Origin of the sequence: Sciscionella sediminilitoris, from assembly GCF_000737195.2 — a bacterium.
GTDB lineage: Bacteria > Actinomycetota > Actinomycetes > Mycobacteriales > Pseudonocardiaceae > Sciscionella > Sciscionella sediminilitoris.
Genome location: NZ_JALM01000027.1, coordinates 1 through 83,637, shown reverse-complemented (window position 1 = coordinate 83,637; position 83,637 = coordinate 1). Strand labels below are relative to the sequence as shown.

General features: G+C 68.5%; 86 protein-coding genes. 44 read left to right on the top strand and 42 right to left on the bottom strand.

Going from position 1 to position 83,637, the window contains the following annotated elements; all coding sequences use genetic code 11:
* The 4 genes from rpsK to infA all read right to left on the bottom strand — a co-directional run.
* The coding region (rpsK, locus tag AD72_RS13600; RefSeq protein ID WP_037345743.1) for a 30S ribosomal protein S11 at positions 1–259 on the bottom strand (259 nt) is incomplete at its 3' end.
* Positions 259–636, bottom strand: coding sequence for a 30S ribosomal protein S13 (gene rpsM / locus AD72_RS13595; RefSeq protein ID WP_020498910.1), 378 nt, complete (start codon positions 634–636; stop codon positions 259–261). The genes rpsK and rpsM, both read right to left, overlap by 1 nt.
* A gap of 160 nt (positions 637–796) precedes the next feature.
* Positions 797–910, bottom strand: coding sequence for a 50S ribosomal protein L36 (rpmJ, locus tag AD72_RS35600; RefSeq protein WP_020498909.1), 114 nt, complete (start codon positions 908–910; stop codon positions 797–799).
* Positions 911–955: 45 nt separating this feature from the next.
* Positions 956–1,174, bottom strand: coding sequence for a translation initiation factor IF-1 (gene infA, locus AD72_RS13590; protein WP_020498908.1), 219 nt, complete (start codon positions 1,172–1,174; stop codon positions 956–958).
* Between the two features lie 301 nt (positions 1,175–1,475).
* Between infA and AD72_RS13585 the strand changes: the two genes are divergently transcribed.
* Positions 1,476–1,793, top strand: coding sequence for an ArsR/SmtB family transcription factor (locus AD72_RS13585; RefSeq protein ID WP_031466855.1), 318 nt, complete (start codon positions 1,476–1,478; stop codon positions 1,791–1,793).
* Between the two features lie 43 nt (positions 1,794–1,836).
* Here the strand turns inward: AD72_RS13585 and map are convergent, their stop codons facing one another.
* Genes map through secY form a run of 3 tightly spaced genes read right to left on the bottom strand, consistent with a single transcriptional unit; the run spans position 1,837 to position 4,534 of the window.
* Entirely contained in the window at positions 1,837–2,631 is a 795-nt protein-coding gene (gene map, locus AD72_RS13580) for a type I methionyl aminopeptidase (protein ID WP_020498906.1), read from the bottom strand.
* Between the two features lie 3 nt (positions 2,632–2,634).
* On the bottom strand, positions 2,635–3,183 hold the full coding sequence (locus AD72_RS13575; RefSeq protein WP_031466854.1) for an adenylate kinase: 549 nt from the start codon (positions 3,181–3,183) through the stop codon (positions 2,635–2,637).
* 46 nt (positions 3,184–3,229) lie between these two features.
* The gene (secY, locus tag AD72_RS13570; RefSeq protein ID WP_031466853.1) at positions 3,230–4,534 is read right to left on the bottom strand and encodes a preprotein translocase subunit SecY; all 1,305 of its coding nucleotides are present in this window, start codon (positions 4,532–4,534) and stop codon (positions 3,230–3,232) included.
* 186 nt (positions 4,535–4,720) lie between these two features.
* Between secY and AD72_RS38100 the strand changes: the two genes are divergently transcribed.
* Positions 4,721–5,041: a metalloregulator ArsR/SmtB family transcription factor gene (locus AD72_RS38100; RefSeq protein ID WP_082468933.1), complete on the top strand. Its 321-nt coding sequence runs from the start codon at positions 4,721–4,723 to the stop codon at positions 5,039–5,041.
* Positions 5,038–5,460: an SRPBCC domain-containing protein gene (locus AD72_RS38095; protein ID WP_031466851.1), complete on the top strand. Its 423-nt coding sequence runs from the start codon at positions 5,038–5,040 to the stop codon at positions 5,458–5,460. Before AD72_RS38100 ends, AD72_RS38095 begins: the two co-directional genes overlap by 4 nt.
* Here AD72_RS38095 and AD72_RS13555 read toward each other — a convergent pair.
* The gene (locus AD72_RS13555) at positions 5,451–6,662 is read right to left on the bottom strand and encodes a CynX/NimT family MFS transporter (protein ID WP_231644825.1); all 1,212 of its coding nucleotides are present in this window, start codon (positions 6,660–6,662) and stop codon (positions 5,451–5,453) included. The genes AD72_RS38095 and AD72_RS13555 overlap by 10 nt on opposite strands.
* 87 nt (positions 6,663–6,749) lie before the next feature.
* Here AD72_RS13555 and AD72_RS13550 point away from each other — a divergent pair, with 87 nt between their 5' ends.
* Positions 6,750–7,286: a CGNR zinc finger domain-containing protein gene (locus tag AD72_RS13550; RefSeq protein WP_031466849.1), complete on the top strand. Its 537-nt coding sequence runs from the start codon at positions 6,750–6,752 to the stop codon at positions 7,284–7,286.
* Between the two features lie 7 nt (positions 7,287–7,293).
* Here AD72_RS13550 and AD72_RS13545 read toward each other — a convergent pair whose 3' ends face one another.
* The 3 genes from AD72_RS13545 to eccE are packed head-to-tail and all read right to left on the bottom strand — an operon-like array spanning position 7,294 to position 9,627.
* Entirely contained in the window at positions 7,294–7,731 is a 438-nt protein-coding gene (locus AD72_RS13545) for a GNAT family N-acetyltransferase (RefSeq protein WP_231644824.1), read from the bottom strand.
* Between the two features lie 4 nt (positions 7,732–7,735).
* The gene (locus AD72_RS13540) at positions 7,736–8,464 is read right to left on the bottom strand and encodes a hypothetical protein (protein ID WP_020498898.1); all 729 of its coding nucleotides are present in this window, start codon (positions 8,462–8,464) and stop codon (positions 7,736–7,738) included.
* Positions 8,461–9,627 carry a type VII secretion protein EccE gene (eccE, locus tag AD72_RS13535; protein WP_031466847.1) on the bottom strand — a complete coding sequence of 389 codons (1,167 nt, stop codon included), beginning with the start codon at positions 9,625–9,627 and terminating at the stop codon, positions 8,461–8,463. Before eccE ends, AD72_RS13540 begins: the two co-directional genes overlap by 4 nt.
* 372 nt (positions 9,628–9,999) lie before the next feature.
* Between eccE and eccB the strand changes: the two genes are divergently transcribed.
* The 3 genes from eccB to AD72_RS13520 all read left to right on the top strand — a co-directional run bounded on the left by eccB (position 10,000) and on the right by AD72_RS13520 (position 13,132).
* Positions 10,000–11,646, top strand: a complete 1,647-nt coding sequence (eccB, locus tag AD72_RS13530; RefSeq protein WP_063890743.1) for a type VII secretion protein EccB — start codon at positions 10,000–10,002, stop codon at positions 11,644–11,646.
* Between the two features lie 83 nt (positions 11,647–11,729).
* On the top strand, positions 11,730–12,053 hold the full coding sequence (locus AD72_RS13525) for a hypothetical protein (RefSeq protein ID WP_031466845.1): 324 nt from the start codon (positions 11,730–11,732) through the stop codon (positions 12,051–12,053).
* On the top strand, positions 12,050–13,132 hold the full coding sequence (locus tag AD72_RS13520) for a WXG100 family type VII secretion target (protein WP_031466844.1): 1,083 nt from the start codon (positions 12,050–12,052) through the stop codon (positions 13,130–13,132). Before AD72_RS13525 ends, AD72_RS13520 begins: the two co-directional genes overlap by 4 nt.
* A 6-nt stretch (positions 13,133–13,138) precedes the next feature.
* On the opposite strand, the gene mycP is transcribed toward AD72_RS13520, so the two are convergent.
* Both mycP and eccD read right to left on the bottom strand, forming a co-directional pair.
* Positions 13,139–14,761, bottom strand: coding sequence for a type VII secretion-associated serine protease mycosin (gene mycP / locus AD72_RS13515; RefSeq protein WP_156365175.1), 1,623 nt, complete (start codon positions 14,759–14,761; stop codon positions 13,139–13,141).
* Positions 14,762–14,791: 30 nt separating this feature from the next.
* Positions 14,792–16,189 carry a type VII secretion integral membrane protein EccD gene (gene eccD, locus AD72_RS13510; RefSeq protein WP_031466842.1) on the bottom strand — a complete coding sequence of 466 codons (1,398 nt, stop codon included), beginning with the start codon at positions 16,187–16,189 and terminating at the stop codon, positions 14,792–14,794.
* Positions 16,190–16,434: 245 nt separating this feature from the next.
* Here eccD and AD72_RS13505 point away from each other — a divergent pair, with 245 nt between their 5' ends.
* The 11 genes from AD72_RS13505 (at position 16,435) to AD72_RS13455 (ending at position 29,524) form a co-directional block, all read left to right on the top strand.
* Positions 16,435–20,424 carry a type VII secretion protein EccC gene (locus AD72_RS13505; protein WP_031466841.1) on the top strand — a complete coding sequence of 1,330 codons (3,990 nt, stop codon included), beginning with the start codon at positions 16,435–16,437 and terminating at the stop codon, positions 20,422–20,424.
* 4 nt (positions 20,425–20,428) lie between these two features.
* A complete protein-coding gene (locus AD72_RS13500; protein WP_031466840.1) occupies positions 20,429–22,273 on the top strand; it encodes a type VII secretion-associated protein in 1,845 nt (614 codons plus the stop codon).
* Entirely contained in the window at positions 22,270–22,548 is a 279-nt protein-coding gene (locus AD72_RS13495; protein ID WP_031466839.1) for a hypothetical protein, read from the top strand. Before AD72_RS13500 ends, AD72_RS13495 begins: the two co-directional genes overlap by 4 nt.
* Before the next feature lie 219 nt (positions 22,549–22,767).
* A complete protein-coding gene (locus AD72_RS13490; protein ID WP_082468931.1) occupies positions 22,768–23,175 on the top strand; it encodes a WXG100 family type VII secretion target in 408 nt (135 codons plus the stop codon).
* Between the two features lie 57 nt (positions 23,176–23,232).
* On the top strand, positions 23,233–23,523 hold the full coding sequence (locus AD72_RS13485; protein WP_197284961.1) for a WXG100 family type VII secretion target: 291 nt from the start codon (positions 23,233–23,235) through the stop codon (positions 23,521–23,523).
* A gap of 229 nt (positions 23,524–23,752) precedes the next feature.
* The gene (gene rplM / locus AD72_RS13480; protein WP_031466836.1) at positions 23,753–24,196 is read left to right on the top strand and encodes a 50S ribosomal protein L13; all 444 of its coding nucleotides are present in this window, start codon (positions 23,753–23,755) and stop codon (positions 24,194–24,196) included.
* Between the two features lie 4 nt (positions 24,197–24,200).
* Positions 24,201–24,758 carry a 30S ribosomal protein S9 gene (gene rpsI / locus AD72_RS13475; RefSeq protein WP_031466835.1) on the top strand — a complete coding sequence of 186 codons (558 nt, stop codon included), beginning with the start codon at positions 24,201–24,203 and terminating at the stop codon, positions 24,756–24,758.
* A gap of 11 nt (positions 24,759–24,769) precedes the next feature.
* A complete protein-coding gene (glmM, locus tag AD72_RS13470) occupies positions 24,770–26,104 on the top strand; it encodes a phosphoglucosamine mutase (protein ID WP_031466834.1) in 1,335 nt (444 codons plus the stop codon).
* Positions 26,105–26,212: 108 nt separating this feature from the next.
* Positions 26,213–26,545, top strand: a complete 333-nt coding sequence (locus tag AD72_RS13465; protein WP_031466833.1) for a hypothetical protein — start codon at positions 26,213–26,215, stop codon at positions 26,543–26,545.
* Positions 26,545–29,127, top strand: a complete 2,583-nt coding sequence (locus AD72_RS13460; RefSeq protein WP_037345717.1) for a hypothetical protein — start codon at positions 26,545–26,547, stop codon at positions 29,125–29,127. The genes AD72_RS13465 and AD72_RS13460 overlap by 1 nt, the downstream gene beginning before the upstream one ends.
* A 7-nt stretch (positions 29,128–29,134) precedes the next feature.
* Positions 29,135–29,524 (top strand): hypothetical protein, encoded by a 390-nt coding sequence (locus AD72_RS13455; RefSeq protein ID WP_031466832.1) that lies wholly within the window; start codon positions 29,135–29,137, stop codon positions 29,522–29,524.
* A 101-nt stretch (positions 29,525–29,625) separates the two neighbouring features.
* On the opposite strand, the gene AD72_RS13450 is transcribed toward AD72_RS13455, so the two are convergent.
* Positions 29,626–30,426 carry a poly(ethylene terephthalate) hydrolase family protein gene (locus AD72_RS13450; RefSeq protein WP_031466831.1) on the bottom strand — a complete coding sequence of 267 codons (801 nt, stop codon included), beginning with the start codon at positions 30,424–30,426 and terminating at the stop codon, positions 29,626–29,628.
* 91 nt (positions 30,427–30,517) lie between these two features.
* Here AD72_RS13450 and AD72_RS13445 point away from each other — a divergent pair, with 91 nt between their 5' ends.
* The 3 genes from AD72_RS13445 (at position 30,518) to AD72_RS13435 (ending at position 34,373) form a co-directional block, all read left to right on the top strand.
* A complete protein-coding gene (locus AD72_RS13445; RefSeq protein ID WP_037345731.1) occupies positions 30,518–31,345 on the top strand; it encodes an alpha/beta fold hydrolase in 828 nt (275 codons plus the stop codon).
* A gap of 129 nt (positions 31,346–31,474) precedes the next feature.
* Positions 31,475–33,343, top strand: a complete 1,869-nt coding sequence (gene glmS / locus AD72_RS13440; protein ID WP_031466829.1) for a glutamine--fructose-6-phosphate transaminase (isomerizing) — start codon at positions 31,475–31,477, stop codon at positions 33,341–33,343.
* A 28-nt stretch (positions 33,344–33,371) separates the two neighbouring features.
* Positions 33,372–34,373, top strand: coding sequence for an NAD(P)-dependent alcohol dehydrogenase (locus AD72_RS13435; protein WP_031466828.1), 1,002 nt, complete (start codon positions 33,372–33,374; stop codon positions 34,371–34,373).
* On the opposite strand, the gene AD72_RS13430 is transcribed toward AD72_RS13435, so the two are convergent.
* Complete coding sequence (locus tag AD72_RS13430; RefSeq protein ID WP_037345714.1) at positions 34,348–35,589, bottom strand: MFS transporter; 1,242 nt, start codon at positions 35,587–35,589, stop codon at positions 34,348–34,350. The two genes, AD72_RS13435 and AD72_RS13430, sit on opposite strands and share 26 nt — an antisense overlap.
* A gap of 223 nt (positions 35,590–35,812) precedes the next feature.
* Between AD72_RS13430 and AD72_RS13425 the strand changes: the two genes are divergently transcribed.
* Positions 35,813–36,277 (top strand): MerR family transcriptional regulator, encoded by a 465-nt coding sequence (locus tag AD72_RS13425; RefSeq protein ID WP_031466826.1) that lies wholly within the window; start codon positions 35,813–35,815, stop codon positions 36,275–36,277.
* Positions 36,274–36,702, top strand: coding sequence for a carboxymuconolactone decarboxylase family protein (locus AD72_RS13420; protein WP_031466825.1), 429 nt, complete (start codon positions 36,274–36,276; stop codon positions 36,700–36,702). The genes AD72_RS13425 and AD72_RS13420 overlap by 4 nt, the downstream gene beginning before the upstream one ends.
* 17 nt (positions 36,703–36,719) lie before the next feature.
* On the opposite strand, the gene AD72_RS13415 is transcribed toward AD72_RS13420, so the two are convergent.
* Positions 36,720–37,469, bottom strand: coding sequence for an SDR family NAD(P)-dependent oxidoreductase (locus tag AD72_RS13415; RefSeq protein WP_031466824.1), 750 nt, complete (start codon positions 37,467–37,469; stop codon positions 36,720–36,722).
* A gap of 83 nt (positions 37,470–37,552) precedes the next feature.
* On the opposite strand from AD72_RS13415, the gene AD72_RS13410 reads away from it, so the two are divergent.
* From AD72_RS13410 to tsaE, 5 genes are read left to right on the top strand one after another with little or no spacing between them, the layout of a single operon-like run.
* Positions 37,553–38,149: a TetR/AcrR family transcriptional regulator gene (locus tag AD72_RS13410; protein ID WP_031466823.1), complete on the top strand. Its 597-nt coding sequence runs from the start codon at positions 37,553–37,555 to the stop codon at positions 38,147–38,149.
* Between the two features lie 57 nt (positions 38,150–38,206).
* The gene (locus tag AD72_RS13405) at positions 38,207–39,643 is read left to right on the top strand and encodes a bifunctional ADP-dependent NAD(P)H-hydrate dehydratase/NAD(P)H-hydrate epimerase (protein ID WP_031466822.1); all 1,437 of its coding nucleotides are present in this window, start codon (positions 38,207–38,209) and stop codon (positions 39,641–39,643) included.
* Complete coding sequence (gene alr, locus AD72_RS13400; protein WP_031466821.1) at positions 39,636–40,721, top strand: alanine racemase; 1,086 nt, start codon at positions 39,636–39,638, stop codon at positions 40,719–40,721. Before AD72_RS13405 ends, alr begins: the two co-directional genes overlap by 8 nt.
* Positions 40,718–41,773, top strand: coding sequence for an alpha/beta fold hydrolase (locus tag AD72_RS13395; RefSeq protein WP_031466820.1), 1,056 nt, complete (start codon positions 40,718–40,720; stop codon positions 41,771–41,773). The genes alr and AD72_RS13395 overlap by 4 nt, the downstream gene beginning before the upstream one ends.
* Entirely contained in the window at positions 41,770–42,216 is a 447-nt protein-coding gene (gene tsaE, locus AD72_RS13390; protein WP_031466819.1) for a tRNA (adenosine(37)-N6)-threonylcarbamoyltransferase complex ATPase subunit type 1 TsaE, read from the top strand. Before AD72_RS13395 ends, tsaE begins: the two co-directional genes overlap by 4 nt.
* Positions 42,217–42,263: 47 nt before the next feature.
* Here tsaE and sepH read toward each other — a convergent pair whose 3' ends face one another.
* Together sepH and serC are read right to left on the bottom strand one after the other, a co-directional pair.
* Positions 42,264–43,199, bottom strand: a complete 936-nt coding sequence (sepH, locus tag AD72_RS13385) for a septation protein SepH (protein ID WP_031466818.1) — start codon at positions 43,197–43,199, stop codon at positions 42,264–42,266.
* A 130-nt stretch (positions 43,200–43,329) separates the two neighbouring features.
* Positions 43,330–44,439: a phosphoserine transaminase gene (gene serC / locus AD72_RS13380; protein WP_031466817.1), complete on the bottom strand. Its 1,110-nt coding sequence runs from the start codon at positions 44,437–44,439 to the stop codon at positions 43,330–43,332.
* 96 nt (positions 44,440–44,535) lie between these two features.
* Between serC and AD72_RS13375 the strand changes: the two genes are divergently transcribed.
* Positions 44,536–44,748: a hypothetical protein gene (locus AD72_RS13375; protein ID WP_031466816.1), complete on the top strand. Its 213-nt coding sequence runs from the start codon at positions 44,536–44,538 to the stop codon at positions 44,746–44,748.
* Between the two features lie 13 nt (positions 44,749–44,761).
* Positions 44,762–45,292 (top strand): Clp protease N-terminal domain-containing protein, encoded by a 531-nt coding sequence (locus AD72_RS13370; protein ID WP_031466815.1) that lies wholly within the window; start codon positions 44,762–44,764, stop codon positions 45,290–45,292.
* A gap of 88 nt (positions 45,293–45,380) precedes the next feature.
* Here AD72_RS13370 and AD72_RS13365 read toward each other — a convergent pair whose 3' ends face one another.
* A complete protein-coding gene (locus AD72_RS13365; protein WP_031466814.1) occupies positions 45,381–46,754 on the bottom strand; it encodes a serine hydrolase domain-containing protein in 1,374 nt (457 codons plus the stop codon).
* A 250-nt stretch (positions 46,755–47,004) separates the two neighbouring features.
* Here AD72_RS13365 and pdxH point away from each other — a divergent pair, with 250 nt between their 5' ends.
* The 3 genes from pdxH to AD72_RS13350 are packed head-to-tail and all read left to right on the top strand — an operon-like array spanning position 47,005 to position 49,317.
* Positions 47,005–47,664, top strand: coding sequence for a pyridoxamine 5'-phosphate oxidase (gene pdxH, locus AD72_RS13360; RefSeq protein ID WP_031466813.1), 660 nt, complete (start codon positions 47,005–47,007; stop codon positions 47,662–47,664).
* A 54-nt stretch (positions 47,665–47,718) separates the two neighbouring features.
* Positions 47,719–49,002 carry an MFS transporter gene (locus tag AD72_RS13355; protein ID WP_031466812.1) on the top strand — a complete coding sequence of 428 codons (1,284 nt, stop codon included), beginning with the start codon at positions 47,719–47,721 and terminating at the stop codon, positions 49,000–49,002.
* A 30-nt stretch (positions 49,003–49,032) separates the two neighbouring features.
* The gene (locus AD72_RS13350) at positions 49,033–49,317 is read left to right on the top strand and encodes a DUF1905 domain-containing protein (RefSeq protein ID WP_031466811.1); all 285 of its coding nucleotides are present in this window, start codon (positions 49,033–49,035) and stop codon (positions 49,315–49,317) included.
* A 3-nt stretch (positions 49,318–49,320) separates the two neighbouring features.
* Here the strand turns inward: AD72_RS13350 and AD72_RS13345 are convergent, their stop codons facing one another.
* The 3 genes from AD72_RS13345 to AD72_RS13335 are packed head-to-tail and all read right to left on the bottom strand — an operon-like array spanning position 49,321 to position 53,280.
* Entirely contained in the window at positions 49,321–50,913 is a 1,593-nt protein-coding gene (locus AD72_RS13345; RefSeq protein WP_031466810.1) for a phospholipase C, read from the bottom strand.
* A gap of 22 nt (positions 50,914–50,935) precedes the next feature.
* The gene (locus tag AD72_RS13340; RefSeq protein WP_031466809.1) at positions 50,936–52,120 is read right to left on the bottom strand and encodes a Dyp-type peroxidase; all 1,185 of its coding nucleotides are present in this window, start codon (positions 52,118–52,120) and stop codon (positions 50,936–50,938) included.
* Positions 52,117–53,280 (bottom strand): EfeM/EfeO family lipoprotein, encoded by a 1,164-nt coding sequence (locus AD72_RS13335; RefSeq protein WP_082468929.1) that lies wholly within the window; start codon positions 53,278–53,280, stop codon positions 52,117–52,119. Before AD72_RS13335 ends, AD72_RS13340 begins: the two co-directional genes overlap by 4 nt.
* 132 nt (positions 53,281–53,412) lie before the next feature.
* Here AD72_RS13335 and AD72_RS13330 point away from each other — a divergent pair, with 132 nt between their 5' ends.
* From AD72_RS13330 to AD72_RS13315, 4 genes are all read left to right on the top strand, one after another.
* Entirely contained in the window at positions 53,413–54,756 is a 1,344-nt protein-coding gene (locus AD72_RS13330) for an APC family permease (RefSeq protein ID WP_031466807.1), read from the top strand.
* Between the two features lie 9 nt (positions 54,757–54,765).
* Positions 54,766–55,668: an aldose 1-epimerase family protein gene (locus AD72_RS13325; protein ID WP_031466806.1), complete on the top strand. Its 903-nt coding sequence runs from the start codon at positions 54,766–54,768 to the stop codon at positions 55,666–55,668.
* The gene (locus AD72_RS13320; protein ID WP_031466805.1) at positions 55,665–56,870 is read left to right on the top strand and encodes an amidohydrolase; all 1,206 of its coding nucleotides are present in this window, start codon (positions 55,665–55,667) and stop codon (positions 56,868–56,870) included. Before AD72_RS13325 ends, AD72_RS13320 begins: the two co-directional genes overlap by 4 nt.
* Positions 56,871–56,978: 108 nt before the next feature.
* A complete protein-coding gene (locus AD72_RS13315; protein WP_031466804.1) occupies positions 56,979–57,443 on the top strand; it encodes a L,D-transpeptidase in 465 nt (154 codons plus the stop codon).
* Between the two features lie 13 nt (positions 57,444–57,456).
* On the opposite strand, the gene AD72_RS13310 is transcribed toward AD72_RS13315, so the two are convergent.
* Positions 57,457–58,140 carry an SDR family NAD(P)-dependent oxidoreductase gene (locus AD72_RS13310; RefSeq protein ID WP_031466803.1) on the bottom strand — a complete coding sequence of 228 codons (684 nt, stop codon included), beginning with the start codon at positions 58,138–58,140 and terminating at the stop codon, positions 57,457–57,459.
* Positions 58,137–59,024 carry an NAD(P)H-binding protein gene (locus AD72_RS13305; RefSeq protein ID WP_031466802.1) on the bottom strand — a complete coding sequence of 296 codons (888 nt, stop codon included), beginning with the start codon at positions 59,022–59,024 and terminating at the stop codon, positions 58,137–58,139. Before AD72_RS13305 ends, AD72_RS13310 begins: the two co-directional genes overlap by 4 nt.
* 67 nt (positions 59,025–59,091) lie before the next feature.
* Between AD72_RS13305 and AD72_RS13300 the strand changes: the two genes are divergently transcribed.
* Positions 59,092–59,910, top strand: coding sequence for a LysR family transcriptional regulator (locus AD72_RS13300; protein ID WP_031466801.1), 819 nt, complete (start codon positions 59,092–59,094; stop codon positions 59,908–59,910).
* A gap of 13 nt (positions 59,911–59,923) precedes the next feature.
* Here AD72_RS13300 and AD72_RS13295 read toward each other — a convergent pair whose 3' ends face one another.
* The 6 genes from AD72_RS13295 to AD72_RS13270 all read right to left on the bottom strand — a co-directional run bounded on the left by AD72_RS13295 (position 59,924) and on the right by AD72_RS13270 (position 64,758).
* Complete coding sequence (locus AD72_RS13295) at positions 59,924–60,775, bottom strand: hypothetical protein (protein ID WP_031466800.1); 852 nt, start codon at positions 60,773–60,775, stop codon at positions 59,924–59,926.
* Positions 60,772–61,260 carry a hypothetical protein gene (locus AD72_RS13290; protein WP_031466799.1) on the bottom strand — a complete coding sequence of 163 codons (489 nt, stop codon included), beginning with the start codon at positions 61,258–61,260 and terminating at the stop codon, positions 60,772–60,774. Before AD72_RS13290 ends, AD72_RS13295 begins: the two co-directional genes overlap by 4 nt.
* Before the next feature lie 12 nt (positions 61,261–61,272).
* Entirely contained in the window at positions 61,273–62,199 is a 927-nt protein-coding gene (locus tag AD72_RS13285; RefSeq protein ID WP_031466798.1) for a hypothetical protein, read from the bottom strand.
* Between the two features lie 4 nt (positions 62,200–62,203).
* Complete coding sequence (locus AD72_RS13280) at positions 62,204–62,572, bottom strand: hypothetical protein (RefSeq protein WP_037345706.1); 369 nt, start codon at positions 62,570–62,572, stop codon at positions 62,204–62,206.
* A gap of 92 nt (positions 62,573–62,664) precedes the next feature.
* Entirely contained in the window at positions 62,665–64,119 is a 1,455-nt protein-coding gene (locus AD72_RS13275) for an FAD-dependent monooxygenase (RefSeq protein ID WP_031466796.1), read from the bottom strand.
* Positions 64,120–64,149: 30 nt separating this feature from the next.
* Positions 64,150–64,758: an acyl-CoA-like ligand-binding transcription factor gene (locus AD72_RS13270; protein ID WP_031466795.1), complete on the bottom strand. Its 609-nt coding sequence runs from the start codon at positions 64,756–64,758 to the stop codon at positions 64,150–64,152.
* A gap of 89 nt (positions 64,759–64,847) precedes the next feature.
* On the opposite strand from AD72_RS13270, the gene AD72_RS13265 reads away from it, so the two are divergent.
* The gene (locus AD72_RS13265) at positions 64,848–67,958 is read left to right on the top strand and encodes an ATP-binding protein (RefSeq protein WP_031466794.1); all 3,111 of its coding nucleotides are present in this window, start codon (positions 64,848–64,850) and stop codon (positions 67,956–67,958) included.
* On the opposite strand, the gene AD72_RS13260 is transcribed toward AD72_RS13265, so the two are convergent.
* Both AD72_RS13260 and AD72_RS13255 read right to left on the bottom strand, forming a co-directional pair.
* The gene (locus AD72_RS13260; protein WP_197284960.1) at positions 67,936–69,174 is read right to left on the bottom strand and encodes a cytochrome P450; all 1,239 of its coding nucleotides are present in this window, start codon (positions 69,172–69,174) and stop codon (positions 67,936–67,938) included. The genes AD72_RS13265 and AD72_RS13260 overlap by 23 nt on opposite strands.
* Positions 69,175–69,225: 51 nt before the next feature.
* Positions 69,226–69,840, bottom strand: coding sequence for a TetR/AcrR family transcriptional regulator (locus AD72_RS13255; RefSeq protein WP_031466792.1), 615 nt, complete (start codon positions 69,838–69,840; stop codon positions 69,226–69,228).
* Between the two features lie 74 nt (positions 69,841–69,914).
* On the opposite strand from AD72_RS13255, the gene AD72_RS13250 reads away from it, so the two are divergent.
* Entirely contained in the window at positions 69,915–70,772 is an 858-nt protein-coding gene (locus AD72_RS13250) for an oxidoreductase (protein ID WP_031466791.1), read from the top strand.
* 2 nt (positions 70,773–70,774) lie between these two features.
* Here AD72_RS13250 and AD72_RS13245 read toward each other — a convergent pair whose 3' ends face one another.
* Positions 70,775–71,227, bottom strand: a complete 453-nt coding sequence (locus AD72_RS13245) for a M15 family metallopeptidase (protein ID WP_037345703.1) — start codon at positions 71,225–71,227, stop codon at positions 70,775–70,777.
* A gap of 88 nt (positions 71,228–71,315) precedes the next feature.
* Here AD72_RS13245 and AD72_RS13240 point away from each other — a divergent pair, with 88 nt between their 5' ends.
* Together AD72_RS13240 and AD72_RS13235 are read left to right on the top strand one after the other, a co-directional pair.
* A complete protein-coding gene (locus tag AD72_RS13240) occupies positions 71,316–71,990 on the top strand; it encodes a response regulator transcription factor (protein ID WP_031466789.1) in 675 nt (224 codons plus the stop codon).
* The gene (locus tag AD72_RS13235; RefSeq protein WP_031466788.1) at positions 71,983–73,068 is read left to right on the top strand and encodes a sensor histidine kinase; all 1,086 of its coding nucleotides are present in this window, start codon (positions 71,983–71,985) and stop codon (positions 73,066–73,068) included. Before AD72_RS13240 ends, AD72_RS13235 begins: the two co-directional genes overlap by 8 nt.
* A 3-nt stretch (positions 73,069–73,071) precedes the next feature.
* Here AD72_RS13235 and AD72_RS13230 read toward each other — a convergent pair whose 3' ends face one another.
* Genes AD72_RS13230 through AD72_RS13210 form a run of 5 tightly spaced genes read right to left on the bottom strand, consistent with a single transcriptional unit; the run spans position 73,072 to position 77,043 of the window.
* Positions 73,072–74,169: a UDP-N-acetylglucosamine--N-acetylmuramyl-(pentapeptide) pyrophosphoryl-undecaprenol N-acetylglucosamine transferase gene (locus AD72_RS13230; RefSeq protein WP_031466787.1), complete on the bottom strand. Its 1,098-nt coding sequence runs from the start codon at positions 74,167–74,169 to the stop codon at positions 73,072–73,074.
* A complete protein-coding gene (locus tag AD72_RS13225; RefSeq protein ID WP_156365173.1) occupies positions 74,166–74,438 on the bottom strand; it encodes a hypothetical protein in 273 nt (90 codons plus the stop codon). The genes AD72_RS13230 and AD72_RS13225 overlap by 4 nt, the downstream gene beginning before the upstream one ends.
* A 3-nt stretch (positions 74,439–74,441) precedes the next feature.
* Complete coding sequence (vanX, locus tag AD72_RS13220) at positions 74,442–75,050, bottom strand: D-Ala-D-Ala dipeptidase VanX (RefSeq protein ID WP_031466785.1); 609 nt, start codon at positions 75,048–75,050, stop codon at positions 74,442–74,444.
* Positions 75,047–76,075 (bottom strand): D-alanine--(R)-lactate ligase, encoded by a 1,029-nt coding sequence (gene vanA / locus AD72_RS13215; protein WP_031466784.1) that lies wholly within the window; start codon positions 76,073–76,075, stop codon positions 75,047–75,049. The genes vanX and vanA overlap by 4 nt, the downstream gene beginning before the upstream one ends.
* Positions 76,072–77,043: a D-isomer specific 2-hydroxyacid dehydrogenase family protein gene (locus AD72_RS13210; protein WP_063890744.1), complete on the bottom strand. Its 972-nt coding sequence runs from the start codon at positions 77,041–77,043 to the stop codon at positions 76,072–76,074. The genes vanA and AD72_RS13210 overlap by 4 nt, the downstream gene beginning before the upstream one ends.
* Positions 77,044–77,341: 298 nt before the next feature.
* Between AD72_RS13210 and AD72_RS13205 the strand changes: the two genes are divergently transcribed.
* Both AD72_RS13205 and AD72_RS13200 read left to right on the top strand, forming a co-directional pair.
* Positions 77,342–78,499 (top strand): alpha/beta hydrolase family protein, encoded by a 1,158-nt coding sequence (locus tag AD72_RS13205; protein ID WP_156365172.1) that lies wholly within the window; start codon positions 77,342–77,344, stop codon positions 78,497–78,499.
* A 68-nt stretch (positions 78,500–78,567) separates the two neighbouring features.
* Positions 78,568–79,392, top strand: coding sequence for a DUF72 domain-containing protein (locus AD72_RS13200; RefSeq protein WP_031466781.1), 825 nt, complete (start codon positions 78,568–78,570; stop codon positions 79,390–79,392).
* A gap of 6 nt (positions 79,393–79,398) precedes the next feature.
* On the opposite strand, the gene AD72_RS13195 is transcribed toward AD72_RS13200, so the two are convergent.
* From AD72_RS13195 to AD72_RS13180, 4 genes are read right to left on the bottom strand one after another with little or no spacing between them, the layout of a single operon-like run.
* The gene (locus AD72_RS13195) at positions 79,399–80,553 is read right to left on the bottom strand and encodes an aminotransferase class I/II-fold pyridoxal phosphate-dependent enzyme (RefSeq protein WP_031466780.1); all 1,155 of its coding nucleotides are present in this window, start codon (positions 80,551–80,553) and stop codon (positions 79,399–79,401) included.
* A complete protein-coding gene (locus AD72_RS13190) occupies positions 80,550–81,170 on the bottom strand; it encodes a helix-turn-helix transcriptional regulator (protein WP_031466779.1) in 621 nt (206 codons plus the stop codon). Before AD72_RS13190 ends, AD72_RS13195 begins: the two co-directional genes overlap by 4 nt.
* A gap of 33 nt (positions 81,171–81,203) precedes the next feature.
* Positions 81,204–81,824 carry a TetR/AcrR family transcriptional regulator gene (locus AD72_RS13185; protein WP_037345696.1) on the bottom strand — a complete coding sequence of 207 codons (621 nt, stop codon included), beginning with the start codon at positions 81,822–81,824 and terminating at the stop codon, positions 81,204–81,206.
* Positions 81,825–81,851: 27 nt separating this feature from the next.
* Positions 81,852–83,444, bottom strand: a complete 1,593-nt coding sequence (locus AD72_RS13180) for an FAD-dependent monooxygenase (protein WP_037345692.1) — start codon at positions 83,442–83,444, stop codon at positions 81,852–81,854.
* Between the last annotated feature and the right edge of the window lie 193 nt (positions 83,445–83,637).

Genomic DNA, 83,637 nt, shown 5'->3' with positions numbered 1-83,637 from the left:
CCTTCTTCATGCCGTGTTCGGCGGCCTTGCGCGCGGCGTTCTCCGCGGCCATCTGGGCGGCGAACGGGGTGGACTTCTTCGAGCCCTTGAACCCGACGTGACCGGCGGAGGCCCACGAGATCACCGCGCCGGAGGGGTCGGTGATCGAGACGATCGTGTTGTTGAACGTCGACTTGATGTGGGCCTGCCCGGCCGAGATGTTCTTCTTTTCCTTGCGGCGCACCTTCTTGACGCCCGCGGTACGAGACTTGGGTGGCATCAGCGCCCTGCCTTCTTCTTGCCTGCGACGGTCTTCTTCGGGCCCTTACGGGTCCGCGCGTTGGTCTTGGTCCGCTGACCATGAACCGGGAGATTGCGGCGGTGCCGCAGCCCCTCGTAGCAGCCGATCTCCATCTTGCGACGGATGTCGGCCTGCACCTCGCGGCGAAGATCGCCTTCCACCCGGAAGTTCTCTTCGATGTGGTCGCGCAGCTTGATGACGTCGTCGTCGGCGAGGTCCTTGCTGCGCAGGTCGGGGCTGACGCCGGTGGCGGCGAGCAGCTCCTTCGCTCGGGTACGGCCGATGCCGTAGATGTAGGTCAGCGCGATCTCCATCCGCTTTTCACGGGGGAGGTCGACGCCCATGAGTCGAGCCATCGTTCTCCTTATGCATGCTCCAGGTGTGCCCTCCCCGCCCGCCCGGAATTGGCTCGTTCCGGCCCCGGCCTGGAGTTCCGGGGGTGACCACGTGCTCGTCTGCGCGTGGAGGTGCGAGGAGTTCTCTGTGTTGTTCGCGTACTGCGATCTGTGCTCTGCTTCAGCCCTGGCGCTGCTTGTGCCTGGGGTTGCTGCAGATCACCAGTACCCGCCCGTGCCGGCGGATGACCTGGCAGCTGTCACAGATCTTCTTGACGCTTGGCTGAACCTTCACGTCTTGATCCTTTTGTCAGTGACGATCTTGCTCGGTCGGTGCACGTCACTTGTAGCGGTAGACGATGCGGCCACGGGTGAGGTCGTATGGCGAGAGCTCTACGACGACCCGGTCCTCGGGCAGGATGCGAATGTAGTGCTGGCGCATCTTGCCGCTGATGTGCGCGAGAACCTTGTGCCCGTTCTCCAACTCGACACGGAACATCGCGTTGGGGAGTGGCTCGACCACATGGCCCTCTACCTCGAGCGCATCCTTTTTACCCATGTCCTCCGCGTTTCGTGACGTGCTTCATGGTTACCCCCGGTGAACGGGGGTGGGCACGCCTCGCTTCAGGTGCCGAATTCCACGCATGAGCGATGTGCCGTGGTAAGGATTGGTATGGGTGTTTCGACCCTTATCGCCCTCGCCACGGACACGACGAACCCGGCGCGACTTGTGCGCCAATCGTCAAGTGTACGCGGTCGTGCGAACGGCCTGCGCAACGGCCCTGACCTGGCCACCAAGGCGCAACGGACAAGTCACTCTATGTACGTCAAATTCACACGAATGGGGTAGGCTGTTGCGTATGCAGGAGCAGGAAGAGGTGGTCGCAGCCGCGGGGGTGTTCAAGGCGCTGGGAAGCCCGATCCGGTTGGCGATCATGCGCAGACTCTCCGCGGAGGAAGAGGTGCGCGCCTGTGACTTCCACGAGGTGTTCGAGCTGGCCCAGCCCACGGTCTCGCAGCATCTCAAGGTTCTCCGCGAGGCGGGACTGGTGCACACCAGGCGGGCGGGAAACACCATCAGCTATTCGCTGAGCACCGAAGGCCTGCGCAGGGCGGAGGCCGAGCTCGGGGTGCTGTATCCGGTGCGGACCTCGCTGCCGCCGGCCAGCGTGCTCTGAGCTTGCCTTATCGGGTTACCGCAATGGGGGTGTTTTTCGGCGGCTAATCCCCGGCCGGAGCGGTGAGCACCCAGGGTCCGTCCTCGGTGATGGCTACGGTGTGTTCCCAGTGCGCGGCCCGCGAGCCGTCCGCGGTGACCACCGTCCAGCCGTCCTCGAGTTCCACCGTTTCCTCGGTGCCCCCGGTGAGCATCGGCTCGATGGCGATCGCCATTCCGGTACGCAGTTTGGGCCCGTGCCCCGGTTTCCCGTAGTTGGGCAGGAACGGCTCCATGTGCATGGCGGTGCCGATTCCGTGCCCGCCGTACTCCCGCACGATTCCGTACTCGGTCCCGTCCGCGGAACTGCTGCGCAGGATCGACTGCTCGATGGCGTGCGAGATGTCGGTCAGCCGCGCACCGGCGGCAGCGGCCTCGATCCCGGCCAGCATCGAGGCCCTTGTCGCCGCGGAGAGCGCCTCGTCGGCCGCGGACACGGCGCCCACGGCGATGGTCACCGCCGAGTCGCCGTGCCAGCCTTCGAGGATCGCCCCGCAGTCCACCGAGAGCAGGTCCCCTTCGGCGAGTACCTGGGTCTTGGCCGGGATGCCGTGCACGATCTGCTCGTTGACCGAGGCGCAGATCGAGCCGGTGAACCCGTGGTAGCCGAGGAAGCTCGGCACCGCGCCGGCGTCCCTGATGGTCTGCTCGGCGAGTTCGTCGAGCTCCAGGGTGGAGACGCCTGGGCGGGCCGCTTCGGTCACCGCGGCGAGGGTCTTGGCGACCAGCGCGCCCGAGGCACGCATCGCTTCGATCTCGCCTGGTGACTTCAGCTCGATGGAGGTCCGGTTCCGGAACAAGATTCAGCGCCCTCGCAACGCGTCGAGTGCGCGCTTGGTGATCTCCTCGACGTCCCCGACCGCGTCGATGGTCACGAGGATGTCGGAGTAGTACTCCAGCAGCGGCGCGGTCTCCGAACGGTAGATGGCCTGCCGTTCCCGGATGACCGCCTCGGTGTCGTCGGTGCGGCCGCGCTCGAGCAGCCGGGCGACCAGCTCCTCGTCGGGAACCTCGAACTGCAGCACCACGTCGATCTTGGCGTCCTGCTTCGCCAGGATCCCGGCGAGCACATCGGCCTGTCCGGTGTTGCGCGGGAACCCGTCGAGGATGAACCCCTTCGCGGTGTCCGGCTCGGCAAGGCGCTCGCGCACCATCTCGTTGGTGACGTCGTCCGGTACGAGCTTGCCCTCGTCGAGGATGCTCGAGACCTGTTTGCCGAGTTCCGTCCCGCCCTTGATGTGGGCGCGGAACAGATCACCGGACGAGATGTGCGGCACACCGAGCTGTTCGGCCAGCACGGCTGCCTGAGTGCCTTTGCCCGCGCCAGGCGGGCCGACGAGAACGAGTCGCACGAAGGTGCCTCCTCGAATCCCCTTCGCGAAGAACGCCGGGGCGGTCCTAGCGAAGGAATCCTTCGTAGTTGCGCTGCATGAGCTGGCTTTCGATCTGTTTGACCGTGTCCAGCCCGACACCGACCATGATCAGCACCGACGTCCCACCGAATGGGAAGTTCTGGCTGTTCTGCTCCCCGGTGAGACCGAGGAAAAAGTTCGGCAGAACAGCGATAATACCGAGGTAGAGCGAGCCGGGCAGCGTGATTCGGCTCAACACATGGTTCAGGTACTCCGAGGTCGGCCGTCCCGGGCGGATACCGGGAATGAACCCACCGAACTTCTTCATCTCCTCGGCACGCTCGTTCACGTTGAACGTGATCTGGATGTAGAAGTACGTGAAGAAGATGATCAGCAGGAAGTAGATGATGATGTGGACCGGGTTGGACTGGTCCACGAGGTAGGTCTGGATCGCCCGTTGCCACCAGGAGTTGCCGTTGCCGACCAGTTGCTGCAGCAGCTGGGGAAGGTAGAGCAGCGAGGAAGCGAAGATCACCGGGATGACACCGGCCTGGTTGACCTTCAGCGGTAGATAGGTCGAGGTTCCGCCGTACATTCGGCGCCCGACCACACGTTTGGCGTATTGCACCGGTATCCGGCGCTGGCCCTGCTCGATGAACACCACCGAGGCGATGATCAGCAGGCCGACCACGATCACCACGAAGAAGGTGAGCCCGCCGGCGTTCTGCAGCATCTGCTCACCGACGTTGGGCAGCCGCGCCGCGATGTTGATGAACATCAGGATCGACATACCGTTGCCGATGCCGCGCTCGGTGATCAGCTCACCGAACCACATGATGATCGCGGTACCGGCGGTCATCGTGAGGACCATGACCGCGAGGGTGAAGATGTTGTCCTTGCCCGGGATGACCTCTTGCTGGCAGTTCCCGAACAGCTGACCGCGCACCGCGAGCGCCACGATCCCGGTGGACTGCAGGACCGCGAGCGCGATGGTCAGGTAGCGGGTGTACTGGGTGAGCTTGCCCTGGCCGGACTGGCCTTCCTTCTTCAGCTGCTCGAACCGCGGGATGACCACGGTGAGCAGCTGGATGATGATGCTCGCGGTGATGTAGGGCAGGATCCCGAGCGCGAACAGGGAAAGCTTGAGCAGCGCGCCACCGGAGAACAGGTTGATCAGGCCGTAGATGCCGCCCTGACCCATCTGCGCGGCACATGCCTGGACGTTCTTGAAGGAAACGCCTGGCGCGGGCAACGTCGAGCCGATCCGGTACACAACGATGATCCCGATCGTGAACAGGATCTTCTTGCGCAGGTCCGGCGTCGCGAAAGCCGAGCGGAAAGCGCCTAGCACGCGAGGACCTCCTACTTGACGTCAGGCGAGTGCATGGTCTCCCCCGGAGAGTGCCTGCCTTGGGCACACGGGAACGCCCCGGTACACGAAGCGCGGCGTCGACTCTAACAGCAGTCCGGGCACCCCCTTGCGGTGCGCCGCTGTTGCCGATTGACAGGTAACCAAATGGTTCCCTATTCTGGCTTGGTGTCCGAGGACGAGGCGGTGTTCAAGGCGCTCGCGGATGGCACCCGCCGCGCGCTGCTCGATCTGCTGCACACCTCGGACGGGCGCACGCTCGGACAGCTGTGCGCCGGGATCGACATGTCGCGGCAGGCGGTCGCCAAGCATCTGCGGGTGCTCGAGCAGGCGGGGCTGGTGACCACGCGGCGGGTGGGCCGGACCAAGGAGCACCACCTGAACGCGGCCCCGATCCAGGCGATCTACGAACGCTGGATAGCCAAATACGAGCGCGCCCCCGCGGCCGCGCTGCACGGGCTCAAACAGGCATTAGAGGAGCGGACATGAGCACCTTCGACTACGTCACCTACATCCAGGCCGAACAGCGACAGGTGTGGGCCGCGCTGACCGAGCCGGAGTTCACCAGGCAGTACTGGAACGGCCGCAAGATCACCTCGACCTGGGAACCGGGCGCCGCGGTGATCAACGAGCACGACTACGACGAGGGCGCCGAGGACATGGGCACCGTGCTGGTCTGGGAACCGCCCCGGCGGCTGAGCTACGGGACCCAGGAGTCCAGCGTTACCTTCGAACTCACCCCGATGGGCGAGGTGGTGCGGCTGAGCGTGACGCACACCGGGCTCGGCGAGCAGCTGTGGCAGCAGGTGACCGGCGGCTGGCAGGCGATCCTGGCGAACCTGAAGACCCTGCTGGAGACCGGCTCGCCGCTGCCGATGCCGGAGAAGGTGCTCGCCGCCTACCGCTGAGCCCGTTCCCCGACGAGCCGGTCGCGACCGGCGAGGAACCCGCTGGCGCACTGCACGCCGACCAGCACGAGCAACAGCAGCACCGGAACCGTCCAGGCCCGGGTGGCGTCGTGCAGCGCGCCGAAGGCGATCGGGCCGAGCGCGGCGAGCACATAGCCGACCGTCTGGGTCATCGCGGCGAGCGCGGCCGCGTGCCTGGTGTCCGGCGAGCGCAGCAGCAGGAGCGCGAAGCAGATCCCGGTGGTCACCCCCTGCCCGGCGCCGAGGATCACCATCCAGGCCAGCGTGCCGTGCGCCGGGGAGAGCAGTACGCCGAGCAGTCCGGCCGCGAGCAGCCCGGTGCCCAGGGTGGTCAGCCAGACCTGGCCCTTCGTGCGCGCGGCCAGGATCGGGGCGAGCAGGGCGAACGGGATCCCCACGATGGAGATCACCGAGACCATCCCGCCCGCGGTGGCCCTGTCCATGCCCGCGTCCGCGAACAGCGTCGGCAGCCACGCCGAGATCGTGTAGAACAGCAGCGAGAGCAGGGCGAAGAACAGCGTCACCGCCCAGGCCAGCGGCAGGTGCCACAGCTTCGGGGTGGACTGCGGCCGCGCCTTCGGTGCTTCCCCGGTGTTCCTGCGCAACTGCGGCAGCCAGGCGAGGAGCCCGGCCACGGCCAGGATCGCCCACAGCGCGAGGGTGGCTCGCCAGCCGAGTCCGGTCGCCTGCTGCAGCGGAATGGTCAGTCCGGCCGCCGCTGCGGGGCCGAGGTTGAGCGAGGCGGTGTAGAGCCCGGTCATGGTGCCCGAGCGGGGTGAGTGCCGCTGCTTGATCCAGGCGGGCATCAGCACATTGCCCGCGGTGATCGCGATGCCGAGCAGCACGGTGCCCGCGAACAGCGCGACCGTGGACGGCAGGGAGCGCACCGCGAACCCGGCGATGAGCAGCAGCAGGGCCGCGCCGAGGGTGCGCTCCAGCCCGAACCGCGCGCCGATCCGCGGAGCGAGCGGGGAGAACACCACGAACACCAGCAGCGGAAGGCTGGTCAGCAGGGACGCGACCGTTCCGGACATCCCGGTGTCCGCGCGGACCTGGCCGAGTAGCGGGCCGAGCGCGGTGATCGGCGGCCGCAGGTTGATGGTGACCAGCACGATGCCGACCGCGGCAAGCAGGAAAGCCGTGCCGCGGACGGTGCTCGTGCGCTCGGAGTGCTGGACCACCTGCGGCATCGTTCCCCTGTCATGACTCAAAGTGCCCTACGCTGATGACATCGACGACGATAGGGCAGGACGGAGTCACGAGTCAAAATGCGTTTTGGTCCTGACATCGAGTGTGGCCTCGGCGCCGCGGTCGACCTGGTCAACGCCGGAGCCGAGGGGTTGCCGGACCTGGACACGCTCGCCGAGTTCGCCGCGGACCACCACCTCGGCGCGCACGGCCCGCTCGGGGACCGGGACCTGCGCCAGGTGCACGCCCTGCGCTCCCGGCTCGCCGCGATCCTCGGCGCCGGTGATCCGGACACGGTCGCCGAGCTCATCAACGGGGTGCTCGCCGGGGCGCACACCACCCCGCGACTGCGCCGCCACGATGGCTTCGACTGGCACATCGACCACTTCGCGCCCGGTGCCACGCTCGCCGAACACCTCGGCGTGACCACCGCGATGGCGCTGGCCACCCTGTTCGCGGATGGTGAGTTCGACCGGATCCGCAGCTGCGCGGCGCCCGGCTGCGAACGGCTGCTCGTGGACCTGTCCCGCAATCGTTCGCGCCGCTACTGCGCGGGCCGCAACTGCGGGAACCGGCTGCACGTCGCCGCCTACCGGGAGCGCAACCGGGTGTCCTGAGCGGGATTCAGCTCAGGTCCTTCGCGAAGTGGTGCGCGGCGATGACGTAGCCGTGGTTGAGATAGCGCCGATGCGCGGCATGCCGTTGCGCCCCCGAGTCGAGGTGCACCTGCTCGCAGCCGAGTTCGCGCGCCCGCTCGTCCGCCCAGTGGAGCAGCGCGGTGGCGTGCCCGGCCCCGCGCGCGTCCGGCACCGTGATCAGGTCGTCGATGTAGAGGTACTCGCCCCAGAGCAGGCTGGTGCCCTGCCGGAATCCGAGTGCCCCGGCCACCGAACCGTCCGCGCGCACCGAGACCGCGATCCGGTACCCCTGCGCGTACTGCCTGCGGACCTGCGCCAGGAACGCCTGCTCCGAATCGAGGTGCGGGCGCAGCTCACGCATGGCCGGGTAGGCGAGGCCGAGCCGGTCCTCGGTGAGCTCGGTGATCCGGTGCTGTTCGGTCACCCGGTCAGTCGCCTCGGCGGACCGGGCCGAGGATCTGACGTTCCTTGGCGTTGGTGACCAGTTTGAGCGGGGTCCACAGGTTCCGGCCGAACGCGATGACCTGATCGTCCGGGATCTGGGTGAGCTGCTGGGTGAGGTTCGGTGGCAGCCGCCAGATCTGCCCGGCGACCTGCGCCTGCGCCGCGGCGAGCCGCTGGATGAGCACCAGGTCGGCCTGGCCCGCGGTGGACGCGGCCTGCGGATGCAGATAGGGCAGCACGTACATGGTGGTCTGCCACGGGGACCGCGCGGGGAACAGTTCCTGCGGGGTGGAGCCGCCGTCGTGCACCACGAGCAGCGGGCCGTCCTCGGTCGGGCGGGGCAGTTCCACGGGCACCAGCCTGCGGATCTTCACCAGCGGAACGGGTTTGCCGTCCGCCCCGGTGCCCGCGGCCCGCTCGAGCCCGCGCCATGCCGAATCGCGCGCCGTCGCCACGATCACCCAGGCCCCGGTCGCGATAGCGCGCAGCGCGGTGAGCCGGGCCAGGTACAGCCCGCCGACCACGGCGATCCTGGTCGGGGCCGGGCGCAGGATGGAGACCGAGAGCGGTTCGCCCTTGAGCCCCTTGCCGAGCACCATGCCGCCGCGATCACCCGAGGGCGCCACCGAATCGAGCATCGTGGGCGGCACCGAGAACTCCGGGGCGACCGCGCGCGGGCTCATCGCATCGTGGATCCGGGTCGGGGACGTCATGCCGTACCTCCAAGGGGCAGCGTCGCGATCAGTCCGGAAAGCTGCATGCCGCGCAACGAGGTCAGATCCATGTCCAGCTCATCGGCGATCGAGCCCAGCTGCTCCTCGGCCTCGTTCAGTTCCCCCGGGGTGCGGGCGCTGACCCGGACCACGCCGCGCAGCCCGACCTCCTCGCCCTCACCGGGGGAGATCGAGAGCACCACGGTGGAGGACAGGGCACGAACGCTGGTCAGCGAGTTGAGGCTGCCCTTGCCCGGCCAGCCGGTCACCGCGTAGGAGGAGTGCCCGACACCGGCCGCGGTGACCCCGTCCCAGCGCTCGTTGAGGCTGACCGTTTCCTGCGAACCCGCGACCGCGGAGAGCTCGCTCGACTTGATGCCCGCGGCGAGCAGTTCGTCCGGGGAGAGCGGACGGGCGCGGACCCCTTTGCTCTCCAGCGCGTTGCGCACCCGGGAAAGGGCGCCGAGCACCGCGCGGTGGGCGCCCTCGACCCCGCCGCCGCGTTCGCTGACCGCCTGGGCGCAGCGCTGCGGGTCGAGCCGGACGGCCACCCAGGTGGTGCGCCGTGCGGCGGCCGGGAGCGGGCCGAGCACCTCGAGGTAGGAGGCCAGCGCGGGCGACTGCGCGGGAAGGGCGGCGCTGCCCGGGTAGCAGTGCCAGATCACCTGGATCGCGTCCAGCAGCACGCCGCGGTCCTCGAGGCACGGCGCGAGTGCGGAAAGCGGCAGGTTCGGCGCGCTGCCGACCTGGTTGACGAGCGCGGGCATCGGGTCCACGAGCAGTACCGCGGTCCAGCCGCCGTCGTTGTAGGCCAGCCCGACCGGCTGGCGCTCGTGATCGGTGCCGTGCGCGATGAGCAGGTCCGGGACGGCGAGGCGCAGCAGCGCGACCCGGGCGTCCTCCGGGCCGGTCATCGTGGCCTCTTCGCTGTCCTGAGCCGGTTCTTCGGCGGCAGCCGGGTTCGCCGCCTTGCTGTGCCCGCGCAGCGCGTACCCGGTGGTGAGCCCGACCCACTGGGTCAGCCAGCGGCCGCGCCAGCGGATCAGCGCGAAGATGAGGCCGAGCACCGCGATGGCGGCACCGACGTACATGAGTTTGGTGTCGATGGCGAGCAGCACCAGCCCGATCGCGATGCCGATCTCGAGCACGACAAGGTTCGCCACGGGGAACGGGCCGAAGCTGACGCCTTCCCTGCGGCGTCTCGCGACATCCGCCGATGCGGGCGTGCTTGCCTGCTGTGCCGGCGTACTCGCAGGTCGCGGCGGCGGTGGCGGGCCGGAGCCTTGCCGGGGCGTTGTCACCGACATGTACTTGCCTCCCCCGAAACGGGCGTGTCGGGCTTTATGCTGTGCAAACCTATCCTGTCATCCGATCCGATCGGATACCCCCGACTTGGCCACATTCGTGTTGAGTCGGACTATCGTGTGCGACCGTACCGCGAAGGTGACGAGATGAGCGCGGACATGAGCGAGGAGGCCCGGAGCGAGTGAGCACCCGAGCCATGGCTGCTGTTTCGGGGAGGACGAAGGCCGGTCATGCCATCGACACCCACTAGTAAGGCACAGGTCCAGGCGTACCGGTTCGTCATACGCCGGATGCAGTCGGCGCTGATCCGCCGCGATCCGGTGATGATGCACGATCCGCAGCGCACGCACAGCAGAGCGATGATCGTGGGCGCGTGCCTCGCGGCCGTGGCACTGGCCGGGTTCGCCGTGTACGGACTGCTCAAACCCGCTCCCCAGTTGCCGGGCAACGACGGGATCGTGATGAGCAAGCAGTCCGGGCAGCTGTTCGTGCTCACCAAGGAGAAGGACGGCAAGCGGCTGCTCACCCCGACCTTCAACCTCGCCTCCGCGCGGTTGCTGCTGCTCGCTCGCCAGCAGCAGAACCAGAACGGCGGCGGTGGTGGCGGCGGGGGCAGTTCCCAGGGCGGCCAGCAGGTGCAGGAGGTGGACGACAGTCAGTTCTCCGGGCAGGGGATCACGGTCGGGCGCCTCACCGGGATCCCGGACGCGCCGAACACCCTGCCGGACGGCTCGAACCAGGCAGCGGTCGGCAAATGGGCGGTGTGCGACGACTACGCGCGCGATCCCGATCTGCCGAACCAGACCCAGGAGAACAAGGTCTCCACCACGGTGCTGTCCGGAGTGGACAATCTCGGCACCGAACTCAAGGCGGATCAGGGTTTCCTGGTCCAGGAGCGCCAGTCGCACAAGACCTTCCTGATCTACCGCACGCCCTCGACGGCGAACCACCCCGAATCCGATGTGGTGCGCGCCGAGGTGGACCTGTCCCAGAAGGAGATCGCCAACACCTTCAACGGCGGCTCGCAGGACGTGACCCGCGTGGTCAGCCCCGGCCTGATCAACGCGATCCCCGCGGTGAAGGGGCTCGTCGCACCGAGCATCCCGAAGGTCGGCAGCCCTTCACCGGGTCTGCCTTTCTCGGTGGGTCAGGCGTTCAAGGTGCAGGAGGCCTCCGGGCAGACCCGGTACTTCATCGCCATGGACGACGGCTACCAGGAGGTCACCGAGACCGCCTCGGTCGCGGATGTGCTGCGGTTCAAGAACACGCAGGAGACCACCCAGATCCCGACGATCGCGCCGAGCCAGATGAACGCGGCCCAGCCGACCAAGCACCCGGTGGACGTGGGCCAGTTCCCGAAGCAGAAGCCGAATCTGCTGCAGGAACAGAACATGCCGACCATGTGCCTCGGCTGGAATCCGAACACCTCGGATCCGGATAACCCGAAGGAGCACACCGTGCTCACCGTCGGAACCCGGCTGCCGATTCCGCAGGACGCCAAGCCGGTCAAGGTGGGCAACCCGAACGCGGACGGGGAACGCATCGACGGGTTCTACATGCCCGCGGGTAAGGCGGCGTTCATTCGCAGCGCGCAGAACGCGGCCCAGTTCAACTCGGGCCCGCAGTACCTGGTCTCGGATCGCGGTATCCGGTACGCGATCCCGAGCCAGCAGATCGCGGACGCGCTCGGGCTCAAGGATCCGGTGCCCGCCCCGGAATCGATCGTCCGGTTGCTTTCCCCCGGCGCCGACCTGAACACCCAGGCGGTGCAACGGACCTTCGACTCGCTGAACCTGCCCGCGAACATGGGCAGCTATCCGAGCGAGTCGGCGGATTCCTCGAACGCCCCGGAATCGGCGAGCAACGGAGGCGGTTAGCCGCATTCTCCGGGAACCGCCGGGCCCCGCACCGCGTCACAGTGCCGGGGTTCGGCGGAACAAGGACAGTAGGTGATCGCAACATGGCCGGGATCCAGCTCGACAACGAGTGGGTGTCGGGTTATGTGAAAACCATCGAGCGGGCCGGTGCCACGCTCGGGGAACAGCGCGCGAAGCTGACCGCGGGGCAGCTGAGCGCGGCCGCGTTCGGTGAGCTCGGCCGTCAGCTCGGCGCGGCGAACGCCTACGCCAAGGCCTCGAACGTGCTGCTCGACCAGCTCGCCAAGGGCGGCGCGGCGCTCGGTTCGGTCGCCGGTGAGCTCGGCAAGGTGGCGGGCAAGCACAACGAGGCCGAGGAGGACAACGCGGCCCGGATCGCCCGCCTTGCCCGGGAAGACCGGTCATGAGCGGCCTGGACGGGCACGAGATCCAGCAGCGGTCCGCGGACCGGCTCGACTATCTTTCCCGCACCTGCGCGAAACTCGGCGTTCCGGACCCGGTGGAGCAGTACTTCACGCCGGTGCTCGGCCGGTGGAGCGCGATGCACGAGGAAGCCGATCGCTGGCGCACGGCGGCGAACCAGGCGAGCGCGGTCACCGATGAGGTGAAGAAACCGCTCGGCACCCTGGACGCCGCCTGGCAGGGCCGTGATGCCGAGGCGTTCATGACCTATATGGGCACGGTCGGCGCGGCCGGGGTGGACGTCGCGGATGCGATGAACGCGATGGCCGAGGCCCTGGACAAGCTCGCCGATGGGGTGCGCTCCATAGTGGACAAGCTCGCCGAGGCCCTGACGACCTGCGCGGAGGACGTGTCCAGGGCCATGTCCATGCCGGTGCCCGCCCAGCGGCAGGCGCGCGAGCACCTCGAGGAGATCGACCGGCCGTGCGCGGAACTGTTCGAGTCGATCCGCCAGGCACTGCGCGCCTTCGTGCGGATGTGCGAGCAGTGTGACGGCGAGGGCGGGGACGGGGAAAAGCTGAAGCACACCATGCCGGGGCGGTTCGCCTTTCCCGGGGAAGCCGCGCCATCGCCCCGTTCACCGGAGCACGAACCGGATGCGGGCAACCCGGCTTCGACCACCCCCGCGGCCGCGGACGCCCCGGGCGCTGCTGCGTCGAAGGACCCCTCGCATGACCCGAACCGAGGCCTCGCACCGGTTTCCGGCACCCTCCCGATCGGCGGCGGAGGCCACGGTGAAGGACAGCTCGGTCAGGGACCGATGAGCGCGGCCGCCCAGGAACCCGGCCCGCACCCGGAACGCGGCGGCGCGCCCGCACCGGCGGCGGCGAACGCGGGCGGTGCGGGCGGTTTCGGTGGGATGCCGATGATGGGCGGCGGCATGGGCGGTGGTGCCGGTGGTGATCAGGAGTATCAGCGCAAGCGCGGGCTCACCTCGGACGCCGCGGACCTCTTCGGTACGCCGGAAGCGACCGCGCCCCCGGTGATCGGCGCGGAGTACGATCCACCGCCCCGGTCCGAATAGCGCTCTCTACAGTCCGCGCCGTTCCCGCGAACGCTTCACCGTGTGCATCACGAACGCGGTGAGTATGAGCAGCAGCAGGGCACCGAAACCACCGGCGAGCGCCACCGTCATCGGCGTGTTGCTCCCGTCGTAGGGCGGTGGCAGCTCGGCGGGGATGGACACGGCCTTGTCCGGAGCCCCGCCGTTCTCCGCCGGGATGTTCGCGGTGAGCGCGGCGATCGGGTTGATCAGCCCGTAACCGACCTGGTTGTTGCGCCCATCGGGGCCACCGGGGTGCTGCGCGGTCATCTCGATGCGCCGGATGATGTCCTGCGCCGAGAACTGGCCCTTCGGGTACTTCTCCCGCAGCAGCGAGACGAGCCCGGAGACGTACGGCGCGGCGAAGCTGGTGCCCTGGATCGGGGTCGGTTGCTGGCTTCCGCCGCTCGAACTCTCGCCCGCGTTCACCTCGATGGTGCGGTTCACCAGCTTGTCCGGGGAACCCGGGTCGAGGGAGATCAGGTTCTCCCCGGGCGCGGCCACCCCGACCCAGGGCCCGGCGATGGAGAACCCGGAGGGCGCACCGGTCTGGCCGACCGAACCGACCGAGAGCACATCCTTGCCGAGCCACGGCGGAATGGGGATCGACTTCAGCTTGCTCGGGTCCGGGTCGTCGTTGTTCTGTGTGCAGCCCTTGCCCTGTTCGCTCGCCTTGTTCCCGGCCGCGGCGACCACGACGACGCCCTGCTTGGTGGCGGCCTTCACCGCGGCGAGCAGGTCCTTGTAGTGCTGGTCGAGCGCGCCGGGGTTGGCGATGCAGGAGGTCAGCGAGATGTTGATGGCGACGAGGTTGGTGTTGAGGTCGTGGGACTTCTTCAACGACCACATGATCGCGCTGGCCAGTGATTCGATGGTGCCCGGCGGCTGCTTCTGGCCGTCCGCGGTCTCGCCCTTCGACTCGAAGAGGCTGGAGTTCGTGCGGATGGACAGGATGTTCGAGTCCGGGGCCATTCCGTTGAAGCCGACGGTCTCGTGCGAGTTCGCCGCGATGATCCCGGCGACCTCGGTGCCGTGCCCATCGCAGTCCTCGCGCCCGTCCCCGCCCGGCTCGATGTAGTCACCGCCGCCGAGCAGCCGCTGTCCGAGGTAGTCGTGCTTGGAGACGCCGGTGTCGATCACCGCGACGGTGTTGCCCGCACCGGTGGCGAACTTGTGCGCCTTGTTGATCGCGAGCTGGTCCTGCGGCCACGGCTTCCTGGTGAGCGGGAGCGAGACGCCGGACCGGATGCACTCGGACTTCTTGTCGTACCCGCCGTCCTGGGGCGTGGGCGGCACCGCTTTGGGCGGCGGAACCGGTGCCGATGGCGGCGGTTTCGGGCCCCATTCCTGGGTGATCGTGGGAACGCTCGGCAGGGTCGGGGCGCCCTGTTCGCCACCTGGTTGCCCGCCAGGAGGTTGTTGTCCGCCAGGGGGCTGCTGCCCACCGGGCGGTGGCTGGTCCCCGGAGGGCGGTGCCGGTGCGGCGGCCGCGGGCATGCCGAGTGGTACCGCGAGGCCGAGCACGATGGCGCAGGCGGTCACCATCCGCGCGGGGCGGCTCGTGCGCAGCGTTGCGCGCACCCGCTTTCCGTTGTTCGCGCGGCTACTCACGTACTGTCTCCCCTTTTCGCGTCCTCGACCTCAGCCACCGATACGGAGGTGGCGCACCGTGTCGTAGAGCTCCATGACGGCGAGCGCGAGCGGCAGCACCGCGGCGATGAGCACGCCCTCGATGATGTCCACGGTGCGGCGCATGACCGGGGAGAACTTCTGCTCGGGGAAGATCACGCCGATCACCAGCGAGGCGGCCGCCACGATGACGAGCACCCCGAAGATGTAGAGGATCCTGGTCAGCGGGGAGGACTCGGTGAGCCAGCCGATGGCCACCCCGGCCGCGGCGACCATCCCGGTCGCGAGCAGGGCGATCGCCTGCGCGCCGTTCGCGTAGCTGCGCCCGCGCAGCATGAGCACCAGGGAGATCACGATCGCCAGCAGGAAGCCCCAGATCGTGCCCTGGCTCGCGGTGACGATCGCGGAGACGGCCGCGACCGCGCCGCAGCCGACGATCAGCCCGGTCAGGTACTCGTGCGCCATCCCGGAGCGCTTCTCGATCTGCGCGAAGTCCGGGAACGGGCCGGTTTCCTTGAGGTCCTCGGCGTTGGTCGGCACGTTCGGCAGCGGCAGCCGGGCCAGCTGGATGGTCACCCTCGGCAGCAGCGAGATACCCACGAGCGCGACCGCGGCCGCACCGGAGGCGATGGCCGCCGGGGTGGCGTCCACGAAGGTGCCGATCAGGAACGCGACGAAACCGAGCACCCCGGCCGCGCCGAACGCGATGAAGACCGTGACCCCGCGGCCGATCAGCCAGATCGAGGCCGCCGCGAACACCACGATGAGTACCGAGCCGAGCAGCAGGTTCGGCGCCTTCGGTCCCTCGGGAACCGCGTAGAGCCCGGCGATGAACGCCATCGGGATCGCCCCGGCAGCGGAGATGAGCACCGCGGTCCCCGGTGCGTCGTACACCCTGGCCAGCGAACCGGCGATGCCGATGAACACCAGCGCGGCGACCCCGCCCGCGACGGCCGGTCCGATGCTCGGGCCACCGCCGAAGGGGCCGGCGTAGAACAGCGCGAGCGCGGCGGCGACCAGTGCGGCGCCCGCCCCGATGTGCGCGATCCGCCGCGCGGTGGTCTTGGTCCACGGGCGGAAACTGCCGGGGGTGGCCGCGGCGATCGCGTCCACCACGTCGTCGTAGAGCGGCGGTGGCGGATTGTCCGAGCGCTTGCGCAGCTGCAGCAGGTCACCGTCGACGATGCCGAGCGAGGCCAGGGTGTGCCCGGGATCGAGCTGCTCACCGCCCAGTTTGGCCAGGGCCCAGCCGCCGTGCCGGGCGCCGCCGTCGGGGCTGTTCTCTCTGGCCATGTCCAGGATCATCGGCATCAGATCCGCGATCGAGACGTCCGCGGGTAGTGCGACATCGATGCGCGTACTCGGGGCGACAACGGTCACCCGGGAAAACACGGTCGTGCTGGTTGCCACCTCTGGCCCCCTACTTCGCCTCTGCTGCGATGTCCGAATGGTTCTACTGCGTCCGCCCGATACTCTGGCAGGCACCCTAGTATGTGCACGCCGGTGTGCGGACGGGTAGCCGGTCGCCCGTCATCCGTCCGAGTGCCCGGGGCGCGGGCGAACATCGGTGACTTTGCCAGATCTTCCCCATCCATAGGGGCGATCTGGTAGGGAAAGCAGGGAAAAGTCGGGGACCAGACGCTCGAGGAGAAATCGTGAGCACGGTGCAGTTCAGGCGCTCCGCTCGGTTGGCGGCACCCAAACCGCCTGGTGGCGAGGTGCACCTCGAGCCGCCGCCCGAGGTGCCGAGGGTCATCCCGGGCAACATCGTCATGAAGCTGCTTCCCGCGGTCATGATCGTGGCCTCGGTCGGGATGATGGCCTTCATGTTCACCAGCTCGAAGGGGAACCCCACTTCGCTGCTGTTCGGTGGCATGTTCATGATCTCGACGATCGGGATGATGGCCGGCCGGGGCGGTCAGGGCGGCAACAAAAAGGCCGAGATGAACGAGGACCGCAAGGACTACCTGCGCTACCTCGGCCAGATGCGCGAGCGCGCCCGCGAGGCGACCGAGGAGCAGCGCCGCGAGCGGGACTGGAACCTGCCCGATCCGGCGACGCTGTGGTCGCTGGTCTCCACCCGCAGGATGTGGGAACGGCGCCCCTCGGACTCCGACTTCTGCCACGTGCGCGTCGGCCGCGGTTCACAGCGGCTGGCGAGCAGGCTGGTCCCGCCGCAGACCGGTCCGGTCGACGAACTCGAGCCGATCTCCACGCTCGCGCTGCGCCGGTTCGTGCGCGCGCACTCGATCGTCACCGACCTGCCCATCGCCTCGAGCGTGCGCGGGTTCGCAGCCATCGGCATCGGCGGGGAGCGCGCCAAGGCCCGGGCGTTCACCAGGGCCCTGCTCGGTCAGCTGGCCACCTTCCACACGCCGGAAGACGTGATGATCGCGGTGGTCTCCGCGGGCCGCACGAAGGCCGAGTGGGAATGGACCAAGTGGCTGCCGCACACCCAGCACCCCACCGAGACCGACGGCATCGGGCCGGTGCGGATGATCGCCCCCTCGCTCGGGGGAATCGAGCAGATGCTGAACGAGGTGATCGGGGACCGGCAGCGGTTCACCCGCAACACCCCGCCCGGCAATGACCAGGCGCAGGTCATCATCGTCATCGACGACGGCGAGATCCACGGCGAGGAGCAGCTGATCCTCGAAGAGGGGCTCGTCGGGGTCACCATGATCGACCTGAGCAACTCGCTCGGCTCGCTCACCGCGCGGCGCGGGCTGCGGCTCGTGGTCGAGGGGGACCAGCTCGGCGCGCGCAACGCGGGCGGCGTGGAGTGGTTCGGCACCCCGGACCAGCTCTCCGTGGTCGAGGCCGAGGCGCTGGCCCGTAAGCTCGCTCCGTACCGGGTCGGGGTGGCCGCCGAGGGACCCGGCGACGAGGAGCCGCTGCTGTCCAACCCGGGCATGCTCGAACTGCTCGGCATCCCGGGCGACCCGATGACCTTCGACGTGCAGCAGGCCTGGCGCCCGCGGCCGAAGCGGGACCGCTACCGGGTCACCTTCGGGGTCGGGGAAAGCGGTCAGCCGGTCGAGCTGGACATCAAGGAGGCCGCCGAGGAAGGCATGGGCCCGCACGGGCTCTGCGTCGGCGCCACCGGTTCCGGTAAGTCGGAGTTCCTGCGCACCCTGGTGCTGGGCATGCTGGCCACGCACTCCTCGACGGCGCTGAACATGATCCTGGTCGACTTCAAGGGTGGTGCGACCTTCAACGGGTTCGACGATGCCCCGCACGTCGCGGCGACCATCACGAACCTCGAGGGCGACCTGACCCTGGTGGACCGCATGCGGGACGCGATCGCCGGTGAGTGCGCCCGCCGCCAGGAGCAGCTGGCCAAGGCGAACGCGAAGAACGTGTGGGACTACGAGAAGATGCGCGAGAACGGCGCCGATCTCGATCCGCTTCCCGCGCTGTTCATCGTGATCGACGAGTTCTCCGAGATGCTGACCGCGAAGCCGGACTTCATCGACCTGTTCCTGCAGATCGGCCGGGTCGGCCGCTCACTGCAGATGCACATGCTGCTCGCCTCGCAGCGCCTCGAGGAGGGCAAGCTGCGCGGCCTGGACACCTACCTGTCCTACCGCATCGGTCTCAAGACGTTCTCCGCGGCGGAATCCCGGTCCGCGATCGGGGTCCCGGACGCGTACGAGCTCCCGCCCATCCCGGGGTCCGGGTACCTGGCCATCCAGGGTGAGCCGATGGTGCGGTTCAAGGCGGCCTACGTCTCAGGTCCGTGGCGGCCCTCGGGGATGCAGCCGGTGGTGCGCAGCTCCCCGGTCTCGCTGAGCCGCAAACCACAGATGTTCGTCCCGGACTTCATCGAGAAGCCCGCCGAACCGGAGCAGCCGCAGGTCGTCGAGGAGCCGGAGAAAAAGGAAGACGACTCGAACGAGCCGACCCAGCTGGACCTGATCATCGGCAGGCTCGTCGGCCAGGGCCCGCCCGCGCACGAGGTATGGCTGCCGCCGCTGGACGAGCCGCCGTCACTGGACCAGCTGCTGCCGCCGATCGGTCCGTCCGAGGACCGCGGGCTCACCCCGGCCGGTTTCTACGGCAACGGCAGGCTCCAGGTCCCGCTCGGTCTGGTGGACAAGCCCTACGAACAGCGCCGCGATCTGCTGTGGGCGGACTTCTCCGGTGCCGCGGGGCACGGCCTCGTCGTCGGCGGGCCGCAGTCCGGTAAGTCGATGCTGGTGCGCACGATGATGATGTCGATGGCGCTCACCCACACTCCGGAGGAAGTGCAGTTCTACGCGCTGGACCTCGGTGGTGGGACGCTCGGCGGCCTGCAGTCGCTGCCGCACACCGGTGGCGTGGCCAGCAGGCTCGATCCCGATCTGGCGCGCCGGATGATCGCCGAGATGGTGCAGCTGATCACCGACCGGGAGCGCCGGTTCCGCGAGCTCGGCGTGGACTCGATGACCGACTTCCGCAACCGGCGCCGTCGCGGGGAACTCAAGGAGGACCCGTTCGGCGACGTGTTCCTGTTCATCGACGGCTGGGCGAACTTCCGCAACGAGTTCGAGTCGCTGGAGGACTCCGCACAGCGGGTCATCGCCCAGGGGCTTTCCTACGGCGTGCACGTGGTGATCACCGCGAACCGCTGGGCGGAGATGCGGCCCGCGGTCAAGGACCTCATCGGGACCCGCTTCGAGCTGCGCCTCGGTGACCCCTCCGAATCGGAGACCGACCGCAAGCTCGCGCAGAATGTGCCCGAGGGCAGGCCCGGCCGCGGTCTGTCCAGGGACAAGCTGCACTTCCTCGTCGGGCTGCCGCGCATCGACGCCTCCTCGGACGACGAGACCGTCGCCGACGGGGTGCAGGCGGCCGCGCGCGCGATCTCCGATGCCTGGACCGGACGCAATGCCCCGCCGGTCCGGCTGCTGCCCGAGATGATCGGCTACGACGAGGTCGCCCGGCTCGTCCCGGAGGACACCGGAGGGCGCAGGCTCATCCCGATCGGGGTGGACGAGGACGCGCTCGCCCCGGTCTTGCTGGACTTCGACGCGGACTCGCACCTGGTGGCGTTCACCGACGGCGAGGCGGGCAAGACGAACCTGCTACGCACCATCTGCCGCGGGATCACCGAGAAGTACACGCCCAAGGAAGCGGTCATCGTGCTCGTCGACTACCGGCGCACGATGCTCGGGTTCATCGAGTCCGAGCACCTGCTCGGGTACGCGGTCTCGGCGGCCCAGCTCAACGAGTTCGTCGGGGACATCAAGGGTTCGATGCAGGGCAGGATCCCCGGTCCGGATGTCACCCAGGAACAGTTGAAGAACCGTTCCTGGTGGAAGGGCCCCGAACTGTTCGTGATCGTGGACGACTATGACCTGGTCGCGACGCAGAGCGGGAACCCGCTGCAGCCGCTCGGTGAGTTCCTTCCACAGGCCAAGGACGTCGGGCTGCACATGATCGTGACCCGGCGCAGTGGTGGCGCATCGCGGACCAGCTTCGACCCGGTGGTCGGCAAGCTCAAGGAGATCTCCGCGCCAGGGTTCGTCGGTTCCGGTTCCCGCGATGAGGGTGACCTGTGGGGCGGGGTTCGCCCGTCCCAGATGCCGCCCGGCCGGGGCACGCTCATCACCCGCAAGGCGGGCAAGCAGCTGATGCAGATCTCGTGGATCCCGCCAGAGTGATCGGATGGCGGTAAACGTCGCCGTCGACTTCGGCACCTCGAGCACCTGTGTCGCCGTGTCCGTCGATGGCAGGGAGCCACAGGTCGCCAACGTCGACGGGCAGCCGCTGATCTCCTCGGCGGTGTTCGCGGCGGCGGACGGCACCCTGTTCGTCGGGCAGGAGGCCGAACGCCAGGCCGCGATCGATCCCGCGCGCTACGAACCGCATCCCAAGCGGCGCATCGACGAGGGCGAGCTGCTGCTCGGGGACGCGGTGCTCCCGGTCCAGGACGTGGTGCGCGCGGTGCTGCGCCGCGCGGTCGGTGAAGCGCGCCGGATCGCCGGGAACCGCGGCGTGGACCTGCTGGTGCTGACCCATCCCGCGGACTGGGGCGTGATCCGCACCCGCACGCTGCGTCAGGCGGGCGCCGGGCTCGGGCACCGGGTGGTACTCGTTCCGGAACCGGTGGCGGCCGCCGTCTTCCACGCCGCGAACCACACCATGCCGGACGGTAAGGCGCTCGCCGTGCTCGATCTCGGTGGCGGCACCGTGGATGTGAGCGTGGTGCGCAAGAGCCGCGGGGCGCCCGGTTCGGTCGGCGGCTTCGAAGTGCTCGCCACCAAGGGCGATCCGAACTTCGGCGGTTCGGACATCGACCAGTTGTTGCTCGAACACGTCGGTTCGCTGCTCGATGCGCGGTACGCCGAGCAGTGGCAGCAGCTGATGACCGGCCGAGAGCTCGCCGACCGCCGCCGCAGGCGGGTGCTGCGCGCCGATGTGCGCAGTTCCAAGGAAACCCTGTCCCGGCACCCGTACACGGATGTCCCGCTGCCGGATCCGTTCAACGACGCCCATGTCACCCGCGGCGACCTGGAGCGGCTGATCGGGGAGCCGCTGCGGCGCACGGTGGAACTCGCCGCGGCCGCGCTCACCGATTCGCAGGTGCCGCGCGAACAACTGGGCGGGGTGTTCCTGGTCGGTGGTTCGAGCCGGATCCCGCACGTCGCCCGGCTGGTGCACGAACGGCTCGGGGTCATCCCGGTGACCCTGGACCAGCCGGAGACCGTGGTCGCCCGCGGCGCGCTGCGCGCGGTGCTCGTCGATCCGGAACACACCGATGGATACAGCACCGGGACCGCGCGCGGGCCGCAGTCCGCGCAGCAGTCCCAGCCGGTGCCTCCGCCGTACGCCACCGGGCCGCGGCCGGTCGCGCCGCAGCCGGTCCCCGCCCCGCAGCCGGTGCCGCCCCGCCCGGCTCCGCCGCCACAACCGTTCCCGCAGACACCGGCCGAGGCACCGGCCAAGCGCAAGCGGGCGCTGTGGATCGCCGGTGCCGGGGTGGTCGTGGTCGCCGCCGTGGTGCTTGGCCTGGTGTTCGGCTTCGGCGGTTCGACACCGCAACCACCGAAGGCCGAGAACGGGAAACCACTCGCCACCTACGACTACGCGTTCACCCTGCCCGCCGGGTGGCAGCAGAGCGGCGGCAATCCGGCCAAGCGCGGGGTCACGGTTTCCCCCGGTGGCAGTGCTTCCCCGGAAGCGCGGGTCTACGTGGAGGAGACCCGGCTGCGCAAACCGGTGAACAACGCCCAGGCACGCCAGGGGTTCCTCGCGGATCTCGAGCCCAAGGTGCGCGCGGCCGGATTCACCGGTTTCCAGCCGAGCATCAGGTACGCGGACCGGGATGTCGCCTACTATCGGGGACAGTCCACCGAAGGGGCCGTGCGGGCGAACGTGGAGTGGTACGTGCTCGTGGACGGCGAGGTGCAGCTGTCCATCGGGTGTCAGTACAGCGAAGCGCAGGCGCAGAACGTGCGCCCCTCCTGCGAGCAGGTCGTGCGGAGCATGCAGATCAGGAATCAGGGATGAGCGGGTTCACCGAGGCCGTTCGTGCGTTCACCGACGAGGTGGACGCCGCGCTGGACCGTGCCCGCAAGGCTTCCAGCGACGCGGCCGAACGCAGCGAGGCCTTCCGTGCCGAGCAGCTGGCCCGCGAGGAAGCCGCCACCGCGGACGGGAAGGGCGAGGACGGGGAAACCGGGCCCGCCGGGACCGCGAATCCCGCACAGAGCGCGGCCGGGCGAACGCGGGAACCGCTCGGTTATGACGACGAGGATTTCTCCCAGGGCCGCTTGATGTCCTGAAGAACGGATTCGCGAATTCCGCGCGCGAGTATTTCGCCGGGCATTCGCGGGTGGCGGTTATCCACCGTGTTCACCTGAGTGCATGAAGATCAACATGCCCCGGCGATACCACAAGTAGCGCTCTGACCAGTGCGTTCGGCATTCCGAAGAATCGGTTCCCGGTTGCGCGATTCGCAATCGCAACTACTTCGAGGAAAGCTGGGACAAGGTGGAACCGGCATGGCAAGGTCGTCGTCGCAGGAGCGTACGAACCAAATACCGTACGATCGGGACGGAAAACCCACGACACAAGAAGGGGGTAGCACCCTCATGGCCGGACATATGAAGACAGGTGCTCCGCAGCTGCACCAGGCAGCGAAGGACATGGAGAACACCAACAAGGAGCTGCAGACGACCATCTCCTCCGTTGGTCGCACCATCGAGAGCATCGTGGAGAGCTGGAAGGGTGTCGCCTCCGGCGCGTTCCAGGAGCTGATGAACCGGTACCTCCAGGACGCCAAGACCCTCAACGACTCGCTCAACGAGATCGCCACGCAGGTCAGTGGCTCCGCGGCCGCGTACGAGCAGCAGGAAGAAGAGTCGAAGCAGCAGCTGTCGAAGCTGTCGCAGGCTCTCAACAACGGGTGACCAGTCGAGCACCTTTCGACGAGCTAAGAGAACTCTAGGGAGCGGTTAGTTATGGGTATGGACAACATCCAAGTCAATTTCGAGGAACTGGGGGCCACCGGTCAGAGCCTCAAGTCCCAGTCCGGCCAGATCGCCGACCACATCGGCCAGCTGCGCAAGAAGATCGAAGAGCTGGAGACGATCTGGGAGGGTGGCGCCGGAGGCGACTTCCAGAACGCCAAGAACAGGTGGATGACCGCCGCGAACGACCTCGAGCGCACGCTCGAGCAGATCGCCAAGACGGTCGACGCCGTGCACGAGAACTACGTGGCGACCGAAGGTGCGAACCAGAAGCGTTTCGCTCAGTGACGTTGCACCGCTGAGGGCCCCGTGGCTGCTTGCCCGGGGCCTTCCGTGTGTCCTCGGACGTGCTCGGCGCGTCCTTAACCGACCCCCGTGTCAACCCTCCCGAGAGCGACACGGTATCTTCTAATGCTGTTGCTCGGTAACTGACACGCCGGGCGGCCATCGCATGTGGCCCGCGGGGCGGGACTGCGATACCCAAAGACTCACCGCAAATCGATGACGAGGTAGTTCCGTGCGCACGTACAGCCCGAAGCCTGGCGACATCACCCGCGCCTGGCACGTGATCGACGCCGAGGACGTCGTGCTCGGCAGGCTGGCCACTCAGGCGGCCACGCTGCTGCGCGGCAAGCACAAGCCGATGTACGCGCCGCACATGGACACCGGCGATTTCGTCATCGTCGTGAACGCCGAGAAGATCGCGCTGTCCGGCAACAAGCGCCAGGACGCGTTCGTCTACCGGCACTCCGGCTACCCGGGTGGTCTGAGCAAGCGCTCCTTCGGTGAGATGATCGACAAGTTCCCGGAGCGGCTCGTCGAGAAGACCATCAAGGGCATGCTGCCGAAGAACAAGCTCGGCCGCGCGATGGCCAGCAAGCTGAAGGTGTACGCGGGTCCGGAGCACCCGCACACCGCGCAGCAGCCGCAGCCGTTCGAGGTGCGGAAGGCGGCCAAGTAACACCATGACCAACCCTGAGACGGCGACATTCGAGGACGAAGCAGTGACGACCCCCGAGACTGACGCGACCGGAGAGTCGGTCGAAGAAGAATACGTGGCGGACGAGTTCGTCGCCGAGGAGCTCTCCGCTCCCATCGGTGCCGAGGACGTCGCCGTGCCGGCCCCCGGACCGGTGAACCCGACCCCGCAGACCGTCGGCCGCCGTAAGCGCGCCATCGCCCGCGTGCGCATGGTGCCCGGCAGCGGCAAGTTCACGCTCAACGGCAAGCCGCTCGAGTCCTACTTCCCGAACAAGCTGCACCAGCAGCTCATCCGGGAGCCGCTGGTCACCACCGACCGGCGCGAGCAGTTCGACGTTTTCGCGACCCTCTCCGGCGGCGGCCCCTCCGGCCAGGCCGGTGCGCTGCGCCTCGCGATCGCGCGCGCGCTCACCGAGGCCGACCCGGACGACCGTCCCTCGCTGAAGAAGGCCGGCTTCCTCACTCGCGACCCGCGGGTGAAGGAGCGCAAGAAGTACGGTCTCAAGAAGTCCCGCAAGGCGCCGCAGTACTCCAAGCGCTGACGAGGGACCCCATGGGTCGACTGTTCGGTACGGACGGCGTCCGCGGTCTCGCGGGCGACGACCTCACTCCAGAACTGGCACTCGGCCTCGCAGCAACGGCAACGCGGGTGCTCGCCGAGAAGTTGGACGGCGGGCGCCCGCGCGCTGTTGTCGGGAGGGATCCGCGGGCGAGCGGCGAGATGTTGCAGGCCGCGGTCGTCGCGGGGCTCACGAGTGCGGGCGCCGATGTGCTGTGTCTCGGTGTCCTTCCCACGCCCGCCGTGGCTTACCTGGTCGGTGAGCTCGGCGCGGATCTCGGCGTGATGATCTCCGCCTCGCACAATCCGATGCCGGACAACGGCATCAAGATCTTCGCCGCCGGTGGGCACAAGCTCCCCGACGAGGTCGAGGACGAGATCGAGCGCCGCATCGGCGAACCGGGTGCGCGCCCGACCGGCCGGGAAATCGGCAGGGTCACCGAGGCCGGGGACGCCGCCACCCGCTACATCGATCACCTGCTCGCCGCCACGCCGGTCCGGCTCGACGGACTGCGGGTCGTCGTGGACTGCGCCAACGGGGCAGCGGCCACCGTGGCTCCCGAGGCCTACCGCCGCGCGGGTGCCGAGGTCATCGCGGTGCACGCGGAGCCGGACGGCATCAACATCAACGAGGACTGCGGGTCGACGCACCTCGGATCGCTGCGCGAACACGTGCTCGCCAACCGGGCCGATCTGGGGATTGCGCACGACGGGGACGCCGATCGCTGCCTGGCCATCGATGCCGACGGTGCCGAGATCGACGGCGACCAGATCATGGCCGTGCTCGCGCTGGCCATGCACGAGAGCGGCGAACTCACCGAGAACACCCTCGTCGCCACCGTGATGAGCAACCTCGGCCTGTTCCTGGCCATGGAGAACGCCGGAATCCAGGTCACCCGCACCAAGGTCGGTGACCGCTATGTGCTCGCCGCGCTCCGCGAGGCCGGTCTGGCCCTCGGTGGCGAACAGTCCGGCCACATCGTGCTGCCCGAGTACGCCACCACCGGAGACGGACTGCTCACCGCGCTGCGCCTGATGGCGCGGGTCGCGCAGACCGGACGGCCGCTCGCCGAGCTGGCCGGGGTCATGCGCAGGCTGCCCCAGGTCCTGCTGAACGTGCGGGTCGGGGACAAGGCGGCGGTGGCCACCCATGCCGGGGTGCTCGCCGAGGTCGAGGCCGTCGAAGCCGAGCTCGGGGAGACCGGCAGGGTCCTGTTGCGCCCTTCCGGGACCGAACAGCTCGTCCGGGTCATGGTCGAGGCGCCCTCCGAGGAGCTTGCCGAGGCCAATGCCCGCCGCCTCGCCGAGGTCGTCGGCTCGGCCAGCTGAACCGCGGCCGAACTGGCCCACGACGCCCATCCGGTGTGACATCATCACGCTGGAACTGGCTTGATACCGGATGCGTCGGATCGCGGTGGACGATCGCGAGGAGGGGCGATGACTTTCGACAAGAAGCTGCAGTTCGACAAGGCCGTCGTGGATGCGGCCGGCACGCGCATGTCCGACCTCGGGAACGCGATGTCCACGGTGAAGTCGTACTTCGGTGACGCGACCGGCGAGCTACAGGCCAGGCACTTCGGCCTGACCGACGAGGGAGCGGGTACCGGCCGGAAGCTGCTCGAGAAGGTCAACGGATTCGCCAGCGGAGCGGACACCGCGAAGCAGTATCTGCAGCAGATGGAACAGGCACTGATCGACACCTCGAACGCCCAGTCGCTGAACGAGGAAAGCGGCCACTGGAAGTTCAGCAAGCTGCAGAGGGATCAGTGATGAGCGGTGACGAGAGCTACGGCGAACCCGTCCGGGAGCCGTTGACCGCTCCGGCCACCGAGGAATACCTCTCCGACAAGTATCTGGACGAGGTGTACAAACTCGCCCGCATGCTCGCCCCCGATCGCCTCGGCTTCCTCTACGACAGATGGTCCGGCGCCGATAACACGGGATCTTCCCGGGTGCACGAATGCGCCGATCCGGGTTCGCGTGGCACCTGGAAAAGCTTCGGCATGTTCGATGAAACCAAAAAGAAAGAGATCGACAAACTCAAGGGCCTGGATATCGGGGCCATGAGCAAAATGGTCGATCGGCTGAAAAAGATCGGCCAGGGGACCGGGCAGATCGATGGCCTGATGAAGAAAGCGGCTGGGGATCTCGATCAGGGGTGGAATGGCGCGGCCTCGCGCGCGGCGCTGAAGAAATACGATGAATTCGCGAACATTTCCCGGGACTACGCGGGTTCGGTGCAGCACGTCGGTACCGCGCTCGGGGCCGCCGCGGACAGCCTGAAGAAGGCGATCGACAAAGTGGCCGCCTTCGCCAGGGACGGTGGAATCGGCGACAAGTTCATGCGCAAGTTCGACCACCTCGGCGGCGAGGGGGAGGATCAGGGGACCAAGCGCGGTGACTGGAGTTCCGCGCTGGATCAGCTCGATCAGGCGCTGCGCAACGGCGTCGAGGTGGACGGCGCCTTCCTCGGCGCGAAGGGCTGGCAGCGCGCCGAATCGCCGTTGACCGCGGGCGGCGACGTGGTGGACGGTTCCTCGTTCCCGGAGGTAGCGGCGCTGGCCGGATCAGTGGCGCAGTACAGCGGCAAGTCCGGCATCGCCCCCGGCCCCGGGCTGACCAGGGCACTGCGCGAGGTGGCCGGGTTCTGCGATCTCGGCGACGGCGGCGCCGATACGACCTGGGCGGATGCGCGGAGCCGGGAGATGGACGAGTTCGCCGCGTCCTACTATGCCGCCGCGAGCGGGCTGAAAAGCGTGGTGGAGAACGCGAACAAGGCGGTGCGGGAAGTCTTCAGCACCCTGGAAACCGAACTGGGGCGGGCCAAGGACAACCCGTACGCCGCCCTGGAACCGCCGAAGGAACAGCCGGCCGAGCACAAGGGCCCGGACGATGGCGGTGGCCCGAAGAACACCGGTGGGCCGAGCGAGAAACCACCGCAGACCGGCGGCGATTCCGGCACCACCACGACCGCGAGCGCGAACGGTGGCGGCCCGGGCACTGGTCCGGGCCAACCGCCCCAGCAGCCACCGGCGCCCCCGGCCGCGGCCGCCACTCCCGCGATGCCCGCGATGCCCGCGATGCCCAAACCGGAGGATCTCCAGGCCGGGCAGACGGGCCCGTCCGCGGACCCCGGCCCCGGTGACCGGACACCGGACCCGGGCGCCGCGGCGGACAAGCCGGAGACCGTCAAGATCAAGGAACCCGGCGGGCGCGGTCTGGAGCTGACCACCCCGGACGACAAGGGGCACATGAAGCTGAGCGTGGACGACGGATCCGGGCAGCCGAAGAGCTACGACGTGGACTTCGGCAAGGGCTCGGCGCCGGGCGGCGCTCCAGGGCCGGGCGGGGCCGAGGGATCCGGTGGCGCCCAGCCGGTGCACGCCGATCAGTCCGGGCATGCCGAGATCCACGACGGCAAGACAACCATCTCGCTGGACAAAGCGCCGGATTCCGACCAGGTCAAGGTGACCGTGGACGACGGATCCGGCAAACCGGCCAGCTACACCATCGAATCGACCGAGGGCACCGGAACGGATCCCGCGGGGCAGCATGGAGACCCGACCGGCGGCGGCTCGCCGGATGGCATGAGTCCGGCCGGTGGCGCGAGCCCGCCCGGCGATGGCCCGGCCGGTGGCGATGGCTCGCCCGGGGAACCGCCGCCGAACGCCGAGTCCGCCACCGCGCCCGGATCCGCCGCTGAACCCTCGATGCCCGAGGCGAGCGATCCCGGCACGGGTGCTTCCCCGGCTGTCGAGCACACACCCGCCGCCGAACACACACCCACTGCCGAACCGGCTGCCGCCTCCGCCGGTGCTGCGCCGGGGATCCAGCACGCCTCCGGTGATCTCGGCGGTGCCGCGCCCGCCGGTGGGGCCGAGCACCCGGCCGCGGCGAGTCACGAACCGATTCCCGGCCAGACCACGACCGCGAACGCCATGGACGGCGGTTTCGGTGCCGGGGTTCCGGGCATGGGCGGCGGTGCCGAACAGCCGATGCAGCCAGGCGGGATGTCCGGGGCCGATCCGAACATGGCCGGGGACGGGAACCAGGACGGTGGCTATGGCGCCGGTGTCGGGGACGCGCACACTCAGCAGGCCGGTGGCCCCGGTGGTCCCGGTGTCGGTGGCCCGGGCGGCCATCCGGGTGGGCATCCGGAAGGACAGTCCGGCGATCAGGGCGGCGCCATGGGCGGTATGCCGATGATGGGCGGCATGGGTGGCGGCGGTGGCGGCGGCGACCAGGAACGCGGGGCGAGCTCCTGGAGCACCGAGGGCAACCTGTTCGACGAGGTCGGGGAATCGGTTGCCGATCTGGCCAGCGATCTGTTCGGCCCGTTCGACAGGCGGTGACGTTCCAGTGTTCGAAGAAGGCAGTCCGGAATGGCACCGGATCACCGCGCCGTTCCGGGACATCATCGGTGAGCTGCGGGAGCGCACGGATCAGCGCGTCGGCGAGCTCGAACAGGAACTGAACGAGTACGAGCAGCGTATCGCCGAGCGGGAGGCCCTGGCGCGCGAACAACTCGCGGAGCAGGAGAAGGCGCGCGCCGAACTGGAGGCCGCGAACCAGCCCGATCCGTGGAAACGCAAGACTGCCGACACCGTGCTGTCCTTCGGGCCGGACGAGGACGAGGCGGGCGGTTCGTTCAGTCCAGCGCCGCCACAGCCACCACCGAGGCGGACGCGCCGCCCCGCCCCCGAAGACGATGACGAGGACTTCTCGAACCGGTCCTGGCTACAGCACTGATCCCGGCAATCCCCAGGCGCCCTGTGGACAACTCTGTGGAAAAGCCTGTCGACAGTAGAGATGCTGTGGATAAACCCGTGGATGACAACGCTTATGGCTGTTCACGGTTGCGCGGAGTAGGCGAGGTCCGCGCCCTTGAGCTCGGCGTCGAGCAGTGCGTCGTAGCCGCTCGCCCCGGTCAGGTATTTCAGGAAGAAAGCGGTGAGCAGTGCCTTCGCGGTCCGCATCGATTTGTGGTTCGCCTTGCCGTGCAGCAGTAGCTCGGTCCAGTGCCGCCCCTCGGTGAACGCGAGGTGGCTCGCTTTCGGGGCGGTGCGCAGCTGCGCCGGTCCCGCCCAGGCCTTCGCGATCGGGGTCGCGTGCGCGGTGGTCGGCGCGATGAGGTCTTCCCCGGCGGCGATGTGCAGCGAGGGCATCGTGCAACGCGCGGCGAAATCCGCGGCCGAGGGCAGGGACTCCGCGATGGCGAGCGTGGCGACCGCGCGCACCCGCGGGTCCTCGGCGGCGAGCAGCACCGCGGCCGCCGCCCCCATGGAATGCCCGGCGAGGCCGAGCTTTTTCGGGTCGACGGAGATCTCGCCCTCGCCGAGCCGCACATCCGTGCAGATGTCCAGGGCCACCCGCAGATCGGCGGCGTACATCCGGTGCGAGGGCAGCGGCGAACGCTGGGTCGCCGGGCAGGCGGCCACGATTCCCCAGGAGGCGAGGTGGCGCAGCAGGCCCGCATACCTGGCGGGTGGCTGGAGCAGGCCGTGCCCGAAGGCCACCGCGGGCAGCCCGGTGCCCTCGACCGGGGTGAACACGTAGCCGGGAATACCGACCAGGGCGAGGTTCCCCCGCGCGACCGAGTGCGGTCCGGGCTGGCTGAGCTGGGTGAACAGCCGCTTCGGCGAAGACATGATCTGCACGGTAACCGAATCCGCGGGGTGGTGCGCCCAGTGGATACGGAAATTGTCGGCGGCATGCGGTAGAACTGTCACCATGGTCGAACATATGATCGAATGCCGAGTCGACGGGGTGCCCGTCCAGGTGCGGGTGGCGGGGGATCCGCGCTCGCCACCCGTGGTGTTCCTGCACGGCTGGCCGGAGTCAGCGCGCAGCTGGGCCAGGCTCCTCCCGCTCGCCGCCACCGAGCACTACGCCGTCGCCATCGATCTGCCGGGCGTCGGGGGCTCGGCAGGTGTGCTGACCGACGGTTCGAAAGACGAGCTCGCCGATTTCGTGCACGCGGTCCTCGGGGAGCTCGGCTTGCGCTCGGTCACGCTCGTGGGGCACGACATCGGCGGCATGGTCGTCTACTCGTACCTGCGCAGGCATCCGCTGCGGGCGGCGGTGATCCTGAACGTCGCGATACCGGGTGTGGAGCCGTGGAGCGAGGTCCTGCGCAATCCGGCGATCTGGCACTTCGCCTTCCACGGGGTGCCCGAGTTGCCGGAGCGGCTGGTGCGTGGCCGCGAGCGCGCGTACCTCGACTACTTCTTCGACGTGCTCAGCGCTCCCGGTTCGGAGGCGATCGGGGAGGCCGAGCGGGACGCCTATGCCGAGACCTATGCCACGTCCTCGGCACTGTCCGCCGGGTTCGGCTGGTACCGGGCGTTCGAGCTGGACGCGCGGCGCAATGCCGAGCGCACCGATCCGGTGGACACCCCGCTGCTGTACCTGCGCGGCGAACACGAGCGCGGCCGGCTGCCCCGGTTCGCCGAGGGGTTTCGCGCGGCGGGAGTCCGAGCCCTCGACCACGGGCTCGTGCCTGGCGCGGGCCATTTCGCACCCGAGGAGGCGCCCGACGAAACCTGGCAGCGCATAACCAAATACCTGTGAGGCAGCACCGGGCCGGGCCGCCTCGATCCACCTCCCGCGCTACCGGGCGTGGGTGTCCGGGAACGAGGGTGTTCAGCGGCACGTCGAGCCCCGGCGCCGCCGCGCCGACCGGTCAGTACCCTTGGCGGGGTGTGCGGAATCGTGGGATATGTCGGGCATCGGCCCGCGCTCGACGTGGTGTTGAACGGCCTGCGCAGGCTCGAGTACCGGGGTTATGACTCCTCCGGGGTCGCGATCCTGCACGGACGGGAGCGCGCCGGTGACAAGGCGAGCGAACTGGCTATCGAGCGCAAGGCCGGCAGGCTGGCCAATCTCGAGGAGGCGCTGGACGCCCAGGGCCGGGAACGGTTCTCCGGAACGGCGGGCATGGGCCACACGCGGTGGGCGACGCACGGCGCGCCCAACGACCGCAACGCGCACCCGCACCGCTCGCTGGCCGGGGATGTCGCCGTGGTGCACAACGGCATCATCGAGAACTTCGCCGAGCTGCGTGCCGAACTCGAACAGGCCGGGGTGGAGCTCGCCAGCGAGACCGACAGCGAGACCGTCGCCCACCTGATCGCGGCCGGATACACCGGCGACCTCACCGAGACGGTGCGGCAGGTGTGCCGCAGGCTCGAGGGCGCGTTCACCCTCGTGGTCACCCACCTCGCGCACCCGGACGAGATCATCGCCGCCCGGCGGTCCTCGCCGCTGGTGGTCGGTGTCGGCGCGGGGGAGCACTTCGTGGCCTCCGATGTCGCCGCGTTCATCGAGCACACCCGGTCCGCGGTCGAGCTCGGGCAGGACCAGCTCGTCCGGATCGCCGATGACGGCTACACGGTGTACGACTTCGACGGCGAGCCGGTCGAGGCGAAGGCGTTCACGGTCAACTGGGATCTCTCCGCCGCGGAGAAGGGCGGGCATGAGTACTTCATGCTCAAGGAGATCGAGGAGCAGCCGACCGCGCTCGCGAACACGCTGCGCGGGCACTTCGACGGCCAGCGGATCACGCTCGACGAGCAGCGCCTCGGCGACCAGGACCTGCGCGATATCGACAAGGTGTTCGTCGTGGCCTGCGGTACCGCGTACCACTCCGGGCTGGTCGCGAAGTACGCGATCGAGCACTGGTGCCGGCTGCCCGTCGAGGTCGAGCTCGCCTCCGAGTTCCGCTACCGGGATCCGGTGCTCGACCGGGACACCCTGGTGGTCGCCGTTTCCCAGTCCGGGGAGACCGCGGACACCCTCGAAGCGGTCCGGCATGCCCGGGAACAGCGGGCGCGGGTGCTCGCCGTGTCCAACACCAACGGCGCGCAGATCCCGCGTGAATCCGACGCGGTGCTCTACACCCACGCCGGGCCGGAGATCGGGGTCGCCTCGACCAAGTGCTTCCTCGCCCAGCTCGCCGCGAACTACCTCGTCGGGCTCGCGCTCGCGCAGGCGCGCGGCACCAAGTACCCCGACGAGGTGGCCCGCGAATTCGCCGAGCTCGAGGCGATGCCCGAGGCGGTGTCCCGGGTGCTCGAGACGGTGGAGCAGGTGCGTGAGCTCGGCCGCGGGCTGGCCAACTCGAAGGCGGTGCTGTTCCTCGGCAGGCACGTCGGCTACCCGGTCGCGCTGGAGGGTGCGCTCAAGCTCAAGGAGCTCGCCTACATGCACGCGGAGGGATTCGCCGCGGGCGAGCTCAAGCACGGCCCGATCGCGCTCATCGAGGAAGGCCTGCCCGTCGTGGTCGTGATGCCCTCGCCGAAGGGCCGCGCGGTGCTGCACTCGAAGCTGGTCTCGAACATCTCCGAGATCCAGGCCCGCGGCGCGCGCACCATCGTGATCGCCGAGGAGGGCGACGAGACGGTGCGCGCCTACGCCGATCACCTCATCGAGATCCCCGCGGTCCCGACGCTGCTGCAGCCGCTGGTCTCCACGGTGCCGCTGCAGGTGCTCGCCGCCGAGATCGCCCGCTCGAGGGGCTACGACGTGGACAAGCCGCGCAACCTCGCGAAGTCGGTCACGGTCGAGTAAGACTGTTCGGGTGACGGTTCCCGAACAGATGACCGTGAGCGTCCTGCGGGGCGTGCACGAGGTCGAAACCGAACAGCGCGCGGTACCGGTCCCTGCCGAGGGCGAGGTCCTGATCAAGGTCGCGGCCGTCGGCACCTGCGGTTCGGATGTGCACTACTACGAGCAGGGCCGGATCGGGGATGCGGTGGTCCGCGAGCCGCTCGTGCTCGGTCACGAGGCCAGCGGTGTCGTCGTGGCCTGCGGACCGGGTGCGCGCAAACACGTTCCCGGGACCAGGGTCGCGATCGAGCCGGGGGTGCCCTGCGGCCGGTGCGCGGAATGCCGGCTCGGGCGCTACAACCTGTGCCCGGACATGGTGTTCTTCGGGACCCCGCCGATCGACGGAGCCTTCGCCGAATACGTGACGCTGCACGAGGCGTTCGCCTATCCGCTGCCGGACTCGATCAGCGATGAGGCCGGTGCGCTGCTCGAGCCGTTGTCGGTCGGGGTCTGGGGCGCCCGCAAGGCGCGGATCGGGCCGGGCAGCAGGGTGCTGGTCACCGGGGCCGGGCCGATCGGGCTGATCGCCGCGCAGACCGCGCGGGCCTTCGGCGCGAGCGAGGTCGTGGTCACCGATGTGAACGAGCACCGGCTCGCCGTCGCCGGGGAGCTCGGTGCGCGCACCATCGATGTCGGCCGCGCCGAACTGACCGGGGTCGAGGCCGATGTGCTGCTCGAGTGTTCGGGCAATCCGCGGGCGACGCTGCAGGGCATCGCGGCGCTGGGGCGCGCGGGCCGGGCGGTGCTGATCGGGATGGGCGCCGATGAGCTCGCGCTGCCGGTGGCCCGGGTGCAGCAGTACGAGCTCGAGGTCACCGGCACCTTCCGCTACGCGAACACCTGGCCGACCGCGATCGAGCTCGCGGCGAGCGGGGCGGTGCGGCTGGACCGGCTGGTCACCCACCGCTTCCCGCTCACCGAGGTGCGCGGCGCGCTGACCGTCGCCGCGCGGGATCCCGCGACGATCAAGCCCGTTGTGGTTCCGGCGTGACCTCGGTTTCCGGAGTCGCCGGAGCCTCCGCGGTAGCGGCGGATCCGATCGCCGCCGGGGTCCGCACCGGCTTGCGGCGCTTGTCCAGCAGCCCGGACGCGATGGCCAGGCCGAGGCCGATCGAGGCGAGCACCGCGCCGAGCAGGTTCGGTGCCGTGTAGCCGAGCCCGGCGTCGATCACCGCGCCACCGAGGAACGCGCCCGCGGCATTGGCGATGTTGAACCCGGACTGCACCGCTGCCGCGGCCATGGTCGGGGCCTCCTCCGCGGAGCGCATGATCTTGGTCTGCACCGCGGGAATGGCGATGAAGGCGATCATCCCGATGAAGAACACCGTGATCATGGCGCTCACCTGGTTGTGCACGGTGATCGCGAACAGTGCCAGGGTCACCGCGAGCCCGCCGAGCGCGATGTACATGGACGGCATGAGCGCCCGGTCGGCGAGCCGTCCGCCGATCAGGTTCCCGACGGTGAGGCCGAGCCCGAACAGGGCGAGCGTGATGGTCAACCCGTCCGGGCCGATCCCGGCGAGGTTACTGAGCATCGGGGCGATGTAGGAGTAGGTCGCGAACACGCCGCCGAACCCGAAGGTCGCGATCCCGAGTGCGAGCCAGACCTGGGGTTTGGTGAACGCCCGCAGTTCGGCGCTGATGCGCACCTGGCCGTGTTCCTGCATCCGCGGCACGAGCAGGGCGACGCCGATCACCGCGATCGCGCCGATCCCCGCGATCGAGGCGAAGGTCATCCGCCATCCCGCGGCGTGGCCGAGCGCGGTCGAGGCGGGAACCCCGAGCACGTTCGCGATGGTCAGGCCGAGGAACATCATCGAGATCGCCCGCGCGCGCTGGCTGGAGTGCACGAGCTTGGCGGCGACCACCGAACCGACACCGAAGAAGGCGCCGTGCGGCAGCGCGGTGAGGACCCGGGCGGCCATCAGCGTCTCGAAGTTCGGGGCCATGGCCGCGGCCAGGTTGCCGATGGTGAACACCGCCATCATGGCCAGCAGCATGTGTTTGCGGGAGAGCCGGTTGGCCAGGGCGGTGAGCAGCGGGGCACCGACCACGACACCGATCGCGTACCCGGTGACCAGGTAACCCGCCTGCGGAATGGACACATGCAGGTTGTGTGCGATGTCCGGCAGCACACCCATGACGGCGAACTCCGTCGAACCGATGCCGAAGGCACCGATGGCGAGCGCGAGCAGGGCGATGGGCACAGCAATCTCCTGTTGCGATTGTGAGGTTTCGAAGACAAGGGGCGCGGCAGTGCGCGGGATACGTGGACCGGGACCCGAATGGTCACCAACTGAATCGATCCGCCACTCATAACGATTCCACGGAACCAGGGCTTCCGAAAGCGGTCGTGAACCGCCTCACTCCATCCTCGTGCGGCGGACGGCCTTGCGTTTGAGCGCACTCAAACCCCTACCGTCGGTCGGTATGGAACAGGACGAGGCACTGCGCCAGGCCCTGCGCCTGGCGGTGGATCCGCCCGGCGGGGTCTCGATCGAGGCGCTTCGTGAGCTCGCGCGTGATGACGACGCGACCGAGTGGGACATCGCCACCACGGCGGCGCACCTCGGGGTGAGTCCGCACACGCTGCGGTATTACGAGCGCATCGGTCTGGTCCGGGTCGCCAGGGACGCGGCCGGTCACCGCCGCTACGACGCGCCCGCGGTGCGCCGGCTGGTGTTCCTGACCCGGATGCGCACCTCGGGTATGCCGATCAGCGACCTGCGCCACTACATCGACCTCGTCGACTCCGAGCAGGACACCGTGTCCGAACGCATGGACCTGCTGCTGGAGCACCGGGACACCTTGCGGTCCCAGATCGCCCAGCTGCAGCTCGCCCTTGCCACAACCGAGTACAAGATCGCTCTCTACCAGGAGGTACACCAGCCATGACCGGCACCGCCGCGCAGCACGACATCGACAGCCCGGAGAACCTCGCCCGCCGCCGGCACGGGCAATCGGTGCTGTCCGAGATCGACGGACATCAGGGCGAGGCCGTCATCGACTCGCTCGCCGACATCAACCCCGCGCTCGGGCACCACGTGGCCGCGTTCTCGTTCGGGGACATCTACGACCGCCCCGGACTCGATCCGCGCAGCCGACAGCTGGTCACCCTCGGGATTCTGACCGCGCTCGGGGGATGCGAACCGCAGCTCAAGGTGCACATCGGCGCCGCGCTGAACGTCGGCATCAGCCGCGAGGAGATCACCGAAGCGCTGCTGCATGCCACCGTGTACTGCGGCTTCCCCCGGGCGCTGAACGCGACCTTCGTCGCCCGCGAGGTCTTCGCCGAGCGGGATGCGACGCCCGCGAGCTGATCCTTCTCCGCCGCGGGTCAGGCGTCGGATTCCCCGCCGTCGACGAACAGCTCGGTGCCGGTGATGAAGCTCGCCCGGGACGAGGCCAGGAACAGCACCGCCTCGGCGATCTCGGCCGGTTGCCCGAGCCGGCCGAGCGGGACCCGGCGGGCCTCGTCGTCCAGCAGGGCGCGTGCCTGGTCCGGATCGGCCGCCAATCCGGCGAGCCCCGGGGTTTCGGTCGGTCCCGGGGTCACGGTGTTGACCCGGATGCCCCGCTCGGCGAGCTCCTTCGCCCAGACCCGGCCGAACTGGCGGATCGCGGCTTTGCTCGCCGAGTAGACCCCGAACGCGGCGGTGGCCCGCGCGGCCGAGGTCGATCCGATGAGCACGACCGAGGCAGCGGAATTGAGCAGCGGCAGTGCTTTCCGCACCGTGAAGACGGTGCCGCGGACATTGGTTCCGAAGGTGCGGTCGAAATCCTCCGGCTCGAGTTCTGCCAGCGTCCCGAAGGCACCGCCACCCGCGTTCGCCACGAGGATGTCGAGGCCCGCGCCGTGTTCCCGGATCGCGTCGTATACCCGATCGAGGTCCTCGAGGTTCGAGATGTCCGCGCGGATCGGGGTGGCCGAGTCGCCCAGTTCCCCGGCGAGCGCGTCGAGCAGGTCCTGGCGCCGCCCGGTCACGAAGACGTGCACGCCATCCCCGGCCAGTTCGGTCGCGATCGCGCGTCCGATCCCGGATGTTCCCCCGGTCACCAGGGCGGTCCTGGCGGTTGTCGGTGTCATCTGAGCCCCGCTTCCGTAGTTATTGACTATAACGTCCACAATACAGTTATGGACGTTATAGTCAATAAAAGTAGAATGGGTGCATGCCGAGACCGCGGAAGTTCGTCGAGGCCGAGGTCGTGGCCTCGGCCGGGGAGACCTTCGTGCACAACGGCTACGGCGGGACCACGATCGACGACCTGATGAAGGCGACCGGGCTGGGGAAGCAGAGCCTGTACAACGCCTTCGGGGGCAAGCGCGGGCTGTTCATGAAGGCGCTGCTGGCCAGCACCGCCGAGGCGATCACGGCCGTCGACGAGGCGCTGGCCGGTCCCGGCTCCACGCCGCTGGAGCGGATCAAGGCGCAGATGCTCAAGGTCGCGCTCGTGCTCAGCGACGACGACCGGCAGGACTCGCTGTTCACGAAGGCCACCGTCGAGCTGGGGCACCGGGACACCGATGTCGCCGCCTCGGCGCTGGAGGGGTTCACCCGGCTCGAAGGCATCTACCGGCAGTGCATCATCGACGCCCAGGACAGCGGCGAGCTCGCGGCCGAGGCCGACGCGCACGCCCTCGCGGCCTACTTCGTCGCCGTCACCCGCGGCATGGAAGTGCTCGCGGCCGCCGGGGTCAGCCGCGCCGAGCTGACCGCGATCGCGACGACCTCGCTGGCCGCGCTTCCCCTCGCCGAGGGCGCGTAGCTCGACTGTTTGCCCTGGTCATGCCGCTTGCATGGGGGCTGTGGCAAACTCGGTTGCGTGCGGGACGGGTACACGGTGCGGCGGTTCGGGGAAATCGAGGCGCGCGCGATCGAGCAGACGCCGGAAGGGGTGCTGATGCGCCGCGCCTCGTTCGCGGTCGCGCAGCGGGTGCTCGCGCTGCTCGGCGAGGCGTACGGGCGCCACGTGGTGCTGCTCGTCGGGTCCGGGAACAACGGCGGCGACGCGCTGTGGGCGGGGCATTTCCTGCGCAATCGCGGGGTCGGGGTGACCGCGGTGCTGCTCTCCCCGGAGCGAGCGCACCGCGAAGGCCTTGCCGCGCTGCGCCGAACGGGTGGGCGCACGGTGTCCGTGGATGCGGCGGCCGCCGCGCTGCGTGCCGCGGACCTGGTCGTGGACGGGATCGTGGGGCTCTCCGCGCGTGGCCCGCTGCGGCCCGCTGCCGCGGAACTGCTCGCCGAGGTGCGCGCGCCGATCGTGGCGGTGGACCTGCCGAGCGGGGTCGATCCGGAGACGGGCGCGGTGGACGGGCCCGCGGTGCGTGCCACGGCGACGGTGACCTTCCAGGCGCTCAAACCCGCGCACGTGCTCGGCGCCGGAGCGGTCCACAGTGGACGGACCGAGGTGGTGGACATCGGGATTCCGTGCGCCGATCCGGATTTCCGGCTGCTCGAGGCCGCGGATGTGGCCGCGCTGCTGCCGTTGCCTTCCGCGGCGGACGACAAGTACACCCAGGGGGTCACCGGGATCGCCGCCGGTTCGGCCGCCTATCCGGGGGCCGCGGTGCTTTCCGCATCGGGTGCGGTGCGCACCAGCCAGGGAATGGTGCGGTACGCGGGTTCGAGCGCGGACGCGGTGCGGGCGCGCTGGCCGGAGGTGGTCGGTTCGGGAACGGTCGGCGATGCGGGGCGGGTGCAGTCCTGGGTGGTCGGTCCGGGGCTGGGCACCGGGGACAGCGCCCGGTCGGTGCTGACCGAGGTGCTCGCCGCCGGGGTTCCGGTGCTCGCCGATGCGGACGCGCTGACCATGATCGCGGCGGATCCCACGGTGCTGGACGCGCGTGATCCGGGCACCCCGCTGGTGCTCACCCCGCACGCCGGGGAGTTCGCCAGGCTGGCCGGGGATCCGGGACCGGACCTGGTCGCGGCGGCCCGTGCGGCGGCCGCGCGGTACTCGGCTACCGTGCTGCTCAAGGGGAACACCACGGTGATCGCGGATCCGGAAGGTGCGGTGCTGGTGAACCCGGCCCGCGGAGCCTGGCCGGCGACGGCCGGTTCGGGCGATGTGCTCTCCGGGATCATCGGCGCGCTGCTGGCCTCCGGGATCGCGCCGGGGTACGCGGCCGCCGCGGGCGCCTACCTGCATTCGCTCGCCGCCGAGCTGGCCGCGGACGGTGCACCGATCTCGGCCTCGGTGCTCGCCGCGGCGATCCCGGCCGCGATCCGCACGATACTGGGAAGGGAACGTCATGAGTGAACGCGCGCAGGTCCTCGTCGACCTCGACGCGATCCGGCACAACGTCGCGCTGCTCGCCGAGCGGGCAGCGGGGGCCGAGGTGCTGACCGTGGTCAAGGCCGATGGTTACGGGCACGGCGCGGAGCCGGTGGCGCGCGCCGCGCTCGACGCGGGGGCCAGCCGGATCGGGGTCGCCTCCCTCGATGAGGCGGTTGCCCTGCGCGACAAGGGAATCACCGCGCCGCTGCTGTGCTGGCTGGATGTTCCCGGCACCGATTTCACCCAGGCTGCCGAGCGGGGTATCGAGGTCTCGGTGGCCAGCGCGGAACAGCTCGCCGCCCTTCCCGCCGGTCTTCCGGTGCACCTCAAGATCGACACCGGGCTCAACCGCAACGGCTGCCCACCGGCCGACTGGCCGGAGCTGACCCGCGCCGCCGCGAAGTCCGGACATCCGGTCGTGGCGATGTGGTCGCATCTGGCCTGCGCGGACGAGCCGGGGCACGCCTCGATCGCGGCGCAGGCGAAGCGGTTCGACGAGGCGTACGCGATCGCCCGCGATGCCGGGCTCGATCCGCTGCGGCACCTGGCGAACTCGGCGGCCACGCTGACCCTGCCCGAGCTGCACTACGACATCGTGCGCCCGGGGATCGCGACCTACGGGCTGAACCCGTGCCCGCAGCCCGAGGACCTGATCCCGGCGATGACCTTCCGGTCGAGCGTGGTGCTGGTGAAACGCGCACCCGAGGGAGAGTCCGTCTCCTATGGACACACCTGGACCGCGGACCGGGACACCACGCTCGGGCTGATCCCGGTCGGCTACGCGGACGGGGTGCCGCGCAGCCTTTCCGGGCGGTTCTCGGTGTGGTGCAACGGGAAGCGCCGCCCGGTGCGCGGCCGGGTGTGCATGGACCAGATCGTGGCCGACTTCGGGGACGACGAGGTGGCGCCCGGGGACGAGGTGATCCTGTTCGGCACCGGGGCCGATGGAGGGCCGACGGCCACCGAATGGGCGGACACCATCGGCACGATCGACTACGAGATCGTGACCGGGATGTACCGGACCCGGGTGCGGCGCGGGTACCGCGGAACGGGCGCATGAACGGACGGATCGCCGGTCTGGTCGGCGGGTTGCTCGGGGTCGCGGCGAGTTCGGCCGCGGTCGCCGGGCTGGTGCGGGCGCGCCGCGGCGGCGAGGATCCCTATGCCGGGGAACCGCTCGGTGAGCTGGTGCCGAGCCGGAGTTCCACGGTGGCCGCGGACGACGGGGTGGCGCTCGCGGTCGAGGAGGTCGATCCGGAGCGCGGCGGCCGTCCGGAGCTGACCGTGGTGCTGGTGCACGGCTTCGCGCTGTCCCGCAGGAGCTGGCATTTCCAGCGCAAGCAGCTGGCCAAACTCACCGGACCGCGGGTGCGCCAGGTGCTCTACGACCACCGCAGCCACGGGCGTTCCGCGCGCGCGATCCCGGGCTCGGCACGGATTTCCCAGCTCGCGCGCGATCTGGACGCGGTGATCCGCGCGGTCGCCCCGGACGGGCCGCTCGTGCTCGTCGGGCACTCCATGGGCGGTATGACGATCATGGAACTTGCCCGGATCCACCCCGAACTGTTCGCCGAACGGGTCCGCGGGGTCGCGCTACTGGCCACCTCGGCCGGGGATGTGGGCGCGCACGGCTTGCCGCGCTCGGCGCTGTCCCCGCGCAATCCGGTACCCAAGGGCGTCGGGCGGCTCGCCGATTGGCAGCCGGGGTTCGTGGAGCTGGTGCGCACCGCGGGCGATGGCGTCACCAGGCGGCTCACCCGCAGGCTTTCCTTCGGACCGGGCGAGGTCAGCCCGGCGCTCGTGCGGTTCATGACCGATATGCTCGCCGTGACCGGGGTCGCCGAGCTCACCGAGTTCCTGAACACGCTCGGCCAGCACAATCGCTATGCGGCGCTCGCCGGGCTCAAGCACAGTTCGGTGCTCGTGCTCTCCGGGGACGCGGACCGGTTGCTGCCCTTCGAGCACGCCGAGCGCATCGCGGCCGAGCTGCCCGATGCGGAACTGGTGCGGGCGCCAGGGGCCGGGCACATGGTGCCGCTCGAACAGCCCGACCTGGTCAACGCCTGCCTGATCGGGCTGTTGCAACGCTGTGCGGGAAAGGAGACGGCGTGATCACCCTGCCGGATGTGGACGCGACGCTGGCCTTCGGGCGCGGGCTCGGTGCCCGGCTGCGCGCCGGTGACCTGGTGCTGCTCTCCGGCCCGCTCGGCGCGGGCAAGACCGTGCTCGCGCGCGGGATCGCCGAGGGAATGGGGGTGCGCGGCCGGGTGAGCTCGCCGACCTTCGTGCTCGCCAGGGTGCACCCGGCAGGGGAGAACGGGGTCCCGCTGGTGCACGTGGACGCCTACCGGCTCGGCGGTGACCTCGAGCAGCTGGACGACCTCGACCTGGACACCGATCTGGACTCGGCCGCCGTGGTCGTGGAATGGGGCGAAGGGCTTGCCGAACGGCTCGCCGATGATCACCTGCTGATCACGCTGACCAGGCGGGATGACGACAGCCGCACGGCGAGCCTGGACGGTGCGCTCGCGGACCGGTTCTTAGAGCACGTCTGAGAACCCCATGTCCTGCTCGCGACGGACGAGGGTTCTCAGACGCACTCTTAGCGGTTGGAGCGGACGCCGAGTAGCACGTCCTCCCAGGCGGGAACCGCGGGCTTGCCCTTGCCTTTGCTCTTCGGCTTCGGCGCCGCGGCCTGCTGTTTCACGGGCTCCGGTTCCGGCTCGGGCTCCGGTGCCGGTGGTTCGGGCTCGGATTCCGGCTCCGGCTCGGGTTCCGGGGTGACCAGCTCGACCGGCGGGGAGAGGATCGGATCTCCGGCCGGGATCGGTTCGAGTTCGCCGCGCACCAGGGTGTCGGCCTCCTCGAAGTCCTCGGTGTCGTCCGAGAGGTTCGTGACCAGGAATTCCGGCTCGGTGTCCCGTGCGGGCCGGGAGGAGCCGACCGTGCGCAGACCACGGCGGGACTGTGGATCGAGCACGTGTTCGGCGCGCTCGTCCAGCGGAACGACCGTGCCCCCGTGCGCGCCGGGCGAGAAGGCCCAGTGCGCGCGGTTCTCCGAACGGCCCGCCTTCCAGGAAAGCTGCACCACCCAGCGCCCGTCGTCCCCGCGCCAGGAATCCCAGCTCGCGGAGTCGAAGTCCTGGCCCCAGTGTCCGAAGGCGTAGGCGGCGACCTCGGAAAGCGTCTGCACATCCGGGCCGTCCTCGCGGACCGGGTGCGCCTGCTGGGCGAGTTCGGTGGTCCTGGACCGCTCGAGCAGCACCGGGTAGGCGAACCGCTCCACCCGCTGCATCGGCAGGCAGGCGACGTGCGCCACGTGCTCGACGGATTCACCGGCCCGGATCCGGGCCTGGATTTCGCGCGGTCGCATATTGTGCTCCAACTCGATCTCGATCTGACCGAGCCGGGTCACGTCACCCCGGGCCGCGGCTCGCAGCTGGGCATCGGCGGGGATTTTGAATCGCTCGCCATGGGAGTCCTCGCACACGACGAACGTTCCGCTCTCGTCGAGCCCGACGATCCGCAACGATCGCATCCGCTACCTCCCAACACATGACCGGTCCCAGAGCACATCCACACGCAGAAGCGCTCTGCGACAACGGTAAATCGGCGCGCCGCCTTGACGTGGCAGGCGCGCCGATGACTACCGCAGTTTCATCGGGGCTTTACAACCGCTCGACGACGTAATCGATGCATTCGGTCAGCGCGGTCACATCGGCGGGCTCGATCGCCGGGAACATACCGATGCGCAATTGGTTGCGGCCGAGCTTGCGATACGGCTCGGTGTCCACGATCCCGTTGGCCCGCAGGATCTTCGCGACCTCGGCCGCGTCCACCGAATCGGCGAAGTCGATGGTGCCGACGACCTGCGAGCGGTTGGCCTGCTCGGTGACGAAGGGGCTCGCGAAAGCGGATTTCTGCGCCCATTCGTAGAGCCGGCCGGAGGAATCCGCGGTGCGTTTGGTCGTCCACGGCAAACCGCCGTTCGCGAGCATCCAGTCGATCTGGCTGGCCAGCAGGTGCAGTGTCGCGATCGCGGGGGTGTTGTAGGTCTGGTCCTTGCGGGAATTGTCCAGTGCGGTGGAAAGCGAGAGGAACTCCGGAATCCAGCGGTCGGTCGCGGCGATCTCCTCCACCCGCGCGATCGCGGCCGGGGAGAACAGGCCGAGCCACAGCCCGCCGTCCGAGGCGAATCCCTTCTGCGGAGCGAAGTAGTAGACGTCGAAGTCCTGCGCGGCAACCGGAAGCCCGGATGCGCCGGAGGTGGCGTCGATGACCACGAGCTCCGCGCCCTCGGGGCGGGTCACCGGGACCATCACCCCGGTCGAGGTCTCGTTGTGCGCCCAGGCCAGCACATCCGTGCCGTCCTGCGCGGCGGGGACCGGGGCCGAGCCGGGTTCGGCCGAGACGACGACCGGATCGGCGAGGAACGGGGCGCCGCCCGCGGCCTTCGCGAACTTCGCGGAGAACTCCCCGTAGCTCAGGTGTGCCGAACGCTCCCGGATCAGGCCGAAGGTCGCGGCGTCCCAGAAGGCTGTCGATCCGCCGACCCCGAGCACCACCTCGTAGTCCTCGGGCAGGGAGAACAGGTCCTTCAGTCCCGCGCGCACCCGGCCGACGAGTTGTTTCACCGGCTTCTGCCGGTGCGACGTGCCGAGTACATCGCCACCCTCCGCGGCGAGCGCGGCGAGCTGTTCGGGGCGAACCTTGGACGGGCCACAGCCGAAACGGCCGTCGGCGGGTTTGAGGTCGGCTGGAATCTGCAACTCGGTCATGGGCTCAGTCTTGCAGCAGTACCGCCGATCCGGTAACCCCCACCGCCGTGTCAATAAAGGTTGACGAAATTATTTATGTCAATGTAAGTTGACGACATGGCAGTACACACCGCGATCGCAGACCGGGCGGCGAGCCCGGACCCCTCGGTCGGCCTCCGCGCCGTCCGCGCCCTGCGTGACCTCGCCGAACGGCTCGAGACTCTGCAGGTGCGCAATGCGCGGGCGGCCGGCTGGTCCTGGCAGGACATCGCGACCGGGCTCGGGGTCTCCCGGCAGGCCGTGCACAAGAAACACCGCAGTATCGGATAACGAGAGGTAGGCCATGTTCGAACGATTCACCGATTCCGCGCGCAGCGTCGTGGTCCGTGCCCAGGAACAGGCGCGACAGCTGCACAGTGCCGAGATCGACAGCGCACACCTGCTGCTCGGGATCGCCGCGGACTATTACGCGCTCTCCGCCCGGGTACTCCGGGAAGCCGGCGCCCCGTACGCGGTGCTGCGGGACCGCATCGCGCGGCACGGCGACGGGCTCGACGCCGAGGCGCTGGCCATGCTCGGGATCGACGTCGAGCAGGTGCGCAGCAAGGTCGAGCGGGAGTTCGGCCGGGGCGCGCTGGACGCCCGGCCCAAACGGTGGCCACGCGGGCACATTCCGTTCACCAGGGCGGCCAAGAAATCCCTGGAGTGTGCACTGCGCGAGGCGGTGCACCGTAAGGACAACAGCATCGAGGACCTGCATCTGCTGCTCGGCATCATCCGCGCGGATCCGGAGACGGTGGAACAGCAGTGCGGCCTCGATGCCGGCGCCCTGCGCGCGGCCGCCCACGCCGAACTGGGCGACCAGGCGGCGTGATGGGCCGCTACGGCGTCGCCGTTCTCACCCGGCAGTCCACTCACACCGCCACAGGACCCGCCGCGCAGCCCAAGCCCGGGATACTCACCTAGGGCGACGGCAGATGCCAGCCTTTCTCGTCCACCCCACCTGGTACCGGCGCATCTGTGGCGTACGGCGTGCGGGTGAAGATGAACGTGCCGAGCCAGAGATGGTTCGGGTTCCCCGCGGCGTCCCGGTTGACCCGCAGGATCTCCCTGGTGAAGTAGCCGTCGAGGCCGATCCAGGTCCCGTCCCCGTACGGCTGGAACCGGGAGGCGCGGCCACCGCCGCTCATCGGGGACAGATCGAGCCAGCCATCGGGTAGCAGCCGCAGTGCATACGGCATCGGTCCCCAGTACCAGGGCCCGGTCAGTTCGAGCTGGCTGGTGTCCACGGCGGCCGAGGCGTGCCATTCGGCGCCGAGCCGAGGTTCGCGGGTCTCCAGGATGTCCACGAGATCGGTGACCACGGCGTCGATCTCGGGCCCCCGGGTCACGTTGGCCATCACCAGCGCGCCGACGTCGTCCCCGCTCGCGGCGAGCGAGGTCGCGAGGAAACCGGGCATCGAACCGGTGTGCCCGGTGAACCGCCTGCCCTGCCTGCGGAACAGCTGCAGGCCGAGGCCGTAGCCGCCGAGCCAGGCGTTGCCGTCGCCGACCATCCGCGGTTCGGACATCTCCGCGAGTGTGTCCCTGCTCAGCACCTCGGCGGTGTCCCCGGCGAAGAACCGGGTCCAGCGCGCCAGATCGGTCACCGTGCTCCACAGCTGACCGGCGGGCGCCATGGCCTTCGCGTCCTCGCTCGGTTCGTGCAGCAGCACATCCGCCCAGGGGTGCACCGCGAAGCCGGGCGCGTACTTGCCTTCTGGCCCGGTCGTGGTGCGGGGCATGCCGAGCGGGTCGAGGATTTCCTCCCGGGTTGCCTCGAACCAGGATTTCCCGCGCAGCTGCGCGACCAGTTCGCCGAGCACTCCGAAGCCGAGGTTCGAGTAGTGGAACCGCCGGTAGGGATCGATGCGCACGGATTCCGCGTCGAGTTCGGTGGCGAACTCCGGCCACGGCCTGCCCTCGGCGCGCTCCCACCACGGCCCCGGTGCCTCCGAGGAGAGCCCGGCGGCGTGCGCGAGCAGGGCACCGATCGTGCGGTCGCCGAACGGGGTTCCCGGCAGGTGCTTGTCGAGCTGATCGTCGAGCGCGAGCTTGCCCTCATCGCGCAGCCGGAGGACGAGTACCGCGATGAAGGTCTTGGTGATCGAGCCGATCCGGTACTGGGTGTCCTCGTCCGGACGGGGTCCGTTCGCACTGCCGTCGAGGGTGCCGCGCCCGCCCCACCACACCAGCTCGCCGTCCCGCACCAGCGCCCCGACGAGTGAAGGGGTGCGTCCGGCGCGCTGTTCATCGGCAAGCCGCTTGTCGAGTGCGGCCTTCGTCGCTTCGAGCATGCCGCCATTCTTCATGGCCGGGGTGACCCGGTGGTGCCGGGTGGACGAAGTCGGGGGCGTTCACCGATCACAGAGCTCTGCAGAACCAGCTCTGCAGAGGAAATTTTGCAAAGACTGTTCTGCAGGGCTCGGGGCGTTCCCGCGTCGTGCATCGTTCCAGGTGCGGCGTATCACGCGCCGGTAGCTTTCGTGACCAGCGCGTAGCCCGTACGGTCTGTGGACACGTCGTTTCTACCGAGAGGGCGAGCCGATGACCGACACCAACGCCGCGATCGATCTCCCGGCGATGCGAGTGTCCTATGAGCAGGGCGAATTGCTCGAGGCCGAGCTGGCCGCGACCTGGCATGAACAGCTGCAGGCGTGGCTGGACGAGGCGAACGGTGCCGGACTGCCCGAGGCGAACGCGATGGTGCTCGCCACGGCCGATGCCGATGGCACGCCGTCCTCGCGAACGGTGCTGTGCAAGGGCATCGATGCGCGCGGGGTCGTGTTCTACACGAACTTCGCCTCGGCCAAGAGCCGTGCGCTCCAGGACACCAGGCTCGCCTCGGTGACCTTCCCGTGGTTCGCGATGCAGCGCCAGGCGCATGTGCGCGGGACGGTGGAGAAGGTCTCGTCCGAGGAAACCGAGACGTACTGGCGCAGCAGGCCGCGTGGCTCGCAGCTTGGTGCCTGGGCCTCCCCGCAGTCCAGGGTGGTCGCCGACCGGGAAGCGCTCGACCTCGCGCTGGCCAAGGTGGAGCGGCAGTTCGCGGACACCGAGAAGATCCCGGTTCCCCCGCACTGGGGCGGCTGGCGGATCCGCCCGCGCGCCGTGGAGTTCTGGCAGGGCCGTAAGGACCGGCTGCACGACCGGCTGCGGTACCGCCTCGACGACGACACCTGGCAGATCGAGCGTCTCGGAGCCTGAGCACACCGGCACAGCCGGTAATTCGGTTGCGTCGGGTTTCTAAGCTGCTCAGACGTGGCTTCAGGGACCGGGTTTCGCGCACGTATCGGCTCGCTCGCGATCGATACCCGGCCACTGCGTACCGTCGCGTACCGGCGCCTGTTCCTCGCCAGCACGGTCACCTCCATCGGTACCCAGCTGACCAGGGTCGCGGTGCCGATCCAGGTGTTCGCGATGACCGGGTCCAGCGCCTACGTCGGCCTGGCCAGCGTGTTCGCGCTCATCCCGCTCGTGGTCTTCGCCCTGTGGGGCGGGGCGATCGCGGATACGGTGGACCGGCGCAAACTGCTGATCGGTACCAACGTCGGCATCGCGGTCACCTCGGTGTTGCTGTGGGTGCAGGCCTTCGCCGGGTTCGGCTCACTCTGGCTGCTTTTCCTGCTGCACGCGCTGCAACAGGGCCTGTTCGGGGTGAACGGTCCCGCGCGGAACGCCTCGATCGCCCGCGTGGTCCCCGAGCACCTGCTGCCACAGGCGGCCGCGCTGAACATGACCATGATGACCTTCGGGGCACTGCTCGGGCCGATGATCGCCAGCGCGCTCATCCCGGTGATCGGCCTTTCGATGCTGTACCTGATCGACGCCATCGCGCTGCTGGCCACCCTGTGGGCGGTGTGGAAGATGCCCTCGCTGCCACCGCTTTCCGGGCAGGTGCGCACCGCGGGGCTGCGCGATGTGCTCGACGGCTGCCGCTATTTCGTGCGGCACAAGGTATTGCTCGCCGCGATGCTCGCCGACCTGATCGCGATGATCGCCGGGATGCCGAGGGCGTTGTTCCCGCAGATGGCCAGCGAGACCTTCGGTGATCCGGGCGGCGGGATCGCGCTCGGCCTGCTCTACGCGGCGATCCCCGCCGGTTCGGTACTGGCCGGGCTCACATCCGGCTGGATTTCCCGGGTGCACCGGCACGGGGTCGCGGTCACCGTCGGCGTGCTCGCCTGGGGGGTCGCGATGATCGGCTTCGGGCTGTCCGCCTCGCTTCCGCTCGCCGTGGTCATGCTCGTGCTCGGCGGTATCGCGGACACCATGACCATGATCTTCCGCTCCGCCATCCTGCAATCGGCGGCCACCGATGAGATGCGCGGGCGCATGCAGGGGCTGTTCGTGATCGTGGTCTCCGGCGGGCCGAGCCTGGCAGACGCGGTGCACGGCGGGGCGGCCGCCGTGTTCGGAACGGCAGTGGCCACCGCGGGCGGCGGAGTGCTCGTCGTGGTGTGCATGAGCCTCGCCGCCTTGCTGTTGCCCGCTTTCCTGCGCTACCGGGCGGTCGGCGAGAACCGGTCCGCGGAGCAGGTGTAACGCGAACCTGCTTCCCGCCGAGGGACAGGCATGACAAAACCCGGCAAACTGGACGTCGAGTTTCGCGCCGTCCTGCAACGGAGCCCCAATCCCCGCGGCTGGACCTATCTCGTGTTCCCCGGTTCGGCCGAGTTCTTCGGCACCAGGGGGCTGGTCAAGGTGCGTGGCACGATGGACGGGCACCCATTCCGGAGCTCGTTCATGGCCCTCGGCGACGGCACGCACAAATTGCCGGTGAACGCGGCACTTCGCCGGGCCCTCGGGAAAGGACCCGGCGAAGAGATCACCGTGTTGCTGCTGGAGCGGCTGGCCTGAGAACTAACGCACCGCCCCGGTCTTCGGGTCGAGCAGCAGCGGCCGGGTGTTCGGCTTCGCCTTGAAGTCGAACATGTTCTCCATGCTTCCCGCGCGCGCGTCGTAGGAGCCACCGCCGACCGGGGCGACGTTCCAGTTGCGCTCCACGAACTTGATGATCGAGGTCTGGTCGGTCTGGGTGTGGTCGACGAAGTTCTGCTTGGCGTACGGCGAGACCACCAGGAACGGCAACCGGGGGCCGTAGCCGCAGCGGTCGGCGAATCCGCCGAGGCCCTGTTTTTTCGCCTTGCACATCGGGGAATCGAGCTTGGCGTCCGAGGAACCGTTGACGATCGGCGACCGCGCGTGGTCGTACCACCCGTCGGAGTCGTCGTAGGCGATCACCACGGCGGTCGATTTCCAGTCCTTGGAGTGCTGGATCTTGTTGATCTGCTCGGCGAGGAAGTGCTGTTCGTCGATCGGATCGGAGTTCCCCGCGTGTCCGTTCCGGTACTGCGGGGCCTTGAGGAAACTCACCGCGGGCAGTTCGTTCTTGAGCGCCGTGTCGAAATCGGTGAGGTCGTAATTGTGGTTGGCTTGCCCGTCCTTGCCGATCTCGGCGGGCGATTCCGGCGGCAGATGTTTCGGATTCGAGGTCGCCTTGTAGTAGTTGAACGGATCGTGGTGCGGCACGTAGTCCAGCTGTTCCTGCCCGGCGATGTTCTTGTGCTTCGCCCCGCAGACCTGGTGCCCGTCGTGTTCGCCGGTCGGGCGGAAGCCACCCTGGAACCAGCCCCAGCTGACCCCGCGCTCGTTGAGCCGGTCGCCGATGTTCTTGCCGTTGAACGCGGCCAGCTGGTCGTCGCTGGTGCGGTTCTTGTTCGAGCAGTCGTCCCATGCGGGATCGGGGTCCTCGACGAGGGTGCCGACGCCGTCCTTGTCCGGGGAGGCGACGGTGGCCTCATCGGGCGGGTTCACCTTGTCCCCGGTCTTCGGGTCGACCGCGTACACGCCGTGGGTTTGCCCGGAGACGAGGTCGATCGCGCCCGGGGTGGACGGACCGAACACGGAGTTGAAGGAATTGTCGTTGAGCGCGTAATGCTGTGCGTAGTTCCACATCGCCGTGACGGTGTTGCCGTCGAAATAGTCCATGACGAGCCCGGGCTCACCGAACAGCGCGGGCTGCCCCGTGCAGGTGTCGGACTCGGTGTTCTCGACGAACTTGTCCATCTTCCCGGCGTTGAAGGCCTTCTGCTCCTTGTCGTAGTCGTGCGACTGGTCGCAGGTGGCCGCTTTGTCCGGGCCGAGCCGTTTCGGCTGATAGGCGTTCGGGTTGTGGTGCAGCAGTTCCGGGGTGAGCCCGTTGATCTTCGGGGTCCCCGGTTTCGGTTTGAACGGGGTTCCGTCGGCATTGGTGGCGTTCGGATAGGTGCCGAAATAGTGATCGAAGGAGATGTTCTCGTCGAAGAGTACGACGAGGTGTTTGATCGGTGTCGCGGTGTCGTTCGAGGCTTTGGCGACGTTCACCTCCCCGCCGGTGCCCGAACACGCGGTGGCGAGCAGACACCCCGCCGCTGCGACGGAAATCAGGGCCGCCGTCCGTTTTCTCCGGTTCACCGTTCCTCCTCGTGTTCGACCCTCATCGGTCCTCGAACAAGGCACTGCCGAGATAATCGCGCTGATCGGTGATTCCTGGAAGGACAAAGAAGTAACCGCCACCAAACGGTTGAATGTAGTCCACGAGGGGTTCATCGATCAGCCTGGTTTGTACCGCTTCGAACTGGTTACGAATATCGCGCTGATAGCAGGTGAAAAGCAAGCCCATGTCCAGATTGCCCGCCTTGTCGATACCGCGGTCGTAGTTGTAGGCGCGGCGCAGGATGCGCTGTGGCTCGGTATCGGCCCGGCGCGGATTGGCGAGCCGGATGTGCGCGGTGATCGGGATCGCGGTGCCGACCGGATCCTCGGCGAATCGCGGCACGTCGAATTCGTGCTGCCCGTCCAGTGGGGCCCCGCTGTCCCGCCGCCTGCCGAAGATGTTCTCCTGCTCGCTGATATCGATGCGGTCCCAGAATTCCACCAGCATCCGGATCAGCCGCACCACCTGGAAGGTCCCGCCGTCCGGTGTCCACACGAGACCGTCCATTTCGGACCGGTCGCCCGCGTCCGGATTCGAGGTGCCGTCCCGGAAACCGAGCAGATTGCGCGGTGTTCCGTGTGGACGGCTCGGCGAGGTGAACCCGTCCATCTTCCAGCGTGCCTGCATCGCGCCCCTGGTGTGCTTGGCGATATCGCGCAGCGCGTGCAGCACGGTGTCCCGGTGCGCCGCGGCGAAGGTCAGGCACAGATCCCCGTGGCACTGCTCGGGATCGAGCGAGTCATTGGGGAAGGTGCGCATCGGCACCAGTCCCGGTGGTTTGCGCGCGGCGAGCCCGAACCGCCCGTCGAACAGCGAGGAGCCGACCGCGAGGGTCACGGTGAGCCCATCGGCGGGTACCTCCGGGCCGAGCACCCCGGAATCACTCGGCGCGTCCTCGATACCGACCGGTGCCGGGGAGCCGCCGGTGCACAGGAACCGGGCCCGTTCGGTGATCGTGCGCAACAGCCCGCGCAGATCCTCGGTGACCACGTCGAAGCTCACCACCAGAGCCTGTGCGGCGTTCGGACGCAGCACGCCGGGCTGATGCGGGCCGTGGAAGGGAAAGTGCTCGGGAGCGGCCGCGCCATCGGCGGTGCTCGCGGTGACCGCGCCGGTTGCCCCCGCCGCGCCCGCACCGAGCAGCGCGCCCCGCAGGAACGAACGCCGTCCCAGTCCCTCGCTCACGGGATCCTCCTCGGCGCACAGATCGCCGCGACGGGGGCGAGTCGTTCGGCGAGTTCGCTCAGTGTCGCGTTGATCCGTTCGCGCTGGAGGGCGGGCAGCGCGTCCAAGGGGGTCCAGCCACCGTCCGCGCGCCGTCCGGCGAGTACCGCCGAGCGCGCCTTGCCGAGCCAGGTGTCCACATCGGACATTCCGGGGTAGCGATCGCGCAGCACCCCGCGCAGGGTGTCCAGCACCGCACTGGTTCCGTCCAGGTTCGCCGAAACCGTGGCGAGGCTGGTGCCGCTGCCGTAATCGCTTGCCCCGGTCAGTTCGAATTGGATGGCGTCCTCCGAGATCTCGTGCGCGCGCAGCGCGAAGTCCTTCGGGTCGACCTGCATGCGGGCCAGTTCTCCGCGCAGCGAGCGCACATCCGCGAGCAGCCGGGCAGTCCAGGAAGCGACCTCGCTCATCGGTTTTCCGTGCCAGAGCGCGTATTCCACCCGATGAAAGCCGGTGAACTCCGGGTCGGTGACCCCGCCTTGGTGCCCGTCCGCGCGCCCGTCGATCGCATCGCCGAGGTCACCGAACGCGTCATAGGCTCCGCCGAGCCGTCCGTAGTCCTGGTGCGCGGTCAGCCAGGCGCGCTCGGCGGCGGCCCGATCGCTCGTGCCCGCGAGCGCCTGGGTATCGGCGAGCAGCACATCGAGGCCGTGGGTGAGGTAGTCCTTGTACTCCCGCAGTGGGCGGAGCAGATCGTTCTTGGTCACCGGGGCCACCGCGAGCGAACCCGGCCCGTGTGCCCCGGTGATCCGGAACCTCGGGCCATCGCTGACCCGCGTCTCGTCCGGCGCGCAGCGGAACGCGTAGCTCCCGTTCCCCAGGTTCACCCGCATCGGCCTGCTGGTGCCCGAACCGAGCGCCTCGACCTCCCCGTAGACGGCACCGCTGGACGGGTCGACCAGTTGCACGGTCGCCGTCACGGCCCCGGTGTTGCGCACGGTCACCGTCTGCGGTCCCGGATCGTGGGGGAGCGGGCCGTGTCCACAGCCGCCGCGGGAGACCTCGATGAACTCCTCGTGCCCCGCCGTGCGCTGGTGGCGCGCGAACACCAGGGAGCCGAACAGCAGCGCCGCCGAGACCACCATGGTGATGCCGACGAGCAGGCCTGTCCTGGAAAGCACGGCATCACGCTCCGGTTCGGCGCCAACTCGTTCCGCAGAACATGTTAAGTCCCTGTCAACCGTCGGCTCCGGTCCGTAACTCCGCTGCGCAGGGGTATCGCATTCGGTGGCCCGCCGTGCACAATACGAGCTATGACTGGGGTCACAGCGGAGCAGCCGAGCCTGAAGCGGGCGATCGGCCCCAAGCTGTTGCTGTTCTTCGTGATCGGCGATGTGCTCGGCACCGGGATCTACGCGCTCACCGGGAAGGTGGCGGGCGAGGTCGGCGGGGCGGTGTGGGTGCCGTTCCTGATCGCGTTCGCCGTGGCCTTCCTGACCGCGTTCAGTTATCTGGAACTGGTCGGGAAGTATCCCAAGGCCGCGGGTGCCGCGCTCTACACCAACCGCGCGTTCCGGATCCCGTTCTTCACCTTCATGGTGGCGTTCGCGGTGATGTGTTCGGGGATCACCTCGGCCTCCTCCGCGGCGACGGCCTTCGGCGGGAAATACCTCTCCAGTTTCATCACCGCACCGACCATCGTGGTCGCGATCCTGTTCGTCGCCCTGCTCGCGCTGATCAACTTCCGCGGGGTCGGCGAATCGGTGAAGGCGAACGTGGTGCTCACCTGTGTCGAACTGTCGGGGCTCGCGATCGTGATCGTGGTCGGGATCATCGCCGCATCGGAGGGGCGCGGCGAGCCCGCGCGGCTGACCCAGTTCGACCCGACACAGGGCACCTTCTTCTCGATCACGGCGGCCACCGCGCTCGCCTTCTTCGCGATGGTCGGGTTCGAGGACTCGGTCAACATGGCCGAGGAATGCCATGAACCGGCCCGGATCTTCCCGCGCGCGCTGCTGCTCGGGCTCGGCATCGTCGGGGTGATCTACTTCCTGGTGGCCCTGGTTTCGGCCTATGTGGTGCCCACCGAACAGCTCGAATCCTCGAGTGCCCCGCTCCTGGATGTGGTGCGCGTGGGCGTTCCCGGGTTCCCGCCGTGGCTGTTCAGCGTGATCGCGCTGTTCGCGGTGTCGAACTCGGCGCTGATCAACATGCTGATGGCGAGCCGGTTGCTGTACGGGATGTCGAACGAGCGCATCATCCCGAACCTGTTCGGCACGGTGCACCCGGCGCGGCGCACCCCGTGGGTCGCGATCATCTTCACCAGCCTGATCGCCGTGGTACTGGTGTCCACGACGGACCTGGAGGCGCTCGGCAGCACCACCTCGCTGCTTCTGCTACTCGTGTTCACCGTGGTCAACATCGCGGTTCTGGTGCTGCGCAGGGAGAAGGCCGAGCACAAGCATTTCCGGGCGCCCACCGTCATCCCGGTGCTCGGCGCGATCACCTGTGCTTTCCTGGCGAGCCCGTTTTCCGGGCGGGACAGCCAGGATTACGTGATCGGCGGCATCCTGCTCGCGATCGGGGTACTGCTCTGGTTCGTGAACCGGTTGTTCGTCGGCAAGGTCAAGTTCGACGTGGGCAAGCTGTCGAAGTAGCGTCACCACATGGGTAAGACGGGCGAGCAGTACGAGATCAGCGCGGCGGGCGCGCGGGCCATCATCACCGAACGCGGTGCGACGCTGCGGTACTACGAATCGGGTGGCGCGCCGTACACCGAGACCTTCGCCGAGGACGCCAAGCCACCACTGGCCTGCGGGAACATCCTGGTGCCGTGGCCGAACCGGACCGCGAAGGCGAGCTGGACCTACGAGGGAACACCGCAGCAGCTCACGGTGACCGAGCAGGAGCGCGGCAACGCCATCCACGGTCTGGCGCGCAAACGTGCCTGGCAGGTGCTGGACCGGGAAGCGGGCGCGATCACGCTCGGCGTGGATATTCCCGAGGGCGAGGGCTGGCCGGTCGCACTGCGCACCGAGGTCACCTACCGGCTCACCGCGGACGGGCTCGGGGTGAGCCATCTGGTGCGCAACACCGGGAACGCGCGCGCCCCGTTCGGGCTCGGCACGCATCCCTATGTGCGCGCGGGAAACCGGGACAACGATGAATGCGTGCTGGAGATGCCGGTGTCCCGCTGGCTTCCGCTCAACCGGGAAACCATGATTCCCTCCGGGGCACTGGAGGACGTGCCCGCGATCGGCGGCGCCACCGCGGGCGAGATCCGCGCGGACCGGCCGCTGGACGCCTCGTTCACCGGGATCGAGTTCGGCACCGATGGGCGCGCGCACTACCGGCTCGTGCACCCGGACGGCGATGGCGTGGAACTCTGGGCGGGCCCGGAATTCCCGTGGGTGCAGGCATTCACCCCGCCGGAGTTCGACGGCAGGCCGGGCGCGGTCGCGATCGAACCCATGACCTGTCCACCCGATGCGCTCAATTCCGGGGACGATCTGATCTGGCTCGAGCCCGGCGCGCAATGGCACGGCGAATGGGGGATCCGGCCACTATGAGGTTCGCGATCACCGGGGGATACGTGGTTCCCGTCGACGGGGAACCGATCGAGGGCGCGACCGTGCTGGTCGAGGACGGGGTGATCACCGCGCTCGGCACCGATGTGGCCGTGCCGGAGGACACGGAAATCATCGACGCCCAGGGATCCTGGGTGCTTCCCGGATTCGTCGAGGCGCACGGGCACATCGGCGTGTGGGAGGAAGGCGACGGCTGGGCCGGTGACGACGTCAACGAGATGACCGACCCCAACGGCGCCGCGCTGCGGGCACTGGACGCGGTGAACCCCGACGACGAGGGATTCCGCGACGCGCTCGCCGGCGGGGTCACCACCGCCGTCATCAAACCCGGTTCCGGGAACCCCATCGGCGGCCAGACCGCGGCACTCAAATGCTGGGGCGCGACCGTGGACGAGATGCTCGTCCGCCAGCCGGTCAGCATCAAGAGCGCGCTCGGCGAGAACCCCAAACGCATCTACGGCGAACAGAAAAAGCTGCCCTCCACCCGGCTCGGGGTGGCCGCGGTGATCCGCAAGGCACTGCTCGCCGCGCGCGACTACGGGGAACGCAAAGCGGCGGCCGCCCGGGACGGTGAACCCTTCCAGCACGACCTCGGCAACGAAGCGCTGCTTTCCGTGCTCAACCGGGAAATCCCGTGGTGCCAGCACACCCACCGGGCCGACGACATCGCCACCGCCATCCGGCTCGCCGAGGAATTCGGTTACCGGCTCGTGGTCAACCACGGCACCGAAGGTCACCGCATCGTGGACCTGTTGGCGGACAAGGACATCCCCGTCATCATCGGGCCGCTCATCGTGAATCGGTCCAAAGTGGAGGTGCGCAGGCGTGGACTGCGCAATCCCGGGCTGCTCGCCAAGGCCGGGGTGCGGATCGCCATCACCACCGATCATCCCGTGGTGCCCATCGATTTCCTGGTGCACCAGGCCACTTTCGCCGTCAAGGAAGGACTCGACCGGGAGACCGCGCTGCGCGCCATCACCCTCGAACCCGCGCGCATCCTCGGCCTCGACGACCGGGTCGGCGCGCTCAAACCCGGCCTGGACGCCGATATCGTGCTGTGGTCCGGCGATCCGCTCGATGTCATGAGCCGTGCGCACACCGTTTTCGTCCGCGGGAAACGGGTGTACTCCTTCGATGAGCACACCGGAAAGGGGGCGACGGTCAGCCCCTTCCACGCGGATTGACCGGTGCCGTCGGAAACCAGCGCGCGAACTTAACCCGACTGGTGGGTGGCGCGATGTGTCCCGAACACCGATGGTGGAGGGGACAACCAACGGCTAGGAGTGGTCGAAATGTCCGCTAAACGCCTAATTGGGATGGTTACCGGGGCTTTGGCGCTGTCCGGAGCGCTGGTCGCGGTACCCGCGGTGGCCAGCGCCGCACCGGCCACGGTGCCGGGGACCCCGTGCACCGCAGCGGCGAAGGCCTGCCTGGATCTGACCACGCAGAAGGCGTGGCTGATCAAGGACGGCCGGGCCTGGTACGGCAGAGCGCTGGCGGCGAGCGGGAAGAACAACAGCACGCATCCGGGGAATTACCGGGTCACCTGGAAAGACATCGATCATCGTTCCAGTCAGTTCCACGGTGCGCCGATGAACTTCTCGGTATTCTTCGATCACCACGGCCGGGCATTCCACGAGGGCAATGTGTGGAAGAAGTCGAACGGTTGTGTGCACCTGACCCGGCACAGCGCCAAGGTGTTCTTCAACTATCTGCACGTCGGTGATCGGGTGCAGATCCGCGGCCACGCGCGCTGAACCGCTTCCACGCTCACCAGGGCACCGGTTCGTCCTGGTAGTTGAGGAACCGCAGCCCCGGCTCGCCACGATGCCGTTCGATCATGTCCACCACACCGGGAACGGACTGCTCGATGCTCAGCGGTGCGTCCGGTCCGCCGAGTTCGGTGCGCACATGGCCGGGGCAGGCGAGCAGCAGGCTGTGCGCACTGTCCGCGTACCGGGCGGCATAGCAGCGCATCAACTGGTTCAGCGCGGATTTGCTCGCCCGGTAGACGTCCTGCCCGCCGCCGGTGTTGCAACCGATACTGCCCTGGCGCGAGGACATGATGCCGATGGTCCCCTGCGGTGACACCAGGGAGCGCAGTGCTTCCACGACCCGCATGGGGCCGAGCGCGTTGGTGAGCATGACCTCGGTGAACATCTCGGCCGGGACCTCGCCGATCGGGATATCGCCCCGGGTTATCGCGGCATTGACGAACAGCAGGTCGAAGGTGCGTACGGTCAGTCGCGCACGCAATGCGGAGACCTGTTCCGGTTCGGTCATCTCCAGCGTTTCGACGCTGACCCGGCCCTGGGAGGTCTCGGCCAGTTCGTGCAGCCCGGTCCGGCGGTTCCCGCGCACGGTCCCGGTCACGGCCCAGCCGCGGCGGCTGAACTCGGTGGCCAGGCTCAGCCCGAGGGCGCGGGACGCCCCGATGACGAGCGCGCTGTTCATGCCCGCACCGCAGGCTCGAGCACCTGCTCGCACCAGGTGCGGAAGCTCGTCGGGCTCGCCGTATCGGCGGTGCGGGTCACGCCGTCGTCCAGCCCCTCGTTCTTCGCCCGCATCATGTCGACATAGCCATTTATCGCCGCTGCGCTCAGCCCCCGATCGGTCATGCCCGTGCGGAATTCCTCCAACGACTCCCACTGGTAGCGGATCGGGCGGCCGAGTACCTCGGACATGATCCGCGCCTTGTCGTTCGCGGAGATGTCCTCCGGGCCGAGCACCGGAACCTCGCCGGTTCCGTTCCACGAGCGGTCGAGCAGTAGCCGGGCCGCGGCCGCGGCGATGTCTCCGGTGCAGGCCGAGGGCGCCGTGCGGTCGGCGGTGTCGGTCCCGGTGAACACGCCCTGTTCGCGGATCAGCGGAACCTGCCACAGCAGGTTGTCCATGAAGCTCGGATTGGCCAGGGCACGGTAGGCGACGCCGGTGCTCCCGATCAGATCGTCCATGGCAAGGGAAGCGGTCACGTGCCCGGCATCGTCCGCGACCGGGGTACCGCGGCCGAGCGCGGAAACCCCGACCACGTGGCCGATTCCGGTGGCGGTGAACGTCTTCGCGGCGGGGCGGGTGAACTCGGTGTACATCTCGGCCAGGCTTGCCGGGTGCGGATCGGTGGGTGGGAGCCAGAACACGGCGTCCGCCCCGTCGAACGCGCGCTCCAGAACCTCCGGGTCCCCGTGCGAGCCGGTGACGACCTCGGCGCGATCCCGCGCGGTTTCCGGAAGTTTCCCCGGATCCCGGGCGATCACGCGCAGTGGCTCGGTGCTCTGTTCGAGCAGGATCTGCAGTAGCCGGCCACCGATCTGGCCGGTCGGAGTGGTAATCACGATCATGATCCCAGTCTCGGGGCGGCTTTTCGCGAGGTCCAATACTCTTTGCGCGGATTGATACCCTGAAGGCATGGATCTTGACCTGCGCAAACTGCGCTATTTCCTCGCGGTCGCCGAGCAGCGGCATTTCGGCAGGGCCGCGGAACAGCTCTACATCGCGCAGCCGGTGCTGAGCAGGCAGATCCGCGCGTTCGAACAGGAAATGTCCTGCGCGCTGCTCGAACGCACCACTCGCAGCGTGGAACTGACCGCGGCCGGGCAACAGCTCTATCAGGAGGCGCACGGAATTCTCGCGACGGTGGACGCGGCCGTGCGGCGGGTGCACGATCTCGAACAGGGCGTGCAACGACTGGTGATCGCGTTCTCGCCCGGACTGCGGGTTTCCGAGGCGATCCGGGCGTTCTCCGCGCAGCATCCGGGTGTGGAAACCGATGTGATTCCCACGCGCTGGTGGGAGCAGGACAAACCCTTGCGGGACTGCCGGGCCCAGGTCGGTTATCTGCGGCGGCCCTTCGACGATTCGGATCTGCGCACCATTCCGATCGGGCACGAACGGCGCGTGGCGTGCATGCCGGTGACCCATCCGCTGGCGAGCCGCCGGACCTTGGTCACCGCGGATCTCGACAGTGCACCGCAACTCGACGCGCCCCGGCGGCGGACGGCCACGCTCGAGGAGAAGTTCGAGCTGATCGCCGCCGGTCAGGGCATCGCACTGATTCCGCGCAGCCTCGCGGAGTCCTACTCCCGCAGCGATCTGGTCAGCCTGCCGGTCACCGATGCCCCGGCCGTGGAAACCTGTCTCGCCGTCCACGTGGAACGGCGAGACAAGCTGCTGCGCGATTTCCTCGACATCGCCACCGCGACGCTGCGGGAAAGCGAAGCCGCTTGACTGCGGTGTCTTATTAACCGAACTGCTCGTTGATGTCCTTTTCCGGTGCGTTCAGATCGCAGTAGGAAGAGACCTCGGTGCGCTGTTTATCGGCCGCCTTCGGAATTTCGGTGAACGGGACGATCCAGGTGTCGCGTTCTCCCGGTGTGCAGGATGGGCTGGACACCGGTTTCAGGTTTCCCGCGCCCGCATTGCCCTTGCCATCGGGGGCGGCGAAGTCACCGCCGATGATTTTTCCGCTCGCGTCGCGGTACACCACGGCGCTGTGCCGATTGGCGAGCGGACGGCAGCTGGCCGATTTCTCGGTGTAGTGCACGACATCGTTGGGTGGGCTGGCCCCGGCCCTGGTGAAGTCGGTGACGGTGTCCTTGGCCTGGGCGAACCGGCCGAGCGCGCCCTTCGCCAGCCATGTGGTGTTCTGCAGGTCGATGTCGACCTTGGTGAGGTGCCAGGTCGTGTTGCTACCGAATACCCGGCCGATACCGATCTGTTCGCCGGGTTGCAGCACCGGAATCTCCGTGGTCATCAGGGAGTTCCCCAGCGGCTTGGGCGCAGCGCCATTGATGGAGATGACCGGCCGGAACGCGACCTTGGTGCGGTAGGCGATGCGATCGCTGGTGTTACGCAGCACGGCTCCCATGGTTATTTCCGGCACCTGGGAGAATCCCGAGTCCACGACCTCGACACCGCCGCCGCTCGGCGCGGTCTTGGCGGATGCGGGTTGCTCGCGGACCGATTGCGGGATGTCGCAGGGTTGCGCGACCGGGGTGCTGTTCTGGTTCACCAGCACGACGGTGACCACGGCGGCCACGGCGACCACGACAACGACGACCGCGCCTATGAGCAGCGGCTTGCGATTGCTCATCCGAAATACCGTTTCTTCAGCTCGTCCACCTTGTCCTGGTAATCCTGGACCAGTCTGGTGGCGGCCTCCGTTGTGCCGGCGCTGAACTCGTCCTCGGAGATCTCGCGCACCGTACCGGGTTTGATCCGAACCGAGAAGTTCTGCATGCCGACCGCGGAGATACTGATTCGCTCGTCGCTGGAGGTCCCGGTGCTCTCGATTTCGTCGCGCTCGGCGAAGAAATTGAGGTCGTGCCGGTCGTTCGCGTCGATGTTGAGGTCCGTCTCATCGATCGCCATCTGGTACTGGCGCTGCCATCCGGTCCACAGCATGCGCGCGATCCCGACGAGCGCGCTCTCCAGCGCCGACTCGCTGATGAAGTCGTAGATGCTTTCCCCGAAGGTCAGCTTGACCGTGCGGCGGTCCCGCAGTTCCGCCTCGATCTCGGTACCGGGCGCCCGCGCGTGCACCCGGATGTTGTCCAGCCGTTCGGCCAGATCCACCATGGCTCGTGCCTCCTAGTTCGCTCGGCCCATGCCGCTGTCGCCGGTGAGCTGGCCGTCGTCCATCCCGGCGAGCTTGGGGCGGTTGGCGACGAACAGTGCCTTGTTACCGGATACCGCGCTGGTGATCCCGTCCAACGCTTCTTTGATCTGCTTCTCGTTCTTCTTGATGTCCTCGGTGAGCTTCTCGATCGCTTCCTTCATGGACTTGGTGATCTCCTCGGCCGAGTCACCGCTGGCCTCGATACCGGCCTTGGCGGCACTTCCTGTCGACGCGGCGGCACCGACCGCCGAGATGACAATGGCGCCGGCCGGTCCGGAGACCGGGATGCTCGCGATGGCGACCACCGCGGAGACCACGGAAAGCGCGAAACCCCACTCGTTCTTCCCGCACCCGCCCGCGTTGTCCAGCGCGTCCTTGGTGGTGTGCGCGATCTTGTCGATGTCCGCGCGCGCCCTGCGCCAGGTCTCCTGGTGCGCTTCGAGGGCGCCCTTCAGGGTGGAGAGCAAGGTGAACTGGTTGTTGGCCAGCGGCGGGAAGGTGTCGATGAAGTTCTCCTTGAACGACATCGCGGCCGCGCCGTTCCAGCCTTCCAGGTAGGAGCCCGCGGTGGTCATCTTGCTCAGTTTGGGATTGGCGAAGGTGACGTCCTTGGCGAGCTCGTTGTTGCTGGCCTGTTGACCGGTGGACAGATCGCCCATGGCCTTGCGCAGGTCCTCGATCAGCGGGTCGAAGCTGGCCGGGTCGGGCAGGTCGGTGTACGGCTCGAACATCTTCGTGACGAAGGCGTACTTCTGGTCGATCTTGTCGTAGTCGACCGGCATCGGCGCGCCGTATCCGCCGGTCGCCTGCGCGTTGACCTTGGCCTGATCCATCCCTTCCTTCTCGACGGCCTTTTTCTGGATGTCCTGGGCGTGCTGCGCCAGCTCGTCGTAGCTCATCGGTTCACTCCGGTTTCGGCTTGCCGCGGGTCTCTTCGAGCCTGTGCAGCTCGTTGGCGGCCCCCTGGTCCTGCTCGGCGTAGAGCTTGGTCGCCTTGTCCAGTTCGGACGCGGTGTCGTCCAGGTTGGTCTGGGTTTCCTTGAGCAGGCCGACCGTGAGTTCGTGCAGATCGCTGTACGCCTTGTGTACCGGGCCGAGGCTGCCGCCACCGAACTCCTCCGATCGCCGCATCGCCGAGTCCGTCCCGGTGTGCGCGCGATCGCAGTTGCTCTTCGCGTCCCCGTAGACGCTGGAGACGGTGGGGAAATGGCTCTTCGCCACCGTCTCCAGCTCATACAGGTCGACGCCGAACTCCTTGCCCTGGTGAACCACGTGCCCTCCCTCGCTCTGTGTCCGCTTTGACCCTAGTGTCGCCTGTATCGTAAATGGACGCCTGTCGAGGTGGTGGCGATTCGCCCAGAAACTCAGCCCGTGACGAACCAGGTACCGAGGGCTTCGCGCAGCCCCTCGGCGGTGTCGCCCTGCCAGGCCACGTATCCGTCCGGGCGCAGCAGCAGTGCGGTGTCCAGTCCGGCCACGGTCGCCGTGTCGACCAGTGCGGACCAAGGGCCCATATCGAGTTTCCCGCTCGGATCCAGCAGCAGCGGCCGTCCGGTGCGGGTCAGCTCGCGCAACCCGGGCAGGTCCGGTGCCAACCGCCCGACGAGTGGTCCGCTCGCCGGGCCCATGTCGTAGCCGATGTCCGCACCGGAGAGTAGATCGGCGAGGTGACCGCGGTTCACCGGTTCGGCGAGCAGCTCCCCGAAGAGCTCGCGCAGCGCGGTCACATCGGCGCCCGGCCGGATCAGCAGCGCCTGCGCCTGGGTGTGCATCGCGACCCGCCGCGCCGCCGGGGCGCGCTCGCTCTCGTAGGTGTCCAGCAGCCCGGCCGGTGCGGTGCCGTGCAGCTGCGCGGCCAGTTTCCAGCCGAGGTTCAGCGCGTCCTGCAGGCCGAGGTTCAGCCCGGGGCCACCGATCGCGGAGTGCACGTGTGCCGCGTCGCCGAGCAGGAGCACCCGCCCCGCGCGGTACCGCTGCGCGATCCTGGTGTTGCCGCCGAACAACCGCCGCAGCAGATGCGGTTCCGGTCCGGTCGGCGGTTCGAGCGGCAGTTCCGCGCCGAGTACCCGGGACACGCTCGCGCGCAACTCGGCCAGGCTCGCCTCGCCCTCGGCGGGCAGGCCCCATTCCATCGTGTTGAGCATCGACTTGCCATCGAGGGACGGGGCCCAGGTGATCATCCCGTGCTCGGTGCGCAGGTGCCGAAACGGCGGCACGGTACCGAATCCGGGCACCACCAGCTCGTTGTTCGCGCCGATGTACTCGGCGGCCACGTGCACATGACCGCTGTAGGACACCGAATCGTCCGCGGTGACTCCGGGGAATTCGATCCCGCTCAGCTTGCGCACCGTGCTGTGCCCGCCATCGGCTCCGACCAGATACGCGGCCTCGATCGGTTCCCGGTCCCGCAGTTCCACCAGGACCGAATCGGTGCCCTGCTTCAGCCCGGTCACCTCGTGGTCCCGGAGCACCCGCACACCGAGCTCGGCCGCGCGTTCGGCGAGCATTCGTTCGACCCTGCGCTGCGGGACCAGCAGCGTGGAGAGCGAATTCTCCGGCAGATCCGCCAATTCGAGCGGGAAAGCGCCGAACATGTAGCGGGCCGCCGGTTCCGGGGTGGCTCCCGGTTCGGTCAGCCGCTCGTAGAGCCCGCGGCGGTCCAGCATCCGGATCACCTGGCCGACAAGACCGTTCGCCCGCTGCTTGTCGTCGGGTTCGGCCAGTCGCTCGAGAACCACCGGGCGGACCCCGGAAAGGGCGAGCTCGCAGGCGAGCATCAGACCGTTCGGGCCCGCGCCCGCGATCACCACGTCGAACATTCGCGTGCTCCTTTTGTTCACAATGGACGGTCAGGGTCGGGGTAATCCCGCTGCGATGCGGGAAAGGGCCTCGGTGAGCAGATCCGGTACGGGGACCGGCGGATCCGTGCGGACGTGGTGCGTGATCGCGGTGTGCATCGCCGCGATCACCGCCGCCGCGACCAGATGCGGATACAGTTCCCGGTCCGGATCCGTGCCCGTGCGTGCCGCGACGGCCGCGGTGATCGCGGACTCCGCTGTGGCCCCCGCACGCAGCACCTCCGCGTGCAGCGCGGGTTCCCGCACCATCATGCGCAGCCCGGCTGACCAGCGCTCCGCGTCCGGGATCGGGTGCTCGGCCACCTCCGCGCCCGGCTCCAGCTGCGCCAGGGCCGAGGCCGCGATCGCCTCCCAGAGCGGTTCCGCCGCTGGGCGTGCACGCAGCGCCTCCGCGATACCCAGACAGCGATCAAGGTGACGGGACGCGATCGCCTCCGCCTTACTGGAGAAGTAGTTGTTGAACGTGCGTGGTGAGACGTCCGCGGCCTCCGCGATCTGCTCCACCCGCACCGCGTCCAGCCCGTGCTCCACGGCGAGCCTGATCGCCGCCCAGCTCAGCGCCGCCCGCGTCGCCGCCTTCTTCCGCTCCCGCAAACCCATGACCCCAGCCTACGCTCAAACTTGCGTGTCACGCAAATATGCGTGACACGCAAGTTTGTTCGGCGCCCACTCGTGCCAGAATCGACCGGGTGCAGATCGGGATCCTGGGACCGTTCGAGGTTCGTACGGACGACGGTGCCCTGACCGAGGTGCCGGGTGCCCGGCTGCGTGCCTTGCTTGTCGCCCTCGCGCTCGAACCGGGTCACGTGGTCCCGAAGGGGAAGCTGGTGGACTGGATCTGGGGTGAGCGTCCGCCCGCCGATGTGGCGAATGCGCTGCAACGTCTGGTTTCCCGGCTGCGGAAGGTGTTGCCGGACGGTTCCGTCGAGGGGCGGGCGGACGGCTATCGGCTCGAGGTGGAACCCGATGCCGTGGACGCGGCGTGGTTCGAACGGCTGCTGGCCCAGGCCCGCGATGACGATGATCCGCGGCGGGTTCAGCTGTTGCGCGAGGCCCTTGCGCTGTGGCGTGGTGCGGCCATGCAGGACGTCGGGTTGCCGGACAGTGCGGCGCTGGACGCGGCCGCTGCGCGACTGGAAGGGCTGCGGCTGACCGCGCTGGAGGACCGGTTCGACGCGGAGATCGGTCTGGGGCACGGCGCGGAACTGGCCGGGGAACTGACCGATCTGGTGGCCGCGCATCCGCTACGGGAGCGGCTGGCCGGTGCGTTGCTGCGGGCACTCGCCGCAGCGGGCCGGGGGACCGAGGCGCTGCTGGTGTACCAGCGCACGCGGGAAGCCCTTGCCGATGCGCTCGGCGTGGATCCGTCTCCGGAGCTGTCCGCACTGCACACCGCGCTGCTCCGAGGTGAGCTCGGTGCACCGGAAGACAGCCGGAGGACGAATCTGCGTGCGGAGCTGACCAGTTTCATCGGCGCGGACACCGAACTCGCCGCGGTTCGCGAGTTCCTCGCGGAGCATCGGCTGACCACGCTGATCGGGCCGGGTGGTTCGGGAAAGACCAGACTGGCCACCGAAATCGCGCGTACCTTGCTCGGTGATCTGCCGGACGGAGCCTGGCTGGTGGAGCTCGCGGGGATCGGTGCGGCGGATGACGTGGCGCAGTCGGCACTCGGTGCGCTCGGGCTACGGGATTCGCTGCTCGGCGAGGCCAAGGGAGCGGAGCCGATGGATCGGTTCATCGCCGCGGCCCGCGAGCGGGCGATGGTGCTGATTCTGGACAACTGCGAGCATGTGATCGAGTCGGCGGCGGCGTTCGCGCAGCGGGCGCTCGGCGAGTGCCGACGGCTGCGAATTCTGGCGACGAGCAGGGAACCGCTCGGCATCACCGGTGAGGGATTGTGGCCGGTGGAACCGCTTGCCCTGCCGGGGCAAGATGCGGACATCGGCGAACTGGAGCGCTCGCCCGCGGTCCGCCTGTTGTGGGACCGGGCGGGTGCGGTGCGCAGGGACCTCACCGCAGATCTGCCGACCCTCTCGGCCCTCGCGCGCGTTTGCCGTGCGGTGGACGGGATTCCGCTGGCGATCGAACTGGCTGCGGCCAGGTTGCGCACCATGTCCCTGGAACAGCTCGCCGATCGCCTCGATGACCGGTTCCGCCTGCTGACCAGTGGCAGTCGCACCGCATTGGCGCGGCACCGGACGCTGCGCGCGGTGATCGACTGGAGCTGGGAACTGCTCACCGAGGCCGAACAGCTGGTGCTGCGCAGGCTTTCGGTGTTCTCCGGCGGTGTGAGCCTGGAAGCGGCCGAGCGGGTCTGTGGCGGGAATGCACTCGAATCCTTGACCACGCTGACCGAGAAATCCCTGGTGCAATCCGCCGGGGAACGGGCGCCGAGGTACCGGATGCTCGGTATGGTCAGGGAGTACGCCGCGCAGCGGCTCACGGAATCGGGGGAGTCGGATCTGTTGCGCCGCAAGCATCTTGCCTACTTCACCGAACTCGCCGAAACTGCGGAACCGCATCTTCGCCGTGCCGGACAGCTGGAATGGCTTGCCGCGCTCGAGATCGAGCACCACAACATCGTCTCGGCGATGCGTGGCGCGCTCGGGGCGGGCGAAGCGCACTCGGCGATGCGCCTGGCCGCGGCCTCCGGCTGGTATTGGTGGCTCGCCGGGCACAAGCTCGAGGGCGGCGAGCTGCTCATGGCGGCGACCGAGCTGCCCGGCGAGGTCCGGGCCGCGGTTTATGCGTTCGTCGCGGGATTCCTGACCTCCGGGCGCGCCGACGCGCAGCAGGCGCAGGACTGGATCCGCCAGGTTTTCGAGATCAGCAGTCGAGTCCGGAACCCGCATCCGGCCGTGGTGCTCGTGGTCGCCCTGGAGCGCCTGTTGCACGGTCCGGACGCGTTCCTGTCCGCATTCGAACCGTTGCTCGAGCACGAGGATCCATGGGTGCGCGCCCTTTCCCGGCTCCAGCTCGGCAAGATGCGGATCGTGCTCGGCCGGGACGAATCCGATGTGGACACATACCTGGAGCAGGCCCGCACCGAGTTCAGCGCGCTCGGCGACCGGTGGGGAACCTCGTTCGCACTGGCCGAGCTGGCCGATCGGCTCGCCATGCGCGGGGAGTTCGCCGCTGCGTGCGAGCACTACGAGCAGGCGATCGCGGTGGTCACCGAGGTCGGTGCGGTCGAGGATGTCGTATCGATGCGGTCGCGGCAGGCCCAGCTGTACTGGCTTGCCGGGGATCAGGAAGCGAGCACGGCAGCCATGGCCGAGGCGCAGCGGCATGCGGAACGGGTGGCCTGGCCGAACGCGCTCGCCGAGCTGGCCCTGGCGAAAGCGGAACTCGCGCGCTGGTGCGGTGATTCCGGGCAGGCGCGGGAACAACTCGACATCGCGCGAGTCACGCTCGGCGCGGAGGCGGAACAGAACATCCACGTGCTGACCCAGGATCTGCTCGGCTATCTCGCCGAGGAACCGGACACGGCGCGGAAGCACCGGATCGCGGCCTTCCGCGCGGTATCCGATGGCGGCCACGCACCGCAGATCGCGCAGGTACTCGTCGGGATCGCGGACCTGGCGCTGCGCGAGGAAGAGTACGAGCAGGCCGCCCGGTTGCTCGGGGCGAGCGCCGGGGTGTGCGGGATATCGGATCGATCCCGCCCGGACGCGGCCAGGATCGAACGGGCCGTGCGGGATCGGCTCGGCGAGGAGGAGTTCGCCGAGGCGACACGGGCCGGAGGCCGAACCGACTGGGTTCGGCTGGCCGGGGTCACGCTCGGCTCGTCCAGCTGACCGGGAGTTCGTGCACGCCGTAGACGTTCATATCGGTCCGCAGTTTCACCTCGGCCGCGGGAACGGCGAGTTCGAGATCCGGGAACCGGCGCAACAGCCCGGAGAAACCGGCGCGCATCTCGACCCGGGCCAGTTGCTGACCGAGGCATTGGTGGATGCCGTGCCCGAAGGAAAGGTGACCGCGCGCCGTGCGGTGGACGTCCAGGGTGTCGGGGTTCGCGAACCGGTGCGGATCGCGATTGGCGGTCAGCAGGGAAAGGACCACGGTCGAGCCTTCGACGATCTTTTCCCCGCCGAGCACGATGTCCTCGGTAGCGTAGCGGTAGAAGATGTCCGCAATGGACAGATAGCGCATGAGTTCCTCGACGGCTCCGGGAAGCAGTTCCGGATCGGCGCGCAGTTCGGCCAGCTGATCCGGGTTCTCCAGAAGTGCGAAGGTGCCGAGGCCGAGCATATTGGCGGTGGTCTCGTGCCCGGCGAGCAGCAGCAGGAAAGCGGCGTTGGTCAGTTCCTCGATGGTCAGATCCGCATGGCGGGCGAGATCGGAGAGGATGTCCTCGCCCGGTTCGGCGCGTTTGCGGGTGACCAGCTCGGCCAGATACGTGGTCATCGCCCCGGTCGCGGCCATCTTGTCCTCGAGGCTCACATCCCGGACCATGAACCGGGCGGCATTGGCCTGGAAGGTTTCCCGGTCCGCGTAGGGGACACCGAGCAGCTCGCAGATCACCAGTGAGGGCACCGGCAGGGCGAATTCCTGGACCAGGTCCACCGGTGGGGTTCGGCTGGCCAGCTCGTCCAGTTGCCGTTCGGTGATCTCGATGATCTGTTCCTCGAGTCTTTTCATCCGCTTCACCGTGAACGCACCGGTCAGCTTGCGCCGCATCCGGGTGTGGCCGGGCGGATCCATGGCGACGAACAGGCCGGGTGTCGGCGGGTTCGGTTCGGTCTGCTCGGGCATGCCGGGGGTTTCGTAGGGCATGTGGATGATGCCGAGGTCCAGGCGGGAACTGAACCGGGTGTCCGCGAGTACCTGCCGGGCCGCCTCATAGCCGGTGATGAGCCAGCCCTGGTGGCCGTCCGGCATGACGATGGGGCTGACCGGACGCGCCGTGCGCAGCCGGGTGAGCTGGCTCGGCGGGTCGAAGGGGCCCGCATCGCGTTCGGTGGGCAGGCCGCGCGGAACGGCGACCGGTTGCGTGATCGAGTCGGGTTGCATGCGGCCACCATCGAGGCCCGCGCTGTCACGGGACCGCCATGCGCCTGACAGCTACGCGTCGATGCGCAGCGCCGTGAGCCAGAGGTGGGTCAGGGTGGCCGCCGTGTCCTCGAGCGAGCCGCCGGTCACCGTGGCCTGATAGAAGCTGCGCTCGGTCATCCACACCAGCGCGGCGGTGAGTGCGGCGGCCTCCTGTGGGCCGTTTCCTGCGGGGACCCCGGCCTGCTCGGCGATATTGCGGGTGGCGACGGCGACCGCGGCCACTGCCGGGCGCCATGCCTTGTCGATCGCCGGGACCACCGGGGACAGTTCGATGGCGGCGCGCATCACCGTGCCGTGCTCGCGCCACATCTGCGCGGTCTGCCGGACTCCTTCCCGGAGGGCCTCGCCGGGTGTGCTGTCGTCCGCGGCACTGGTCACGTCGGCGTGCAAGGTGGACACGGTGCGCTCCACGAGCGCGGCGAGCACGTCGTTCTTGGAGCCGAAGTAGAAGTAGAGGGCGCCGCGGGTGATCCCGGCCGCCTTCGCGATGGTTTCGACGGTCATGCCGTCCAGCCCGTCCTCGCTCAGCTGCCGTTCGGCCGCGTCGAGGATCGCCTGTTCGCGCAGGTCTCCTTTGCTCGGTGCCGCCTTGCGCCGCCTGCGCACGTCTTTCGTCTCACCCATCGACCGTATTGTACTACATGTCGAGAATAATAAACAGGATGACGAGTTTTTTCGACAGTGTGTAGACTTTGTGCATGAGCAACGCAAAGACCTTCCTGATCACCGGTGTCAGCTCGGGCTTCGGCCGGGCGTTCGCCGAAGGAGCGCTCGCCGCGGGGCACACCGTGGTCGGCACCGTGCGCACACCGGCCGACGCCGAGGCATTCGCGGCCATGACTCCCGGGCGTTCGCTTGCCCGCACCCTCGACATCACCGACGACGAGGCGGTGTTCCGCACGGTCGATGAGATCGAGGAGACCATCGGGCCCATCGACATCGCGATCGCCAACGCCGGATACGGGCACGAGGGCGTTTTCGAGGAATCCACGATGGCCGAACTGCGCGCCCAGTTCGCGGTGAACGTGTTCGGCGCGGTGGCCACCGTCAAGGCGGTGCTGCCGCACATGCGCCGTCGCGGGCGCGGGCACATCCTCGGTGTCACCTCGATGGCGGGCCTGATCACGGTGCCCGGCACCGCCTTCTACCAGGGCAGCAAGTACGCCCTCGAGGGACTTCTGGAAACGCTCGGCAAGGAGGTCGCGCACCTCGGTATCCACGTCACCGCGGTGGCGCCGGGATCCTTCCGCACCGACTGGGCCGGTCGGTCGATGACCCGCACCGAACGGTCCATTCCGGACTACGACGAGGTCATGAACCCCATCCGGGAACACCGGATCGCGGCGAGCGGGAACCAGCTCGGTGACCCGGAGCAGGCGGCCGAAGCGATCCTGAAGATCATCGAGGCGCCGAATCCGCCCGCGCATCTGCTGCTCGGTTCCGATGCGCTGCGCCTGGTCACCACCGGCCGCGCCGCCGTGGACCGGGAAATCCAGGAATGGAGCGAGCTGACCCGGTCCACCGATTTCGCGGATGGGGCACAGCTGCCCGGCTGAATCTAGCGGTGCATCCGCGGATCCTGCGAAGGGTCGGCGTACAGCGGCGGGCAACCGTGCTCGATGGCTTCCGGGCGCAGTTCGAAGTGCCAGGGTTCGTTGCGGTAGATCCGGCACAAGCCGTACTCGGCGCCATGCTCGGAAAGCCACGCCGCGGCGTGCGGCGGCCCGACATCGACCGCGTGCCCGGATACGTGCGCCGAGGTTTCCGCGGTGGCGACCCATCGGGCTGCTTCCCTCGCCGAGCCGTACTTGAAAACGGCCTTGCGGCGCAGGCGGTTCTGGTGTTCGGGTGTCCGCCAGCCGCTGTTGACCCGGAGTTCGATGCCCTCCTCCTCGGCGGCGATGGCGGCCTCGCGCAGGGCGGCGAGCAGTGCCGGATCGAGGTTGGCCACGGTCGGAGTGTCGTCATCGAAGACGGTAATGCCCGGGGTTTTCGTTCGCACTTGAGTCATACCGCTGAGTCAAGGCGGTTCCGCGTTGCCGGCGCGTATCCGATTTTCGATATGCCACCGATATGCCTCGGCTCGTAGCATCAAGGGTGTGCGTGTGCTGATCGTCGAGGACGAGCCCTATATGGCAGAGGCGATTCGTGATGGCCTGCGCCTGGAAGCGGTCGCCGCGGACATCGCCGGGGACGGTGACACCGCCCTGGAACTGCTGAGCATCAACGCCTACGACATCGCCGTGCTGGACCGGGACATTCCCGGGCCCTCCGGGGACGAGATCGCGAAGCGGATCGTCGCCTCGGGCAGTGGTATGCCGATTCTGATGCTCACCGCGGCCGATCGGCTGGACGACAAGGAGACCGGGTTCGAACTCGGCGCGGACGACTATCTCACCAAGCCGTTCGAACTGCGCGAACTCGTGCTCCGGCTCCGGGCGCTGGATCGCAGGCGGGCGCACAACCGGCCGCCGGTGCGCGAGATCGCCGGACTACGGCTGGACCCGTTCCGCCGCGAGGTCTACCGGGACGGCCGCTATGTCGGGCTGACCAGGAAACAGTTCGCGGTGCTCGAAGTGCTCGTCGCCGCCGAGGGCGGGGTGATCAGCGCCGAGGAACTGCTGGAGCGCGCCTGGGACGAGAACGCCGACCCGTTCACCAATGCCGTGCGCATCACGGTTTCGGCGCTGCGCAAACGGCTCGGCGAACCCTGGCTCATCGCCACGGTTCCCGGGGTCGGCTACCGCATCGACACCGGGGAATCGGATGGATAGGGAACGCGGGCTGAGCGCTCGGCTCAAGCTCACCCTCAGCTACGCCGGATTCCTGATGCTGGCGGGTGGTTTGCTGCTGGCGGTGGTGTGGGTGTTCCTGCTGCGCTATGTGCCCTACCACGCGCAGTTCAGCGCCGGCCCCAACCGCGGCGATCTGGTGGACGCCTTCGGCCCCAAGGCGGCCCTGGCGATGGTCTTCCTGCTGGTGTTCGGGCTCGTGGGTGGCTGGTTTCTCGCCGGGCGGATGCTCGCCCCGCTGACCCGGATCACGAACGCCACCCGGAAGGCCGCGAGCGGTTCGCTGGCGCACCGAATCCAGTTGGAGGGCCGCAACGACGAGTTCCGCGAACTCGCCGATGCCTTCGACACCATGCTCGCCCAGCTCGAAGCGCATGTCGCCGAACAGCAGCGGTTCGCCGCCAACGCCTCGCACGAACTGCGCACCCCACTGGCGGTCACCCAGACCCTGCTCGACGTCGCGCGCAACGACCCGGACCACGATACCGGCGAACTCATCGAACGCCTGCGGTTCGTCAACGCACAGGCGATCGACCTCACCGAGGCGCTGCTGCTGCTCAGCCGCGCCGACCGGGGGTCGTTCAGCAGGGAACCCGTCGACCTGTCCCTGGTGGCCGAGGAAGCCACCGAAACCCTGCTCCCGCTCGCGGAGAAGAGTGGGGTCACCCTCGAGACCTCCGGCGAGATCGCCCCGACCTTCGGTTCGTATGCGCTGCTGCTGCAACTGACCACGAACCTGGTGCACAACGCGATCGTGCACAACCTGCCCGCGGAGGGCATCGTTTCGGTGCGGACCAGCGTGCACCCCAAGGCGGTGCTGCTCACCGTGGAGAACACCGGGGAGAAACTCGAGCCACACGTGGTTTCCACGCTTCTCGAACCGTTCCAGCGCGGGTCGAGGCGTGTTCGCACCGATCATGCGGGCGTCGGGCTCGGCCTGGCCATCGTCAACAGCATCACCCGGGCCCACGGCGGGGTCCTCGATCTCGCCGCGCTGCCCGCGGGCGGGCTCCGGGTCCGGGTACAGCTCCCGGTGGCGGCCCCGCGCGGTGGCAGCTGAGGATCAGCGGGAGCCACGCCGTTCGGCGACCGCGTCCAGCACGTGCCGGGCCAGGACGAGATCCGCATCGGGTGCCCCGGCCGCCGAGGCGTGCGCCGACATCGCCGCGATCCGCCCGGGATCGGTGAGTACCGGGATCAGCGTGTGCTCGATCCAGGCCCGGTCGAGTTCGCCGTCCTCGACGAGCAGTGCCCCACCGGCCGTGACCACCGATTCGGCATTGCGCCGTTGTTCGCCGCCGCGCAGCGGAAGCGGGACATACGCGGCGGGCAGTCCGATCGCGGCCAGTTCGGCGCAGGTCATCGCCCCCGAGCGGCAGACCACGAAATCGGCGGCGGCGTAGGCGTACCGCATTTCCTCGACGAAGGGGAGGACCACATAGGGCGGTTCGCCGTCCGGGACCGCGACCGTGTGCCGCGGACCGGTGATGTGCAGGACCTGCACGCCTGCCGCCCGCAGTGCGGCGGCCGCCCCGGACACCGCGTCGTTGATCGATCCCGCGCCCTGCGAACCACCGGTGACCAGCAGCACCGGTCCTTCCGGGCGCAGACCGAACCGCTGCCGGGCCTCCTCGCGCAGCGCGGAGCGGTCGAGCCCGGTGATCGCCGGGCGCAGCGGAATCCCGATCGCGGTGGCGTGCGCCAGCCGGACATTCGGCGCCGCGGTGAACACCCGCGTGGTCATCCGGGCCGCCAGGCGGTTGGCCACCCCGGGCCGGGCATTCGCCTCGTGCACGATGATCGGCAGACCCCGCCTGCGCGCGGCGAGGTAGCCCGCGACCGCCACATAGCCGCCGAAACCCACCACGGCCTCGGCCCGTACTCGATCGAGCACCGACCCGGCCGCACGCACCGAAGCGCGCAGCCTGCCCGGTGTGCGCAGCAGTTCGCGGTTCAGCGCGCGGGGCAGCGGAACCGGCGGGATGAGCTCGAGCGGGTAACCACGGGCCGGGATGAGCCGGGTGTCCAGTCCGCGGGTGGTGCCGAGTGCGGTGATCTGCGCGGTGGAATCCAGCCTGCGCACCGCATCGGCGAGATTCATCGTGGGTTCGATGTGCCCTGCCGAATGACCGCCCGCGACCACGATCCGCGGTGCGTTCACGGTTCAGATCTCCTTACGGTAGACATGCGAGGTCTTCTTTCGCTCATACTGGAACGGCGGGCCGCCGAATCGATCACGAGGCCGGTGATCTCGGCGTATTCGCCCTCCGCGAGGAGCAGCCGCCGTTCGACGCTGAGGTAGCCGTCGATACGGGAGTCGTCGTCCGGGACCGCGGCGAACAGCTGCTGATTCGTGGATTCCAGTAGCTCAGCCAGCCGATTGGCGACGGCACCACGCGGATGTCGGTCATAGCAGCAACCTTCGTGCATCACTTAGGTGATGGGGAAATCGAAATACGTGTCCGGATACGGTTCATCCCGCAATGTATAGTGCCACCACTCGCAGTCGTACCGCGCGAAACCGCAGTCCTCCATGATGGAACACAGCTGCTCGCGGTTCCGCGCCTCGGCCGCCGTGATTCCGCGTGCCCCGTGATGGGAGACCGGATCCATCAGGTCGTGGCCACCGCCCATCGGCGCGAGCTCGCCGGTGGCCAGGTGATAGAGCGTCAGATCGACGGTACTTCCCCTGCTGTGCCCCGATTTGGTGGCCACGTACCCGGCCTCGAACATTCCGGCCCGGTCGATGTTCGGGTAGTGCCGCCATTTCGTCCGGCCGTCCTCGGGTCGTTTCGACCAGTCGATGAAGCAGTCCACGGCGCGCTGCGGGCGGTAACCGTCCCAGAGGAGCAAGCCGAACCCGAGTGGAGCGGCCTTCTCCTGCGCCCGTTCCAGGGCCACGCACAAGGCTTTCGTGCCGATGATCCGGTTGGCCACGTATCCGTCGACGGGTTTCCCGGTGAAATTGTCCCAGGTCGCGTACTTGGTATCCCAGCGGATTCCGGGGACGAGCTCGTCGACGTAGGCGAAATCCTCGTTCATCGGAGACCACCCGCCGTGGCCGAGGATACGATGCGGTCGATCATCTCGGCGAACGACAACCCGGCGGCGGCCATCATCCGCGGGTACCGGCTGTAGGAGGTCAGCCCGGGAAGGGTGTTGACCTCGTTGAGCAGCACCGTGCCGTCTCCCTTCAGGAACATGTCCACCCGCGCGAGCCCGCTGCAGCCCAGGGCACGATAAATGGTTTTCGCCGTCTGCTGAACGCGCTCCCGCGTTTCCGCCGAAACGTCGGCGGGAACTTTGATCGTCGAGTTCTCGGAACCGCTTTCCGGATTGTCCTCCTGGTGGATCTTGAAGAACCCGTGGGAGAGCCGGATCTGGTCCAGCTCGCCGACGGCCAGGTCCTGGCCGGTGCCCAGTACCGCGCAGCCCACCTCGGTGGCCACGACAGCCTCCTCGATCAGCACCTTCGAGTCGTACTGCCGTGCGGTTTCCACCGCGCCCGGCAGTTCCTCCTTGTTCGAGACCTTGCTGACACCGAACGAGGATCCCGAACGGGCAGGCTTGACGAAGGCCGGATAGCTGAGCCGATCCGGATCGAGATCCTCCTTCGAGTTCACGGTCTGGAAGTCCGGGGTGGCGATCCCCGCGTCGCCGACCACGAGATAGGCGAGCGATTTGTCCATGCACAGCGCGGAACTCTGGATATCGCAGCCGATGTAGGGGATTCCGGAGAGCTCCAGCAAGCTCTGGATCGCGCCGTCCTCACCGAATTTGCCGTGCAGCACGGAAAACACCAGATCCAGCGCGATCGGCCGGTACTGTCCCTGTTCCAGTGCGAGCAGCCCGCGGACGCTCCGGTCCGGGGACAGCATCGCCGGGCGACCGGTGTTCTCCCAGTCCGCGTTCGGGCTCTCGCAGAGTTTCCATGCGCCGTTCTGGGTGATGCCGATCCAGAACGGCTCGTACTTCGCGGGATCGAGGTGCTTCGCGACCTCCCGCGCGGATTTGACGGAGACCGCGTGCTCCTCGGAAGGTCCCCCGAAAATGATTCCTATCTTCATATCCAGTGCTGCTTTCTTCCGGCGAATTTCAGGCAATTGATGATCGAGTTCTCCACGGTGTCGCTCAGTGCGTGTTCCGTGTAATACGCGGTGTGCGGGCTGATCAGCACCTGAGGCAGCCGCTGCAACCTCCGTAGCTGTTCGTTCTCGACGGGTTTCGCGGTGCAGTCGGTGTAGAAAATCCCCTCTTCCCCTTCGAGTACATCCAGTGCCGCGCCACCCAGTCGCCCGTTTTCCAGCGCCGCAACAAGGGCCTCGGTGTCGATCAGCGGGCCACGGCCGGTGTTGATGACGACCGCGCCGGGCCGCAGTGCCGCGATGCGCCGCCGGTTCAGCAGATGGTGCGTGCTCGCGTCGAGCGGGGTGTGCAGCGTGATGATGTCGCTGCACTGCAGCAACTCATCGAGCGGGAGATAATCGGCCGAGGTCCGGGGATGATTGTCGTAGGCGAGCACCTGGGCGCCGAAGCCGTGCAAACGGTCCACGACCGCGGAGCCGATGCGTCCCGTCCCGATCACCCCGATGGTCAGGTCCCGCAGTTCCCGTCCGCGTACCTCACCCAGCCGATAATCGTGCTCGGCCACCCGGAGCACCGAGGACTTCGCATTCCGCACCGCCATCAACATCAGCATCAAGGTGTAATCGGCGACACTGTCCGGCGAATAGGCGATGGTCTCCACCGAAATGCCGATACTGTTCGCGTATTCCACATCGATGTGATTGCATCCCACACTGCGCGTCGAGATGTACACGACGCCCGCCTTGCTCAGCGCGCGCAGTGTGGAATCCGTGATACGCGTCTTGTGGTCGACACTGATACACCGATTCCCGAACGACAGATCGATATTGTCCTCGGATACCGGGGATTCGATAATGGTCGGAATAACGCCGAAGCGCGGTGCCAACTCCCGGAACGACACCGCCTCATCACGCCCGCACCCGTAGACCGTGATCCCCAACGCCAGGATGCTCGGAGCCGACGAGGCCACCGGTGATCGAGTGCAGCGCGCCGCCGCTCGTGCTGGTTCGCTAAAGGGCATGCCCCCAGTCAAGACGGCATCGTGTTGCCGTCACGTATCCGATTTTCGATACGCCGACGATATGTTACCGACTGGTATTGGTGCGTGACTGGGGAAAGCCCTACCGGTGGAGCTGGGGCGCACCGGCTGGGAGACGGCTGTTCCGCGGCCTAGTTTCGTCGGCATGGCTTCCTGGACGAGGATGGTGCGTGTTTCGCTCGCAGCGGTCTGCGCCGGTGCTCTGTTCGTGACTGCGGGGACGGTCGCCGAGGCGAGCCCGCGCCGTGGTGAGCTGCTCGATGCCGTGCGGGTACAGGCGCTCGATGCCGCCGCGTTACGGGATCGGCTCGGCAGGACGGGATTCGACGCCGCCGACGCCCGGTTCGGCGCGGACGCCTACCGGGTGCGGTACCGGACGGTCGGGGTGTCCGGTGCGCCGACCGTGGCCAGTGGGCTTGTCGTGTTGCCCCGCAACGGAAACCGTGCACTCCGGGCGGTGTCGTACACGCATGGCACCAGAACCGGTCGCACCGACGTCGCCTCGCTCGACGCGTCCAATATGGATCGCGGTGCGGCGCTGCTGATCGCCTCGCGCGGGTACGCTGCCATCGCCCCGGACTACCTCGGTCTCGGCCTCGGGGAGGGGCCGCACCCGTATATGGATGCCGCGTCCGAGGCGAGTGCTTCACTGGACATGCTGGATGCAGCCCGCACGGTCAGCGCCGGGCAACACCGGATGCTGCGGCACTCGGTGTTCGTCACCGGGTTCTCGCAGGGCGGGCACGCGGCCATGGCGCTCGGCAAGGCGTTGCAGCCGGGATGGGGACAGTGGCGGCTCGGCGCGCTGGCACCGATCAGCGGGCCGCTCGACGTCGAGCAGGCCGAGATCCCCGGCGCGCTGGGCAGGGGCGAACTGGAACCGGCGGCTGCCGCCTTCTACCTCGCGTACTGGACGGTTGCCATGAACAGGATCCACCACATCTACGGTGACCCGGCCGAGGTGTTCCGGCCACCGTTCGATCGCACCGTGGCGGCCCTGTTCGACGGGACACACAGCGAGAATGCGATCTTCCCCGCGCTGCCGTCCACTCCGCAGGAGCTGTTCACCACCGCCTACCTGCATCGGCTGCTGCACCCGACCGGCGCGCTCGGTAAAGCCTTGCGCGACAACGACGACACCTGCTCCTCGTGGCGGCCCCGTGCGCCGGTGCACTTGTTCGCGGCGCACGGCGACACGCAGGTGACGATCACCAACTCGCGGCATTGCCAGCGCAGCCTGCGCCGGTCCGGTGCCGAGGTGCCGCTGACCGACCTCGGTCCGCTCGAGCATTTCGACACTCTCCACAAGGGCCTGCCCCGGGTGCTCGACTGGTACGCCAACGGCAGTTCTCTGGGCCGAGAGTGAAGGTAGTAATTTTCCCTCACGACAGAGGGGAGCTGACGCGAGTGGCACGTCTTCATGTCGGTTGCGCGATGTGGACCCACAAGGCATGGCCAGGGCGGTTCCTGCCGCAGTCGCTACCGGCCGCCGAGCGCCTGCGGGCCTATGCCGGGTGGTGCAACGCGGTCGAGGGCAACACGACCTTCTACGCGACTCCGGCCCGGAACACCGTCGCTGCCTGGGCGCGGCAGACCGGCCCCGATTTCCGGTTCGTGGTCAAGCTGCCGAAGGTCGTCACACACGAGCTCCGGTTCGCCGGGGTCGAGGCCGAGATGCGGACGTTCCTGGACGCGATCGAACCCCTCGGTGACCGGGCGGTCCTGTGGACCCAGTTGCCCGGCTCGTTCGGCCCGTCGGATGTCGATGCCCTCGGCCGTTTCCTGCGCAGGCTCCCCGCCGACCGCAGGCGGGCCGTGGAGGTGCGCCACCCGGGGTTTTTCACCGATCCCGGCGCGACCTCATTGCTGGAAGGGGCGCTCGCCGCTGCGAACGCCGAGTGGGTGCCGTTCGACACCACGGTCTGTTTCCAGAGCCCGCCGAGGAGCGCGGCCGAACAGGAGGCCTGGGCCAAGAAACCACGACTGCCCCGCAGGACACGGGCACTGACCGACCAGCCGATCGTCCGCTACCTCGGCCGGGACTCGGTCGAGGAGACGATCGAGGGCTGGCTGCCGTGGGCCGAGGTGGTCGCCGACTGGCTGCGTGCGGGCCGGTCGCCGACGGTTTTCGTGCACACCCCGGACAACGATGAGGCACCGGCGCTCGCCCGCCGCTTCCACGCCGACGTGCGAACTCTGGTGCCCGGCCTCGACGCCTTGCCCGAACCGGAGCCGATCGAACCGGCGACCCTGTTCTGAGCGCTGTCAGTTCGTGAGGAACCGATCGAGGGCGGCGAGTGCCGGAGCGGGGTTGCGGCGGCCGATGCCGATCCGGAAGCGGTCGCCGGGAGTCGTGGTCAGCGCCGAGTGGTACAGGCTCGCGGGCAACAGCAGCACTCCCGCTTCGTGCACCAATTGCGCACAGAATTTTTCCACGCCGTCCGGGCCGTGATAGCGCGGAAAGGCGACGCAGCCACCGTCCGGCGGTTGCCAGTCGAAGAAATCGGTGTGCTGTTCGAAGAAGGCATCGAAGTGCGGCCGATTCTCGGCGATGATGCCGCGGTTACGTGCGTGGATTTGTTCCCCGGCGCGTAACGCGATTCCTGCCAGTAGTTCACTGGGGCCGGAATTACAGATCGAGGTGTAGTGCTTGTGCCGTTCGAGCGCGTCGAGCACCGCGTGATCCTGGCACGCGACCCAGCCGACCCGCAGCCCGGGAAGCCCGTAGGACTTCGACATCACGTTCACCGATATCGCGTTCGGCGACAGATCGGCGGCCTGTGGCAGGGTCTTTTCCGGATCGGATTCGAGCCCGCGGTAAGCCTCATCGGAAAGCAGCCGGATACCGCGTTCCTGGCAGAGTTCGAGCAACCCGCGCCAGGTCGGCAAATCAGGCACGGCGCCGGTCGGGTTGTTCGGGAAATTCACCGCGATCAGCCGGGTGTCGGGGCGCAGTGCCGCGCGGACGGCGTCCAGATCGAGGCGCCAGTTCTCGTGTTCGTTCAGCAGGACACCGCTGACCTGAGCGCCGGAAGCCAGTGGAATCTGTTCCAGGGCTTGATAATTGGGTACGGTGACCAGCACATGGTCACCGGGGCCCGCGAGTACCTGCAGCGACCAGTACAGCGCCTCTTCGGCGCCCGCGAAGGCCAGGATGTCGTCCGGTTCGCAGACGGAATAGGTTCCGGCGATCGCCGTGCGCAATGACTCTCCGCCGCGCGTCTCGACGTAGCCGAGCGGCAGTTCCGCCAGCGCGGCACGATCGTCCTCGGTGCCGAGTTCGAGCAATTCGGCCATGGTCATCGTTTCCACGTCCGAGGCGGTCAAGTGATACTCGGCCGCGAATTCCCACTGCGCGAAGTGTGTTTCGAGACGGAAATCGGGCAGGCGCCGGTGCAGTCCGGTGGCGGTATCGGTCATGATCGGATTTCCTTGAGCTGGTTGTACACGGTTGCCCGGGACACCTCGAGGGCCTCGGCGACGAGTTCGGCGGCACCACGCACGGCGAACAGACCATCGGCATCCAGCGCCGCGAGCAATTCCCTGCGCAGGTTCGGGCGGATCGATCCGGATGGCAAGCCGTGTTCTTGGCGGAACTCGCGCACCCGTAGGCCGATTTGCTCGCGCCAGTCCCGGGCGAACAGTGCTTCCGGGCGAGCGTGGGTGGCGGACAGCAATTGCGCCGCTCGAGTAGCGATCTCATCGAGCGGGGACCGATCCATGTTGATGCAGAGCAGACCGCGGCGGGTGCCCTCGTGATCGCTCAGCACCGCGCTCACCGAGGTGATGCGCCGTCCATCGGGGAGCACCTTTTCGTAGGGGCCGATGGCCGCGGCGTCCCCGATCTCGGCCGGTAACTCGGCCAGCAACGCCGCATCGCCCACCGAGCGACCGGAAATCGGGTGCCACAGCCCGACGATCCGGTCGGTGCTCAGGTCGTGCGCGGCGATCTCGCCGTACGGTGCGAGCAACGCTGCCAGCGCCTCGCACACCGGGACGACCGGTCGCAACCAGTCCGGAACTTCATCGGCCTGCATGTAGACATATTATCTAACGGTGAGACGTTTCGTCTAGCGTCGTTGGTCCTTCCGGTAACCGAGTGACGGCAACACCACGTGGTCCACGATGTCCGCGAGCTCGTCCTCGCCCGGTGGCGCGTCGCCGATCAGGCTGTGCACCACGATCAGCGCGGGCCCGGCTGCGCATGCCTGCTCGGTGACTGTCGCCTCGTCGAGCTCGCCGCGCTGGGCGGCCGCGCGGACGGTCGCGGAAATCGCGTCGAGGTGCGGCCGCAGCGCCTGGTCCCGGATTGCGCCGATCAGCTCCGGATACCGGGCGCGTTCGCCGATGATCGCGTGCAGTGCACCGCCGAGCTCACCGGCGAGGACGCCGTCGGCGAGCCGGCGGAAGTGCGCGAGAAGGTCCGTGCGGAGATCGCCGGTGTCCGCTGGCCGGTCGAGTTCGGTCAATGCGTGCGTGACGGTGTCCAGCACCAGTTCCTCGACCGACTTCCAGCGCCGGTACAGCGGCGCCCTGCCGGTACCCGCGCGGGTGCCGATCCCGTCCATGGTCAGCCCGCGGAACCCGTGTTCGGCCAATTCGGCGAGCACCGCCCGGTGAATGGCGGCAACCAGTTCCGGGCCGCGGCGGCGGGTCTTGCCCGGTTCCTCGCCTCGTGCGCTCTCCCGCATGGCGCCAACGATATGTCCTCTGATGTCTCATGCCGCGATACGTCCCCGGATTTCCGCCAGCGCGCGAGCCAGTTCGACTTCCGGGGCACCGCCCTGCCGCATCGCCCGCCACCCGATGTGGCCGTCCGGGCGGACCAGCACGGCACCCTCCTCGGTGATCCCGTACCTCGCCGCCCATACCTTGTCCACATCGGACAGGTCGCCGCCTTCGCCGACCCGGTAGCCGGTGACCCCGCTGAGCCCGTGCGCGGCCCGCGTCCACGGCTCGCCCTGTTCCCCGGCCAGCAGCACGAAGCCGGTGCCGAAAAGGTCCAGAGTGGAGAGCAGTTCCCCGTCACGGCCGAGTGTCACGTGTGGCGCGCGGGTGCCCGGAAGGCCGGACGGCGTCCGGGGATTCTCCAACAGGTCCGCTCCATCACTGCCGCCGAGGACCGCGGCCGAGTGGTAGCGGTACCCCATCGCCACCGTCAGGTGGTCCTCCGGTGATCCGGTGGGAGCGGAATCCGACTTCTCGGCCCGGTCCGCCGCCCGCCGATGGAACCAGACCATGCGCGCCAGCGAGTCCCGGGTGCTGACCTCGGCGACCGGCTTGCGTTCGGTCTCGTAGCTGTCCAGTAGCCGGGGGCCTGCGGCGCCGCGCAGCACCTCGGCCAGCTTCCAGGCGAGATTGTGCGCGTCCAGCACGCAAGCCTGGCCCGCGTAACCCCCGGTGGCCGGCCACACGTGTGCGGCGTCGCCGACCAGGAACACCCGGCCCTGCCGGAAATGGTCCGCCAGCAAAGCGGAGATCCGCCAGGGCATCACGTGCAGGATTTCCGGTTTCAGTTCGGGCAGGCCGCTGGCGGTGCGGATCAGTTCGGCACACCGTTCTTCGGTGAAATCCGCGACACGCTCCCGTTCCGGGTCGAACCGGACGCCGAAACCCCAGCGGTTCCCGGTCCGAACGTGCAGACTTCCGCCGTGCGGCCGGTCGGTGAGGCAGATCCGGATCCGCCTTCCGCGCAACGCCTCGCTGAGGTCGGCCCGGAACAGCACGCCGAGCTGGTGCGCGAGCACGCCGGGTCCGGAACGGTGGATGCCGAGCCGCTCCCGGATCGGGCTCCGGTCGCCGTCGCAGGCGAGCAGATAGGCCGCCCGTACCGTGGTCTTCTCGCCACCGGACTCGAGCACCGCGGTGACCCCGTCCTCGTCCGGGTCGAAAGCGGTCAGCTCGGTGCCGAACCGGATGTCCGCGCCCAGCTCGACCGCCCGGGACCGCAACAGCGGCTCGACCTGGTCCTGATCGCAGATCGCCGCCGGTGCCGGGGTCACGGTGTGCGCGTCCGATTCCTCATTGAGGTCCGGGTTGAACTCGATCTCCCGCCCGGCAAGGGTTTCCGCGCGCAGAAAACTACCCCCGTTCCCGTCGAACTCATCCAGATTCCGGATCGCCTGCTCCAGACCGACGCCGCGCAGCACCTCCATCACCCTGGGGAACAGCCCGCTCAGCCGCGGATGCACCGAATGGTTCTCGTGCCGTTCCACCAGCAGCCAGGAAACCCCGTGGTGAGCAAGGAAAAGCGCGGACGAGAGCCCGCTCATCCCGCCGCCGACGATCAACGCATCCACTTCCTCAGCCATGGCCACTCCATAAGAAACAACAATGTCCCGTATTAGGTAACACTACTGTCTCTTAATGTCGAGCGGTAGGGGTTCAGCTCAAACCGCGACCGAGCCGGAAACTGCGGCGGTATCAGCGGCCCCGAAGTCGTTGGTCCAGACGCACCGCGCCCACGCTGATTCGGCAGAAACCCGCCCCGTGGGGGTTCCGGGG

Bases quoted from the DNA above. Each gene is read 5' to 3' on its own strand.
- AD72_RS13415 (WP_031466824.1), bottom strand. From the start codon at position 37,469: ATGACACCGACAACCGCCAGGACCGCCCTGGTGACCGGGGGAACATCC.
- AD72_RS38095 (WP_031466851.1), top strand. From the start codon at position 5,038: ATGAGCACCTTCGACTACGTCACCTACATCCAGGCCGAACAGCGACAG.
- AD72_RS13540 (WP_020498898.1), bottom strand. From the start codon at position 8,464: ATGACGTCCCCGACCCGGATCCACGATGCGATGAGCCCGCGCGCGGTC.
- alr (WP_031466821.1), top strand. From the start codon at position 39,636: ATGAGTGAACGCGCGCAGGTCCTCGTCGACCTCGACGCGATCCGGCAC.
- AD72_RS13190 (WP_031466779.1), bottom strand. From the start codon at position 81,170: ATGCAGGCCGATGAAGTTCCGGACTGGTTGCGACCGGTCGTCCCGGTG.
- AD72_RS13255 (WP_031466792.1), bottom strand. From the start codon at position 69,840: ATGGGTGAGACGAAAGACGTGCGCAGGCGGCGCAAGGCGGCACCGAGC.
- AD72_RS13295 (WP_031466800.1), bottom strand. From the start codon at position 60,775: ATGAGCAATCGCAAGCCGCTGCTCATAGGCGCGGTCGTCGTTGTCGTG.
- AD72_RS13315 (WP_031466804.1), top strand. From the start codon at position 56,979: ATGTCCGCTAAACGCCTAATTGGGATGGTTACCGGGGCTTTGGCGCTG.
- AD72_RS13375 (WP_031466816.1), top strand. From the start codon at position 44,536: ATGGCAGTACACACCGCGATCGCAGACCGGGCGGCGAGCCCGGACCCC.
- AD72_RS13245 (WP_037345703.1), bottom strand. From the start codon at position 71,227: ATGACTCAAGTGCGAACGAAAACCCCGGGCATTACCGTCTTCGATGAC.
- AD72_RS13325 (WP_031466806.1), top strand. From the start codon at position 54,766: ATGGGTAAGACGGGCGAGCAGTACGAGATCAGCGCGGCGGGCGCGCGG.
- AD72_RS13275 (WP_031466796.1), bottom strand. From the start codon at position 64,119: ATGTTCGACGTGGTGATCGCGGGCGCGGGCCCGAACGGTCTGATGCTC.
- glmM (WP_031466834.1), top strand. From the start codon at position 24,770: ATGGGTCGACTGTTCGGTACGGACGGCGTCCGCGGTCTCGCGGGCGAC.
- AD72_RS13310 (WP_031466803.1), bottom strand. From the start codon at position 58,140: ATGAACAGCGCGCTCGTCATCGGGGCGTCCCGCGCCCTCGGGCTGAGC.
- AD72_RS13250 (WP_031466791.1), top strand. From the start codon at position 69,915: ATGAGCAACGCAAAGACCTTCCTGATCACCGGTGTCAGCTCGGGCTTC.
- AD72_RS13320 (WP_031466805.1), top strand. From the start codon at position 55,665: ATGAGGTTCGCGATCACCGGGGGATACGTGGTTCCCGTCGACGGGGAA.
- AD72_RS13435 (WP_031466828.1), top strand. From the start codon at position 33,372: ATGACCGTGAGCGTCCTGCGGGGCGTGCACGAGGTCGAAACCGAACAG.
- AD72_RS13520 (WP_031466844.1), top strand. From the start codon at position 12,050: ATGAGCGGCCTGGACGGGCACGAGATCCAGCAGCGGTCCGCGGACCGG.
- AD72_RS13270 (WP_031466795.1), bottom strand. From the start codon at position 64,758: ATGGGTTTGCGGGAGCGGAAGAAGGCGGCGACGCGGGCGGCGCTGAGC.
- AD72_RS13460 (WP_037345717.1), top strand. From the start codon at position 26,545: ATGAGCGGTGACGAGAGCTACGGCGAACCCGTCCGGGAGCCGTTGACC.
- AD72_RS13330 (WP_031466807.1), top strand. From the start codon at position 53,413: ATGACTGGGGTCACAGCGGAGCAGCCGAGCCTGAAGCGGGCGATCGGC.
- AD72_RS13185 (WP_037345696.1), bottom strand. From the start codon at position 81,824: ATGCGGGAGAGCGCACGAGGCGAGGAACCGGGCAAGACCCGCCGCCGC.
- AD72_RS13585 (WP_031466855.1), top strand. From the start codon at position 1,476: ATGCAGGAGCAGGAAGAGGTGGTCGCAGCCGCGGGGGTGTTCAAGGCG.
- AD72_RS13485 (WP_197284961.1), top strand. From the start codon at position 23,233: ATGGACAACATCCAAGTCAATTTCGAGGAACTGGGGGCCACCGGTCAG.
- pdxH (WP_031466813.1), top strand. From the start codon at position 47,005: ATGACCGACACCAACGCCGCGATCGATCTCCCGGCGATGCGAGTGTCC.
- AD72_RS13200 (WP_031466781.1), top strand. From the start codon at position 78,568: ATGTGGACCCACAAGGCATGGCCAGGGCGGTTCCTGCCGCAGTCGCTA.
- AD72_RS13305 (WP_031466802.1), bottom strand. From the start codon at position 59,024: ATGATCGTGATTACCACTCCGACCGGCCAGATCGGTGGCCGGCTACTG.
- vanX (WP_031466785.1), bottom strand. From the start codon at position 75,050: ATGAACGAGGATTTCGCCTACGTCGACGAGCTCGTCCCCGGAATCCGC.
- sepH (WP_031466818.1), bottom strand. From the start codon at position 43,199: ATGCGATCGTTGCGGATCGTCGGGCTCGACGAGAGCGGAACGTTCGTC.
- AD72_RS13195 (WP_031466780.1), bottom strand. From the start codon at position 80,553: ATGACCGATACCGCCACCGGACTGCACCGGCGCCTGCCCGATTTCCGT.
- AD72_RS13300 (WP_031466801.1), top strand. From the start codon at position 59,092: ATGGATCTTGACCTGCGCAAACTGCGCTATTTCCTCGCGGTCGCCGAG.
- AD72_RS13350 (WP_031466811.1), top strand. From the start codon at position 49,033: ATGACAAAACCCGGCAAACTGGACGTCGAGTTTCGCGCCGTCCTGCAA.
- AD72_RS13235 (WP_031466788.1), top strand. From the start codon at position 71,983: ATGGATAGGGAACGCGGGCTGAGCGCTCGGCTCAAGCTCACCCTCAGC.
- AD72_RS13420 (WP_031466825.1), top strand. From the start codon at position 36,274: ATGACCGGCACCGCCGCGCAGCACGACATCGACAGCCCGGAGAACCTC.
- AD72_RS13365 (WP_031466814.1), bottom strand. From the start codon at position 46,754: ATGCTCGAAGCGACGAAGGCCGCACTCGACAAGCGGCTTGCCGATGAA.
- AD72_RS13410 (WP_031466823.1), top strand. From the start codon at position 37,553: ATGCCGAGACCGCGGAAGTTCGTCGAGGCCGAGGTCGTGGCCTCGGCC.
- AD72_RS13395 (WP_031466820.1), top strand. From the start codon at position 40,718: ATGAACGGACGGATCGCCGGTCTGGTCGGCGGGTTGCTCGGGGTCGCG.
- AD72_RS13500 (WP_031466840.1), top strand. From the start codon at position 20,429: ATGGCGGTAAACGTCGCCGTCGACTTCGGCACCTCGAGCACCTGTGTC.
- infA (WP_020498908.1), bottom strand. From the start codon at position 1,174: ATGGGTAAAAAGGATGCGCTCGAGGTAGAGGGCCATGTGGTCGAGCCA.
- AD72_RS13290 (WP_031466799.1), bottom strand. From the start codon at position 61,260: ATGGTGGATCTGGCCGAACGGCTGGACAACATCCGGGTGCACGCGCGG.
- AD72_RS13490 (WP_082468931.1), top strand. From the start codon at position 22,768: ATGGCAAGGTCGTCGTCGCAGGAGCGTACGAACCAAATACCGTACGAT.
- rpsM (WP_020498910.1), bottom strand. From the start codon at position 636: ATGGCTCGACTCATGGGCGTCGACCTCCCCCGTGAAAAGCGGATGGAG.
- AD72_RS13465 (WP_031466833.1), top strand. From the start codon at position 26,213: ATGACTTTCGACAAGAAGCTGCAGTTCGACAAGGCCGTCGTGGATGCG.
- AD72_RS13525 (WP_031466845.1), top strand. From the start codon at position 11,730: ATGGCCGGGATCCAGCTCGACAACGAGTGGGTGTCGGGTTATGTGAAA.
- vanA (WP_031466784.1), bottom strand. From the start codon at position 76,075: ATGAAGATAGGAATCATTTTCGGGGGACCTTCCGAGGAGCACGCGGTC.
- rpsI (WP_031466835.1), top strand. From the start codon at position 24,201: ATGACCAACCCTGAGACGGCGACATTCGAGGACGAAGCAGTGACGACC.
- AD72_RS13180 (WP_037345692.1), bottom strand. From the start codon at position 83,444: ATGGCTGAGGAAGTGGATGCGTTGATCGTCGGCGGCGGGATGAGCGGG.
- AD72_RS13425 (WP_031466826.1), top strand. From the start codon at position 35,813: ATGGAACAGGACGAGGCACTGCGCCAGGCCCTGCGCCTGGCGGTGGAT.
- AD72_RS13550 (WP_031466849.1), top strand. From the start codon at position 6,750: ATGCGTTTTGGTCCTGACATCGAGTGTGGCCTCGGCGCCGCGGTCGAC.
- AD72_RS13225 (WP_156365173.1), bottom strand. From the start codon at position 74,438: ATGCACGAAGGTTGCTGCTATGACCGACATCCGCGTGGTGCCGTCGCC.
- AD72_RS13370 (WP_031466815.1), top strand. From the start codon at position 44,762: ATGTTCGAACGATTCACCGATTCCGCGCGCAGCGTCGTGGTCCGTGCC.
- serC (WP_031466817.1), bottom strand. From the start codon at position 44,439: ATGACCGAGTTGCAGATTCCAGCCGACCTCAAACCCGCCGACGGCCGT.
- AD72_RS13260 (WP_197284960.1), bottom strand. From the start codon at position 69,174: ATGCAACCCGACTCGATCACGCAACCGGTCGCCGTTCCGCGCGGCCTG.
- eccB (WP_063890743.1), top strand. From the start codon at position 10,000: ATGCCATCGACACCCACTAGTAAGGCACAGGTCCAGGCGTACCGGTTC.
- AD72_RS13495 (WP_031466839.1), top strand. From the start codon at position 22,270: ATGAGCGGGTTCACCGAGGCCGTTCGTGCGTTCACCGACGAGGTGGAC.
- AD72_RS13285 (WP_031466798.1), bottom strand. From the start codon at position 62,199: ATGAGCTACGACGAGCTGGCGCAGCACGCCCAGGACATCCAGAAAAAG.
- AD72_RS13445 (WP_037345731.1), top strand. From the start codon at position 30,518: ATGATCGAATGCCGAGTCGACGGGGTGCCCGTCCAGGTGCGGGTGGCG.